Annotated in this window: 73 protein-coding genes and 1 pseudogene (1 of these 74 only partly in view); 47 read left to right on the forward strand and 27 right to left on the reverse strand. The window is 49.4% G+C overall.

The annotated features are described in order from the left end of the window. The 5 genes from AC27IB_RS09840 to AC27IB_RS09860 form a co-directional block, all read left to right on the forward strand. Positions 1-398: the 3' portion of a DUF502 domain-containing protein gene (locus tag AC27IB_RS09840; RefSeq protein WP_487120605.1), read on the forward strand. 181 nt of this gene lie to the left of the window's left edge; the window shows 398 of its 579 coding nt (coding positions 182-579); the start codon falls outside the window, past its left edge; it ends in the stop codon at positions 396-398. Between the two features lie 46 nt (positions 399-444). Next, entirely contained in the window at positions 445-792 is a 348-nt protein-coding gene (locus tag AC27IB_RS09845) for a Fis family transcriptional regulator (RefSeq protein WP_487120607.1), read from the forward strand. Positions 793-1,486: 694 nt separating this feature from the next. Further along, a complete protein-coding gene (locus AC27IB_RS09850; RefSeq protein ID WP_296053816.1) occupies positions 1,487-1,627 on the forward strand; it encodes a hypothetical protein in 141 nt (46 codons plus the stop codon). A gap of 162 nt (positions 1,628-1,789) precedes the next feature. Further along, positions 1,790-2,665, forward strand: a complete 876-nt coding sequence (locus AC27IB_RS09855) for an EamA family transporter (protein WP_487120609.1) — start codon at positions 1,790-1,792, stop codon at positions 2,663-2,665. 37 nt (positions 2,666-2,702) lie between these two features. Further along, the gene (locus AC27IB_RS09860) at positions 2,703-3,326 is read left to right on the forward strand and encodes a DNA-J related domain-containing protein (RefSeq protein ID WP_487120611.1); all 624 of its coding nucleotides are present in this window, start codon (positions 2,703-2,705) and stop codon (positions 3,324-3,326) included. Here the strand turns inward: AC27IB_RS09860 and AC27IB_RS09865 are convergent. From AC27IB_RS09865 to AC27IB_RS09915, 11 genes are all read right to left on the reverse strand, one after another. After that, positions 3,323-4,108, reverse strand: coding sequence for a siderophore-interacting protein (locus AC27IB_RS09865; RefSeq protein ID WP_487120613.1), 786 nt, complete (start codon positions 4,106-4,108; stop codon positions 3,323-3,325). The two genes, AC27IB_RS09860 and AC27IB_RS09865, sit on opposite strands and share 4 nt — an antisense overlap. A gap of 245 nt (positions 4,109-4,353) precedes the next feature. Continuing rightward, entirely contained in the window at positions 4,354-5,802 is a 1,449-nt protein-coding gene (locus tag AC27IB_RS09870; RefSeq protein ID WP_487120615.1) for an insulinase family protein, read from the reverse strand. Between the two features lie 7 nt (positions 5,803-5,809). Then, entirely contained in the window at positions 5,810-6,940 is a 1,131-nt protein-coding gene (pqqE, locus tag AC27IB_RS09875; RefSeq protein ID WP_487120617.1) for a pyrroloquinoline quinone biosynthesis protein PqqE, read from the reverse strand. After that, entirely contained in the window at positions 6,933-7,208 is a 276-nt protein-coding gene (gene pqqD, locus AC27IB_RS09880; protein WP_487120619.1) for a pyrroloquinoline quinone biosynthesis peptide chaperone PqqD, read from the reverse strand. The genes pqqE and pqqD overlap by 8 nt, the downstream gene beginning before the upstream one ends. Next, positions 7,209-7,967, reverse strand: a complete 759-nt coding sequence (pqqC, locus tag AC27IB_RS09885) for a pyrroloquinoline-quinone synthase PqqC (protein WP_296047883.1) — start codon at positions 7,965-7,967, stop codon at positions 7,209-7,211. It lies immediately after the preceding gene. A gap of 12 nt (positions 7,968-7,979) precedes the next feature. Next, on the reverse strand, positions 7,980-8,903 hold the full coding sequence (gene pqqB / locus AC27IB_RS09890; protein ID WP_487120621.1) for a pyrroloquinoline quinone biosynthesis protein PqqB: 924 nt from the start codon (positions 8,901-8,903) through the stop codon (positions 7,980-7,982). A 166-nt stretch (positions 8,904-9,069) separates the two neighbouring features. Further along, complete coding sequence (gene pqqA / locus AC27IB_RS09895; RefSeq protein WP_073324441.1) at positions 9,070-9,141, reverse strand: pyrroloquinoline quinone precursor peptide PqqA; 72 nt, start codon at positions 9,139-9,141, stop codon at positions 9,070-9,072. A 98-nt stretch (positions 9,142-9,239) separates the two neighbouring features. Continuing rightward, the gene (locus AC27IB_RS09900; RefSeq protein ID WP_487120623.1) at positions 9,240-10,739 is read right to left on the reverse strand and encodes a leucyl aminopeptidase; all 1,500 of its coding nucleotides are present in this window, start codon (positions 10,737-10,739) and stop codon (positions 9,240-9,242) included. Positions 10,740-10,793: 54 nt separating this feature from the next. Then, positions 10,794-11,741 (reverse strand): DMT family transporter, encoded by a 948-nt coding sequence (locus AC27IB_RS09905; RefSeq protein ID WP_487120625.1) that lies wholly within the window; start codon positions 11,739-11,741, stop codon positions 10,794-10,796. Further along, positions 11,738-12,319: a TetR/AcrR family transcriptional regulator gene (locus AC27IB_RS09910; protein WP_296047874.1), complete on the reverse strand. Its 582-nt coding sequence runs from the start codon at positions 12,317-12,319 to the stop codon at positions 11,738-11,740. The genes AC27IB_RS09905 and AC27IB_RS09910 overlap by 4 nt, the downstream gene beginning before the upstream one ends. Positions 12,320-12,533: 214 nt before the next feature. Next, positions 12,534-13,799: an MFS transporter gene (locus AC27IB_RS09915; protein ID WP_487120627.1), complete on the reverse strand. Its 1,266-nt coding sequence runs from the start codon at positions 13,797-13,799 to the stop codon at positions 12,534-12,536. 161 nt (positions 13,800-13,960) lie between these two features. Between AC27IB_RS09915 and AC27IB_RS09920 the strand changes: the two genes are divergently transcribed. Genes AC27IB_RS09920 through AC27IB_RS09935 form a run of 4 tightly spaced genes read left to right on the forward strand, consistent with a single transcriptional unit; the run spans position 13,961 to position 18,885 of the window. Next, positions 13,961-16,513, forward strand: a complete 2,553-nt coding sequence (locus AC27IB_RS09920; protein WP_487120629.1) for an efflux RND transporter permease subunit — start codon at positions 13,961-13,963, stop codon at positions 16,511-16,513. Between the two features lie 9 nt (positions 16,514-16,522). Beyond that, a complete protein-coding gene (locus AC27IB_RS09925) occupies positions 16,523-17,338 on the forward strand; it encodes an outer membrane lipoprotein-sorting protein (RefSeq protein ID WP_487120631.1) in 816 nt (271 codons plus the stop codon). Further along, positions 17,338-18,660, forward strand: coding sequence for a hypothetical protein (locus tag AC27IB_RS09930; RefSeq protein WP_487120633.1), 1,323 nt, complete (start codon positions 17,338-17,340; stop codon positions 18,658-18,660). Before AC27IB_RS09925 ends, AC27IB_RS09930 begins: the two co-directional genes overlap by 1 nt. Positions 18,661-18,669: 9 nt before the next feature. Then, on the forward strand, positions 18,670-18,885 hold the full coding sequence (locus AC27IB_RS09935; protein ID WP_123324623.1) for a YgaP family membrane protein: 216 nt from the start codon (positions 18,670-18,672) through the stop codon (positions 18,883-18,885). 111 nt (positions 18,886-18,996) lie between these two features. Here the strand turns inward: AC27IB_RS09935 and AC27IB_RS09940 are convergent, their stop codons facing one another. Together AC27IB_RS09940 and AC27IB_RS09945 are read right to left on the reverse strand one after the other, a co-directional pair. Beyond that, positions 18,997-19,494: a CobW C-terminal domain-containing protein gene (locus AC27IB_RS09940; protein ID WP_487120699.1), complete on the reverse strand. Its 498-nt coding sequence runs from the start codon at positions 19,492-19,494 to the stop codon at positions 18,997-18,999. 9 nt (positions 19,495-19,503) lie between these two features. Further along, a pseudogene (locus tag AC27IB_RS09945) lies at positions 19,504-20,028 on the reverse strand (CobW family GTP-binding protein); the annotation flags it as partial. Positions 20,029-20,210: 182 nt separating this feature from the next. Between AC27IB_RS09945 and AC27IB_RS09950 the strand changes: the two are divergent. From AC27IB_RS09950 to AC27IB_RS09960, 3 genes are all read left to right on the forward strand, one after another. Continuing rightward, a complete protein-coding gene (locus tag AC27IB_RS09950; RefSeq protein ID WP_487120635.1) occupies positions 20,211-21,170 on the forward strand; it encodes an alpha/beta hydrolase in 960 nt (319 codons plus the stop codon). Positions 21,171-21,333: 163 nt separating this feature from the next. Continuing rightward, on the forward strand, positions 21,334-22,314 hold the full coding sequence (locus AC27IB_RS09955; RefSeq protein ID WP_296047850.1) for a DUF1852 domain-containing protein: 981 nt from the start codon (positions 21,334-21,336) through the stop codon (positions 22,312-22,314). 18 nt (positions 22,315-22,332) lie between these two features. Continuing rightward, entirely contained in the window at positions 22,333-23,361 is a 1,029-nt protein-coding gene (locus AC27IB_RS09960; protein WP_296047847.1) for a methionine synthase, read from the forward strand. Between the two features lie 181 nt (positions 23,362-23,542). Here the strand turns inward: AC27IB_RS09960 and AC27IB_RS09965 are convergent, their stop codons facing one another. Further along, positions 23,543-24,907 (reverse strand): hypothetical protein, encoded by a 1,365-nt coding sequence (locus AC27IB_RS09965; RefSeq protein WP_296047846.1) that lies wholly within the window; start codon positions 24,905-24,907, stop codon positions 23,543-23,545. Further along, positions 24,907-25,998 (reverse strand): hypothetical protein, encoded by a 1,092-nt coding sequence (locus tag AC27IB_RS09970; protein WP_296047843.1) that lies wholly within the window; start codon positions 25,996-25,998, stop codon positions 24,907-24,909. Before AC27IB_RS09970 ends, AC27IB_RS09965 begins: the two co-directional genes overlap by 1 nt. A 253-nt stretch (positions 25,999-26,251) precedes the next feature. On the opposite strand from AC27IB_RS09970, the gene AC27IB_RS09975 reads away from it, so the two are divergent. Further along, entirely contained in the window at positions 26,252-29,032 is a 2,781-nt protein-coding gene (locus AC27IB_RS09975; RefSeq protein ID WP_296047840.1) for an AAA family ATPase, read from the forward strand. A gap of 22 nt (positions 29,033-29,054) precedes the next feature. On the opposite strand, the gene AC27IB_RS09980 is transcribed toward AC27IB_RS09975, so the two are convergent. Both AC27IB_RS09980 and AC27IB_RS09985 read right to left on the reverse strand, forming a co-directional pair. Next, positions 29,055-29,513: a DUF1801 domain-containing protein gene (locus tag AC27IB_RS09980; protein WP_487120639.1), complete on the reverse strand. Its 459-nt coding sequence runs from the start codon at positions 29,511-29,513 to the stop codon at positions 29,055-29,057. A 48-nt stretch (positions 29,514-29,561) separates the two neighbouring features. Continuing rightward, positions 29,562-29,978: a BLUF domain-containing protein gene (locus AC27IB_RS09985; protein ID WP_487120641.1), complete on the reverse strand. Its 417-nt coding sequence runs from the start codon at positions 29,976-29,978 to the stop codon at positions 29,562-29,564. Positions 29,979-30,151: 173 nt separating this feature from the next. On the opposite strand from AC27IB_RS09985, the gene AC27IB_RS09990 reads away from it, so the two are divergent. Next, positions 30,152-31,876, forward strand: coding sequence for a sensor histidine kinase (locus tag AC27IB_RS09990; protein ID WP_487120643.1), 1,725 nt, complete (start codon positions 30,152-30,154; stop codon positions 31,874-31,876). A gap of 5 nt (positions 31,877-31,881) precedes the next feature. Here the strand turns inward: AC27IB_RS09990 and AC27IB_RS09995 are convergent, their stop codons facing one another. Beyond that, entirely contained in the window at positions 31,882-32,643 is a 762-nt protein-coding gene (locus tag AC27IB_RS09995) for an MBL fold metallo-hydrolase (protein ID WP_296047831.1), read from the reverse strand. A 59-nt stretch (positions 32,644-32,702) separates the two neighbouring features. Then, positions 32,703-33,845 carry a 1-acyl-sn-glycerol-3-phosphate acyltransferase gene (locus AC27IB_RS10000; protein ID WP_487120645.1) on the reverse strand — a complete coding sequence of 381 codons (1,143 nt, stop codon included), beginning with the start codon at positions 33,843-33,845 and terminating at the stop codon, positions 32,703-32,705. A gap of 216 nt (positions 33,846-34,061) precedes the next feature. Here AC27IB_RS10000 and AC27IB_RS10005 point away from each other — a divergent pair, with 216 nt between their 5' ends. Then, positions 34,062-35,480 (forward strand): GGDEF domain-containing protein, encoded by a 1,419-nt coding sequence (locus AC27IB_RS10005; RefSeq protein ID WP_487120647.1) that lies wholly within the window; start codon positions 34,062-34,064, stop codon positions 35,478-35,480. Positions 35,481-35,513: 33 nt separating this feature from the next. Here the strand turns inward: AC27IB_RS10005 and AC27IB_RS10010 are convergent, their stop codons facing one another. Then, positions 35,514-37,682 carry a S9 family peptidase gene (locus tag AC27IB_RS10010; RefSeq protein WP_487120649.1) on the reverse strand — a complete coding sequence of 723 codons (2,169 nt, stop codon included), beginning with the start codon at positions 37,680-37,682 and terminating at the stop codon, positions 35,514-35,516. Positions 37,683-37,849: 167 nt separating this feature from the next. Here AC27IB_RS10010 and AC27IB_RS10015 point away from each other — a divergent pair, with 167 nt between their 5' ends. After that, entirely contained in the window at positions 37,850-38,605 is a 756-nt protein-coding gene (locus tag AC27IB_RS10015; protein WP_296047822.1) for a sulfite exporter TauE/SafE family protein, read from the forward strand. On the opposite strand, the gene AC27IB_RS10020 is transcribed toward AC27IB_RS10015, so the two are convergent. Beyond that, positions 38,592-39,899, reverse strand: a complete 1,308-nt coding sequence (locus AC27IB_RS10020; protein ID WP_487120651.1) for a sigma-54 interaction domain-containing protein — start codon at positions 39,897-39,899, stop codon at positions 38,592-38,594. The genes AC27IB_RS10015 and AC27IB_RS10020 overlap by 14 nt on opposite strands. Before the next feature lie 259 nt (positions 39,900-40,158). Here AC27IB_RS10020 and AC27IB_RS10025 point away from each other — a divergent pair, with 259 nt between their 5' ends. From AC27IB_RS10025 to AC27IB_RS10060, 8 genes are all read left to right on the forward strand, one after another. Beyond that, complete coding sequence (locus AC27IB_RS10025; protein WP_487120653.1) at positions 40,159-41,442, forward strand: NAD(P)/FAD-dependent oxidoreductase; 1,284 nt, start codon at positions 40,159-40,161, stop codon at positions 41,440-41,442. Then, positions 41,439-42,011 (forward strand): Tll0287-like domain-containing protein, encoded by a 573-nt coding sequence (locus AC27IB_RS10030; RefSeq protein ID WP_296052681.1) that lies wholly within the window; start codon positions 41,439-41,441, stop codon positions 42,009-42,011. Before AC27IB_RS10025 ends, AC27IB_RS10030 begins: the two co-directional genes overlap by 4 nt. Before the next feature lies 1 nt (position 42,012). Further along, entirely contained in the window at positions 42,013-42,432 is a 420-nt protein-coding gene (locus AC27IB_RS10035) for a hypothetical protein (protein ID WP_487120655.1), read from the forward strand. 426 nt (positions 42,433-42,858) lie between these two features. Next, entirely contained in the window at positions 42,859-44,433 is a 1,575-nt protein-coding gene (locus AC27IB_RS10040) for a cytochrome ubiquinol oxidase subunit I (RefSeq protein ID WP_487120657.1), read from the forward strand. Continuing rightward, entirely contained in the window at positions 44,430-45,566 is a 1,137-nt protein-coding gene (gene cydB / locus AC27IB_RS10045; protein ID WP_296052672.1) for a cytochrome d ubiquinol oxidase subunit II, read from the forward strand. The genes AC27IB_RS10040 and cydB overlap by 4 nt, the downstream gene beginning before the upstream one ends. A gap of 12 nt (positions 45,567-45,578) precedes the next feature. Next, on the forward strand, positions 45,579-45,698 hold the full coding sequence (gene cydX, locus AC27IB_RS10050) for a cytochrome bd-I oxidase subunit CydX (RefSeq protein WP_296052667.1): 120 nt from the start codon (positions 45,579-45,581) through the stop codon (positions 45,696-45,698). Beyond that, on the forward strand, positions 45,698-47,326 hold the full coding sequence (locus AC27IB_RS10055) for an ATP-binding cassette domain-containing protein (protein ID WP_487120659.1): 1,629 nt from the start codon (positions 45,698-45,700) through the stop codon (positions 47,324-47,326). The genes cydX and AC27IB_RS10055 overlap by 1 nt, the downstream gene beginning before the upstream one ends. Further along, entirely contained in the window at positions 47,323-48,834 is a 1,512-nt protein-coding gene (locus tag AC27IB_RS10060; RefSeq protein WP_487120661.1) for an ATP-binding cassette domain-containing protein, read from the forward strand. The genes AC27IB_RS10055 and AC27IB_RS10060 overlap by 4 nt, the downstream gene beginning before the upstream one ends. A 5-nt stretch (positions 48,835-48,839) precedes the next feature. On the opposite strand, the gene AC27IB_RS10065 is transcribed toward AC27IB_RS10060, so the two are convergent. Further along, positions 48,840-49,166 carry a YkgJ family cysteine cluster protein gene (locus tag AC27IB_RS10065; protein ID WP_487120663.1) on the reverse strand — a complete coding sequence of 109 codons (327 nt, stop codon included), beginning with the start codon at positions 49,164-49,166 and terminating at the stop codon, positions 48,840-48,842. A 299-nt stretch (positions 49,167-49,465) separates the two neighbouring features. Here AC27IB_RS10065 and AC27IB_RS10070 point away from each other — a divergent pair, with 299 nt between their 5' ends. The 11 genes from AC27IB_RS10070 (at position 49,466) to AC27IB_RS10120 (ending at position 61,497) form a co-directional block, all read left to right on the forward strand. Next, the gene (locus AC27IB_RS10070; protein WP_296052659.1) at positions 49,466-50,335 is read left to right on the forward strand and encodes an MBL fold metallo-hydrolase; all 870 of its coding nucleotides are present in this window, start codon (positions 49,466-49,468) and stop codon (positions 50,333-50,335) included. A 2-nt stretch (positions 50,336-50,337) separates the two neighbouring features. Then, positions 50,338-51,114, forward strand: coding sequence for a sulfite exporter TauE/SafE family protein (locus AC27IB_RS10075; protein ID WP_487120665.1), 777 nt, complete (start codon positions 50,338-50,340; stop codon positions 51,112-51,114). Further along, complete coding sequence (locus AC27IB_RS10080) at positions 51,111-51,554, forward strand: protein tyrosine phosphatase family protein (RefSeq protein ID WP_487120667.1); 444 nt, start codon at positions 51,111-51,113, stop codon at positions 51,552-51,554. The genes AC27IB_RS10075 and AC27IB_RS10080 overlap by 4 nt, the downstream gene beginning before the upstream one ends. Before the next feature lie 105 nt (positions 51,555-51,659). After that, positions 51,660-52,877: a TolC family protein gene (locus tag AC27IB_RS10085; RefSeq protein ID WP_487120669.1), complete on the forward strand. Its 1,218-nt coding sequence runs from the start codon at positions 51,660-51,662 to the stop codon at positions 52,875-52,877. Beyond that, positions 52,874-53,899 carry an efflux RND transporter periplasmic adaptor subunit gene (locus AC27IB_RS10090; RefSeq protein WP_487120671.1) on the forward strand — a complete coding sequence of 342 codons (1,026 nt, stop codon included), beginning with the start codon at positions 52,874-52,876 and terminating at the stop codon, positions 53,897-53,899. Before AC27IB_RS10085 ends, AC27IB_RS10090 begins: the two co-directional genes overlap by 4 nt. Further along, positions 53,900-56,968, forward strand: coding sequence for an efflux RND transporter permease subunit (locus tag AC27IB_RS10095; protein ID WP_296052935.1), 3,069 nt, complete (start codon positions 53,900-53,902; stop codon positions 56,966-56,968). Further along, positions 56,961-57,263 (forward strand): DUF3240 family protein, encoded by a 303-nt coding sequence (locus AC27IB_RS10100; RefSeq protein WP_296052936.1) that lies wholly within the window; start codon positions 56,961-56,963, stop codon positions 57,261-57,263. Before AC27IB_RS10095 ends, AC27IB_RS10100 begins: the two co-directional genes overlap by 8 nt. 75 nt (positions 57,264-57,338) lie before the next feature. After that, positions 57,339-58,064, forward strand: coding sequence for a glycosyltransferase family 2 protein (locus tag AC27IB_RS10105; RefSeq protein ID WP_296052939.1), 726 nt, complete (start codon positions 57,339-57,341; stop codon positions 58,062-58,064). Next, on the forward strand, positions 58,064-58,756 hold the full coding sequence (locus AC27IB_RS10110; RefSeq protein ID WP_296052940.1) for a TVP38/TMEM64 family protein: 693 nt from the start codon (positions 58,064-58,066) through the stop codon (positions 58,754-58,756). Before AC27IB_RS10105 ends, AC27IB_RS10110 begins: the two co-directional genes overlap by 1 nt. A gap of 6 nt (positions 58,757-58,762) precedes the next feature. Then, complete coding sequence (locus AC27IB_RS10115; protein WP_487120674.1) at positions 58,763-60,487, forward strand: ArnT family glycosyltransferase; 1,725 nt, start codon at positions 58,763-58,765, stop codon at positions 60,485-60,487. A gap of 59 nt (positions 60,488-60,546) precedes the next feature. After that, a complete protein-coding gene (locus AC27IB_RS10120) occupies positions 60,547-61,497 on the forward strand; it encodes a cation diffusion facilitator family transporter (protein WP_487120676.1) in 951 nt (316 codons plus the stop codon). Between the two features lie 70 nt (positions 61,498-61,567). Here the strand turns inward: AC27IB_RS10120 and AC27IB_RS10125 are convergent, their stop codons facing one another. Continuing rightward, positions 61,568-64,078 (reverse strand): glycoside hydrolase family 3 protein, encoded by a 2,511-nt coding sequence (locus tag AC27IB_RS10125; RefSeq protein ID WP_487120678.1) that lies wholly within the window; start codon positions 64,076-64,078, stop codon positions 61,568-61,570. Positions 64,079-64,750: 672 nt separating this feature from the next. Between AC27IB_RS10125 and AC27IB_RS10130 the strand changes: the two genes are divergently transcribed. The 5 genes from AC27IB_RS10130 (at position 64,751) to AC27IB_RS10150 (ending at position 71,463) form a co-directional block, all read left to right on the forward strand. Beyond that, positions 64,751-66,085 carry a GH1 family beta-glucosidase gene (locus AC27IB_RS10130; protein ID WP_296051171.1) on the forward strand — a complete coding sequence of 445 codons (1,335 nt, stop codon included), beginning with the start codon at positions 64,751-64,753 and terminating at the stop codon, positions 66,083-66,085. A 24-nt stretch (positions 66,086-66,109) separates the two neighbouring features. Beyond that, a complete protein-coding gene (locus AC27IB_RS10135) occupies positions 66,110-67,453 on the forward strand; it encodes a glycoside-pentoside-hexuronide (GPH):cation symporter (RefSeq protein ID WP_487120680.1) in 1,344 nt (447 codons plus the stop codon). Positions 67,454-67,463: 10 nt separating this feature from the next. Continuing rightward, the gene (locus tag AC27IB_RS10140) at positions 67,464-68,468 is read left to right on the forward strand and encodes a LacI family DNA-binding transcriptional regulator (RefSeq protein ID WP_296051166.1); all 1,005 of its coding nucleotides are present in this window, start codon (positions 67,464-67,466) and stop codon (positions 68,466-68,468) included. A gap of 91 nt (positions 68,469-68,559) precedes the next feature. Next, complete coding sequence (locus AC27IB_RS10145) at positions 68,560-69,648, forward strand: methyl-accepting chemotaxis protein (RefSeq protein WP_487120682.1); 1,089 nt, start codon at positions 68,560-68,562, stop codon at positions 69,646-69,648. A 228-nt stretch (positions 69,649-69,876) separates the two neighbouring features. Continuing rightward, the gene (locus AC27IB_RS10150) at positions 69,877-71,463 is read left to right on the forward strand and encodes a methyl-accepting chemotaxis protein (protein WP_487120684.1); all 1,587 of its coding nucleotides are present in this window, start codon (positions 69,877-69,879) and stop codon (positions 71,461-71,463) included. 69 nt (positions 71,464-71,532) lie between these two features. On the opposite strand, the gene AC27IB_RS10155 is transcribed toward AC27IB_RS10150, so the two are convergent. Next, complete coding sequence (locus AC27IB_RS10155; RefSeq protein WP_296051161.1) at positions 71,533-71,820, reverse strand: YebG family protein; 288 nt, start codon at positions 71,818-71,820, stop codon at positions 71,533-71,535. Between the two features lie 92 nt (positions 71,821-71,912). Between AC27IB_RS10155 and AC27IB_RS10160 the strand changes: the two genes are divergently transcribed. The 4 genes from AC27IB_RS10160 to AC27IB_RS10175 all read left to right on the forward strand — a co-directional run bounded on the left by AC27IB_RS10160 (position 71,913) and on the right by AC27IB_RS10175 (position 78,564). After that, positions 71,913-72,329, forward strand: coding sequence for a S24 family peptidase (locus AC27IB_RS10160; protein WP_296051160.1), 417 nt, complete (start codon positions 71,913-71,915; stop codon positions 72,327-72,329). Continuing rightward, positions 72,317-73,573 carry a Y-family DNA polymerase gene (locus AC27IB_RS10165; protein ID WP_487120687.1) on the forward strand — a complete coding sequence of 419 codons (1,257 nt, stop codon included), beginning with the start codon at positions 72,317-72,319 and terminating at the stop codon, positions 73,571-73,573. Before AC27IB_RS10160 ends, AC27IB_RS10165 begins: the two co-directional genes overlap by 13 nt. 239 nt (positions 73,574-73,812) lie before the next feature. Then, positions 73,813-77,793 carry a response regulator gene (locus AC27IB_RS10170; protein WP_487120689.1) on the forward strand — a complete coding sequence of 1,327 codons (3,981 nt, stop codon included), beginning with the start codon at positions 73,813-73,815 and terminating at the stop codon, positions 77,791-77,793. Positions 77,794-77,898: 105 nt separating this feature from the next. After that, the gene (locus AC27IB_RS10175; RefSeq protein WP_296051153.1) at positions 77,899-78,564 is read left to right on the forward strand and encodes an SDR family oxidoreductase; all 666 of its coding nucleotides are present in this window, start codon (positions 77,899-77,901) and stop codon (positions 78,562-78,564) included. 44 nt (positions 78,565-78,608) lie between these two features. Here AC27IB_RS10175 and AC27IB_RS10180 read toward each other — a convergent pair whose 3' ends face one another. The 3 genes from AC27IB_RS10180 to AC27IB_RS10190 all read right to left on the reverse strand — a co-directional run bounded on the left by AC27IB_RS10180 (position 78,609) and on the right by AC27IB_RS10190 (position 80,729). Beyond that, the gene (locus tag AC27IB_RS10180) at positions 78,609-79,505 is read right to left on the reverse strand and encodes a pepsin/retropepsin-like aspartic protease family protein (RefSeq protein WP_487120691.1); all 897 of its coding nucleotides are present in this window, start codon (positions 79,503-79,505) and stop codon (positions 78,609-78,611) included. Between the two features lie 102 nt (positions 79,506-79,607). After that, complete coding sequence (locus AC27IB_RS10185) at positions 79,608-80,318, reverse strand: substrate-binding periplasmic protein (protein ID WP_487120693.1); 711 nt, start codon at positions 80,316-80,318, stop codon at positions 79,608-79,610. A gap of 24 nt (positions 80,319-80,342) precedes the next feature. Beyond that, positions 80,343-80,729, reverse strand: coding sequence for a hypothetical protein (locus AC27IB_RS10190; RefSeq protein WP_296051148.1), 387 nt, complete (start codon positions 80,727-80,729; stop codon positions 80,343-80,345). 247 nt (positions 80,730-80,976) lie between these two features. Between AC27IB_RS10190 and AC27IB_RS10195 the strand changes: the two genes are divergently transcribed. From AC27IB_RS10195 to AC27IB_RS10205, 3 genes are all read left to right on the forward strand, one after another. After that, positions 80,977-81,315: a P-II family nitrogen regulator gene (locus tag AC27IB_RS10195; protein WP_296051173.1), complete on the forward strand. Its 339-nt coding sequence runs from the start codon at positions 80,977-80,979 to the stop codon at positions 81,313-81,315. A 33-nt stretch (positions 81,316-81,348) separates the two neighbouring features. Continuing rightward, on the forward strand, positions 81,349-82,632 hold the full coding sequence (locus AC27IB_RS10200) for an ammonium transporter (RefSeq protein ID WP_487120695.1): 1,284 nt from the start codon (positions 81,349-81,351) through the stop codon (positions 82,630-82,632). Positions 82,633-82,918: 286 nt separating this feature from the next. Beyond that, on the forward strand, positions 82,919-83,674 hold the full coding sequence (locus AC27IB_RS10205) for a hypothetical protein (RefSeq protein WP_487120697.1): 756 nt from the start codon (positions 82,919-82,921) through the stop codon (positions 83,672-83,674). The last annotated feature ends 40 nt before the right edge of the window (positions 83,675-83,714 follow it).

Below are 83,714 nucleotides of genomic sequence, written 5' to 3' on the forward strand. Positions count from 1 at the left end.
CCATTGGTATTTTGATTAATGCTTATTTGTTTAACTGGGTAATTTTACTCGGTGAGCGTCTTTTTGCTCGCGTACCAGTGGTTAAAACCCTGTTTGGTGCGGTGCAGGATGCGGTAGAACTGTTTGAGGTTAAAAAAGAAAAGGAAGCCAAAAAAGCGGTTGCCGTTGAACTGGATAATGGCATTAAACTGGTGGGTTTTATGACCAGTGAAAAAGTGGCGAATAAACTCTTTCCCGGTGAAGATAAAGTGGCTGTGTATCTGCCGTTAAGCTACCAGATAGGGGGTTATACCATTTACCTTGAACGAGACCGGATAACACCGCTGGATATTGATGTTGAAACGGCCATGCGGATAGCGGTGACTGGCGGTAACTCGATTGAGAAAGACGCTAAATAGGCTGTAGCTAAGTGTCTGTCCAACCTGGATATCGGAGCGTTTACTTATGAAGAAAACTATCAAAAAGCTCGATAATAACGTGGTTAAAGCGCTCACTCTGGTCTGCGAAACTGCCAAGGACTGGCAGATTGGTTTTGTGTGGCTCACTCATACTGCCCGCTATGAGCAGTTTCCGGGCAGCCTGATGGTGACCTGCGTATTTGAACATGATGAAGACGTACGCAAGCTCACTATTGAGGAAAACGATAAAAAGCTTCGCCAGTTGATTCAGCAGCATCTGTTGAAAGTAGGGATTAAGGTAAAGGATATCCGCCGACATGTGTGTTTCGACAGTGAGGAGAGCTGTGAGCGTGAGCACAATGGTGACTGGCAGAAAAGGTTAGTTCACTGCTAAAGGGATTTATGAGCAATTTGTCGGGGAAGCTATTTTAGCTTGATACATCTGCTTTTTATGTGGTTCTGTTGTGGCGAATTGTTGGTCGACAAAAAGTTTAGGGAAAGCGTAGGCTCGTCATGGACGACGAGCCAGGGCAGGCGGGCAGGACGCCCGCTCTGCCTCGTTAGGTTTCCCCTTTTTGTCTACCAACATGCTGTTTCGCCACATAGAACTGAGCGGGGTCCAGGGGGGGCCTCACTGCCACCCCTGGGTGCTGTCGGCACCCCGACAAAAAGCGGAGATTTCAATCACCATTAATTTCGCCACAACAGAACCACAAAAAAGCAGGAAGTTTTAATCTTCAAAAGTAAAGGCAGTGCCCTTCGGCATCCGACAAAAAGCGGAGATTTCAATCACCATTAATTTCGCCACAACAGAACCACAAAAAAGCAGGAAGTTTTAACCTTACAAAAGTAAAGGCAGTGCCCCTCGGCATCCGACAAAAAGCGGAGACTTCAATCACCATTAATTTCGCCACAACAGAACCACAAAAAAAGCAGGAAGTTTTAACCTTCAAAAGTAAAGACAGTACCCATCGGCAGTAAAAAGCGTTTTAAAACATCATAAAATTTCACCATTACTGTCACACCTTATCCGGTTGCCGTTTCTAGGTAATACATCACTTGTGTTAATTACTTAAAAGGAAACTACTATGAACAACGCAACCCAGAGCAAACCTACTTTTTTCAAAAAATACGCACCGGCTTTCGTTGCAGGCAGCAGCGCATTTGTTGCAGTGATGGCGGGTAATCCAGCCTTTGCGCAAAGCTTAAAGTTAATAATTTTCGGTTGATGGCAAAAGGCCTGTTACCTGTTCAGTAACCGGCAGGTGCCAGCGCCAACTTTTATCCCCCAATATTACCCGTCTCGCTTCTTAAATATGCCGAGTTATCACCACATCCGCCACGAAATAGCGTAACCTATAGGCCCTCTTATTTTGTTTAGAAAGTAGCTTGTGGCCTGGATCTTTTTCACCCTGATGGCGGTGTTCTTTCAAACCTTTCGCAATGCCATCCAAAGTAAACTCAGCAGCACCGTGCCCACGGCCGGGGTCACCCTGTCGCGTTTTCTGTTTGCCCCGCCAATAGTTGCTGTTTATGTGTATCTGGTTTCCGCTCAGGAGGGGGACGGTGTCCCACAGTTCACGACTCAGTTTTGGGTGTATATCGTACTTGGTGCCTTATTGCAGATTGCTGCGACCTCGTTAATGGTTGTGTTATTTAAGCAGAAAAATTTTGCAGTGGGGGCCGGACTGGCAAAAAGTGAAGCACTGGTGGCCGGCGTTGTTGGCATGTTGTTCTTTGGCAGCGAACTAACCTTGTTGGGCTGGCTGGGCATTCTGGTTGGGGCTGTCGCGGTGTTTGTTTTGAGTGGCTGGCGGCGCGGCGGTGACTTATCGGCAAGAACCGTGGCCATTGGACTGGCCTGTGGGACCTGTTTTGCTTTGACCTCCTTGTATGCCCGGGAGGCCAGTCATGCACTGGGGCTGCCATTTGTGCAGGCTGCCGGTTGGGTGTTGTTCTGGGTACTGTCGCTGCAAACCGTCTTGCTTTGTGCATTTATCAGCGCCAGACAGCCGGATACTTTTAAACTGCTGGCAGCCCGTCCGGGGCTGGTGATCGCTGCCAGTGTAACCAGTTGCCTGGGCTCAATTGGCTGGTTTACGGCCATGGCTATGCAGCACGTTGCCTATGTGAAAACACTTGGGCAGCTTGAGGTCCTTACTACCATGCTAATCACTGTCTTGTGGTTTAAACAACCGGTCCGCCGTCATGAATTTGTCGGCTTAATTCTGATTGGTCTGGCGGCAATACTGGTTATGTGGACCTGATCTCGCATTCTTGGCCATGGCGCGCTAGGCTATTGTTATGGTGAGTAATAAAGGAAGACTCTTGCTCGATTATACCGACCCGGTGCTGCGGGAAGCATTGGCTGACTTAAAGCCGTTACTCAGTGAGGGAACGTCGGAATATCAGCTAATTAAGCAATTACAGCAGCCGCCCTGGCTGTTATTTGAAGGCGTTGAGCTAAGCGATCCGCTGGCCATGTTTCGTTGCCATTTTGTGCTGTTTAATGCGCTTTATTCGTTAAGTGACGAATGGCGAAAGCAGGGACTGGGCGAACTGGACATTCATACGCTTAATATCAAGCTGAAACCGGCTACCACCTTTGATGCAGCCTTAACCGGGCATGACGGCCTTAAAGCCTATTATCTTAACTGGGATAACTTTACCGACACCAGCGGAGCCGATGTGGAGGCGTTATTGGATGGCTTTTGGCAGCGCATGGCCGGGCGAGAGCTGTCGGACACTGAGGTGGTCAGGGCTAAAATCACACTTGAACTGAACAGCGAGGGTGAGGTGACGGTTGCTGAGCTGAAAAAGCAGTATCGTAAACTGCTTCAGCAGCATCATCCCGATAAAGGTGGCAGTACTGAAAAAACGCAGGACATTAGCCAGGCTTATCGGGTCTTAAGTCGTCACCTTAGTTAACTCACGAGTTGAGTGTATTGCTCAGCATCTTCCCGCTTGTCGATTTTATGCTGATCTTCGGAGCGGCCTTCCCGCCAGTAACTGGTAACATACACCTGCGTGCGGGGGACATTAAATTCCACATCCAGTGTACTGCGTATGGCGCGCATCGAGGAAAACTCGCAAGCTGCCCAGACCGCTGGCTCACCGTCAAGCCATTGGATATCCAGCAGACTTTTGGCAAGCCCCGCACTACCTGCCTGTACTAACCAGACAATCTCGATGCCTTCGGGAGCCTGCAGAGGCTGTTTATCGGCTTCGCTAACGATACTGATAATAGCGTAGCCACGAGTTTGTTCAGGCAGTGCTTCTAATTGTGCACTGATAGCTGGCATGGCCGTCATGTCGCCAAGCAGAATCACCCAGTCGTATTCAACGGCGAGCCCTTTGGACGTGCCGGGCCCTGCTACTACAATGGTGTCACCGGGCTTTGCCGATTGCGCCCAGTGAGAAGCGGGTCCGGCTTCAACGCCTTCACCGTGAAGCATAAAATCAACGGTCAGCGTATTGGAAGCGCTGTTCAGGCTGCGCACAGTGTATGTACGCATCAGTATTTTCTGGCCTTCTTCCGGTATGGTGGGCTGTGGTTCACCAAACTGGTTGAATAACAATTTGATGTAGCTGCCTGGCGGTGCATCCGGAAACGCACTTAAGTCGTCACCAGTAAGCACCAGCCGTTGTAAATTGGGCGTCAGGCGCTCTGTACTTAGCACCTGTAATTGGTAGTATTGCCGTTTTTTCATAGACACTCCTTATGATGGTCGGAAACCTTTCCTAATCGTCCGTGTAAAAAGGAGAGGGGGGCACAACACAAACCGCAAAAGCGGGTGTGTTCAGACAATTTAATCATACCTTTTTGCGACGCTGCCCGGCACTCATCGGACGCAGCGGTCAGGTTATCTGTCGATAATTATAAATGAGAATCATTTGCAATTAAAATTATCTAATCGAACGGGTCAATTCATAAAATAGAATGGCGGAAAGCGATTTACAGATGCCGGTAGCGAGCAAATAGTTGCTCCATCGCTTCGCGCCGTTGCTGAGGTTCGTCGTCCATCACGCCGTACAGGCGTATGCCATTATCGACCCGCTGCACGCCCATGGCGTAGCAATGACCGCCGGTACGTGGCAGCCATAATCGCTCATCACACATGACGTCTTTAATAATTGTGTTTTGTTGATCTACCGTCAGGCCGGTTAGTGAATAATGCAGGATCCAATCCTGCAAATCACAGGCGAAGTGAATGTTGTCGTTCAGTTTTGCGGCCAGTGCTGTTAGCCTGTTAGGCAGTTCTGCAGGGACCTGCGGCGCGTGGTTTTCCAGGGTGTCAGTCACCAACGGGCAGGACACTTCCACATCGGTTTTGCGTTCCATTATTCGGATCACCGGCTTTTTCAGCGGCCGGGCTGCGGTTATTACCGGGGTTAATGTCAGTGCCTGAGAGAGCGCCACGACCTTGCGGTTTAACGGCTGCTGGCCATGATACCAGGCGAGCAGGGCATTGATGGTTTCAGGATACTTCGACTCAAAAAAGATATGCTGTTTGGGCACAATGTGCAGATGCCGTATTTCGTCGATTAGCACCTGTTGTGCTGCCATTAACTGGCCTGGCCGGCCGATCAGGCGCAAGGCAAACTTCTTCACGTGATTGGCGGAGTCTTCCACGAAAACGCGCATATTGAAGGGTTTCATGGCGTCGCTTAAACGGGTCTGGGCCGACAGTAAACCATCGATATAACACTCAGGCAGCCACCAGCTAAAAATATAATCATCCTGCAGAGTATCACTGAAAAAGCGATGCTCTTTGGCAACGTAGGCTTTGTCGGTGCTATTACTCTTAGCGGTGCACAGTAGCGGCAGTTCGTCGGCTTCCACGCCGGCCAGCAGCAATGTGATGAGCTCAGGTTGGTAATACTGCGATTTATAGGCGGCCACGTCTTCTGCGCTGATTTCAGCCAACGTATCACAATAGCCACCCCAGTGGTGGTAGCAATCCGGTGCACGGTCGCCCCGCCAGATACTCATTTGCGTCTGGTAGTCAGAGGTAGCTTCATACATGGCTAACTCACGGGCAATGACCCCGTCACGCTCGCGCTTTATGTCGTCGGCACAATAGTCGATTTGCTGTAAGCCAGCATAGAGGTAGCCGACAATTTTGAGCAATACCGACTTACTCGGTGATACCGCATAAAAATAACTGTAACCGTTGTGGCTTGAGGCATTAATTTTTACTGGTAACACGCTGTTGGCGGCAAACAGGGCGTGACGCTGCTGGTAGCGATCAGAATAGCGGAACACCAGATGCTCAACCAGGTGAGCTATGCCGGAACTGTCTACAGCAGGGGTGGGCACTACAAAAGCGGCGCCGTATTCCTGCGCAGGTTGCTTGAAACTGACAACGTTGAGGCCGTTACTCAGGCGCGTCTGATTACCCATGGCTGACTCAGATTTCCGTTACTGGGATCTTTACTTTGGGGTCACGATACACTAATTCCCGCTCAGGCGTTTGAGATTTTGCTGCGGCTTCGGCCATTAAATGGTGCTGTGGTGACTTGGAACAGACCGGGTCGGTCTTGTACATATCGCCGGTTAACATATAGGCCTGACAGCGGCAGCCGCCAAAGTCGAGGTCTTTTTCGTCGCAGGTTTTACACGGTCCCTGCATCCAGTCGGTGCCTCTGAAATGGTTAAATGAAAAATCATCAAACCAAATATCCCGCACTGACTTTTCTTTTACGTTTGGAAAAGTGAGTGGCAGAATTTTTGCGCTATGACAAGGCAGAGCGCTGCCATCGGGCGCTACGGTTAAGAAGGTAGTCCCCCAGCCGTTCATGCAGGCCTTGGGACGGTCTTCATAGTAGTCTGGCGTGACAAAAATAAAGTGAGGGCCTTTGCCTTGCTGTTGGTCACGAAACGCATTGACCTTCGCTTCGGCTTCAATAAGCTGCGCGTGGCTGGGCAACAGATGATCACGGTTCAGGTAAGCCCAGCCGTAATATTGCACCGTTGCCAGCTCCACATAGTCACCTTCCAGTTCACAACACAGTGCCATCACTTCTTCAATCTGATGGATATTCTGTGCGGTCAGGCAAAAGTTAAGCACCATGGGGTACTCGTATTGCTTCACTAGTTTTGCCACTTTAAGTTTTTGCTCAAAGGAATGGCGCTTGTTGCCAATTAAATCATTGGCGTCGGCATTGGCGGCCTGAAAGCTTAACTGGATGTGATCAAGACCAGCTTCGCGTAATGCGGCAATACGCTTTTCGGTTAGGCCTATACCGGAGGTAATCAGATTGGTGTAATACCCTAATCCGCTGGCGTGCGCCACCAACTGCTCCAGGTCTTTACGTAACAGGGGTTCACCGCCTGAAAAACCGAGCTGTACAGCACCCATTTCACGGGCGTCGCTGAGCACATTTAACCAGGTGTCGGTGTCACATTCCTGTTCCCTTGAACCAAGGTTCACCGGGTTGGAACAATACGGGCAGTGCAACGGACACTCATAGGTCAGCTCGGCCAGTAACCATAACGGCGGACCGGGCCGGGGTGGATTGGCTTGGCCATTCTCAGACATAGTTTATCCAACGCTTTTGTTCGGCGTGTTCAAAAAAAGCAAAGACATCCTCTTCAATGCCTTCAGCATCGGGGAAGTCTGCCTCCAGCGCCGCAACAATACCGGCAACTGTTTTATTCCCATCTACCTGCAACAGGATAGCAGATGCGCTGTCATTGAGTTTTATCATGCCTTCCGGAAACAGCAGTACATAGCAATCCTGCGCCTTTTCAAACTGAAACTTAAACAGGCGGTTTAGCTTGGGCACCTTGGTGGCTAGTTCACTCACTTACATTAACCCCTTATGGCAAATACGCTGGTCGGCCACGCCGTGAAACGGACGGCGATCGAATTCATAGGCCAGACTAATGGCATCGGCCAGTGACCACAAGACGTCGAGTTTAAATTGCAGAATATTCAGGGCTTTTTCCTGCAGTTTTCGGGTCGTAAAGTGATCCAGGGTAATTTGTAATCCGTGCTCAACATCACGTCGGGCCTGGCTTAAACGCATTTGAAAGTATTTGAAGCCGTCTGCATCTATCCACGGATAGTGCGCTGGCCAGGTGTCGAGCCGGCTCTGATGGATTTCCGGGGCAAACATTTCAGTCAGTGAAGAGCAGGCGGCTTCTTCCCAGGTCGCACGGCGGGCAAAATTAACATAAGCCCCTACTGCAAACTTAACACCAGGCAACAGGAGCTTCTCATCAAGAATATCCTGGCGGTCGAGGCCCACAGCTTCGCCTAAGCGTAGCCAGGCTTCGATGCCACCTAAGCGCGGATCGCCTTCTTCGCCATCGTGATCCAGAATGCGTTGGATCCATTTACGGCGGGTCTGCATGTCGGGGCAGTTAGCCAGGATAGCGGCATCTTTAACCGGAATACACTGCTGATAAAAGAAACGATTGGCTACCCAGCCCTGAATTTGCTCCTTTGTACATTTACCCTGATTCATGGCCTGATGAAAGGGGTGATGTATATGATAATACTGGCCTTTGTCGCGTAGCTTTTGTTCGAATTCTTCTCTGCTCCAGGGGCGCTGTTCGCTCATGGGATACCTCTTTTATAGGGTGATTTGCATACCGTCGTATGCCAGTTCGATATCGTTGTCCGTTAAATACTGATGCGCCTCGGAATCTTCGTTCAGTACCGGATTGGTATTATTGATATGAATCAGCACTTTGCGATCGATGTTAAAACGATTAAGCAGGCTGACTGTACCGTCAGGCCCATTTACCGGCATGTGGCCCATCTGACTGCCCAACCGATTGCTAAAGCCTTTCTGAATCATTTCATCGTCGAGCCACAAGGTGCCATCGAACAGCACGCAGGACGCCTGATCGAGCATAGACTCTACCAGCGGACTGGCTTGTACACAGCCCGGCGCATAAAACAAACTCTTGCCACTGGCTGTATCAGTGATTTGCAGACCAATATTGTTACCCGGCACCACTTTATCCCGGTAACTCGAGTAAGGCGGCGCATTGGATTCCAGCACTACCGGGTTAAACACCAGCCCTTCTGCACCCTGTGGGGTAAAAGAGGCTTCATAGTCGGTATCAATACCATGGCGCTGCAGACCGCCGTGCCAGTGTTTGAGCATAGTGAACAATGGGAAGGCGGTGGTTAAATCTTCGTGTACTACATCGGTACAATACACTGGTAACGGTAGCCCTTCACGCAGTGTCAGCAGGCCGGTGGTATGGTCTATCTGGCTGTCGGTTAAAATAATTGAACGAATGCTGGTACCGCGTTGCTGGTCTTTATTTGCTGGCCAGAGCTCGGGTGTATGATTAATTTGTTGGCGTAAATCCGGCGAGGCGTTAATTAACACCCAGTCAGCGCCGTTGGCGCTAACGGCAATACTTGATTGCGTGCGGGGAGTGGCTTTAATTGAGCCATCGCGAACGCCCCGGCAGTTATCACAGTGGCAATTCCACTGCGGAAAACCACCACCGGCACCCGCACCTAGGATCAGAATCTTCATATAATGAGCCCTGATTGGTTACCTCACCGACAAACGGCTGCGGTAATAGTTGAATAAAAAAGCGTTACCAATAAAAAAGGCTGCACCACCATTAAGCGAAAGCGCAACCTTTTATAGGTCTTGTCGAGATGACGTTTCCGGAAAACTCGTTCCGGGCATGAAGCTATTATCTGTTGCTGATGTACAGAGTAACTTCAAAGCCTAAACGCATTTCAGTGTATTGAGGTTTAGTCCACATAACGGGCTCCTTATTAACTTCGTTTTAACACTTCTGTGATTGTAGGACTCGCCTCATGAAAAAAAAATCCTACTTTGGAACTACTTTTTATTATCCCTTTAGGGTAAAAATCCACAAGCATCCGTATTTATAGACCACTGTGGCGCACTTAAGTTGCTATAATTTCGTAAAAATTGTAACAACAGGGGCAGCGGCCTGCCGGTAGCACTGTTGCCGGTGCCATACTGAAAGCTGGTCCCGGCGATGTCGAGATGCGCCCAGGGGGTATTGCCGGCAAAGCGGGCTAAATAGCACCCGGCGGTAATCATTCCGGGGGAATTGCTGCCCGCATTTCGCATGTCGGCAAAAGGCGAGTCCAGTGCATCCTGGTAATCTGACCACACCGGCATAGTCCAGGCCCGATCGCCGCTTTCATCGCCGGCTTGTTGCAGTGCCTGGTTCAATTGCGGCGAATTGCCCATTAAGCCACTGGCATGACTACCGAGACTCACAATCTGAGCGCCGGTAAGGGTGGCCACGTCAATAATCAGAGCAGGTTGATGCTGGTTGGCATAGGTAATGGCATCACACAAAACCAGTCGGCCTTCGGCATCGGTACTGATAATTTCAACGGTTTGTCCGGACATCGTGGTAAGAATATCACCCGGCCGAAAGGCATCACCATCGGGCATGTTTTCGGCGGTCGCAATAACCCCGGTAACATTAATCGGTAGCCCTAGTTCGGCAACGGCAGCCATTAAACCAATTACCGATGCGCCCCCGCACATGTCGTAGATCATGTTTTGCATACCCGGCGGCTTCTTTAGGGTTATGCCGCCGCTATCAAAGGTAATGCCTTTACCAATGACCCAGATGGCGGGCACTTCAGGTTCGCTGCCAACGTAACGGATCACCGGCATACAACTTGGCTCGGCGGATCCTCTGCCAACCGCCAGATAGGCGCCCATGCCCAGCGCACCCAGTTGTGCTTCGTCCAGTACATCTGCAGACACCGTCGCATACCGATCGGCCAGGGCCATGGCACACTCGGCAAAGTAGGTCGGTGTACACAGATTTCCCGGCATATTGGCCAGATCGCGGGTATGGCATTTGCCGTTGTGTAGTGCCCGGGCATAGCGCAGTGAGTCGTTCAGTTTATCATCGCTGACCAGCAGCTCCACCGCTATTTCTTGGCGTGGCGATGAGTCAGTTTTGTACCCTGAAAACTGGTAGGAAGCATGAAAGAGTGCGTGTATCAGCCGGTCAGCACCTTGTAACCAGGCTGGGAGAAGAATCGCGGCTTTCGTTTGGTTCAGTTGTGCTAGCGTATTGGTGATCACGTTACTGATGCGGTTGGCACAAGCGGTGTCGATATCACTGTTAGTGTTCACTAACAAAATGCGTGAGGCTTTATATTCTGGAGAATTTATACACAGTAAGTGTTTACTTTCTGAATGCCAGTCACCCATGGTCTTATAATGTTCTATTAGGGCGGCAAGGTTACCCGGGTAAGGGTGTGAGGCAAAGCCGGATTGCCCGGCTGGCGCCAGAATGACCAGCAATTCCGTACTATGCTCACTGACATCAGCCATTGCAAGGTGTTGCGTTTGGATTATCACAGCAACTACTCCTGTGCTATTTTGGGGCGCTTAAATTTGCCACCAGTGTAACGGCTAACGACTGGTTTCGCTAACCGGATACAAGGGCTTGGGTTTACTTTTAGGCGCACGTTTAAAGGTAGCGATAAGCAGGCAGGCACTAATGAGGCCTATTCCAATCCAGCCTGACACTGAGAGTTTTTCGCCCACAATGGTGACAGCCAACAGCGCAGCAACAACCGGTTCCAGCAGAGTAATGGTGGTGGCCAGGCTCGCACGGACAACAGCCAGGCCTCTGCCAAATAGCAGATAGGCAAAAAACATCGGTACCACTGCCATATATAACCCTACCGAAAAATTATTCACTGAAGCCAGCAGTGGTGCGCCAGTGACCAATAATACGGGCATCAATAACAGAGCCCCCAGGCCAAACATACTGCCCATTGCTGCCCGTGACGTAATCCCCCGGTCGATTAACCGCCGGGCTATCCAGGAATACATTGCATAAGTAAAAGCGGCCACCAGGCCAAGGATGATCCCGACCGTGTTATCCCAGCTGGTGGCTGTGCTCTCAAAGGAGCTGGCAGGCTTTGCGGTCGCAAGGCACAACACTCCGGTGATACCAAACGCAATACTTATCAGCCATTTTCGGTTTAGTGATTGTTTGTCGAAGGTCCACTCAATTAACGCGGCAGCAATGGGCGCCAGGCCGATGGAGATTACGTTGCCAACCGCCACCCCCGAGAGTTTCATAGAGCTGTAAAATGCCAGGGGATAAATGGCGACATTCACCGCGGCTGCCAATACCAGCAAACGGTTGGAGAGTAGTGCAGTTTTATGACGGGCGGTGGGTCTGGCGGCCACTAATGCCAGTAACAGGCCACCGACCCCCATGGTTACAGACGCAATACCCAAAGGGCTCACCTGAGGGGCGAAGGTTGCCGCAGTGCCGGTGGTGCCCCATAGTACGGCAGCAATAACCACCGCGATGATGCCCGCAAAATAACCTGGCTGTGAACTCATAGTGCGCGCTCAATGAGTTTGTCTGCCATTGCTCTGGCGCGAGAGATGGCATTTACGTCACGTGAAAGGCCAGCCAGAGATATTGAGCCCTCGAGTAAAAAACAGATATGTTCGGCTAACGAAGCGGCGGCATTTTCGCTTTCTTCGGTTAAAGGCAATTCACTGAGCTGGTTTATTACGATTTCGCGGACTTGCTGTTTATGGCGGTTTACGGCTTCCCGCTCCGGACTGCCTGCCGGCATTTCTGCCGCTGCATTTAACAAGCCACAACCACGAAAACCATTTTGATAGTCGAACTCAGCGTGATCCTGGTAAGCATCGAATACGGCAAGTACGCGTTCCCAGCCGTTAGAGAGGTTGGCAGAACGCTGGGCAAACAGGTCGAGCCATTCCTGATGACGGGCATCGATGTAGGCGGCAATCAGGTCGGATTTGGACTTAAAGTTATTATACAGCGACATCTTGGCAACGCCGGCGCGGGTGATCACCGCGTCCACACCAGTGGCGGTAATCCCGTGGTCGTAAAACAATTCGCCGGCTGCTTTAAGCAACTTTTCACGTGCACTAACCCGGTTCATAATCGCCTCCATCATAACTATACAGACTAGTCTATATAGTTATGATGGAGGACACAAGTAAGACCACTTGAAAAAGGTCTTTCTCTTCTGTGTAGCCCATTTTTGTTGTGGTCTAGACTAACCATTCTAGTTCTGGGGAAAGGACCTGAACTGACTGGTAAAACAGGTAATGAAGTAAGACTCATACTGTTCAGAGAAAGACCCGACCGCAGAGCTATTGTTGATCTGAAGGCGTGGGCTGGGGCGCCGGTCTGGCACGTAAGTGCGTGATAGCAACCAGCGAAACAATTGCCAGTAAGACTGAGGCGGCAATAAAGGGCATCCTGTGTCCCATGTTATACAAGGTCGCCGCAATGGGCGGGCCAATAATATATCCCATGGCCGGTGAGGCGGTGATAAAGCCGGTAACGGTGGCCTGATTTTCTGGTTTGCAGCTTGAACTCGCCAGTGCCGCTATGGCCGGGTAGCTAATTCCCAGCCCACTGCCCAAAAACAGCATGGCAATATACAAGTGTGGCGTTTGTTGATGGAGATAAATAATAAGGTAGCCAATCGAGAGCAAGGGCAAGGCAATTTTAACCAGGTTACCCGGATGCATGCTGGTGCGTTGCACGAGCGCTACCTGAACCGTTAACGCGCAAATGGCACTTAACATCATAGCCAGCCCCACCGCTTGAGCGGCTTCGGTAGTGGTGAGTTTGTGGTGATCTATCAGAAAAAAGGCCAGCGATTGCTGCATCATCGCAATGGCAAGAAAAACACTGGCATTCATACCGATCAAAAGCGGCACATAGGGTTGGATGGTGCGAAGTCCTGGCTCTGTGGGTCTGGCAGTGCGAACGCTGGCTGGTGCATTATGTTCGTGAGGCAGAAACCGCCACACCAATATTACCGCAATCAGCGTCATTAAGGTGATCCCGTAAAGCGGCGCTAATAAATGAATGCTGACCATCAGGCCAGCGAAAGTCGGGCCAAGGATTTGCCCCAGACTATGGGCTGAGGAGACTTTGCTGATGGCTTTAACCCGCTCGGCATCGCTGCTAATGGCAATGGCCATCCCCACCACCGACGGCGGGGTTGCCGACATAATAGTAGCCTGTGCTGTGCGGGCAAAAAGCAATGCTACGAATAGGGCCGTACCTACCAGCCAGCCCTGAAAGCCGGTTAACCAAACAGAGGCAAAAATTAATGTCCCGATGGTGTAACCGCTGAGTCCGGTGATAAGGAGTCGCCGGTATCCCCGTCGCTTACCAATTCGCGACCAGAAAGCATTCCCCAGCGCGTACATCATGGCAGAGCTGGACATCAAAAAGGCCACATTGAACTCGCTTAATCCTACTTCGCGGCCCAAGGGTGGCAAGGTGGTCATGACAACCGACTGGCCCATGGCGGTGGCGAGCAGTGAAAAGAACAATAAGCGAAAGGTCATTTGTAAAAAAGCAGCTGCCCGAAATAATTCAATGAATTGCCATTCTAGCACGAACAGCAACCTTTCTCGCTTATATCAGCCGGTTAGATAGAGCGCACCGATCATTTAAGAGCTACCTGAAGGCAGTTGTTAATAAAAAAAACTTGTTATATTAGATATGGCGCATATATTGCTGCTATAGATTATGTTTTATTGTCTTAATGACGGTGATTATGAAGAGTATATCCAGCAAACTTGTTGCAATCAGTACGCAAAAACCGCTTTGGGTTTATGCCATTCTGTTGCTTTTAACCCTCGGTGTCGGCAGTCAGATCCCACGGATTACCATTGATACAGACCCGGAGAACATGTTGGATGCCGAACATCCTGCGCGGGTTTTTCACAACCAGACTAAAGCGAATTTTGGCATGTACGATGCCATCGTAGTGGGGGTGGTGGATGATAAAACGTCACAAGGTGTTTATAACCAGTCATCTTTGACTGACATATTTGACTTAACTGAGTCAATTTTGGCAATTGATGGGGTCGTGGACGCCGACCTGATGTCTATTTCGACGGTCGACAATATTTCTCAGGCCGGACCGGGCACCATTCGTTTTGAATGGATGATGCCAAATCCGCCAGCTGATCAGGCGGCAGCACAGCAGATACAAACCAATATTGAACGCCTGCCGTTGTTATACGACACACTGGTATCAAAAAACGGTAAGGCGGCAGCGATTTACGTGCCGATTCTGGATAAAAACGAGAGCTATCGGATTGCCGAAGAAATCCGCGCTGCCATCAATCAGTTTGATGGTACCGAGCAGTGGTATATCACCGGATTACCGGTGGCGGAAGACCAGTTTGGTTTTGAGATGTTTGTACAAATGGGGATCTCAGCACCACTGGCGGGGCTGACCATCTTTATTCTGCTGTTTATTTTCTTCCGTAATATTCCTCTTATCATTGCGCCTATGGTGGTGGCCATGGCGACGGTGATCGTCACCATGGGATTGTTGATTGGTTTCGGTTTTACTGTGCATATTATGTCATCGATGATCGCCATCTTCCTGATGCCGATCGCGGTGGTCGACTCGGTGCACATTTTGTCGGAATTCTCCGACCGCTATAAACCCGGCGAAGATTTAAAAGCGGTGGTTAAAGAGGTGGTTGGTCACCTGTTTACCCCAATGCTGTTTACCTCGATTACCTCATCGGTTGGCTTTTTCTCGCTGATGCTGACGCCTATTCCACCGGTGCAGATTTTTGGTGCCTTTGTGGGCTTTGGGATCCTGTTTGCGTTTCTGGTCACTATTGTGTTTATTCCGGCTTACCTTTCACGCATGAGTGATAAAGCACTGAATAACTTACAAGATGCCTTGCATCAGGACGGTAATGGTGATGGTTCGCGGATTGCGCGCATCGCTCGAGGGCTGGGTAAAATTGCTACAGGTTATAAAGGGACTTTACTGGTCGCGTTTGGCGTCATTTTCGCGGTGTCGGTATGGGGCGTTATGCAAATCCAGATCAACGATAATCCGGTACGCTGGTTTAAATCCGACCATGAAATTCGCGTGGCCGACCGCGTATTAAACGAGAACTTTGCCGGTACTTACAATGCTTACCTGGTATTAACTGATCGCTCTGAGCAGGTAACGCCGCAGAGCATGCTGACTACCGATGCCATGCCCGCTTCACTAAGTGACTGGCGCGAAGAAACGCTGGCAACGGTGCAGGAAGGGGCGTCTACCGAAGCGCTGCAAAATCTGATTTTTGCTATCGACGATAAACTGTTTGATGACCTCACAAATGATGAAGCGGATTATCTCGATGCGGTAATGGCAAAAGTGGAAGCCGCTGACAGTCAGGGCAAAACTTTTCAAAGCCCGGAGCTCCTCGCCTACATAGAAAAGCTGCAGCAAACGCTGCAGGACTCCGGCTTAGTGGGTAAATCCAATGCGCTGCCGGATGTCGTGAAAGTAGTTAACCGCGAGCTGCGCTCAGGCGAGCAGCAAGACTATACATTACCCGACAGCAGTAACGCCGTAGCCCAAACCTTATTGCAGTATCAGTCATCACACCGGCCAAACGATCTGTGGCATTTTGTTACCCCGGATTACCGTGCGGCATTGATCTGGTTACAACTGACCAGCGGTGACAACCAGGATATGACCGCTGTAGTGCAGCTAGTTAGTGACTATATAGACGCCAATCCGTTGCCTGCCGGCATTGAAGCCGACTGGGCAGGTAAGGCCTACCTTAACGTGGTGTGGCAGGAAAATATGGTGGCCGGCATGCTCGACAGCTTAATGGGCGCGTTTGTGATTGTGTTTGTGATGATGATAGTGCTGTTTCGCTCACTGGTATACGGTGTGCTGGCGATGCTGCCACTCACCATCACCATCACCTTTATCTACGGTTTGATTGGCATTGTGGGTAAGGACTACGACATGCCCATCGCGGTGCTCTCAGCACTGACACTCGGTTTATCGGTGGATTTCGCTATTCACTTCCTGGAGCGTGCCCGTGCTACTTTTAATGATACAGGCAGCGTTCAGCAAACTATGGCTATTATGTTTGAAGAACCGGCCACTGCCATTTCGCGCAATGCGTTGGTAATTGCGCTGGGCTTTACCCCGTTATTGTTTGCCCCGCTCGTGCCATACATCACCGTTGGTGTGTTTCTTGCGAGCATTATGGCTATCTCTGCCCTGGTAACCCTGTTGTTATTACCGGTGGTGATGAGTCTGGGCCGTAAAATCGTCTTTAAGTCGGCGAATTAAGGAGTGGTTATGAAATTCACACAATTTGCTAAAACAACCCTGGCTGCGACAATCCTGGCAGCCACCAGTCTGACATTTCTGACACCCGCTATGGCAGAGGTGAATGTAAACCAACTGATCAAAGAGGGCGAGAAGGCCGCTTACTATGCAGGTGAAGACGGTCGCTCTGATGCGCGTATGATGATTGTGGACAGTCAGGGCCGTAAACAATTACGCCAGTTCACTATTTTGCGCAAGGACGTGGAAGATAACGGCGACCAGAAAATGATGGTGTTTTTCTCTCGTCCTACCGATGTGAAAGACACGGTTTTCCGGGTAGAAAAACATGCCGATACCAATGTGGATGACGACCGCTGGTTGTACCTACCTGCGCTGGATCTGGTAAAACGCATTTCAGCAGGTGATAAGCGCACCTCCTTTGTGGGCTCGCACTTCTTCTATGAGGATGTCTCTGGTCGCGCCGTATCCCAGGATGATTTCTCGTTGGTAGAAGAAAACGCTGAGCGCTATGTACTCAAAGCGGTGCCTAAAGATCCCGGCTCGGTGGAATTTGCTTACTACATCGTTGAAATCGACAAGGCGACCTCGTTACCGGTACTGATTAACTTCTACAAAAGCGACGATACCAACTACCGTCGAGTGGAGTCAGTACAGGTCGATGAGGTGCAGGGGTTCCCGACTGTCCTGCGCTCAAAAGTGTCTGATTTGACCAATGGCGGCTACACCTTAATGGAGTTTCGTGGCTCAGAATATAACGTCGGCTTGCCCGACGATGTGTTCACCGAGCGCAGCCTGCGTAACCCGCCAGTACAGTGGATAAAATAATGCGCCGCTTGTTGCTCAATATCGCGCTGGGTACTGCGTTGTTCAATGGCACTTTGCCAGTTATGGCGCAGGAAGCGCAGTCAACCGGTGACGAATGGGACGCCTGGGATGAATTTGACGAAGTCGAAGAGGTCTCGCCTTTTACCTGGGCAGGCTTTGGTGAAATCGCCGTGGGCCAGCGCTTAAGTGATGATCCGGCACTGCCAGCAGATAAAACCTTACGTGACCTGCGGGTGCAACTGCAGGCCGACTATACCCTGGATGCCTCAACACTGGCGTTTCGTGGTGACCTCTATTACGACGGCGTTCTGGACAGTGTGGAAGTGCAAATTCGCGAAGCGGCCTGGCAGGGTAATCTGGCCTTCTTAGGTGACTGGGGTAGCCAGTTCGACGCTAAAATAGGCCAGCAGGTATTAACCTGGGGCACCGGCGATTATGTGTTTTTAAATGACATGTTTCCCAAGGATTATCAGTCTTTCTTTGCCGGTCGGGACGACGAGTATTTAAAGGCGCCCAGCCTGTCGGCCAAGTTATCCGGTTATTTTGACTGGGTGAATGTGGATCTGGTGGTTACCCCCCAGTTTGAACCGGATAACGGCATTACCGGTGAATACTTTTCCTTTTTTAATCCACAGTTTGGAATGAATGTAGCGCCGGCGTTTGATGTGCTGGATAAAAACGAGCCGGATGACGCCGAATGGGCGTTGCGACTCTATAAAACCGTTGGCCAGACTGAGCTGGCCTTGTATGGCTACCGGGGCTACAACAAAACCCCTATGGCCGCCGATGAACAGGGCTTGCCGCGTTACAGCCGGTTAAATGTGTGGGGCGCCAGTGCCGTTAAGCCGTTTGGTCCGGGACTGGTTAAAGCGGAATATGCCTATCATGACGCCATTGAAGACAGTGACGGCACTAACCCTCTCGTGCCGAACACTCAGCACCGTTTTCTGGTGGGCTACGAGCAGGAGCTGATTGCCAATTTAACCGGTAGCGTGCAGTGGTACGCGGAGCACATTGTTGACCACGATGCGCTGCTCACCAATGCTTACTGGCCGCAGTACGAGCAGGAAGAAAGCCGCCATGTAGTGACAACCCAGTTAATGTACCGGGCGCTTAGGCAAACGCTGACCCTGAACTGGTTTAATTTCTATTCACCCACTGATAGCGACGGCTATATGAAGTTTCGCGCTACCTATTCACCGGTGGATGAGTGGCAGATAAACGGCGGGGTTAACCTGTTTTATGGTGATGAACCCCACACCTTTTACTCACAATTTAACGACGCCAGCAATGTGTATGCGTCTTTCCGATACTTTTATTAGGAGTTAGTTATGTCTGCAGAACGTGCGTTAACCGCCTTTGCCGGATTTATGGTGTTGTTGTCTGTGGCACTCACCTGGTTTGTTCATGAAAACTTTCTGTGGTTTACCGTGTTTATCGGCGCGAACCTGTTTCAGCAAAGCTTCACTGGTTTTTGTCCGGCCACCATTATTTTACGCAAGGTGTTTGGCTTTAAAACTGAAAAAGAGCTGGCCCTAAATCAGTAAGTTTATGAAATTTAATAAGTAAGCATAAGTAAGTAAATGCTTACTTTTTAACCTTTACTCATTGAAGGATGTTCCCATCCGTTCCTTGCCCCGGCTGTTCAGGGGCTTTTTTTATGCTGTCATGCAAGCCAGCATATCTTGTTCAATTTGCGCCCAGTCGAGTTTCTGAGTACTGATAATTTCAATGCGGCTATCCCGGCGGTACGCCACTTTATCGAAATCGTGCTCGTCTTTTACCCGGTTATAAAATACCCATACCGTACCGATTTTGATGACACCCTTAATACGACTAATATGGTCAAGCTCATTAAGAATGGCTTCGAGTTGCCAGTAATCAAAGCAATCATCGCGGTGGAAAATCCAGCCGCAGCTGAACAGGCCATTGCCATCGCCGGTTTTTCGCACTGGCTTACCCGGCGTAGCGCTTTCAGCATGGTGGCCGTGTTCATGTACATGCTCATGCTGGTGGTCGTGATCGTGGTGAGTGTGATGATGTTGGTGAGACTCAGGAAACTGCGCTTTAAGCTCACCGTTTCGTACCACGTCCAGTAGCGCTATATCGATAACCGAACGGGTGGTGCGGCCCACGTATTGCTTGGGCGGAAACATAGCATTCAGACCATCTTCTGTGGCATCAATCTGCTCTGCACTGGCCAGATCGCATTTGTTAATCAGAACCACATCGGCAAGGTTTAACTGGTCGTGAAAGGTTTCGTTGTTAATCACCTCAGGCTCGCCCAGAGAACGCGGGTCCAGCAAGCAGATGGTGGCGCGTAAATCCAGTTTATCTCTGAACGCGGGGCCGGTAAGGGTATCGATGATCCCTTCCGGGTGCCCGATACCGGTGGGTTCTATAATCAGCCGGTGGGGCTTGGCCTGTTCAATCAGGGCGCGCACCGTTTTACCCAGAGAAGCGCCAAGGGCACAGCAAATACAGCCGCCAGCCAGCTATTTTACGTGCAGACCGTTTTGGTCGGGTAACATTTCCTGATCGATACCCACCTGGCCGAACTCATTCACCAGAATGGCCCAATTTTCGTCCTCTGGCTTATTAGCCAGCAACGCATTGATGGCGGTGGTTTTGCCGACCCCTAAAAAGCCGGTAATGATATTGGTGGGGATCAACGGGGTGTTCTGGCGCATAACTTCTCTTTCGCTTTAAAAAATGAAACACTGCAAACAGTAGCAATATTAGTTCAGTACAGAGTGGCGTTATAGTATAACAATTCAAGGGCATGCAGCATGTAACGCCCGGTAAAACACCATTACTGAATAATGCATAAAGTGAAAGAGCCACCCTCGTATAACCACCAAAGAGAACGCGCATGGCCATTATCGATCCGCTGGTTGCGGATGAATTATTACCTTCCCTCAATGCTTTAATGCAGCTTACAGAGCAGTCGCCACCATTAAATGGCGCTAATCTGGGCTTTTACCGTAAGCGCGCAAGGGTAGGCGGTAGCAAGCCCCTTGAAGATGTGCCTTTTGAGGTGGCAGAAGTAGCGGATGGGCCGGGATACCGAGGATTTAGGCTTTGGTTAATCAATACTAATCCGGATGCACCGGTGCGGCCAGCGGTACTGCACTTTCATGGCGGTGGGCTGGTCATGGGCAACTGCCAGAATTCTCTGCCGCGCATGCAAAGTCTGGCCAACACCCTGAATTGCGCAGTGGTCTCGGTGGAATACGGGCTCGCGCCTGAAGTGCGGGCCGACGAAGCACAATTACAGCATCAGGCCGCTCTGCATTGGCTTACTGCCCGGGCAACTGAATTGGCTATCGATAACAGCCGAATCAGCCTGCTGGGCGTGAGTGCTGGTGGCTGTCACGCAGTGAACCTCGCGTTACATTGTGCTGACTCAGCGGATTTTAATTTGGCTGGCATGGCGCTGCTATACCCCATGCTGGACGACAGAACCGGCAGTACCGTGATGTCGCCCCCTCATCAGGGAAAGTACTTATGGACTGCCGAACAAAACCGCTATGGCTGGCGCACCTTTTTAGGGAAAGCACCGGGCAGTGATAAAGTCCCTGATCATCTGGTACCCGCCAGAGCCGCACAGCTTAACGGATTGCCATCCACCTACATTGCGGTGGGAGAGCTCGATTTGTTTTACGCTGAAAACGTGACCTTCGCCAAAAAGTTAGCGGCCGCGGGCATTGCTACCGAGCTTTACACCGTACCCGGTGCCTTTCATGCGTTTGAATCGGTCGCCCCGCAAAGCCAACTAGCGAATGAGTTTAATCAGCGCCTGTTGCAGGCATTGGATCGGTTTTGCCACTAGTCAGCTCTCTATTCGATATCAATTAAAGTATGAGTGATGTTCATGTATTAATGAATTAATGTCACTTTTATTCATATGAATCGGCGCGTATAACTCTCTCAAGTTCTGAACACAGCAAGTGTTTGGTGAGTTTTTAGTTCTATGAGCAGGGTAGCAGACGACCATGAAAGATGATTTTAGTTTTACCATAAAGCGCGTTTGTTTCGATGAAGATTACCGTCCATCAGACAACACGCGAATTACCACTAATTTCGCCAACCTGGCCCGCGGTGAATACCGCAAAGCGAACTTGCGTAATGCGCTGGCGATGATAGATAACCGCTTTAATGCCCTGGCAAACTGGGACAATCCGGCGGGCAATCGCTACCGCGTGGAGCTTGAAATTATCTCGGTGGATATTGATATTGACGATAGCGGGCAATCCTTTCCGACAATCGAAATGCTGCAAACGTATATTGTTGATCAGCAGACTAACGAACGGATTAAAGGCAATGTCGGCAACAATTTTTCTTCGTATGTGCGTGACTACGACTTCAGTGTGCTATTGCTGAATCATAACAAGCATCAAACCGGCTTCAGTATTCCACAGAACTTCGGCGAGCTGCACGGTAAACTGTTTCAGTGCTTCGTAAGTTCGGATGAATACCAGCAGGCTTTTGCCAAGCTGCCTGTCATTTGTTTGAGCGTGTCCGACAGCAAAACCTATCACCGCACGGAAAATCAACATCCGGTACTGGGCGTTGAGTATCAACCGAACGAGTCTTCGCTTACGGAACTGTACTTTCAGAAAATGGGCCTGAAGGTGCGCTATTTCATGCCGCCTAACAGTGTGGCACCACTGGCGTTTTACTTCTTTGGCGATCTGCTGAATGACTACAGCAACCTCGAATTGATTAGCACTATCGCTACCATGGAGACTTTCCAAAAAATTTACCGGCCTGAAATTTACAATGCCAATACGGTGGCGGGTCAATGCTACAAACCGGATTTAAAACACTCTGACCACTCAGTAACGCAGATAGTGTATGACCGCGAAGAGCGCAGTCAGCTTGCCATTGAGCAGGGGCGGTTTGCCGAACAGCACTTTATTAAACCTTATCAGGCCGTACTCGAGCAATGGTCGGCAAATTACGCTAATTCATAACAGATAAGCAGGATTATTATGAAAAATCTATTACCTGTGTCGAGCGCCGGCAGTCTACCCAAGCCGGTCTGGCTGGCACAACCTGAAACGCTGTGGTCGCCCTGGAAACTGCAAGGTGATGCGCTGGTGGAAGGTAAACAGGATGCATTGCGGTTGTCGCTGCAGGAGCAGATCAGGGCGGGCGTTGATATTGTCAGCGATGGCGAACAGTCCCGTCAGCACTTTGTTACTACATTTATCGAGCACCTTAGTGGCGTTGATTTTGAAAATCGCAAAACGGTAAGAATTCGCAATCGCTATGACGCCAGTGTGCCGGTAGTGGTGGATGCAGTGACCCGGCCAAAGCCGGTCTTTGCCGATGATGCATGGTTTTTACGCCAGCTCACTGATCAACCGATTAAATGGGCCTTGCCCGGCCCGATGACAATGATTGATACCCTTTACGACAATCATTATAAGAGTCGAGAGAAGCTGGCCTGGGAATTTGCCAAAATTCTCAACCAGGAAGCCCGGGAACTGGAAGCCGCTGGCGTGGATATTATTCAGTTTGATGAGCCGGCCTTTAACGTGTTCTTTGATGAGGTGAATGACTGGGGGATCGCCGCGCTGGAAAGAGCTATTGAAGGCCTTAAGTGTGAAACCGCGGTACATATCTGCTACGGCTATGGCATAAAGGCCAATACTGACTGGAAGAAAACCCTGGGAGACGAATGGCGCCAGTATGAGGCGGTATTTCCTAAACTGCAGCAGTCGAATATCGATCTGATTTCGCTGGAGTGTCACAATTCACGGGTGCCCATGGAGCTGATTGAATTGCTGCGTGGTAAAAAGGTAATGGTGGGGGCTATTGATGTGGCCAATACTGCTATCGAAAGCCCCGAAGAAGTTGCTGATACCCTGCGCAAAGCCTTACAGTTTGTTGATGCAGATAAGCTTTATCCGTGCACTAACTGCGGCATGGCACCTCTGTCTCGCGAAGTCGCGAACGCGAAATTAGCGGCGTTGAGTGCTGGTGCGCAAATCGTGCGGAATGAGCTTGGCAGGTAGGTCTGTGCTCAAGCCCTACTCCTATAGATTTTCCCTAAAAAAGACAGCCCCCGCGATTCAGGGGCTGTCAAAACATGTGCTGACTACTTGAAGTGTTCTTATTCCTTGCCCGTAAAAACTTCTTTAGCGCATTTTAATGCCAGTGATTGATTTTAGTGCTTGCATTAGAATTAAAGCATACTCAGCCACTTTGTTTGCCTGATTCTTTCTTCGACTCATAAGCGGCGCTTACTCCTGTACTCTTGGTTAATACGTCAAGGTAATTCAGGTTATTGCTACATTTCGTTATCAGGTCCACTAACTCAGATAGCTCATTACCTTTTACATAATAGAGTCGTTTGGATAATGCATTCACTTCTCGCTTCATGGTTTCGCTACCTTCACCTGAATAGGTTTGTACGACTTGGTTAAACTTACTATTCAAGTAGTCGTTCATTGTCTTCTCTGTTGGCAATGAACCCAATAGAAGCGCAATAATTATGAAGCCATCATTTTGTCCAATTGAAGAATTCTCACGCTTTCTTCTTGACAGTAGCAGTCCTAAAAGCAACCAGGCGGCGTCAGCAATCTCCAGAGCCTCCCCATCTCCCTGACTATCTTCCTGGTATTCTGTCAGGCGCATAAGGTCCATTCTAAAGTGCTGAATTAGACCCATTGCTCGAAGTTCTACCAGGCCTATGCCGAAGTTTCTTGCTCCTTGATTTAATCCACTTAATACATTGAGGACGTCAAAGAATTCATCGTCGTCATCGACGATGTTTTTTACCGCCTCCCTGTCTTCTGCAGAGGTAAAGAAACTTTCCGTATAATTTTTAACGACCTTATTATCAGAGTAAGATCTTCTGTTATTGTCAGCTTGTACGGAAAACTGTAGTACGGAACGAAAAACAGAATCTTTAAGTGCTTCTTCGATGGTTTCAACCAGTTTTTCCAGTTTTTCTTCCAGTTTTTCCTGCAGCATCTCTTCAAGTTTATCTTGCTGCTTTTCCTCTAGTTTATCTCGCACTATTTTTTCTAATTTTTCATGCAAATTTTCTTCAGGATCACTAGTTACTGTAGGCTTTACTATTCTGTCATCTTTCCCAGGTTTGGGGTTGATTAGGTGAGCCCGTTGCTCCGTGATGTACAGGTCCTTTGCATACAGAAGAACTGCTGCGCACGCTCTTTTTGTATCAGATATAGAACGTGTAAGTCTGGAGTTCAAATCTGAGATACGTTCAACATGTTCTTCCCATAAGCGAATTTGTTCCCGTATAGAGTCATTGAGTTGAATATTTTTGGCGATACCAGCAATCCGAATTGCGACGACCGCGCCGGCGAAACCCAGGGCCCAGCCACCAAGTGCGTCAAATAGGCCCGTATCTTCTTGCGATAAGTCAGGCCTCATTAACTCGGTGGGGAGTAATTGAAATTTGATAGTCAACCAAAACAGGGCAAAAGTGAAAGTACCGAAAAATAATGTCAGTATGATTAGTTCGCTAACAGGTCCAAACAGGACCCTCCTAAACCAGCTTGCTGGATTAACCTTTGTATTGGTATTGCTCATTAGATACCACCTTGGCTTCTATTATCAGCACCGTTGGACAGAATCTCCTCAATTGCCTTTCTTTGTTTTTCTGTTATGCCACCAAGTTTGTCTTTAATCGAATCAATCCACTGATGGTTCTCAGACTCAGCTTTATAGTTATCGATGAGGCCCTTTAGCTTACCTTCAGCAGCTTCACTATCCTCCAGCATTAGTGAAAACAATTCCTCATAAGTACGTTCTGTGAATTGCAAAATAAAAGTTACAAGGCGGTGTATCTGTGTGGAGTGTAACGTCCCTTTACCGAGCGGAATATCGATAGATATTTTTAGTTCGCCATCTCTTGGATCCAGAGACATTGATAAAAACTTATATTCAAACTGAAACCAGGCTATTGCCATACTTATTAAGCTGTATTCGGTTTTATTCAGATCAAATTCATAAAGCCACGGGGTTTCAAAACGCAGTAGGTCGCTATCTGAGTAATTTATAACTATTCGAAGGCTGGCATCTCCCTTAATGTTGATGTAACTGTCTGTGGAAAAACCAAAAATAAACCGCTGTTTGTCTTCATCGTGTTTGAAGGAATAATCCTTCTCCTCGAGATATTGCTTTACCGCATCAGCAATTGATTGTGGTGCGTCGACTCCGGTGGTCGAATCTTCGACCTGCAGTACTTCCTCCGGCGCATTCTCGATAGCTTCATGCGCCGTTTTTACAACACCAAGTAAAACGGTTTCCGCACTATCTAAAATAGCCTCAAATTGTTGTTCATAGCTGCTGCTTTCTTCTCCCGTGGCATCATAAACAACCGCAAAGCCGTCCTCGTCCACCATTATAACCAGGCCGCTTTCTTCATTTTTCTGTTGAATCTGTTCTTTATCTTTCAGGTGCAGAAATTTTTGTGCTAACTCTGTAAGTGGGCTTTCACTGTAAAGGTTGTAGAAAAGGTGGACCTTATTCTCATTACCATACAATCTGATCGAAACAGGTAATGTATTTTCTTCTCTTTGACGAGAAATGATAAATGGCTGCTCTGAGGTAACAGACCAGTTTTCTTTTTGATCTGCTATATGGGTAAGCAGTTCGCGGTATTCTTGCGCTGAACTCATTAGTGACTCCTTTCAAAAACTACAAATACGTTGTCAACTGACTACATGTGAGGGTATATCAATAGCGTTAAGTAATAACCTATCCACTACGTTAGATTGTCATTTAAATTGAAAAGTGTCACTAATTCAATAGCCTAATTGCTTAATAAAACTGCGAGAGACTGAGCTCTGCGGAACTATTGCTATTAAATTTATAGGTGTCATGTCACTATAATAGTTATTCTCAGTTCATGTATTACAGGGATCGTTTACCTTGAGAACGTTGTTACTTTTTGCGAAATATATCGCACTGGAAGAAAGCCAAAAAAAAATTGATTTAGACCACATCGCGGCGTCTTTTTTGTGTCTGAAGCCTTTTGCTAAAGATCATTCGGAACTCTTGTTTGGAAAGCTCCAAAACAGGTTTATGCCGGTTGATATTCGCGAAGAGTTTATGGCAGATCGTTATAAAAACGATCTGAGTAGTGTATTGCTCAGCTATATGGCTGAGAAACCTGTTTTACCATTTTCCGAACAAGTTTCCTCCTTTTTACAAGAGCTTCGTCCAACTGCTTCTGACGATGATTGGGTGACGGTTACTGAACTATTTGTCTTACCCGAGATGGCTCCTGATTACCGGGAGAGTCTTAAGCACCTTGAGCAACTCAAAAAGGCGTTGGGTGAAGAAGTGGTCGGTCAGGAACACGCAATTGAAGACCTGATTGACAGTATGTCGAAAGCCGTATGGCAGCCACAACAAAACAGGCCGCAGGGAGTGTTTTTCTTTGCGGGGCCTCCTGCATCGGGAAAAACGTTCTTAGCGGAACGTTTTGCCCATCATTTGAAGGGTGAGTACCAGTATCGCGCATTTGATATGACTCAATATACTAATGCTAACGAGAGTTTTGGCTTAGTCGGAGCTAAAAAAACTTATGATGATTCTGCGCCAGGTGAACTGACTACATTCGTTGAGAAATTTCCGAAATCGATCATTGTTTTTGATGAGTTTGAGAAGGCTCACACTCAGGTACTATTGTCTTTGCTTCGGATGCTCTCTGCGGGCTTTGTGACAGACGAATATACGCAAAAAGATATTGATTTTCGCAATACTATTATTGTTTTCACGTCGAATCTTGGGGAGGCTGTTTATAATAAGCCGGATTACCTCAAAACTATAGTGGATCAGCCTGTGCAAGCCCGGGCTGCAATGATCTCGCACCTGCGAAACGAAACTAAAATCGAACGAAGTCACGAAGTAAAAGCGATACCGTCAGAGCTACTTTCTCGCCTATCCCAGGGCAGTATCATATTGTTTCGCTCACTGGGTATTAAAGAGTTAATGCTGTTATCCGGTAAACAGTTGAATCGCGAACTAAGCTTTTTCACTCAAAAAAGCAAAATCGATTTTCTGCCCTATGAAAATGATTTAACTCGCCTGTTATTATCCACATTTGCGCCGTTTTTTGATGTGCGTGATATCAAATCGAATATCACTGCGAAAGTGGTTGACCCGGTAACTGACTTTATCAGAGCCCATCCTGAGTCGGACTTTAACCAAGTTCAGATTAAATTAGGCGCAGATATAAAAGACATGCTTGCCAATAATGAATTTTCTGAGCATTTCAACGCGTTAAAGTTACGCGGAGAAGTGTTGTACATGGAAACATCATGTCGAGCGAATGGACAGGTACTGATATTAACCTACTCCAATCCAAAGCAAGAATTACTCTTACATGTGGATGATGTGGAAGCTGATGGCGGTATTATATTGGATATGCCTGATGTTGGCTTTGACGACATCGCCGGCCATGACGTCGTGAAACAGCGCTTGCTGGAGACAGTCAGAATTTTAAATCATCGGGAACAACTTAAGCATGCTGGTGTAGAGCCTCCTAAAGGCATGGTGTTATTTGGCCCCCCGGGAACAGGAAAAACTATGTTGGCGCGAGCACTCGCCAGTGAGGCTGGCCTGCCAATAGCAACCTGTTCAGGTACTGATCTGCTGTCTGATAATTTCATAAAAGAGCTGTTCATTCGAGTTAGGAAATACGCACCTTGTATATTATTTATTGATGAGATTGATGCATTGCCGAAGCGAGGTGAAGCCGGGTCTAGAGCTGACGCGCTAATGAATCGCTTGCTGACTGAGATTGATGGATTTAGTAAAAATAAAGGCGCGGTTTTTATTGTCGCGGCTACCAATCGGCTGGATAAACTTGATGAAGCATTATTACGTTCAGGAAGGCTTGACCTTCATGTCCATGTTCCTTTCCTGGATAAAAATGCCAGGCGCTGGTTTATAGAAAAATTCTTGCAGTACGACGTTTACGAAGAGTCTATAGATGTTGATTTAATCGTATCCCTAACGGCTGGTATGAGCGGTGCAGATTTAGAGAAGGTTCATCGGGAGACAGTGCTTCAGGCTTTGAGTAAGAGTACCGGCAAAATTTGTCAAAGTACGATAGTGGAAGAAATTAATATTCTTAAGTATGGCGCTAAACGAACACTTGATAAGTGCGAAAAAATGCTGGCAGAGACCGCCTTTCATGAGGCTGGCCATGCTGTTATCTCAAAAGTTTTGATGCCAGAGAGAATAATTGAACAAATAAGTATTGTGCCCAGAGAACAAGCTTTAGGTATGGTGGCCTATAGTAGGGAACAAGATGTTGATTATACAAAAGCTTTTTGGTTCTCGCAGACATGTGTAGCTTTAGCTGGTCGAGCTGCCCAGGTAAAACAGTTCGGAGACGAAGGGTTAGATACTGGTGCCATTAGTGATTTGAAGCAGGCTATGTGGTCTGCCTGGAATCCTATTGCAAGGTACGGAATGCATCCCGATAGTTACAACTTAGACACCACTGTGTTACATGAATGGAGCGGTGAAGTTCACTTCAAATCTCAGACTGAAAAGTTAGTCAAAGAGTGGCTTGAGGAAGCAACCCTTAAAACTGATCAATTAGTTGATCAATACTGGGAGCAAATAAGCAAAGTTGCACTAGCCTTGCTGGAAGAAGAAGTCTTATCAGAAGAGCAGTTTAAGTCATTGATAGAATAGAACAGTAAAAGTGGAACACGTTCTATTTCTTCAGCCTTTGATAAACAGATATCCAGTCATCAACACTCACTTTGCTGACCAGCTCGCCAATTAAGTCGTAGGGGATGTGTTTGGGATTTTTGAAACGGATACAGCTCTTACCCATATCGAGTTTGGTAGGGACGACTTCGGCGTAACGGACCCGAAACCAGCTTTCGAGTTCAGGCATGGCGTAGATGCCCATATGGTAGAAGCCATAATGGTTTTTCTGCACGGCGAGGTTCATAAAAGGCAGTGGCAGAATCGGATCGCAGTGATAGCCCGCCGGGAATAACTCATGAGGCACTACATAGCCAATCATGTTGTAATTAATGCATTCGCAAAAGCCCTCGGGCAGGCTCGCCAGTACGGTCTGACGCAATTGCGTTAAGACCGGCTGTTTATCTTGCGGCTGCGCGGCAATGTACTGCTCTACTGATGAGAAGCTTGGTGCGTTGGGCATAATGGCTCCTGACTAACAGGGTTAAACTGTTTGATTAGCTACTATGCCCTAAAGGTTGTCCTGATTGCCAGCAAGGTGTTGCAGAAATTGAAACGCCTGTTGAGGGCTCATGGTTTCCGGCAGGAACTCAGTCTGGCCCATCTCTTTGAGTAAATTAGTAAACTCGGCACTGCCGCCGGCATAGCCCATTTTCCACTGTTTGAAAATGGGAGCGGTGATTTCCTCATAGCTGATAATAGTGATTTCGTCATGGCGGGGATCATCAGCAATATCCAGGTAAAGCTCGTTAACGGCACTGCGTTCGCCTTCCAGTGCCTGCAAAAAATACTGTTGTTCGTAGGAAAGCATTCCACAAATGCCCTGAGCTTGATTGTTACGGCGGGCGGTGTCGAGAATAGATTTCAGATCGCTAAGTGACATTTCCCGCGAGGCATGGCTGTAATACACCAATCTCACTAACCTCATGACTATTTTCCTTATTTACTGATTACGCCGGAGTTTGCGTAACAGCAAGCAACGACTATCTTTCAAATATAGCAGAGATTTCAGAAACGGCTGTGTTAGGTAAACGTATGGAAAATCCCGTGTTTTTGGTGAGTCAAAGCCCAGACTTAGCGGCATTTTTGCCGGATAGAACCATGAAAAGCGAAAATCTGACCAGCCTGAGGAACGCTAAAAAGAAACTACGCAGTTGCAAACCTTCACTGGTAATACTCTGTGTGGGTTTTGATGATGATATCTCTCTTTGTCAGTCAGTAGCTAAGTACATTCGGCTGGGACTGGCTAACCAGGATACCCGCATCATTCTCATGCATAACCCCACTCAGCAACTCGACGAAGTAGTCTGGCTGGAAGAATACCAAATCAATGCCTGTTTAACAGCGTCTGAAGCGAAAGCAAAGTTTAATGCCAGTGTGCTTAAACGTGAGCTGGCTACCTTTGAGTATATTGAAAACACTTATCGTCAGCACGATGCAGAAACAGAAATGCTGGTTTGTATCACTCGTTTTTCACGTGGTGATGAAAAGCTCACCGCGCTGCTTTCTACCTTCTCGAATGCGCTGGCGAGGTTATGCCATGCCCACTGCAGCTTTGAAATTTACCTGGAAAACACATCGCGTTTTCGGGTGCGTAATTCCGACATTGCCGGCAAAGACCTGGTAAAAACCTTGCAGTCACTGTTATCAGAGGGCGGGTTGCCGGCCAGCCTTGCTCAGGCAATTGAAGAACAGCGCCCGCAAATTCATCTGCTGGATGAAAGCGGCGGGCTTGAACCGATAACCCAGCTAATCGAAACCCATATTGGTAGTTACCTTGCGTTTCCTATTGTGGTGTATAAACGGGTCGTGTGTTTACTGCTTTATCTGATCCCGGAGCAGGAGATGGACCGAGTTTCAATGAAGCAGATTACGATTATCAATAAAGCGGCCGAGCAGCTTACGGTGTTGTTGGAGCGCAAACAGGCTGAGTCGAGCCTGAAAAAACAATATACCCGTTTGCGAGATACCCTGCTGGAGCTTAAATCCACCAAACAGGCACTGGCACACAATGAAAAGCTCGCCAGTATCGGTCGTATGGCTGCGGGTATCGCTCACGAAATTAATAATCCACTGTCGTTTGTGATCAGCAACTTTTCGTCGATGGATAGTTATCTGGATAACATTATTCAGTTGCAGTCCATGCAGAGCGAGTTGTTAACCGCCATAGATATTCAGCAGGATCAAAAAGCGGCTCATCTCAAACAAAGCCTTAGTGAATTTGAAGAGCAGGCGGGTATACCCTTTGTTCTGGAAGATATCCGGGCCATAGTCACCGACTCGTTCAACGGCTTGCAGCGGGTTAAAAATATCATTAGTGACTTACGGTCATTTTCCCACAATCAGACAGGCGAGAAAGCGGTTTGTGACCTTGCAGTACTGTTCGATGACACGCTGAAAATAATGCGGTATGAACTGGAAGATAAGATCAATATTACCCGGGATGTGACCTTTGACGGGGTCTTATATACCCACTCAGGATTAATTGAACAAGTGCTGGTAAATATCATTAAAAACGCGGTGCAGGCAATGGAAGCCGCGCACACTGCTGAACCGGCAATTCACATTAGTGCCGCGCAACAGGGGGCGATGTTGCAGATTCGCATCCGCGATAACGGCCCCGGGATGACCGCAGAAACCCAACAGAAAATATTTGAGCCCTTTTTTACCACCAAAGCCATTGGTGAGGGCACCGGACTGGGTTTATCGGTGGTCTATAATATTATGCAGCGACTCGATGGAACGATTGATTGTGTGAGTGAACCTGGCGCTTATACCGAGTTTACCTTGTTACTGCCGTTGAAGCAGGAAGAGCAGCCCGCATAATATTATCAGTGCTGATTTAGCTGCCAGCCGAATGCCCGGTAGATTCTCACTTTACTGGAATGCCAGTGATTTTTCGGTAACGCGGGAGCCTGGGCAATCAGTGCCGGATAATCGATATCCTGGTGTGACAATGGCCTCACGTGCGCGCAATAAACGGTTGAAGGCTGCAGTTTACTTATCCGTTCAAGAGAGCGTTTATACTGGTTAGGGTGGCATACCGGGTAAGGCGATGTCAGTCGCTTTTTGACTGACACAATCAAATCGGCAACATAAATCTGCTGGCTCGGCCGGTGTAACAATGAAATATCATGGTTAGTATGACCAGGCGTGTAAATGACCTGCCAGTCGTCAAAAATGGGTAGTCGTTGTTCGTCGCTCAGTCTTACATCCGGTTGCAGTGTGGGTGTGTACCAGATATGCCGCTTGGGTTTACCTAACTTTCCGGCGACCCACCAGGTCAGCGCCACATCAATGGCGTGGGCTGCACGTCCGGCGATACCGCGATACCAGCCAGGGGCCTTGGGATGACAGGCTAGCAGTGCACCGCTGCGCTGTTGTAACAGCCTGGCGCCACCAGCGTGATCGGGGTGCATGTGGGTAACAACAATCAGCTTCAGTGCAGACAAAGACTGGCCAATTTCAGCAGTGATATAACGGCAAACGGTCTCTACATCGGCGCGGCTGCAACCATCCAGCAGCATCAGTCCGGCAGAATCCTCGACCAGATAAATGTTTTCGATATAACCAGGGATAGCATGAAGTTGCATAAACACCCGCTGCGTGAATCAGTCAGCCCGATAGTAGCAAAGGTTTACTGGTCTAACCACTATTTGGCGTTGTGCACCGGGTTAGCATAGTTCGCAATAAGGTAACGGTGTGCCTGCTCAGGCAATTCAGCCAGCTTAGCCGAAAAGCGGTCCCGGCAGGCCTGGGTGAGTTCGCTACATGCCTGATCTGCGGCCAGGTAGTTAATTGGGTAAAGCTGATAGTTACGGTGGATTTGCTGGTCTATGTGACTGGCCAGCGCTTCCGGCGTTTCGAAGTCTTCAGTGACCACTTCACCAAAGTTCACGCTCACCCGGCACTTGCTGCCTACAATGCCCTGAATAATGCTGTCGATATCTTCAAATTCGGTCTTGTTGTAACTGCCCAGGTGCTCGCGCTGATAAAGTTCATTGGCCTTGGCAATATCGCAAGGGTCGTTTTCATAGGAAATGGCAACCGGCACGATATTTAAAGACTTCATGTACTCGCCAAACGGGCGCTTTTGCTGCTTGCCAGCCATGTAAAACATTTTCAGGATAGCCGGATCAGTGAGGTCCATGCCATCTTTCGCCCGCCCTTCACGCTGCGCTATCCAAATTGACTGCTGGCGGCTCAGCGAGTCTTTAATAAAGTTAGATAACTGGGTGAGTGCCTTGAGTAATTGCCGGGGGCCTTTGGCCGACCGTTTGACCACAAAGCCTTTGTTGAGCTTCATTAACTCGGTTGCACTGGGTTTTTTGAGCAGGTTATCGCCAAAGGCAATCAGTGCTGTTTCGTGTTTGGCGCGGTGCAGGGCGAAATTCACCAACGCGGGATCCATCGCAATATCGCGGTGATTGGAAATGAAGATATAGGCTTTAGCCGGGTCGAGTTTTTCCAGCCCCTTTACGCTAATGCCCTGGCTGGTGCGCTGCAACAACGACTCCATAAAAACGCCGACTTCATTCTGAATATGTGCGACAGTTTTAAACTTGCGCCATTTTAGTCGCAGTAACACTTTGACCAGCGGGCGCATCAGCGACAGCAGCCAACGCGGACTGTGCTCAAACCGATGGTTGACAATCGCATCGATAAACTCCTGATCGTTAATCAGTCGCTCAATGGACGCGGGCACCTCAGCGTCGTTGTAGGGGCGAATGTCATGATACGGATCGGCGTTATCGGTCATAATACTGGCTATATTGAGCTGAGAAAAAGCGAACATTGTACGCACATTCAGCAAATTGGGTAGTGTTGAAGGTATATTTACAAACTAAAGTTAAAGATCAATGACGATATTCAGTCTTGTTAAATTATAGGCAGATTAGACCTTTATATCGCAAAATTTGTCATATAATTATTGGCTGTGCCCCGCTATAACGCTGAATAAGAACGCGCCGTGAGGGGACAACGGTAGCACTGTGGTTGAATTTTCGAGGTAATGAATATTTCTGCTGTACTCAGACATCTGTTATTGGTAATCACCTGGCTGGTGCTGTGGCGTCTGTCGGTTTTTACTGAATATGCGCCACATGCCAGTATCTGGTTCCCGCCCGCCGGCTTTACGTTTACCTGTTTTTTACTGCTTCGATGGCAGGCTTTTCCGGCCATGTTTATTGCCTGCGTGTTGTCTACCGGCTGGGAAAGTCTGGTATTCAGCGATGGCCGCTCACTGGAAGCACTGCTTATTGCCGGTAGTCAGTTTGCCTTACTCCATTGCCTTGTATACGGGGTCAGTGCCAATTTGCTACGGGGTTCCATAGACCGTATAAGCCACCATAATCTGTACGCGCCTGTGATGCGGTTTTTACTCACGGTGGCCACTTCCAGTCTGGTGATGTCTACCGCTGGCGTGATGTTTTTATTTGGCGGCCCACAGATGGAGTCATTTTTAGCCACCAGCCTGGCCTGGTGGATTGGTGATATGTCCGGGATACTGGTTCTGGTTCCGGTGTTTATAGGGCTTGTGAATCGTCTTTATCCGCGCAGAGGCCTGCTGTCTGCGCTCAATTACCAACCCAAGAATGAAAGCCACTTCAGTCGCTTTGCCGGAAAACTGGTATTTAGCTGGGCATTGATGGTGGGTGTGGTACTACTGGCGAATCATTATCAGTCATCGGAAATAGCGTGTCTGATTTTCTTTCTGACGCTGCCGCAAATGTGGATTGTCTTTACTGAGTCACCGATACGGATGGCCATTAGCCTGGCGATGCTGAGCTTTTTACTGGCCCTGCTGGTTAGTATTCTTGGTGTAAGCGAGCAGGCTTATATTTATCAGGTGGCCATTAATGTGATTGCCTGCAGTGCTTATTTCGCCATGTCAGTGCCAGCGCTGGTGGCAGATAATCGTGAATTGAACGTTGAGGCTAAAACTGACTTTCTCACCAAAGCGGTGATGCGTCAGCATTTTATTTCCCTTACAGAACAACACCTTAAGCATGCCCGGCGTTATGGTTACCAGACCTCACTGTTGTTGTTCGACGTGGATAAGTTTAAACAAATTAACGACCGTTTTGGCCATCTGGCGGGGGATGAAGTGCTTCGTGGACTGGCTGAACTGGTGCGCAGTAAAATTCGCAGCAGCGATATTTTTGGTCGGTTTGGCGGCGACGAGTTTATGTTGCTGCTACCTCAAACTTCTATCGAGAATGCGTTTTCCGTGGCCGAAATTATTCGCCAGGGTATTACGGAACTGCATTTTTCCGAACCAGACCTGAGGGTGTCATGCAGTTTTGGGATTGCCAGGGTTGACGAATGTGACGGGTTTCAAAAGGCATTTGATGAAGCCGACCGGCAACTTCTGAAAGCAAAACGGGAAGGAAGAAACCAAACTGCTTTGCGTTTCGCAGAGCGCGGGTAAACCCGGCTAACTACCGTTAACCGGGCCCGTTTCTTACAGCTCTATACCTGCCAGGTGGAAGAAAAAGGCATATTCCTTGGCCCGTTGTTCATAGCGCTTGAAGCGCCCTGATGCACCGCCATGGCCGGCTTCCATATTGGTAATGAACAGCAGCAAATTATCATCGGTTTTGTTATCGCGAAGTTTGGCTACCCACTTCATAGGTTCAAAATACTGCACCTGTGAGTCATGCAGACCTGTGGTAACAAACATATGCGGATAGTCCTGTTTTTTCACCTGATCGTAAGGTGAGTAGGAAAGCATGTACTCATATTCTTCCTGATTGGCAGGGTTACCCCACTCGGTATATTCGCCTGTGGTCAGTGGAATACTGTCATCACTCATGGTGGTCACCACATCGACAAATGGTACGTGAGCAGCGATTGCGGTATACAGTTCCGGGGCCATGTTGGCAACCGCCCCCATAAGTAACCCACCGGCACTCCCGCCTTCAGCAAATACGCGGCTCGGGTCGGCATAACCTTGTTCTACCAGCCCTTTGGTCACGTCAATGAAATCGGTAAAGGTGTTCATCTTATTGCCCATTTTACCGTCTTCGTACCATTGGGTGCCGAGCATCTGGCTACCACGAATGTGGGCGATGGCGACGACAAAACCACGGTCGAGCATCGATAACCACGAAGAAACGAAGGTGGGATCCATGGTCGCCCCATACGAGCCATAGCCATACTGGAAGAGTGGGTTAGAGCCGTCTTTCTTAAACGTTGATTTACGGTAAACTAAAGAAACTGGTACCTTTTTACCATCCCGTGCGGTAATCATCAGGCGTTCTGACTGGTAATCTGCAGCGTTAAAGTTATCACCTACTTTATTTTGCTTTTTCAGTTCGCTTTGCAGGGTTTCCAGATCAATATCGAAAGTACTGGGCGGCGTGGTCAGCGAAGCATAGTAAATGCGGATTGTGTTGGTATCACTTTGAGTGTTACCTGTGAAGCCCGCAGTATAAATAGGATCTTCAGTGGGGATGGTGCGTAGCGAGCCGTCTTTTAACGACATGGCTTCCAGTCGCAAGTAGCCGTTTTCTTTGGCTTTATAGACCAGGTAGTCTTTCAGCACTTCGAGGCTGCTGAGGTAAATGTCCGGGTTGTGAGCGACGACTTCCTGCCAGGCACTGCGGTCCTGGGTTTTATCCGCGCTGACTTTCATGATGCGGTAGTTGTCAGCCTGCCAGTTGGTTAACACATAGTAATCACTGCCATGCTTCTCAACTGAATATTCGTGATCGTCCTCAATCGGGTAAAATGGCGTGGGTGTGGCATCGGCATTGTTAGCATCAATTAGCGTAACGCCCGACATGTCGGTATTACTGTGGTTGATAAAGATAACCTCACCATCCTTGCTCTTGCCCAGCGACGTATAAAAAGTGGTGTTGGTTTCTTCGTAAACCAGTTCATCGTCGGCTTGATCCGTTCCCAGCGTATGGCGGAATACCTGAGAACCCAGTAAGGTCTGCTTATCACGTTTAATGTAGTACAGCGTCTGGTTATCGTTAGCCCAGTAAATCTGACCTGTGGTGTCGGTCAGGGTGTCGGCAAGCCGTTCACCGGTAGCGATACTCTTAACATGTACGTCGTATAAACGGCGGCTAACGGTATCAACCGAGTAGGCCAGTAACTCATTATTTGGGCTGGCTTCATAAGAGCCAATGCTAAAGTAGCTTTCACCTTCAGCCATTTTATTGCCGTCGAGTAACACGGTTTCTTCGCCGTCGAGTTCTTTCTTACGGGCGTAAATTGGGTACTCGCCATCGCCCACGAAATGGGTGACATACCAGTAACCGTTTTGTTTAACCGGTACTGAAGAGTCATCTTTTGGGATCCGGGCAATCATTTCTTCGTACAGCGTGTCACTCTGTTTTTCTAGCGGTGCCAGCACGGCATCAGCATAGCTGTTTTCTTTTTCCAGATGCGAAAGCACTTCTTCATTCGTTCGGGAGTCGTCGCGCATCCAGTAATAGTCGTCAACCCGGGTATCGCCATGGGCGGATAATTCAAACGGTTCTTTTTTGGCTACCGGCGGGGTTACTGATGTCGATAAGTTCATGGGAGAAGCGGTTTCTGTTTGTTTTTCGGGCATTTTGTCGTCGCTACAGGCTGCAAGCAGCACCGTGGCAACAGACAGAGATAGAAGCATTTTTTTCATGGTTTAGGTGATTACTGTCGTTGTTGTTATGTAGAAAAGAATAAGTTACCAACGATTCAGGGTTATAAACAGGTTTTATAAGACGAAACCGCCATTTATTTGGTTGCAAAGTGTTACAGGCCTAGTGAGAATCATAGTCAGGCAATAGACTGATTTTGTGATTTGTGATGGAAACACTGTTAACCGCTGGCGTTCTCGATATCTATACGGCGCTGGGGCTTATTTTGCTGGCCGGTTTTACGTCGTTTGTCACCGGTACTATGGGACTGGGTGGCGGCATGTTGTTGTTGGTGGTGATGGCATCGGTAATGCCTATAGCCGCGTTGATTCCGGTGCACGGATTGGTGCAACTCGGTTCAAATGCCAGTCGGGCTGTGATGACCTTCAACTATCTCGACCGGGCGATGTTTAAGTATTTTGCACTGGGAACCCTGCTGGGAGCCATAGCCGCCTCGTTTGTCGTGGTGCAGTTGCCACTGGCCGTTATTCAACTGGCTATCGCTGTATTTTTGCTACTGATGGTGTGGGGGCTTAAACCCAGTCCCCGGGAAATGTCGCGCCCGGGTCGCGTTATTGCCGGCGCGCTAACCACTTTTTTGAGCATGTTTGTTGGCGCCAGCGGGCCCATGGTCGCGTCGGTGGTGTACCGCAATGGCTATAATAAAATGACCCATACCGCCACTTTTGCCAACTGCATGACGTTTCAGCACAGTTTAAAAGCTATTGTGTTCACTATGGTGGGGTTTTCGTTCTGGCAATGGCTGCCGCTGGTGGTCGCTATGATTGTCAGTGGTGCAATAGGCACCTGGTTGGGCTTAAAGCTACTTAACCGTATCCCGGCCGACAAATTTAAGCTGGCTTTTAAACTGATTTTATCGGTGCTGGCAGTACGTTTGTTGTATCAGGGGATCATGAGCCTTTAAGTTTAATGTTATAGCGCTGCAGCTTTCTATAGAGTGTGCGAGTACTCACATCTAATTTGTTGGCCAGCTCGTCGGGGCTGCCATCGAAGTGTTTGCAAATTTTCTCCAGATATACCTGTTCGGCCTGTTCAAGCGGCATTATATCTTCTGCCACGGCCTGAGTTTCAGTTGGGCCAACGCCAAGAATTTGCGGCGGCAGATCGCTCACCAGGATGTCGTCATCGTTCGACATGAGCGCGGCTTGCTCCACAATACTCTTGAGCTCGCGGATATTGCCCGGAAAACTATACTGCGACAGGGTTTGTAAGGTGCGTTCGCTAAAATGCTTGTGGCGATGTTCGCTGCCAGCGAGAAAATGTTTACATAGCAAAGGGATATCTGATTTTCGCTCACGTAGGGCGGGAAGGTAGATAGGAAAACCGGCAATACGGAAATACAGATCCTGGCGAAACTCGCCCTTTTCCACCATGGCCAGCAGGTTTTTGTGGCTGGCACATACCAGGCGGAAGTCCGCCTTTTTCTGTTTTAATCCACCAACCGGCCGGTAACACTGAGTTTCCAGTAAGCGCAGCAGTTTTACCTGCATGTTAAGTGGCACATCACCAATCTCGTCAAAAAACACGGTACCGCCGTTGGCCACTTCAATCAGGCCTTTTTTGCTGTTGGTTGCGCCGGTGAAAGCGCCTTTTTCATAGCCAAACAGTTCCGACTCAAACAGGCTTTCATTGAGGCCGGTACATTCAATCACCACAAAGGGTTTGTCTTTGCGACGACTGGATTGATGCACGGCCTGGGCTACCAATTCCTTACCGGCTCCGGTTTCACCCTGCAGTAGCACGGCGATCTCTGATTGCGCAGCGCGGTTAATGCGGTTAAGCATTTGCTTGAAATTGTCGGAGCCGCCAATCATTTTGTTTTTCTGAGAGTCGGCAGCGGCATAGCTGATGCGATCGAGGATTTCCAGGTATCCGATGGTCATGCCATCTTCATCCCGCACCGGCTTCATTAAAATATCGCAGTAGGTTTTGCCGTCTTTAGTGTTATGTATATGGACTACGCTGCTGGGGCGGTGGGTTTGCTGACACTGTGACAGCGGGCATTCTTCACCGCGCTTATCGCACGGCGCATCGTTGCGATGGGAAACCGCATAACAGGTACTGTTACCAACAATGACTTCCGTATCATAGGTCTCACGGTAGGCGTCATTTACGGCCTGAATAATGTAATCGTTAGTAATGAATATCGCCGGTTTATCAATGGCGTTAATCATTGACTGAATAAGCGACGCGTTCATAACAACCCTCTCCTGAGACAAATATGGCAGCTCAACGCTGCGCTTGTTTGTCAAATCTGACACAGCTTAAAGTGCTTAACAAGCCGTTTTGTTTATTAATATATTAAAAATCTAATATAAAACATCATCCTACTATGTTTACACCACAATGGCACGAATATTGGTAAATAACTTGTTAACAGACAGGTTTGTTCAACGGTTTTGTTAGTCAATAGTGCGGCAATGCTAGCAGAGTCAATAACGATAAAAGAGAATGATTATGGCAAAAATAGTGGTGTTAGGTGCAGGAACCGGTGGCATGCCAGCGGCCTACGAAGTAAAGGAAGCGTTAGGTGCAGAGCATGAGGTAATGGTGGTAAACGAACGGCAGGAATTCCGGTTCGTACCTTCTAACCCCTGGGTTGCCGTAGGCTGGCGGGAAGCCGGGGCGGTTACCATGCCAATCGAAAAATATCTGGCGAAAAAGAAAATCGGTTTCAAGTGTGCCCGGGTCGATAAGATTGATGCTGATACTAATCAGCTGGTCACCGGCGAAGGCGAAATCATTGACTATGATTACCTTATTATCGCCACGGGTCCGCGTCTGGCCTTCGACCAGATTGAAGGTGCGGGTCCGCAAGGGTTCACTCAGTCAGTGTGTACGCTGGATCATGCTGAACAGTGTTATGCCGACTTTGAAAAGCTGGTGGCTAATCCCGGCCCGGTGGTGGTGGGCTCGTTTCAGGGGGCTAGCTGTTTTGGCCCGGCTTATGAGTATGCTTTTATTCTGGATAAGGCCCTGCGCGACGCGAAGATCCGTCATAAAGTGCCGATGACTTTTGTGACCAGTGAACCCTACATTGGTCACCTTGGCCTGGGCGGCGTGGGCGATTCTAAATCGATGCTCGAATCGGAATTGCGCAACCGTAATATCAAGTGGATTTGTAACGCTCAGGTCGACAAGGTGGAAGAGGGGATGATGCACGTCTCTGAGCTCAACCGTAAGGGCGAGGTGGAATATACTTATGAAGAACCTTTCAATCATTCCATGTTGATCCCGCCGTTCGGCGGGGTGCCCGCGGTAGCCAATGTGGAAGGGTTGTGTAACCCCAAAGGGTTTGTGATCACTGATGAGTTCCAGCGCTCACCGAAGTACCCGAATATTTTCTCAGGGGGTGTTTGTGTTGCAATTCCGCCGGTAGAAGCAACACCGGTGCCTACCGGCACGCCGAAAACCGGGTATATGATTGAAACCATGATGACGGCCATTGCACATAATATGAAGTCCATCATTGTGGACGATAAACCGCCTTCAACCAAAGGCACCTGGCATGCAATTTGTTTGGCTGATATGGGCGACACCGGTGCCGCATTTGTAGCTATGCCGCAAATTCCGCCGCGTAACGTTACCTGGTTTAAAAAGGGTAAATGGGTGCATCTGGCTAAGATTGCCTTTGAAAAATATTTCATGCGTAAGATGAAAACCGGTACCAGCGAACCTGTATACGAGAAATACGTGTTGAAGGCACTGGGTATCGAAAGACTGGAGCAGGATGACAAATGATCAGACTCACTAAGAAAGCAGTGTTAATGGGGTGCTTATTGCTCCCCCTGGCCGCTCAGGCCCAACAGCTTAGCGAAGCAGAGTTTAAAACGCAGGCGAAGCAGAAGGCCATGCAACTGGGCAAAACGCTGAAACAAAACCTGCAGCAGGCGGTAAAAGCCGGCGGGTTACCGAATGGTGTTCAGGTGTGTAAGGACATCGCGCCGGCTATAGCAGCACAACTCAGCACCGATGGCTGGCAGGTAGGGCGCACCGCGTTGAAAGTACGCAACCCGCAAAACCGGGCAGACAGCTGGGAGAAATCATCGCTGATGGCCATGGTGAAAGGGCTGGAGGAGGGTTTGGAGCCCGGCGCCCTGGCAACAGTTCATGTTGATGAAGCAGCCGGTAAATATCGTTTTATGGCGCCAATTATGACTGGCGGCTTATGCCTCAACTGTCATGGCGTGTCGCTGGCAGAACCAGTGAAGGAAGCCATCAAACAGCAATACCCGGATGATGAGGCAACCGGCTTTGCCGCGGGAGATTTACGCGGTGCTTTTACGGTGACCTATCAGGCTGGAGAATAACATGGCAAAGGGCTCTCTTAGTGCGCTGCTGGTGACACTTTGCCTGACATGGCCAGCGGCAAATGCGCTGGCCGCTGATGAGCGTATGGCTGTAACGCTTAACGAGGAGCAAAAATCGTTTGTGCTGGGTCATATGCGCGACATGCTTGAAGCGCTAACCGATACCCAGCAATTGCTATTGGAAGGCAAGCGGGAGGAGCTTCGCCAGCGTATCGCGAACCTGCAAACCCGTGAGCAGGCGAATCGCCCTAAGGGGTTGGGCAAGCAAATACCGCCAGCATTTCGTGCTATGGCGCAAAGCATGCGACCTCACTGGCAGGCAATTCAAAACCCGGACCTGAGTGAGGAAGAAGTTCGTCAGCATGCGGTGGATTTAATGCGCGTGTGTAATGCCTGTCATCGCACTTTTGCTATTCAGTAATTTCCCCCCGATACCACCGTGAGTAAGCGGGCAGTTTGCCCGCTTACTCACACCAGATTTCGGCAAAATATTAGTCGGCTCAGTTGCTTGACCGCGATCAATTATTAACCTCCCGGTTTACAGTATCTTCATTGCACTTCTCTGATGATCAGGCTTGCCAGTTATGACAGCTAACTGACAAATATGGCAGGCCGGTGTCAATTTGCTTAGTAAATTTCCACCACACATTTAAATGAATTTAATTAAATCCATTTATATCAATGGGTTGTTTGGTTTTTCGTGGTTGGCGCAAGTTATGCAAAGTGATGAACATCAGGACCGCCGCGCCTTAAATATCGAGCCGGATTCAGCTTGTCAGCACGACTTGTTGTCATTCTGTTGGTGGTCACCCCCAGTTTTTATTTTGAAATATCAAAGGAGAGTCTCATGAGCGATACGTTGATAGAACTATCGCGGTTACAATTTGCTTTAACAGCAATGTTCCACTTTATCTTTGTCCCGCTAACCCTGGGGTTAACGTTTCTGTTAGCCATCATGGAGTCGGTATATGTGATGACCGGTAAAGAAATCTACAAACAAATGACCCAGTTCTGGGGCAAATTGTTTGGGATCAATTTTGCTATTGGCGTTGCAACCGGGCTTACGATGGAGTTCCAGTTCGGTATGAACTGGTCTTATTATTCTCACTACGTGGGCGATATCTTTGGCGCGCCGCTGGCCATTGAAGGCTTAATGGCGTTCTTTTTGGAATCCACTTTTGTGGGCTTGTTCTTCTTTGGTTGGGACAAGATGTCAAAGGTGAAGCACTTAATGGCCACCTGGCTGGTAGCGATTGGGTCTAACTTCTCGGCGTTGTGGATTTTAATCGCCAATGGCTGGATGCAAAATCCGGTAGGCGCCACATTTAATACCGAATCCATGCGGATGGAAATGACCAGCTTTAGCGAAGTGATTTTTAACCCCGTGGCACAGGTGAAATTTGTTCACACTGTCTCGGCAGGCTATGTGACCGGCGCAATCTTCATACTGGCCATCTCCAGCTACTATTTGCTTAAGCATAAACATATCGCCTTTGCCCGTCGCTCCTTTGCGATTGCGGCGAGTTTTGGTCTGGCCGCCACGCTGTCTGTGATTGTGCTGGGTGATGAAAGCGGCTACGAAATTGGTGACGTGCAGAAAGTTAAACTGGCCGCGGTTGAAGCTGAATATGAAACTCATCACGCTCCGGCTCCCTTTACCATTTTAGGTATTCCCGATGATGAAGGGGAGAAAATGGATTACGCCGTCCAAATTCCATGGTTAATGGGCATCATTGCTACCCGTTCACTGGATGAGGAAGTGACTGGTATCAAGGATCTCAAAGAGATCCACCGGGTTCGCATTTTATCTGGCGTGCAGGCGCAAAAACAGCTCGAAAAGGTCAAAAACGGCACCGCGACACCTGCTGAGCTGGATATGTTTGAGCGGAATAAAGACGACCTGGGTTATGCCTTGTTACTCGAGCCATTTGCCGATGACATCACTCAGCCAACCCCAGAGGCGCTGGAGAAAGCCGTGAATTACAGCATTCCGCCGGTTGCTCCCTTGTTTTACGGATTTCGTTTAATGGTTCTGGCGGGTTTTCTGATGCTGGCACTCTTTATCGCAGCTTTCTATTACAGCACTAAGCACCAGATCACTAAGCCCCGGTGGTTGCTGAAATCGGCCCTGTGGGCTTTACCGCTGCCGTGGATTGCCTCTGAAGCGGGTTGGTTTGTGGCTGAATATGGCCGTCAGCCCTGGTCTATCGCCGAAGTGTTACCGGTGCACACCGCAGTGTCCAACCTGTCTGTTTCAGACGTGGTGACTACGCTGGTGGCTTACACTCTGTTCTATGCAACGATGTTCGTGATTGGCTTCTATCTGATGAAAAAATACGCCAAAAAAGGACCGGTCCCACCGGAAGATGACACTAAACTGGACGATGCAATTGGCCTGGGCACTCAAGGAGCAAACGCATGATTGATTATGAAGTACTACGAGTAATTTGGTGGGTGCTGGTTGGCGTATTGCTGATAGGCTTTGCCATTACTGATGGATTTGATTTGGGGGTTGGCGCACTGCTTACCCTGATTGGCAAAACCGACGACGAACGCCGGGTAATGATCAACACGGTGGGTCCACACTGGGATGGTAATCAGGTTTGGTTTATCACCGCTGGCGGTGCTATTTTTGCTGCGTGGCCAATGATTTACGCGACTGCTTTTTCGGGGTTCTATCTGGCTTTGGCGCTGGTGCTGATCGCCTTATGGATGCGTCCGCTGGGTTTTGATTTTCGCAGCAAGCTGGCGGACAAACGCTGGCGTACCAGCTGGGACTGGGCATTGTTTACTTCGGGCTTTGTCCCTGCGTTAATCTTTGGCGTTGCCTTTGGTAATTTGCTGTTGGGCGTGCCTTTCGAGCTGGATGGTAACCTAAAAGCGACTTACACCGGTTCATTCTTTGGTTTGCTTACCCCGTTTGCACTGGTCGCTGGGTTGGTGTCAGTGGCGATGATCCTTAACCATGGTGCCACCTGGCTGCAAATGAAAACCGATAGCTTTATTGAGGTTCGGGCTCGGGCCGTCTCCGTCATTCTGTCTCTGGTAACGGTCGTGCTGTTTATACTGGCTGGCCTTTGGGTTGCCTTTGGTCTGGATGGTTTTGTGGTGACTTCTGTAGTGGATACTATGGCTACGTCTAACCCGCTTAGAAAGGAAGTAGCGGTTGAGGCCGGTGCATGGATGGCTAATTACAGCAAATACCCCTGGATGGTAGTGGCGCCTCTGTTAGGTATTGGTGCAGGATTAGCCTGCGCTTTCTTCTCCAAAGCAGGCCGCGGTGGCTGGGCGTTTGTGAGCAGCGCGCTGATGATGACCGGGATTATTCTGACTGCGGGCTTCTCAATGTTCCCATTCCTGATGCCAAGCACTACCATGCCGGTGGCAAGCTTAACCGTGTGGGATGCAACATCCAGTGAAATGACCCTGAAAATTATGTTTGGTGTCGCCTGTGTATTTGTTCCTATTGTACTGAGCTATACCGCATACGGCTTTTATGTAATGCGTGGTCGCATTAAAAACAGCGACTTAGACTCATCTCACGCGATTTATTAAGGAGAACAGAACATGTGGTATTTTACCTGGATATTAGGTGTGTTGCTGGCTTGTTCATTTGGCATTATTAATGCCATGTGGTTAGAATCGACTGAGAATTTGGATCGTCCTGAAGACTCAGAAGATCAGTAGTGAACGAGAACCCGTCCCTGCCACGGTGGTTTAATGCCACCGTCATTAAACAGGGTGTTGCATCGCGCAGCACCTTGTTTTTATTGGTGGCCATAAAAACCACCCGACTCCTGTGTTTAATTGCCGGTTACTGGCTGTTTGCCGCGATGATGCACGATTGGGTGGTGCTGGCTCAGCAGCCGGATATGAGTGACTGGCTGGGTCTGGCGGCTGCGTTATTACTGGCCTGGCTACTGCAGGGCAATGCTTATCGGCGCACCTTGCAGGCTAAAACCGATTTACTTAATGGCCTTGAAAAGCGCTTTGCCGAGCGTTTGGTGGCAGAGCAAACCTCGTTAGTCAGCACCCATTCGGCTTACTTCTGGCAATCGGTATGGACCCGCCACATCAGCGCGCTGGTTCACTGGCGCTACGACTATCAGGTGCAACAATACGTGGCGGTGCTTACGCCGTTTTTCGCGCTGCTGTTTATTCTGGTGGTTAACCCGGTGGTGGGGGGCAGCCTGCTAATCACATTGCCGCTCATCCCGCTGTTTATGATTTTGGTGGGTAAGGGCGCTGCGGCGCTTCAGCGGAAACACTTTGTTGCCCTCACCCGGCTCGGCAGCCTGTTTGTTGATCGCCTCACGGCGCTGGGGTTACTGGCCAGTTTTCGCACCCATCAGATTGAACAAAAGATTTTAAAACAAGCCAGTGACGACCTGAACGAACGCACCATGAAAGTGGTTGGCGTGGCGTTTTTATCCAATACCGTACTGGATTTCTTTTCGACAATCGCCGTTGCCTTAATTGCGGTGTTTATTGGCTTTAGTTTATTGGGCGAGTTCTCGTTAGGCCCGGTGCTTACGCTGCATTCTGGCTTATGGTTGTTACTTACCGCGCCATTGCTGTTTTCTGAACTTAAAGCGCTGGGGCAGTTTTACCATCAGAAGGCCGAGGCTGAAGCTGCGCGCGATGCGGCTGGCGACTGGCTTGCGACGCTGGATGCCGGGCAGCTGGATGAACCGGCTAACGAACTCACCGAGCCGCAGCAGTTTAGCTTACAACTGGCGGATAACCTGCTTGCCAGCCAGTCATTAACGTTGCTGCCTGGAGACTGGGTAGCCGTAACCGGGCCGTCTGGCAGTGGTAAAACCCTGTTACTGGAAGCCTTGGCTGGCCAGCGGGCGGGGGATTATCGTCTGCCTTGTCGGGTGGCTATGCTTACTCAGCACCCGGTATTGTTACCCGCCACGCTGCGGGAAAATCTTAATTATCAGCGCACTTTTACCACCGCCAGACTGGAACAGGCACTTAGTGAAGTGGAGCTTAAGCCATGGCTGGACTCGCTGCCGGCCGGGCTCGATACGCCGCTGGCGGAAGTGCCTGCTATCTCGGGCGGACAGGCGCAGCGTCTGGCTCTTGCGCGCTTGTTACTGTCTGACGCGCCGGTGTGGCTGCTCGATGAGCCCACTGCGCATCTACCCGAAGCGCAGCATCACAGTCTTAGTCAGCTTATTCATTCCCTGGGGCACGGGCGAACCGTGTTATGGGTTTCCCACAAGGCGTTACCGGATGACTGGTTTAACCGAACCTGGCAGGTGGAAAACCGCAGGGTGCAGCAAACGCACGGGGAGGCAATTTCGTGAAAGCCTTTATTACCGTGTTACTGGCAGTGCTGCACGGCGGTGCCGGGCTGGCGATTTTAATGGTTTCTTCCTGGTTTATTGCCGCCTGCGCTGTGGCTCCGGTGAATTTTAACTATATGCTGCCGGCGGTAGTGATCAGAGCCCTGGCGCTGTTACGCATTGGTAGTGGCTATGCTCATATGTGGGTAGGTCACAAGCACTTACTGCAACTTACCTCGTTGCTTCGCGTGCAACTATTTGAACGGCTGTTTGCCGCGCAGATCCGCCAGCGCAGTGAGGAAGTCGAAGCGCTGGCCAGTCATACCGAGGCTATTGCTGCGGTGTGGGTCGGCTGGGTTTCTCAGCAGGCCTCAGCTGTACTCATGCTGATGGTGAGCGCAGTAACGCTGCTGGTGCTGGATTTCCCTTTTGCTGGCTGGACAATAGCACTTGGCGTTATATGGCTGATGATCATGGCTGTACTCTGTATGCAAGGGCTTACTTTAGCTAAGGTTCAGGTGCTTCAGGAGCATAATTTCAGAGAGCAATCCGATGTGGTGCTCAGAAGTGTGGCCATCTGGCATTTAAAAACAGTGCAAGAGCAGTTAGCGCAGTTACCCTCCGCACAAACGTTGTGGCAGACTGAAACCAGTCAGCAGCGGCTTACTTTGCAGAGTATGTGGGTGTTTCAGGGGCTTGCCTGGGCGCTGATGCTGATGATTATTTATCTGGCTATCCATACTCAGCTTGAAGGTGACGGCGGTAACCCGCTGTTGCTGGTGGTGCCCATGCTGTTGCTCAGCGCCGGTGACTGGCTGGGCCGTTCCTTCAATGGTCAGCCCGCGCTGAACCGTTATGTGCAGGGCAAACAGGCACTTAAAACACTACCAGTAGAGCCTCTGCAACTGACAGACGCCGTACCACTGTCTGACACGCTCAAACTGACAGACTTTGGTTCTGTGAACCTACCCGAACAAAAAGTGACGGCGGAGTTTGATGTCTGCGGTCTTTACCTGGTTGGCGGACCAAGCGGCGCAGGCAAGTCCCAGTTATTGCAGGCTATCAGCGGGTTGGTAGCCAGCCATGGGCAACGTCTTTGTGATGATGAAGCGCCGGGGGAGGGCCTGATTGAAGGCTGGCTATATCTGGAGCAGCAACCGGTGATCCTCGCCGCCACGCTCAGACATAACCTGACCCTGGGCCGGGACTTTTCGGCTACGCAGCTTAATGACGTACTGAGCAAAGTTGGCCTGGCTCAGCTTAACGACCTGGGTGAGTGGCTCGGCCCGGGTGGCCGTGTATTATCAGGCGGCGAGCGCAAGCGCTTAGGCATAGCACGAGCAATGCTTATCCACTCACCGGTGTGGCTGCTGGATGAACCCTTTGAGGGGCTCGATGGAGCAGCGGTTAGTCAGCTGGTTAGCCTGTTACAACAGGACGCTGCAACGCGTCTTATCATTATTGCCAGTCACGTGTATCCGGCTGAACTGCAATGTAAAGACACGCTGATACTAAGTCCTGTAAGCTAATTCTATCAGGCTACGCGGATAGGGATCACATCATCGGTGATCCTATGTTTAAACCGGGCTTTTAAACAATCGGCTGAACCGGCCTCGAATTCCCGGCAGGTAGAGGAGCGTTGCGCGTAGATACTGTAACTCACCTGTGTGCCAATTTCCCCTGTCAGGGCTACGCACCTGGGGTTGGGTTGATTAGTACCGGCCATGGAAACTAAATTAGGTGAAATTTTAGTGGTCAGTTCTGCCGGCACCGAACCACCGGCAAAGGGATCGGACTCAGCCCAGTAAAAAGACACCCGAAAGGTGGCGCAACAGGCACCACAATCCACACAAGACAACATATAACTGCTCCACACTATGTGCAAAACAACCAGTGATTAGCTGGGTTTGCGAGCTAACGCATAAGGGTAAGAAAAAATCATCTGGAAGGCAGGCAGAGGGTACCCACTCTTCACTACAGAATGTGAATTATGCCACCAAAACTGAAAAACCATAAATAAAATAAATTCACGTAAATCAATATTTTGCTTGGTTTAATGAAGGTGGGTTTAGGCTCTATAAGGTTAAGGCCTGCCAGCTGGCAAAGCTTTTGCTGTATCAACGTAATGACCTATTTTACTTTGATACAGAGAACCGGCAAATGAGCAAAATTCAAATCACGCCATTTTTCCATGAGCCCACGTTTACCGTGACCTACGTGGTGACTGACCGCGCCACTAACAGCTGCGCTATTATCGATCCGGTGCTTGACTATGATGCTGCCGCCGGGGCCGTTTCCCATGAGTTTGCTGACAAAGTTGTCAGTTACGTTGACAAAAATGGCTTAACGCTGGAGTGGATCCTGGAAACCCACGCCCATGCCGATCATCTGACTGCCGCGCCCTACATTAAAGACAAGCTGGGTGGTCTGATTGGTGTAGGCGATCACATTCGCCGCGTACAATCCACTTTCAAAACGATTTATAACCTGGAAAGCACGTTTCTGACTGATGGGAGTCAGTTTGATCAGCTGTTTGTTGATGGTGAGGTGATAACGCTGGGTCACCTAGATATGGAAGTGCTGCATACCCCCGGGCATACCCCGGCCTGTGTCTCTTACTACATTGAAGATGCCGTGTTTGTTGGCGATACCCTTTTTATGCCCGACTATGGTACAGCCAGGGCAGATTTCCCCAATGGCAGTGCGCAAACGTTATATCAGTCTATTCGCAAAATTCTCGCCCTGCCAGAGCCCACCCGGATGTTTGTTGGCCACGACTATAAAAGCGCAACACGCGATGATTTCGCCTGGGAAACCTCGGTTATTGAACAGCGTCGCAACAATATCCATGTGAAAGACGGCGTGAGTCAGGCCGACTTTGTGGCCATGCGGGAAGCACGGGATGCAACGCTGGCGGTGCCTAAGCTGTTGTTCCCGGCTATTCAGGTCAATGTCAGAGCTGGCCAGATGCCGCCGGCGGAAGACAATGGCAAGTGTTACCTTAAAATCCCGCTGACGATTAAGTCATAACTATGATTTTCACTTTTATCGGCGCCATTGTAATTGGTGTAAGCCTGGGCTTACTGGGGTCAGGTGGCTCCATTCTTACTGTGCCTCTGTTGACTTATATCGTTGAACGTCCACCGAAAGTGGCCATTGCTGAATCCTTGTTGATTGTCGGTGGGATCGCTCTGGTCGGCGTTTGGCGTCAGCAGCAAGCTGGTCAGGTGGCCTGGCAAAAAGTGGCGAGCTTTGGTTTACCCAGTATGGTGGGCACCTACTTTGGCGCGTTGTTATCGCAGTATTTAAGTGGTCTGGCGCAGTTGGTGTTATTCGCTGTCATTATGCTGCTGGCCAGCCGTTTTATGCTTAAACCTATCAGTGTAAAGGCCAGTGATGGGGTGTCATTGGTCAAGCTAATCCCCGCAGCGCTGGTGGTGGGCGTTATTGCCGGTTTGGTTGGTGTTGGCGGCGGCTTTTTAATTGTGCCGGCCCTATTGGCCCTGGGTGGTGTGTCTATGCGCGAGGCGGTTGGCACCAGTCTGGCTATCATTGTGCTGCAGTCGGTGGTGGGGTTTGGCAAATACTTTTATCTATTCAGTCAACAGGGCGCACTGCCCTTTGATTTCCAGCTCATTGCACTGATGGTGGGGATTGGCGCCGCTGGCTCTCTGCTCGGTACGAAACTGGGAGGACACCTGCCACAGCCGCAACTGAAAAAAGGCTTTGGCGTGATGTTGGTTGTGATGGGTAGCTTTATTTTTCTTTCCTCTTTATACGCTATGCACTTCGTGGAGGTACCAGTATGAATATTCGCACGATAAATCATCATTTTAGTGTTTCAGGAGTGTTAACCAGGGACGACATGGATGCCCTCGCAGAGGCCGGCGTAACCACCTTAATTAACGGCCGTCCGGATTATGAGGAGCCCGACCAATTACCAGATGCCATCTTGCAGGGATGGGCCCGGGAAGCCGGGTTGGATTACTACTTTGTGCCAGTTATAAGCGGTAACTATAACGAACAGGAAGTGGCGACTTTTGGTCAAATCCTGCTTAAAGCAAAAGGGCGGGTGCATGCAATATGTCGTACCGGTACGCGGGTATTACATTTGTGGGCTCTGGCGCGTTTGGCTCAGGGGCTTAGCCAACAAGAGATAAAGCTGGCGGGCGACAGGGCCGGTGTTGACCTCGATGGGGTACTTTTAACATATCAAAATCGCACTTTTCAGGCTCAACACCTCCATTAATTTTTTTATTTTAAATCAATGCCTTGAGCCTCTATGGGCCAGATGCCCGATAGGCTTTGGGCGCACAATCTGGCATCTTGACTCCCTCTTACAGGGACTATTGCTATGTATTTTCAACGTGTGTTTGTTTTTTTCACCACCAGTATCATCGCTTTACTGTGTGGCTGTTTCTCTTCTTACCTTGTGGCCTCAGAGACGGTTGAGGCAACCGAATTATCAGCGCTAAGAATCAAAGCTCAACAGCGTATAGAGCGGGAGTATTCTTCACCGTGGATGGCGCAGCAAAGTTCGTCCCTGAGTCGCTGGCTCATTGGTGCCCCAACGCTGGAAATCTCCGCTTTGCAGTCAAATCAGGCCACCGGCACTGATGAAATCGAAGTACGGCTTGGCGTGCAAATTCAACGTCCGGACAACCTTGATTTGTTTGATCAGATGGAACAGATTAACGAGGCCATACTTGTTGCACAGCAGCGCCAGCAGGCATTGTTGGTTTCTGGCCTGGTCAGGCAACGAGCCTGGGCGGCGGCGATAGCGCACCAACAGGTCAAAGCGTTGAGTGATAAACAGGTATGGCTGGCAAAGTTGGGCAAACAGTTAACCCAACGCTTTGAAGCCGGAGAGCTGGCTCGTCTGGCTTATCTGCAATGGCAACAGCAACAACTCGATGTACAACAGGCTTTGGTGGTCGCCAAAGCGGATTTAGCCGCTGCGATGGGAGCTTATACCGAACTCACCGGAGCGAAGCAGTTACCCGCCGATTTACATGAAACGGTGCCCGCCAGCCTTGATAGTGCACTGAATAGTCATCCCGAACTGAAGCTGCTGAGTTTGCAAAAACAGTATGCCGGGGCGGCTTATCAGTATGGCCGGCAAAGTCAGAGCAACTGGGATGTTGCGCTGGTGGCGCGCCGCTTACAAAGCGTGATGGGCGATGAGAATCAGGTAGGTATTGCGGTAGGCATCCCGCTGGCCCTTGAGATGCCTGCCAACCCGCAGAATTTGCAGGCATGGCAGCAAACCGATTTGGCACTTTCACAATCTCTGATGAACCTGCGAATTACCTTGCAGCAGCAGGTCAGCACCAATTTGGCCAGCCTGACATCGCTGGAAGAACAAATTGCCATTGGCGAGCAGCAAGTTGCCATAGGCGAACAAATTGTTAAGCAACTGGCGCAGCTAAAGCAGAGCAGCGAGCTGGAGCAAAGCAACTGGCTGCAATCGTTGCTGGAACAGCGCGACCGCACCTATCAACTGGATCAGCTCAAACTTTCTCAACAACAACGGGTTGCTCAAATTAATCAACTGGCAGGGCAAGTGCTATGAAATCGTTTTTCTCTTTTCTTTTGTTAGTGCTGACAGTCTCTACTGCGACAGCGCAAAACCAGCGGATCCCCCTTGAATCTCTGGGTCGCCTGTCACTGAATTTTGCAGCACCACAGATTGTGCCTGCTGTGCCAACCCCCGCGGTAAGCGGTGAAGTAAGCTATCTGCCGGGCAATGGTTATCAACTGGTATTGCCGTTTCGGGTATTACAGCAGCAATACCTGGTAGCGCCACAATCCTCTGTAGCGGCCAATACCCCGCTGGTTAAACTAACTGGCAGCGAAGTTCATCATTTCTACGAAATGCTTAGAGCCCAAAAGGAGATGTACCGTCAGGCAGAGCAGCGGTACCAACAAAATCTGCCGTTATTTAAAAGCAAATCCATCAACCAGCAATCCTGGCAGGCGATTACCGACCATTACTTTGCCAGCAAGCTGGAGCTGGGCCATCTTGAGCATGCCAAAGAGTTGCTGCAAAGTGCCAACGATGACGATGCGGCCTTATTGATATCGCCAGTGGCAGGGGTTTTTATTCCGGCCGGTGAACAACTCGACACTGAGGCTTTTGTCTATGGTGAGGTCATTGAGCAGGACGCATTGCGCCTGAAAGTGCAACTGCCGTCTCAGCTCGCCGATAAAATATCTGCATTAACAGTAGGCTCCTGTCACCTCGAGGTGGCCTACCGCGAGCGCCTGAATAAAGGGCTTGTCAGCCGTTTGTGGAGTGCCTCTGTCACCGCTAACGACGAATGTGAACTGATGTATGCAGACTCGATGATGGTGACGCCGGTGATTGAGCAGGCGGGCCTGGCTATCCCTGCTTCAAGTGTCTATTTCTTTGAAGATCAGTATTACGCTCTGGCAAAAGACGGGGCAGAGTTGTTGCCTGTTGCGGTAACTGTGTTGGGACGTCATGAAGGTCAGTTGTTGATTGCCGACAACATGGCGCTGAAAAACTCGCAGGTGCTGACCTCCTCGGTAAGTGCTGTGCAAGGTCTGTTACTGGGTCTGGGAGGCGAATAGATGATTGCCCGCTGGATCCAATTTTCTCTAAGCCAGCGCATTTTCGTGCTGGCGATGTTTACCGTTGCCCTGGCGGCGGGAGTGAATGCCTGGCTGAAGCTGCCGGTCGATGCGTTTCCGGATATTTCTCCCACTCAGGTAAACGTGATTATTAAAGCACCGGGGATGACCGCTGAAGAAATTGAAGCGCAAATCACCCAGCCACTGGAAACCGAGTTACTGGGCATTCCCGACAAAGCGGTGCTGCGCTCAACCACTAAGTATGCCATTACGTCGATTACTCTGGATTTTGTCGAGGGCACCGATATTTACTGGGCGCGTCAACAGGTGGCGGAGCGGCTGAATAATTTGTGGAGCGAACTGCCGCCCACAATAGATGGTGGCATTGCGCCGATGAGCACACCGCTGAGCGAAATGTTTATGCTAACGCTCGAGAATCCGAATCTGTCATTAATGGAACGCAAGCATTTACTCGACTGGCAAATCCGGCCTGCATTACGCACGGTTGCCGGTGTGGCCGAGGTGAACGTTCTGGGAGGCTATACCAAAACCGTGCAGTTTACGCCGGATATACAGCGTATGAGCGCCATGGGGCTCACGCTGCCTGAAGTGGCTGATGCACTGACCCGGTCTAACGTAAACGGTAGTATTGGCCGCATTGAAATAGGAAACGATACCTTAATTGTTCGCAGTGAAGGGCGTTTTACCCGATTGGAAGATGTGGCTGAACGGGTGATCGCGATTAAAAACGGCGGTGCTATCCGGCTCGATGATATTGGACGGCTGTCTGTAGGCAGTCTCGCCCGTTATGGCGGGGTAACCAAAGATGGCGAAGAAACTACTGAAGCGCTGATTGTGGCATTGAAAAACAGCAATACCGCTGAGGTAGTGGAAGCCGTGCAGGCAAAGCTGGCGCAAATTGAGCCTGGTTTACCTGCAGGCACTGAAGTGAATGTCTTTTACAACCGTAAAAACCTTATCGATACCGCGGTGGGCACCATTACCAGTGCACTGGGACAGGCGATTGTGATTGTGGTGGTGTTGCTGGCGGTATTCCTTGGCCAGATAGGGGCTTCCTTTGTGGTTGCGTGCGTGATCCCCGTAGCGGTACTCATCACCTTTTATTTAATGAGCATAACCCACCTCACTGCCAATCTGATGAGTCTTGGCGGAATGGTAATTGCCATTGGTATGCTGGTCGATGCCTCAGTGGTGGTAGTTGAGAATATCGTTTCGCAACTCTCCCGTGGGGTCCCGTTGCCACGTTTACATGTGATTTATCGCTCTGCCAAAGCGGTTGCCACGCCGGTTATCGCCGGTACACTGATTGTGCTGGTAGTGTTTACCCCGCTGCTCACGCTCACCGGCCTGGAGGGAAAACTGTTTAGCCCGGTCGCCATGACCATTATGTTTGCCATGGCGGTGGCTCTGGTGAGTGCCTTTACCATCATCCCGGTGCTGGCATCGTTTTTTGTCAGTAAGGCGCCGCAACAATTGCCAGGCTACTTGCAGGCGTTACAAAATGGCTTTGAGAGCGCACTTCGCAAAGCCATTGGGGTGCCGAAAACCCTGTTTATTGCTATGGCTGTTACCCTGGCCCTCACTGTGCTGGCTTTTACACAGTTAGGAAAAACGTTTATGCCGACTCTGGATGAAGGCGACCTGATAGTGCAGCTGGAAAAATCGCCCACGCTGTCTTTGTCTGCATCGTTAGCACTGGATAAGCAAATTGAAGAAGCTTTGCTGGCTGAAGTGCCGGAGATTAAGCAAATTGTGGCGCGTACCGGTTCCGACGAACTGGGTCTGGATCCCATGAGTCTGAACGAAACCGATGTGTTTATGCAGCTCGCGCCAACCGATGAGTGGCGTTTCGACACCAAGGCAGAGCTTGCCAATGCGATTCGCGACGTATTAAAAGGTTTTCCGGGCATTAATTATGGGTTTACCCAGCCCATTCAGATGCGCGTGTCTGAAATGCTAACCGGTAGTACCGGCATGGTGAGCATTAAGATTTTTGGCGACGACATTGTCCAGCTTACCGAAGTGGCCAGTCAGGTTGCACAAGTAACTGAGGGCATAGAGGGGGCTGTGGATGTGAATAAAACGCTGATGGAAGGCGGCGATTATTTACGTATCAAACCCAAAATGGATATTGCCCTGATGTTTGATATGTCACTCACCGAGCTGTCTGATTATTTGCAAATGCAGGTTAACGGCGTACAGGTGACCGATATTATCAATGGCCGAATTATTACACCGCTGATGTTTTCCCATCAACGCGACGGTATCGCTGCGATTGGCAGCGATATTGAACTGGCAAGTCTGCCAATTCAACTGCCCGATGGCACGTTACTGGCTTTGTCTCAGGTTGCCGAGCTCGAACGTGTTGCCGGCCCGGCGGTGATTGAGCGTGAAGATGCTTTGCGTTATGTGATGGTGAGCGCCAATGTGGAAAATCGCGACCTGGCCTCTTTTGTTGAAGAGGTGGCTGGCGAAGTCGGCCGCAGCGTGTCGCTGCCGACTGGCTATACGGTCAGCTACGGCGGGGAGTTTGAGAATCAGATCCGCGCTACCAATAACCTGCTAACCATTATTCCGCTGGTGCTGGGCGTCATCCTGATTATCCTATTTACCCAGCTAAAAGAGCTTAAGCTGGCGTTACTTATTCTGGCTAACATTCCGTTTGCGCTGGTCGGTGGTGTGTTTGCCCTGTGGTTTACCGGTGAATATCTGTCGGTACCGGCTTCGGTAGGTTTTATCGCCCTGCTTGGTGTAGCGGTGCTCAACGGTGTTGTAATGCTGTCGCATTTTCAGCAACTGGCCAAGCTTGCCGGGGACTTCAAAGAGCTCATTATTCAGGGGGCGAAAGACCGTCTGCGGCCAATCCTGATGACGGCGACAACGGCCATATTCGGGTTAATGCCGTTGGCGTTTGCCACCGGTCCGGGTTCAGAGATTCAAAAGCCACTGGCCATTGTGGTGATTGGTGGCCTGCTATCATCCACATTGGTAACACTGATCATTCTGCCAATCCTGTATTTCACCATGGAGCGTAAACATCATGACTGACCAATGTATTTTTAGCTGCTTTGTGGATCCGGAAACAGTCGATAGCGTGGTGGATTGTTTATTATGCCAGTCTTTTGTCAGCGGTTTTTCTATGCACCGTATTGAGGGCTACAGCAAAGAGCATGCGAATTACACCGTGGGTGAGCAGGTAGCGGGCCATCGCTCAGTTTGCCGCCTGGACATTCGCTTGCAGTGTATTGAGCTGGATAATCTTACTGCGGCGCTGGCGGGATTATCCTTACAGCATCGCATTCGCTATTGGGTGACACCGGTGATTGACACGGGCATTATTTAACCGCCCGGTATGGCTTAAGGTTTCCTTAAGAAAACTTAGGTAGCTTATTGTGAAAACAATAACATGTGGTGAATTGTGAACGTTTCATTTGTAGTCCCTGCAAAAAATGAACAGGGTAATATCAGGCCGTTGGTGAGCGAAATTATTCAACATACGCCAAAAGGTGTAGGGTTCGAAATTATCTACGTTGACGACGGCAGCTCTGATGGCACGCTCAGCGAAATTCGTGAGCTTGCAGGTGAATTGCCGGTGCGGTTACGTGTGGTACAGCATGAAAAATCCATGGGGCAGTCTACCGCTATTATGACGGGGGTTCGTTACGCGCGTAACGAATGGATTATGACGCTGGATGCAGATGGTCAGAATGATCCGGCCGACATTCCACGTTTTATTGACGTTGCAGCGCAGCAGCCTGTGGGGGCGGATTTTTGCGTGGCTGGCTATCGCAAAAACCGTAAGGATACCGCCTGGAAGCGTTTTCAGTCACGCATTGCCAACCGGGTTCGCCAGCGTTTATTGCATGATGAAACCCCCGATACCGGCTGTGGCTTAAAGCTGATCCCTCGCCGTACCTTTTTATCGTTGCCTTATTTTGATCATATGCACCGGTTTTTACCCGCTCTGGTAAAACGCCTGGAAGGCCGTGTGTTGGTAGTGGAAGTTAATCATCGGGACCGCCATTGCGGCATTTCTAATTACACTATGTTGAGCCGACTTGGTGTCGGCATTGTAGATTTGTTCGGTGTTATATGGTTACTTAGACGGGCCAAATGTCCCCACCCTCAGGAAGTCACTGATTAATGCGTAAAGCGACGAGTGAAAAGCGCCTGCAGGCCAGCCTCAGAGGGTTGTTAAAACCTGTACTGGCCTGTGTGGTTATAGCCTTTATTTTCAAAATGGCGAGCCTTGGTGAATATGCCGACCCGGTAGCCATTGAGCAGTGGTTAACAGAGCAGGGCGCCCTCGGCTGGCCTTTGCTGATATTGTCTGGTGTGCTGCTGATGTTGGTGGGGTTTCCTCGCCAGATTGTGGCCTTTATTGGTGGCGGTTTGCTGGGCGTTACGGCCGGCACTTTACTGTCTACCGGTATGGCAGCGATAGCTTGCGCCACCACTTTCCTGATGTCCCGTTATTTTTTGCAGGACTGGGTGAAACGCCGCTTTCCCGGCGTGATTGCAAAACTCCACCCGTTACTGGCCGGTAAACCCTACACGGCGACCCTGGCGATTAGATTGTTACCGATTGGAAGCAACGCTATAACCAACATCGTGGCCGGCGCTAGTACGATTCGAGGCCGCGCTTTTGTCAGTGCCTCAGCGCTTGGTTACATACCACAAATGCTCACGTTTGCCCTTATGGGGCAGGGCATGGAACAGATGTCGTCGTGGCAGATAAGTGTCAGTCTGAGCTTGCTGGTGTGTTCGGTTTTGTTAGGCGCTCACCTCTACCGTTGGTATCAGCAGCAACCTGCCGACTCCATTTCTACCCCCTGATTAACTATGACTAAGTGGCCTTCTTTCAGCTGTTATCAGCGTACGGACCTGATCTGGCTGGGTTTGATTACCTTTTTCCTGCTGGCGATGGGGATTGGTTTGCGTGCCCCCTGGCCGGCAGATGAGCCCCGTTTTGCGTTAATTGCCAAAGACATGGTAGAGACCGGACAATGGTTGTTTCCCATGCGTGGTAATGAACTTTATCCGGATAAGCCGCCCTTGTTTATGTGGTCTATCGCCCTTTTTTATGCCCTTACCGGATCGCTCCATATCGCTTTTTTACTGCCGTCGGCTATTGCCGGTACGGTAACCGTTCTGGCGGTTTTTGATATTGGTCGCCGCTTATGGGGGAGTCGTGAGGCCTGGTGGGCCGCAGGGTTACTGCTTGCCAGTGTGCAGTTTGTGCTGCAGGCGAAAAGCGCACAAATTGATGCCAGTGTGTGCATGTGGGTTACCCTTGGTTGCTATGGACTGTTGCGAGCGACATTGTGTGAAGATGGCTATGCCTTGTGGTGGTTGGGCGGTTGTGTTGCCATGGGGTTAGGTATAATGACCAAAGGGGTTGGATTTTTACCTTTGCTGATGCTTTTACCTTACGGCATGTCAGTATGGCGTCAATCTGCTGTGCAAACCTTGCCGAAGCGTTACTGTTGGGGATGGTGGGCAGCAGGGGTTCTGGCTATGCTGATGACCCTGCTGCTCTGGCTTTTACCCATGCTACTGGCGGTTGATGGCCGGCTGGACCCGGCCTACAGTGCTTACCGCGATAATATCCTGATGAAACAAACGGTCACCCGCTATGCCAACTCCTGGCATCACATTAAGCCGTTCTGGTATTTTGTGCTGAATGTTGTGCCCTGGGCCTGGTTGCCACTGGTAGTGTTGCTGCCCTGGCAATGGCCTCACTGGCGTACCGCCTGGCAAAGCAACGATGCACGGATCCTAATGCCCCTTGGTTTTGTGCTACTGGTGCTGTTATTTTTCAGCCTGAGTCCGGGTAAACGTGGGGTGTATATTCTGCCCGCTTTGCCAATGCTGGCACTGGCTATGGCGCCAGCCATGCCTCATATAGCCGGTAAAAAGTGGCTGTCGCGAATATTTTGGGCGTTAACCACACTGATTGGCGCCAGTCTGACAGTAACAGGATGGCTGGGGATACTCGATACCGGCCCGATGGCCAAGCTGACCGAGCGTTACGAGGTCGATGGCAGTGGTTTGCTGCTGACCACCGGAATAGTTGTACTGATGGTGTTAGTACTGCTCCACCGCCGTGCTGGCTGGCAGGCCTGGGGAGCTACGATGCTGGTGCTGTGGTGCAGTTACAGTACTGGCTTTGCCAGCATGTTAAACCCGCTGCGTACGCCGGCCGCGATTTGGCAAGCTATTGATGAGACGGCAGGAGAGGAAAGTGAGATTGCCTTACTGGATACCGGGGAGCAGTTTATGTTGTTTGCCCGTCGTCCCATCGTACACTTTGGCTATCATACGCCGCCTGCAACCGAAATCTACGCTGCATGGCAGTGGTTAAAGGCCAATCCGGGCGGGTATCTGTTGTTGCCCGTCAGTCGGGAGTCAACCTGTCTGGACCTCACTAAAGGGATTATTATGGGGCGAGCACATCGTGAGGACTGGTTGTTGTTAGGGCCGGATGGGCTTCGCCCAAGCTGCCCGCAAGCGGATGACAAAGCAACGACGTTTCGCTATGAGCCGATAAACCCGTTGATCCGATAGCCGGGTAATGGCTATGCTGTGAGCTTATTAAAATTCAATCCTTTTGCAGAGTTTTCCCTATGAGCGAACACGGCCACCGGCATGGTCAGCCCCAACATTCTCACGCTCATGACCACAGTCACGAGCATCACCCCGGGCACCATCATCACCATGATATCGCCGAAGACCGCATCAGTTGGGCTTTCTGGCTGAATTTCATCTTCACAATTATCGAATTTATCGGCGGCTGGCTCACCAACAGCGTAGCGATTATGGCCGATGCCGTGCACGACCTCGGCGACTCACTGTCGATTGGTCTGGCCTGGTATTTGAGTAAGGTGGGTAAGCGGGATGCCACCGAGCAATATTCTTATGGTTTTAAACGTCTGAGCCTGCTGGGCGCATTAATCAACGGCCTGATTCTGGTTGTGGGCTCGGTATGGGTTTTAACTGAAGCGATCCCGCGCTTATGGTCACCTGAAATGCCGGTTACAGAAGGCATGATTCTGTTAGCCGTCCTTGGGATCGCAGCCAATGGCTTTGCCGCTTACAAGCTGCATGGCGGTGAAACGCTCAATGAAAAGGTGCTCAACTGGCACCTGCTCGAAGACTTACTCGGGTGGGTTGCGGTGCTGATTGTCGCCATTATTTTACAGTTTGTGAACTGGCCGGTGCTGGATCCGCTGCTGTCTGTTATTTTTACACTGTTTATTTTGTTTAATGTGGTCAAGCACGTTATTCATACCGTAAAGCTGTTTCTGCAAGCGAATCCCGATACCGATAAGCAACTGGCCATTCAAGCTGCACTTACCGGGCTTGAACAGGTAAAAGAGCTTCACCATGTGCATTTTTGGTCGCTGGACGGCGCCAGTCATGTGCTTACTGCGCATGTGGTGGTTGAAACTCACTTTGATGTTGCCTCGGTGGGAAAGTTAAAACAACAAATTGCCGAGGTGCTGGCACCGTTTAATCTGGATCACACTACTATTGAACTGGAAATGCCTGGCGAAAATTGTCGGGACAAACTTTAACAGGGGCGATAAAGCCCTCCGGAGGGGGGCCGCGCCATACAGTATGGTCCCGGCCACAGGGCACACACACTCAGGAGCCAGGGCAGGCGACAGGCGTTTCTACCCGGGTAAAGCGAATATCTGACAGTTTAAAGCTGGTTGCCGCGTCTGCAGACAATGCCATAGGCACATATATCTCGCGTAAGTTAACGCCCTTATCGACAAAGCAAGTAAGTGGGGTGGCCACACGCTGCCAGTCGTTGTCAGAGGAAGTAAAGTCATCCAGTGCCAGCTCAGCTTCACAGCCCTCACCACATGACATGGAAACGGTTATACCTGTTGCCGATGAGCGCTGGATATCGAAGGCGAGCACGCCGGTAGGAATAGCGTAATCGAGCAAGTCCTCTGGAAAGGGAGAGAAAAAACGAATGCTGTCTTCACTGCTACCAAACTCTACCTGCAGGGTATCTTCCTGAACACGGCGGTCAGCGGTGCGAATATTAAGCGAATTGACACTAAGTACATTGCTATTCATTGTACCTTGCTGACCATCGCTGGAGGCGATGAGTGACCACGGTTGTTGAACGCTCTGCTGGAAAATTACCGCATCACCGGCCGCATTGGCGGCACTGTTTACCGACTCATCAAGTGCTCCAAGGTTGCCGCTATCCTCATAGGTAAGGCCGTAATCGTAGGCAAACAGTGGCTGCTTACCGTCGCCCTTGTTAACGGGATTCTGGAATGGATCGGCGGGCCATGAGAACGATAGCTTACCGCGCATAGGGTAATTCACTGTGCCGTCGGGCTTGCTGAATAGCACATCGGCGACACCGCCCCCCTCGGAGCCGGGCAACCAGGCAACCACAAACGCATCAGATGCGTTCAGCTCTGGCGTGATCCACAAGGGACGCCCGGTAATGAATACGGCTACAACCGGAATGCCTTGTGCTTTTAACGATTTAAGTAACGCCAGATCCTGCTTGTCACCGCGCTGATACTCCACATTGGCAATATCACCGTTACCTTCGGCGTAGGGCGTTTCACCAAACACGACTATGGCAACATCCGGCTTCTCTGAGTAGCTGCCGTCAACGCTTAATTCGGCCTCGCCGCCCGCAGCCTCAACGGTTTGTTCAATGCCTGTAAAAATAGAAGTGGCTCCCGGGAAGTCACTGTTTTCATTACCGGTACCTTGCCAGGTAATAGTCCAGCCGCCGGATTGCTTACCAATATTATGTGCGCCATCACCAGCAACCAAAACGCGACTTGCTGGGGCAAGCGGTAAGAGTTGCTGGTTGTTTTTAAGCATTACTAATGACTTCCGAACCGCTTCACGGGCTATTTGACGATGCGCATCGGCCCCGATGACCGACATGTCACCGGACAGACTGCGGTTGGCCGGAGAGGGCAGGTCAAATAAACCTACACGCAATTTAACCCGCAGTACCCGGCTTACGGCATCGTCAAGGCGTGTCATGGGGATCTCACCACTATTCACCTGAGCAACCAGGTTTTCCAGTAAAGGTTTCCAGGTTGGAGTGGGGGCCATATAAACATCCAGGCCAGCTAACAGTGCTTGTGGACAATTATCGTTACTGCAACCCGGGATCTGGCCATGACCGTTCCAGTCACCAACCACGAAACCATCGAAGCCCATTTTGTTCTTTAATACATCGGTAAGTAAGTATTTGCTACCGTGTAATTTTTCGCCATGCCAGCTGTTGAAGGAGGCCATGACCGACTGAGAACCGGCGTTTAAACCTTGAACATAACCCTGGGCATGAATGTCGAAAAGGTCTCTTTCGCTGGCCAGGTTGTTGCCCTGATCGTCGCCTTTGTCGGTGCCACCATCGCCAACAAAATGTTTAACTGTGGAAATGACATGCTGGTCATCGATATTGCCATCACTGATATCCCCTTGCAGGCCCGTAACGATTGCGCGCGCATAGTCACCTACGATGGCGGGATCTTCTGAGTAACTCTCATATGTCCGCCCCCAGCGATCGTCACGCACAACGGCTACGGTAGGTGCAAATATCCAGTCTATCCCCGTGGCCCGAACTTCTTTGGCCGTTGCGGTAGCAATTTTTTCAATTAAGCCCGGGTCACGCATGGCGCCCAGACCGATATTGTGAGGAAACAGCGTGGCACCAATAACGTTATTGTGACCGTGCACGGCATCGGTGCCCCACATGGTTGGAATGGTGCTACCGTCCAGTGAGTCGTCTATTGATGCCTGATACATGGCTTCGGCCAGATCTATCCATTCCTGCGGGGTCGCCTGTTTGTTAGCCCCTGGAAATGAGCCGCCGCCGTTGAGATAAGAGCCAAAACCATAACGGCGCATGTCTTCAACGGTAACGTCGCGGATTTCGGGTTGAATAAGCTGCGCGACTTTTTGTTCTATGGTCATGCCGGCAAGTAAGGCTTCAACTTTCTCTTCAACCGCTGCTTTATTCGCAATAGGCGATTGTATTTGTGGCCAGTAATCCGGAACAGACACTGTATTAGCAGACTGACTGTCAGTCTCTGATGTGCTGCAAGCGGTTAAGGCTGCAACCCCGATGGCTGCTGCAGCGACTGACAATGTAAATGATTTCATTATTATTCTCCGGATTATTACCCCTGCGAATGCCAAAGCACTGCGAAACCAATGAGCGAATGTTAATAATTTGTTGTGAGAGTATATGGGGAAATTTTGAAAATGCAAGCGCTTACATTTATGAGGGTGGGAATTGCATGAAAAAGTCAGCGGATGGCGGTAACCGTTGTATTAAGCCCCGTTGAGTAGCGAATAATACGCGTTTATGCCTGCCTTTTATGTTCTTATCTGCAGATGTATTAAGCTGTAGAGTGCAAATTTGAAAGCGTTTACATGGTTGTTGTTGCAATGGGAAGTCCCACTAGCAGAGCTTATTTTTAAGCGTAACGATTAACCCCGTTTACTTAAGTAACTTTTTCACTTATACGGCTAGCTGGCTTGCCTGGTGGTTCGCTGCATAGAATAACGAATGCTGGTTGGCTATGATGGGGCTTAAAAAACGCCGCAGTGGGCGAACATAGCCAATGTATTGCAACAGGGCGCTATGATGCAGAGTAGGGTGTTGACGATGGTTATACAACAGTGAATAACCGCTTTGATCAATTAAAATGTAAATAACTTGTATAAAAAATGAAAGCGCTTACAATTAGGTCTGGTTATGTTATTGCTATAATTATACGAGGAGCTGTCGTACGCTGACGAAACTCAGTGCGTTAGGTGCGTAAGTGCAAAATGACTAAAAGTTTTACACTCAACAAAGTGCTCAGTGGCGCGGACTTTACTATGGGAGTGGCCACTTCTTCGTTTCAGATCGAGGGTGCCAGCGAATTGCGCGAGCCCTGTATATGGGACACATTTTGTCAGGTGCCCGGGGCAGTCAAAGATAGTTCTGATGGGCGGACAGCCTGCGATCATTATCATTTATGGCAGCAGGATATTGCTCTGATTGATGAGCTGGGGTTTGACGCCTACCGGTTTTCAGTATGCTGGCCGCGAATAATCTGCGCTGATGGCAGCGTTAATCAACAAGGCCTGTCGTTTTATCTGGCGATATTAAATGAGTTGCAAAGACGTGGAATTAAAGCCTACGTCACCCTCTATCACTGGGAGTTGCCGCAATTCCTGGAAGATGAAGGGGGCTGGCTTAACCGCGAAACAGCTTACGCATTTGCTGACTATGCCCGCGTTGTAGCCACGGCCTTTGGTGATAAAGTGAGTGCTTACACTACACTGAATGAACCGTATTGCAGCGCCTTTTTAGGTTACGAAATAGGTGTGCATGCGCCGGGTAAAGTTGGCAAGCAGTACGGCAAAAAAGCCGCCCATCACCTGCTTCTTGCTCATGGCCTTGCCATGCAGGTACTCACCGATATCTGCCCTGATATTCCCAGTGGTCTGGTGCTCAATTTTACCACCTACTATCCGGCTACCCAAAGCGACGCAGACAAGCAGGCCACGCTACTGGCAAAAGCGCACTTTAACGACTGGTATGCCAGCCCGGCACTCACCGGGCAATACCCGCCTTTGCTGGAAAGTCTGCCCGCGGCCGAAAGGCCAGTCATCGAACCGGGTGATATGGCAATAATATCCGCGCCTATGGCGTACCTCGGGGTTAACTATTACACCAGAGCTCTGGTGCAGGCCTGTCCGGGGGGGCACTTTGAAATCCTGCCGCCCGCAGACAACGTACCTGTTACGGCCATGAATTGGGAAATTTACCCGCAGGGATTGCGTGATTTATTGCTGCAACTGCATAATGAGTATGATTTACCGCCACTTTTTATCACCGAGAATGGCATGGCCGAGGATGACGTGGTACAAAATGGCCAGGTGCATGATAAGGTGCGCGTGAATTATTTGCAGCACCACATGCAGGCCGTTGCCGAAGCAATGGAGCATGGGGTGGATGTCAGAGGTTATTTTGTGTGGAGCCTGCTGGATAATTTTGAATGGGCCGAAGGGTATCTTAAGCGGTTTGGTATAGTGCATGTGGATTTCGACACACAACAGCGGCTACCCAAACAAAGCGCCCTTAAACTCAGTGAATGGCTTAAACAACGCCGCTAAACTCCATAGCTGTTTGGACATTAAATGATCAGTGTAAAAGAAAAAGTTGCATACGGGCTAGGCGATACAGCAAGCAACTTTGTCTTTCAAACGGTTATTTTATTCCTCACTTTCTACTACACCGACGTGGTTGGTTTAAACCCGGCAACGGTTGGGAGTATTTTCCTGCTGGTGCGCCTGATTGATGCGGTAACCGATCCGCTGATGGGCTCGCTGGCCGATAAAACCCGCACGCGATGGGGGGCATACCGGCCTTATCTGCTGTGGATGGCCCTGCCTTTTGCCATCATCAGTGTACTGGCCTTTACCACGCCCGATACCGACTACAACGGTAAGCTGGCTTACGCGATAGCCAGCTATGTGCTGTTAATGCTGATGTATACCGCGATTAATATTCCCTATTCTGCACTCGGCGGCGTGATTACCGCCAGTCCCCTTGAGCGGGTCTCGGTGCAATCCTATCGCTTTGTATTTGCGATGCTTGGCGGATTGATTGTGTCGTTGTGTACGTTACCCATGGTGAACTGGTTTGGCGCAGGCAATGAAGCCCGCGGTTACCAGCTCACTATGCTGACCATGGGACTGGTAGGCATGGTACTGTTTTTACTCTGCTTTGCCGGAACCAAAGAGCGTGTATTACCCGCCGAAGGGCCGCCTTCACCGGTCCGGGAGCAGTTGAAAGCAGTCTGGCATAACGACCAGTGCCGCATCCTGTGTGTGGTTAGCATGGTGTTGCTAACCGGCATTGTACTGCGCAATGCACTGGCTATTTATTATGTGAAATACGTTTTACAGCGTCCCGACGATGTCACTTTGTTTGTGTCGCTGGCGATGGTGGGCGGTATTCTGGGGGCAGCCTCGGCTCACCCGGTGACAAAGTGTTGCGATAAAGTGAGGCTGTACAAAGTGCTTCAGCTTCTTTGCGCCGGCCTTTGTTTGATTAACTATTTATTGCCGGCCTCCATGTGGCTAGGTGCTTTGATTGTGCATTTTCTGTGGGGATTTGTGCTGCAAATGACGTCCCCTCTGTTATGGTCGAAAATGGGCGATGTGACCGATTATGGTGAGTTGCAAACCGGTACCCGCTTAACGGCCATGACCTTTTCTACCATTGTATTCTTTATTAAGTTAGGCATTGCTCTGGGCAGTGCGCTGGCAGGTTGGGCACTGGCTTACTATGGTTATCAGGCCAATAACATTGATGAAAGGGTAAGCCACGGTATTACCTTGTCTTTTTGTTTAATCCCGGCTGCCATGTCTTTACTGGTGGTGTTAATGATGCGCTGGTATAAACTGGACAGCCAGCGTGTGGATGAGATTCATAATGCCCTTAAAACCACTAGGCTAACCCAGCAGGACAACACATAGCGAAGTTAACATGGTCACAATAAAACAAGTCAGCGAAAAAGCCGGTGTGTCATCTGCCACCGTATCCAGAGTTATCAATAATACGGGCACGGTAAAAGAGAAAACCCGTGAACTGGTAATGTCGGCCATGGCTGAACTGGGTTACCGGCATAACGTCGTGGCCGCATCGCTGGCATCCAATAAAACTCATACCATCGGCTATGTTGTACCGGAGCTGCACGGCTCGTTCTTTGGTGCAATGATGGGCGGCACCGAGCAGGCATTGAGACAAGCCAAAAAACATATGCTTATTGCCACCGGACACTCCGATGCGGATATCGAGAAAGAGCAAATCGATGCGCTCTTAAGCCGCCGATGCGACGCTCTGATCCTGCACGTGGAAGCCGTTAGCGATGATTATCTGGTGAATCTGGTTCAGCAAGGCGTTGAGCTTGTGGTAGTGAACCGCTATATAGAAGAAATTGGCGATAATTGTATTAGCCTCGACAATATTAAAGGCGGCTACCTCGCTTCCCGCCACTTACTCGACATTGGCCACACAAAAATTGCTTACCTTGCCGGTTCGCTATTCAAAGCGGATGGTAAAAACCGTTTAACCGGCCATCAACAGGCGCTCAGAGACATGGGCGTTGAGTACACTGATAACCTTACCTACGAAGGTAATTTCCAGGCCAAATCCGGCACAGAGGGGATTCGTGCTCTGGTTGCCCGCGGCGCCAGGTTTACCGCTGTCGCCTGCGCTAACGATGAAATGGCCTCGGGTGCCATGATTGCCTTGCGCGAGTTGGGGCGCAGAGTGCCTGAAGATGTCTCGGTAATCGGCTTCGATAATGTGGACTTTGCCAGCTATCTTTCACCGGGTTTAACCACTATTGATTATCCGGTGCAGAAGATTGGTACCATGGCGGCGCACTGGGTGCTTGAACGTGTTTATGGTCACACCCGGCACGAATATCAGCACATTCTTAGCCCTCGACTGATTCTAAGAGGTACGACGAGCAGTCCGGAGCAGTAAATAACTGGATTATTTATAACCAGCTTTTAGAATCCTCCAAGGTTACTACCAGTTATGGTAGGACGTCACAGCTTTGTTCAGGAGACATCTTTTGTTTGTATTACGCACTACATTTGACCAGGCGCAGGGGAAAGTCTCTGCTTTACAGAGAGAAAATGAACGCCTTACTGCACAGTTGGCGTCACTCGAAGCTGAAAATCAGGCCCTTAAAACACAGTTAAGTGAAACTGAAAGTAACGACCCGGCTATGCCGGGCCTGACCGACAGCATGCTTGACTCGTTAAATCAGGTGGAAGGTATCCGCCAGACCGTCCTCTCCTCATTTGAAGACATCAGCGAACAAACCGATAAAATTACCGAAAACCACCGCCTCTTTGCACAGTCCAGTGAGTCATTAAAGCAAATTGTAGGTGATATGAGTGGCCTGAGTACCATGATGTCGGCCATGAGTGTCAGTATTGAAGGGCTCTCTGAAACGGCCGGTAACATTAATAAATTTGTCACCACCATTACCAGTATTTCAGATCAAACCAACCTGCTGGCACTCAATGCCGCCATTGAAGCCGCGCGTGCCGGTGATGCCGGACGGGGATTCAGTGTGGTCGCTGACGAAGTGCGCTCACTGGCAAATGAAACTAATAAGTCAGCAAGTGAAGTGTCGGAGCTGGTAAAAAGTATTATTCAATCCACTCAGGTTGCGGTCTCTTCAGTGGGGGAGTTACAAACTAACAATGGTAAGCTCTCTGAAGGCATCAGTTCACTTAACAGTAACTATGCTGGCATGATTGAACACTGCGATATCATGGAAAACACCATCCGTTCGGCGAGCCTGCAAACGTTTATCCAGACCGTAAAACTCGACCACGTGGTATGGAAATCTGAGGTTTACGCGGTACTGTGTGGACGTTCGAGTAAGTCAGAGCATGATTTAGCCGACCATACGTCCTGTCGTCTGGGTAAATGGTATAAGGGCAGTGCAACGTCAGACATGGCGAAGCTCGACGCCTTCAAACGCCTCGATCGGCCTCATGCCGGGGTACATAAGGCGGGGGTAAGTGCGATTAAAGCTCATCTGAATGGCAACAATGTGGAATGCGAACAATTGCTCAGGGAAATGGAAGCCGCCAGCCAGGAGGTGACAACCTTACTGGATAACCTTTCCCACACCGCAAAACTGTAAAGGTTTATCGGAGGCGGCTCACAATGAGCCGCTGCCTTTACTATCCTGTTGTTTTTAGCACTAATCTCTCATTCAAATTTTCACCACTGTTTATTGGTGGTTGCGTATTTAATGGTCTATTTTTAAATCTATAGAGATAGTCAGTGCGCCCGGAATTCGCATTTATTTTCACATAAAGGGCGAACCTTGCTATTCATCATCAGGAGCAAGAAGGGAGCTTCACACCCGATGCGTAATAACCAGCCCGTTACACAAAAAGAATATAAATTTCCGACGCATTACCGGCTGATTTCCTCTACCGACAAGCGCGGCATTATTACCTACTGTAATGACGCGTTTGTTGAAGTGAGCGGTTTTGACAGGGAAGAGTTAATTAATAAAAAACATAATCTGGTACGCCATCCGGATATGCCCGAAGTCGTGTTCAAAGAAATGTGGCAAACGCTGCAAGCTGGCCGGATCTGGATGGGGTTAGTCAAAAACCGGCGTAAAAACGGCGATCACTACTGGGTGTCTGCGTTTGTAACGCCGGTGTACGAGAACAACGAAATTGTTGGCTACGAGTCGGTTCGGGTACCGGCACTCGACCATGAAATTATCCGTGCTACTTCACGTTATGAGCGTATTCGTAATGGTCAGTCGGCGGCAAAGGCAAGTGAAATTTACCTCTACATGGCCAAAAAGCTCAGTGTTTTCTGGGGAGCGGGGATCCCACTGTTAATCTTTCTTGGCGTGTTTGCCGGGTTAGTGCCAACGCTGGTTACCGCTGCCGCACTTGTGGTAATGGCTATCTGGCAGCATTCATTGAGCGAAAAACGCTGGCAGGAGTTAATCAGTCTTAGCCCTGACTCCTACGATAGCGCCGTGGTTTCGCAAACGTATTTTGACGATTTTGGTGCCTCAGCCAGAGCTAAACTGGTGCTTGGGTGTGAGCTTGCTCGCAGCCGCACGGCTTTAACTCGTATAAAAGACGCGGCGTCTTCCTTAGAGGACATTGCCAATACTACTCACGAACAAGCGGCAATAACGTCTACTGCAGTGGTACAGCAAAATCAGGCTACCCAGCAAATTGCGTCTGCCGTGACGCAGATGTCACAGTCAATTCAGGAAGTGGCAGAGCGGGTAGAGCAAAATGCCGATACCGCCCGGTCTGCAGCCAGAAATGTGGAAACCGGTAATCAAACCGCACAATCGGCAGCCGCAGCCATTGATGAACTGAAAGGGGTTGTGGAAACCATTTCCGCAACAGTGACTGAGCTGGACCAGAGTACCAGTGATATTGGTGAAGCCGCGAGTATCATCTCGTCGATCGCCGAACAAACGAATTTGCTGGCACTCAATGCCGCAATCGAAGCTGCTCGGGCCGGAGAGCAAGGGCGTGGCTTTGCAGTGGTTGCAGACGAAGTACGCGCACTGGCGTCTAAAACGCGGGAATCCACCGACCGCATCCATAATATAATTCAGGTACTCGCCACCCGAAGTGAGCGCGCTGTAAAGGTTTCTAAAAACGGCCTGGAGTCTGCAGAACGCGGCGCCAGTATTGTGCAGGATACCCGCCAGGCTCTGTCTGACATTAATACGGCGGTACAGGGTATTTCTGAAATGACTATCGAAATGTCAGCAGCGGTAGAGCAGCAAAGCGCGGTGGCCGAGCATATCAATCAGCAAATCGTTGAAATTGCCGATGGCGCTGCTGATACCCAGCGCAGCTCCGAACGCTCGCTGGAAGCCAGCGACCATCTGCACACCACTATCGCCGAAGTGAATGGCGTTATAAAACGCTTCAATATCGAAAAAGAAATTGGCAAAAAATAGCGTCACCAGGCTCGGTAACAATGCTGAGCCTGGTAGCTTCGCTACATCATTCCAACGGCGTTTAGCTTTTTAACCGTTGGCTTTTAGCTTTACCACTTCAGCGCTCTCGCTGGACAAAAGCGTATCGGCATCGGTGCCTTTAAGCAGCTTGCCAACGTTATCTTTGTTCTTGGCCAGCATAATGGATAACTCTTCAGCAATTGCTTCATCAAGCTTTATCCCTTTCGCTTCAATGTAAACGGCCAGGTTATCCGCCACATCGAGCATTTTATCGTATTGATCTGCTGCTTTTTTATCGGTAGTAACCAACTTTTCTACCCCTTTATGAGAGACCACATATTGTGTTGTGATAGCCATTGTGTAACTCCGTTGTTGTGAAATTCCTTGTCACTGTATCGTAATTTACTGTATAAATAAACAGTATTATTTAACAAGTGGTAAAGTTAACAATGCTTCAGGTTATACCCGTTGCAGCACAAGCTGGCATCAGTGGTTTTGAGTCACCGGCAGCCGAATATAAACAGCTGGCACTGGATCTCGATGAACTACTCATAGAACATCCTACCGCCACGTTTATAGGTCAGGCACAGGGCGACTCCATGACAGGCGTAGGGATTTTTGACGGTGATTTACTTATCGTCGACCGCGCAGCACACCCCACTTCACTGGATGTGGTTGTGGCTAATCTAAACGGTAATTTTGTGTGTAAACTTTACGATCGAAAGGCTCAGGTACTGCTATCTCCCGGGCTTGATCACAAGCCCTACGCCCTTGGCGATGCCGACTTGTTTGAAGTTGAGGGGGTCGTGGTGCGTTCGGTTCGCATGCATCGCTACGTCAGGTGGCTCAGCCAATGTATGCGCTAGTTGATGCCAATAGTTTTTATGCGTCGGCCGAGAAAGTATTCGATCCGGCTATCCGCCAACGCCCGGTGGTGGTGCTGACCAATAATGACGGCTGTATTTGTGCGCTCTGTGAGTATGCCAAGCAGCTGGGCGTAAAAAAATTTGGCCCTTACTACAAAGTTAAAAAGCTGCTGGCACAGCACAATGCGGTAATCCGTTCGTCTAATTATGAGCTTTACGATTATCTGTCGAATAAGATGATGCAGGTGGTAGGGCAGTACGCGCCCGATCAGCACATTTACTCGATTGACGAGTGCTTTTTGTTTTTCGATGGCTGGAAGCCTGCCGAACACTGGCAAGCTTATGCTAAACGTATACAGGATGATGTTTGGCAACAACTCCGCTTACCCGTAGGAGTGGGGGTTGGCGCTACGCCTACTCTGGCTAAGGTCGCCAGCTTCGCCGGAAAAAAACTCGGTGATAAATCGGGTATTGCGGTGCTTGATACCCCCGAAGCTTGTCGGCAGGTGCTTGTCCAGATGGATGTTCAGGATGTGTGGGGCATCGGTAAACGTATTGCTGCCCGGCTGCGCGATCAGGGCGTTTCAAACGCCTGGCAACTGGCACAATTCGACCCCAAGGCGCTACGCAAGCAGTTTTCAGTAGAACTGGAAAGAACGGTAAGAGAGCTTAACGGTACCGTATGTATAAAGTGGGACGAGGAGCGGGCTAAGAAGCAGCAAATATACTCAACGCGCGCGTTCGGGCAACCTGTTACCAGTGAACAGTTTTTGCGTGAAAGCCTTTGCTGGCATGCCGAAAAAGTGGCAGAAAAATTACGCCGTCAGCAAAGTAAAACCTGGTTACTCACCCTATTCACTCATGCCAATCCCTTTGCTGATACAGAGCAATACCACAAGGCTATTCAGCATCGCTTTGCGCAGCCAACTAACGATACCAGAGCGCTGGTTCAGGCTGCGTCTAATGCCAGTCACACACTGTACAAAGCCAATATTAAATTACACAAGTGCGGTGTTGGCGCAATAGAGATTATCGAAACTGCCCACGAGCAGAGCGATATGTTCGCAGAACTTGCTCACAACCCTAAACTCATGCAATGCATGGATGCGATTAACAACCGCTATGGCAGCCAGACCATAGGCGCGGCAGCAAAAGGTATTCACCCGGAATGGGGCATGAAGCGCGAATACCTGTCACCGCAATACACGACTAACTGGCGGCATTTGCCTAAGGTTGAGTGTTAACTCTTGTGATGGCCCTATTCAGGTCGGGCTTCTCTACTCTATCGCTCAGATTACCAGGTGAACTTTCTAAACTGCTCCAATCGTTAACTAATGGCATGTTACCGCCCTGTACCAACAGACAGTCCTGCTCTGAAAGCTCGATGGCGGTTAAATTTTGTACTATATTCACAATGAAGTCCTCATTTGTTGTAGGGAGTTGCATGAAGTAAATCTAGGGAAAGAGATACGGAGATGAACGAATGTTTAGGACAAAAAAACAAAAATTTAGGACTTATATAGGCGTTGGCTTTTTCTGTCTGTTTTGGTCCTTACATGCTTACTGCGTTGAACCTGCATGGGTCGGGAAAACTAAATTTAATGGTGAACCCAGTGGCGTTGTCAGAGCAATAATTGCTCAAGATAATCACCTCTATCTAGGCGCAGAAAATGGATTCTTAGACCTTGTGGGTGAAACCTCAACATTTTACTCCCCTGACAACTCAGCTCTTTCAGAGGGTTATATATCTGATCTCAGCCCGGACGGTGAGGGGAATATATGGATTTCACAATTTGGTTCTGGAGTGTATGTTTTTAGACCCGAAGATCGATCCCTGAATCAGTTCCCTTTACCCATGGAGCTTGCAAAGTCGTCTTGGGCTCTGGCTGTTGCAGACTCATTCCTCGGGATTAGCCTGATCAATCAAATTCTAATTTATGATCTGAGCACCCGTGAGTATAAGGTCATTGATAAAGTTCACGAGGCAGGACGGTTAAGACGAATTTACGGGGCTGAATATTTAACTAATGTTGGGTTTGTATTTCCGGAATCTGGTGGTCTTGTGGTCCATGAGCCGGTTTCAGGGAAGACAACATTTTATGCAAAAGAAAAATACTTTCCGAAACTTGATTCGGTTACATCGGTTTCAGTACACGCTGATAACTTGTTAGTGGGGGGACGGGGAGGTATCTACCTTTGGGATACCATCAGCGCTGCTATCCATTATCCGTTCGAAGACCCGGGAGTCAATTTAAACGATGTCGATCAGATATTTGTAGGTGCCACGGAACGAATCTGGATCGCGGCAATAGGCTTATACTACCTAAATACAGAAAAAAACGTCATCTCAGAGCTTGAGCAAGGTCAGCCAAAATACTCAGTCGAGCAAATAAAAACCATTAGTGCGATATCTGAATTGGAGAATGGAGAGGTCGTAGTCGCTTCTAGCCAACTGGGTCTTTTACCCATACATTCCATTGATACCGGGATAAGGTATCTTCATGAAACAGATTTTCCTTATCGTAAAGATATCCAGTCGCTGAGTTACATGAATCAATCACAGGCGTTGGTCGGCACATCAGATAATTGGTTTCTGCTAAATTCGAACAATGGAAAGCTAACTGAATTGCCGTTGACTAGGTTTGAGTCGGAACCTATTGCAACGCCAAGTGGGTTATTTGTTACTAATAATACTTGTTCATTAGTACAACAGAGTGATGTGACTTTCGAAGTAGTGACAAGTGTTAGTGACCCTGCCAATTACTGTCAGTACATAAAGCCTGTCTTTTATCAAAAAGGGGACGACTTCTATATTTACTACGAAACAGATTCGCATGCGGGCTTTGTTCAACTAGTCGAAAACAAATTAAAACACTACGTGAATGCTCCGAAAGGCATCCGCTTTATTAGTGCCGAGAGTCATGACTTACTCGTAGTTTTAGACAAGAAAAATAGACTGTTTTCTATGGAGGAACCTGGAGTATGGATAAAACATGAAGCCGTCGATATGCAGCGATTCTTTGTTTATTGTATGTATTCAAGCCCGTCTGTTGACGATATCTATTTGTGTACCTCTGGAGGTGGTCTAAAAAAATACGACATGTCTACAAGGCAGTTGAAAAGTGCATTCGACAAGCTGAAGCTGCCACGATTTATCAGGGATGGCTTCATAGACGATAGTGGTAATCATTGGCTGGCAACAAATAAGGGATTATTTTTTACCAATGGCGAGTCTTATTACCAATTTGACAGTAGTGATGGTGTTATAGATTCCGACTTTAATCATCAGGGACTTATGCCTGTCAACAGGTCTAGCTTCGTATTGGTTGGTGACCAGATGAGCTATTTGATTGATACGGAACAGCTTGCTGGCTATGTTGAGAACCGCGGAGACTATGAGTCGGTCGCTAGTGTATTTAATCTTCAGTTGATTGACGGAAGTGAGCGGGTAACTCATTTTCCCGATAGCTTATTTAGTGAAACTATAGACTCTGCCCCCGATGAAATGATTTTTGAATTTGCATCGGCCGATTACGTTTATCCCCATTTGCATAAGCTTGAATACCGCCTGAAGGGCTTTCATGAAGATTGGCAGGAACTGCCTGCTAATATTGGTACAGTCGCCTACTCCGGACTAAGTTTTGGGTCTTTTAACTTTCAGGTGCGAGTGGTGGATAGCAAAAGTCAGGTGCCTCAACCCATTAGTCGCTACCCCTTTAAAATTGCCCGGCCATTCTGGTTCACCTGGCAAGCGTATTTGCTGTATGTGTTTGCCCTTATCTTAAGTATCTGGCTCATAGTGTTGTTGATCAAGCGGCATATGGCAGAGAGAAGTCGTGTGTTGGCTGCTGTCATTGAGCAAAAACAGTCTGCGTTATTAGAAAGTAACCGCTCGATTACTGAATTGTTGAACAAAAAGGAGAAGATCTTCAGCAATCTGGCGAATGAGATAAAAACTCCGGTGATGCGAATCTTAAACCCGCTGACAGAGCTACGCGGAAGTCCTTTAACCGCGGCTATCAGACATAAAATAGACCTCGTTTACGACAATGCTGGCCGCCTCAGGCTGCTCACCGACCAACTAGCTGCAGTGGAGCGAATTGAGCATATTAGCGAGCAAATACTACAACGATACGATATCAGTAATACGTTGGAGTTTCTGGTGGAAACCTGGCGTCCGGAAGCCGCAAAAAAACAGCTCGTACTCAGTTGCGACTGCGATCTCAAACAACCGGTGCTGCTGATTCAGGACTCGCTTGAGGCGCTCCTCAATTACATCCTGATGAATGCCATTGCCTACACCCAGCCGGGCGGGCAGGTGCGAATTAGGGGCACCAGACAAGCTGATCAATTCATCCTCAGTATTAAGGATAATGGACCTGGGATGTCAGAGCATCAACTGGAGTTCGTAATCGCCCGGTTTGGTAAAGGGCCGAATTATAATGGCAGTACTAACACCGGTATTGGCCTGAACCTGGCGAACGCATTGGCACTGGCCAATGATGGTTGGCTGGAAATTAAGAGTGAGCCCGAAACAGGCACTGAGGTCTCGGTACATTTGCCGTTTAACCCGGCGCTAGCCATTGAAAAAAGTGAAGCTATTGAAGTGGTTAACGAGCCTGACAGAATGGTTGCTGAGCAGTCTGCTCAGTATCGCCAGAGTAACCTGCCGGTAATACTGGTTATCGAACGTAGCCATGAAGCATGCGAGTATATAATCAATTTATTGGGAGAAAGCTTTAATTGCTACTCAACGCAAAGTGGCGTTCAGGCACTGGAGCTTATACCGGTTCTGCAGCCGGATATTGTGCTCTCAGAATTAAATATTCTGGATATTTCCGGCGTGACGTTTACCGAAAGACTTCGGGAGCAGAATCATTTTGCCGATGTGCCCGTGATGATATTAACCGCGGCCAGTGATTATACCTCGAAACTGAAGAGCTTTAAGGCTTCGGTAAATGACTATTTGGTTAAGCCGGTAGAGCGGGACGAGCTGATATCAAGAATTGAAAGCAACCTCACCTATACCCGGCTTGCTCATCGGCATAATGCAGGGAGAGACGTCGATGAAGAAGCGGAAAATAACTCTGCATATGTTAAAGCGATATTACCCCGGTGCGACAATGAGAAAGATCGAAAATTCATAGTTAAGTTCTTAGATATCATAGAGAGTAATTATCAGGATGAGAGGTTTAACCGAAGCCGTGCTGCGGCGCTGTTGGCAATGAGTGAAAGGCAGTTAAACCGGACCTTGTCGAAATTGTTACCGGATAATTTAACCATGTTTCTGAAAAAGTACCGCCTGGAGAAAAGCATGCCCTTGCTGGAACAGGGGCTACAGATAACCCAGATTGCATTTGAAGTGGGGTTTGGCTCAGGCGCTTACTACAGTCGTTGCTTCAAACAGGTTTACGGTGTGTTACCCAGTGAGTACGAATTTCCCTGTCACGGGGAGCCAGATTAGTAAAGGTGGTATACGACGACTTCAACTGGCGCGCTAACCTTTAAAAATACCATAACCTCCCCATGTCTCAACTATCGGATAATTTTACAATGAGCCAGGAGGTTTATGGTGGCGACTATTTTAATTACAGGAGCGAACCGGGGAATTGGGCTGGCGCTAGTTCAGGCCTACCTGAAACGTGGCGATAGTGTTATCGGGGTTTGTCGTAATTCATCCGAAGCGCTAGAGCGAAGTGGCGCTGAGGTGATTGAACAGGTGGATGTCAGCCAACAGGACGACCTGGATAAATTGCTCATTCAGCTTGGCGGCAGGACTATCGATGTGCTTATTAGTAACGCGGGCATTATGCGTAAGAACAACCTGGACGATTTGAACTACGACCAGATTAGAGAGCAATTTGAGGTAAACGCGCTTGGCCCGCTACGGGTTGTTGCCACCATAAAGGCGACTCTGCAAGAAGGCAGCAAAGTGGGTCTTGTTACCAGCCGGATGGGCTCAATCGCCGATAATGATTCAGGCGGCAGTTACGGTTACCGGATGTCAAAAACGGCGCTTAACGCAGCAGGTAAATCCCTGGCTGTTGATCTCAATAAGCAGGGGATAGCGGTGGCCTTATTGCATCCGGGGTGGGTAAATACCGAGATGGTAAACTTTAACGGGCTTATTGAACCAGAAGAAGCGGCGGCCGGATTACTGGCACGTATGGACGAATTAAACTGCGATAATAGCGGTGGGTTCTGGCACAGCAACGGCGATGAGTTACCCTGGTAATCCATCATAGGAAACAACGCCGGGCATGCCCGGCGTTGTGCGGTTTATTTCTCGGGTGGCAGCGAAACGTGGATTTTGCCGGTTTTATAATCCATGGTGAGCAGGAAATGCTGAAATAAGCCGTAGCCAATAATGCCGACGATGCGTTTACCTTTAATGCGGCTGCGGGTTTCTGAAAACTGACTTTCCAGGTTAGTGGTTTCGCCCGGTGCGGGAAAACTCACTTTTACATCGGCAATTTCAAACGGACCAAATTGCACAGTATCTGCATTAGCAACGTCCTGGACGCCGGTACTGTTAACCCCGGAAGAAGAGGAAGAACCTTCGACTTTGTCGAGTAAGCCTGCCTGCGATGCAAAGCGACGCTCCATAAAGATACTGCTGGAGCTGCCGGTATCCACTAAAAACCAGAAGTTTTCGCCATTAATGCCTATCTCAGCGATTGGCATGCCGTTACCGCGATTGTCCATGGATCTCACATTGGATGCTTCGTTCATGTCCACACTGTCACGGGTGAGTATGCGCATTTTCTTTTCGGGGTAGTTAATCTGAATAATGAACGGATTGAAAAAGCCCGCTCCCAGCAACATGCCGCTGGTATGGTGACCTAAGTTAAATTCCACTACTTTATCGAGCTCAAACTCAGAGCCAAACAGACCTACCTCAACATTGTTGTAGGTGGTTCGCTCTTCGGTGTCGTGAACGCCTTTGATGCGCATTTTCGCGCCGGTGGCTAGGTCCAGATTATGCTTACCCACAAACGCCTTATTTATGGCATGCACCTGTGAGCCGGAGTCGAGTAATACATGGGTTTCAATGCCCTCAACGGTAATGGGCAAATATACGTGGCCATTGTGAAGGGTGAAGTCCACCCATTCGGAGACGGCTGCGAATACACGCAAAGGGGCAAGCAGCAAAACCAGCAACAAAGCATACTTCATTGAATTTCCTTGTTTTATTAATCAATCCTTTATCAACAAAGAAAATATACACTACAAAAGGATACGAAGTCGAGCAGTGAATGAACGGTGAAACGGCAGTGGTTAGTGTGTGTGAGCGTAGTAATCTCGGCGGATGTTTTTAAAATCCCCGCTGGCAAGGCCGCGAACAATAATCGCTTCTAGTTTGGCCTTGTGTTCAAACAGCCAGGACTGGGTGTTAATGGCAACAAACTGCTGATAAACCTGCTGTGGCTGGTAACTCGCGGACACAATTTCATGGCGAAGGCCAAGTTCTTCAAGTCGCAGGTCCGTACTTTGTGCTACATGCAAAAAGCCGTCTATGCGCCCTTTGCGCAGCATCTCAATTTTTTGTTCAAGTGAGCGGGCAGGTATTATGTGCTCTATTGGTATTGCGGTTAATATGGCATCGCTGTTGGCATGTCTCGTAATGCTAAGTAAGTGCTTACGCATATCCTCAGCTTCTGAAAACAGGGTCTCATTGCCTGCCAGTACAAAAAGGCCGATGTTGAGGGTATCGTAAGCAGGGTGTAGCAAAATGGTCTGGTTGCCAATGGGCGCAGTGCCTGACACACCAACCATCAGCTCAATACTACCGTCATCCAGTTCTAATAACCGCCGGGCATAAGGCATCTGGACGATGTCTGCCTCAACACCCAACTGGTTGCTGAAATACTCAATAAAGCGAGCGTGAAGTCCATTCGGGAAATTACCAGAGACTGCCGACTTGAGTTGTTTGGCAGCGTGAGTATTAAAGGTAATTAATAACAGTAATAGCAACCCGCGATACCACATAACTTCCCGCCGTTTTCCAAGCTCTTAATTACAGAGCGGCTTGCCCCACCACTCGCCGTCTTCCACGTATTTAACCACCAGTCCGTTATTAATCAATAGGGCATGGGTATTAAATCCGGTGTCCTTGCCAACCATATTGCGGTAATTCACGGTTGCGCAGACAAGATAACCGTAATACACATCGTCCAGTTCATTGCCCACCCAGTAGCGTTTCGGCTTGGTTATTTTGCCGTACTCCACGGAGTTAGGATGCGTGAGGTGATAGCCATAATAGGTCTTGACGATATTTTCGTAATCGTCGGGATAGGTGCCGTAGTCGGCATCACTGATTTCCTGTTCAGAAGGGAGTGACGTACATCCGGATAACATACCAACAGAAACAACAGCTAACGCAGCAAGCAATTTTTTCATATAAACACATCTCCTTTTTGAATTCCGACCGGGAAAATAAAGTGCAGAGGATAGCACCTTCCGCCTTTAACTTATTACCGCAATTAGATAATGAAACGTCCCGTGGCGCTATATATTGCGACGAAACAGCCAATGCACAAGCCCGGCAACGCTACTATTGAATAATAAGGTTTTGGTAAAAAAAGTGGTAAAAATACTACTGTTCGGAGAAAATAAAGTACACCTTGCCCGAAAGAAGCCCGGAAAAATGAAAAAAATAACTGCGATTATAAAACCATTTCGCATCGAAGAAGTACGTCAGGCCCTGGCTGACGTCGGCATAAACGGCTTAACGGTTAGCGAAGTAAAAGGGTTTGGACGTCAAAAGGGCCACAGTGAGTTATACCGTGGTGCCGAATACCAAATTGATTATGTACCCAAAACACAATTGGAGCTGGTGGTAGCCGATGAAAACGCAGAACGCGTTTGCGAGGCGATTATTCAGAGTGCCAGGACAGGCAAGGTAGGCGACGGAAAATTATTTATAACAGATGTCGAAAAGGTTATCCGAATAAGAACATCAGAAACAAACTCCGACGCAATTTAATACAACACATTTGAGAATCAACAGGACACACATATGCGAAACTGGCTTATCGGCCTGGCTTTTATGCCGGGCTTTGCATTGGCTGAAGCGGGTGCTGATTCCGGCGACACCGCCTGGATCTTAACCGCTACGGCTTTAGTGCTATTCATGACCTTACCTGGCTTGTCGTTCTTTTACGGCGGCCTGGTACGCAGCAAAAACGCACTCTCAGTGCTTATGCAGTGCTTTGCGATTGCCTGCGGAGCGTCGCTGATCTGGCTAATTGCGGGTTACAGCCTGGCATTTGGCGAAGGTAACGCCTTTATCGGCGATTTCTCAAACATGTTTCTAGCCAATACGGATAAGTCCTCGTTATCCGGTACACTCCCGGAACCGCTGTTTTTCATGTTTCAGATGACGTTTGCCATCATTACGCCCGCACTGATGGTGGGCGGGTTTGCTGAGCGTATGAAATTCTCTTCCGTTTTAGTGTTCTCACTGGCCTGGTTGGTACTGGTCTACCTGCCTGTTTGTCACTGGGTGTGGGGCGGCGGCTGGCTGGCGCAAATTGGCTTGCTGGACTTCGCTGGTGGTACGGTGGTGCACATTACTGCCGGAGTGGGGGCGCTGGTGGCAGCCATGTATATCAAAAACCGCCACGGTTACGGCAGTGCGTCTATGATCCCTCATAACCTGACTATGACAGTCGGCGGTGCCGGTATGCTTTGGGTTGGCTGGTTTGGCTTTAACGGTGGTAGTGCAGTAGCTGCCAATGGTGATGCTGCGATGGCCATGCTGGTTACTCATGTATCAGCCGCGGCAGGCTCACTGGCCTGGATGACCATTGAGTGGGTTAAATACGGTAAGCCCTCAGTGCTGGGCATTGTAACCGGCATGGTAGCAGGACTGGGAACCATCACTCCGGCCTCGGGCTATGTTGGTCCGGCTGCGGCGTTGGTTATTGGCCTTACCGCCGGTTGCGTTTGTTTTTATTTCACTAACCTTATCAAACAGAAGTGGAAAATTGACGACTCACTGGACGTGTTCCCGGTTCACGGTATTGGCGGTATTCTGGGGACTTTCCTGGCGGGTATTTTCTGCTCTCCCGATCTGGGCATTTTCAGCGGCTATGGATTCGGAGGCGATAACACCTCCATCGGTGAGCAACTAGGCGTGCAGATGGTCGGTATTTTTGCCACATTTGTGTATACCGCAGTGGTAAGCCTGGTGCTACTTAAGCTAGTCGACATGCTCACTAAAGGAATTCGGGTGACTGCTGAGCAGGAACAGCAGGGGCTCGATATCAGTAGCCACGAAGAGCGCGGGTACAACCTCTGAGCCACTAACAGGGCTGTATTAGCAGCCCTGTTCACTTCGTTACATTGAACTAAAGTATAATGTCACTTTTTTTTACAAATCGACGGTCCGCAGATTTACCTAAAGAGCCCTCAAAACCAAAAATTGTCAGTTATTCAAATGATTATCTAAAAATTGAACGATCTGGCCTCTTCTTTGCTACTGAAACGCTAGGTATGCTTAATTTTTAATCATGCTTTATATACTGCAAATAAAAACGTAGAGAATCTGTGGTACTACGGACGTTTATTGAAGAAGGACTTTATACATGAAAGCAAAGAAACTGTTTGCTGGCGGTCTCGCCGGTGTACTGTTGGCATCTGCTACTGCTGCCAACGCAACTATTCTAACCGTATTCGATGGTATTACTGACGGTGTAGCCGATTTCGACAGCACTGTAACGGGTGCTGGCGGTACTGTTGGTGTTGATGTTTGGGATACGATTTTATCAGGCGCTTCAATCGACCGTGGTGATTACGTTATCACCCAAAACGATGGCGGCTCTGCATCCGGTACAACCTATGGTTCATTAACTGGTACTGCAATTGGTATCAACCCGGCGGGTGGTGGTTCACTTCCACGTACGGATCCAATGGATTACTTTGGTAGCGGCATTACCTTCACCTTCGACAGCGCGGTAAACGCGGTTGGTTTTGAAGTAGGTGACTGGGCGACGTGTTGTACCGATCCAACGACTGACCTGTTTATCTCATTTGACGGTGGTGCACCAATTTTAGTGGCTTCTGCGTCAACGGGTGCTGAAGGTCTTTTCCCATCACAAACTAATCCGGCAAGCAACGTATTTGAAATATTCGTAGCCGCGTTTGATGACAGTGATGAGTTTACTGAGGTGTCGTTCTGGGGTAATGGTATTGGTGAATATCTGGTTGCTGGTGGCCAGGTTCGTTATGCACTGTTAGATCAAGACAGCCTTCCGCCAACTACACCGGCTTCAGCGCCTGCCTCGCTGTTGCTGATTATTGGTGGTTCTCTGCTCGCGGCTCGTCGTCGTCGCTCTGCATAAATCACGGCTCGTTCGTACCTGAAAGGCCTGCTTATGCAGG

This window comes from Alteromonas sp. 4NH20-0104, from assembly GCF_057547795.1.

What these genes read in the sequence shown, in the direction of transcription:
- AC27IB_RS10085 (WP_487120669.1), top strand. Translation starts at nt 51,660, where the DNA reads ATGTATTTTCAACGTGTGTTTGTTTTTTTCACCACCAGTATCATCGCT.
- AC27IB_RS10200 (WP_487120695.1), top strand. Translation starts at nt 81,349, where the DNA reads ATGCGAAACTGGCTTATCGGCCTGGCTTTTATGCCGGGCTTTGCATTG.
- AC27IB_RS10090 (WP_487120671.1), top strand. Translation starts at nt 52,874, where the DNA reads ATGAAATCGTTTTTCTCTTTTCTTTTGTTAGTGCTGACAGTCTCTACT.
- AC27IB_RS09870 (WP_487120615.1), bottom strand. Translation starts at nt 5,802, where the DNA reads ATGGGTAATCAGACGCGCCTGAGTAACGGCCTCAACGTTGTCAGTTTC.
- AC27IB_RS10065 (WP_487120663.1), bottom strand. Translation starts at nt 49,166, where the DNA reads ATGTTGTCTTGTGTGGATTGTGGTGCCTGTTGCGCCACCTTTCGGGTG.
- AC27IB_RS10135 (WP_487120680.1), top strand. Translation starts at nt 66,110, where the DNA reads ATGATCAGTGTAAAAGAAAAAGTTGCATACGGGCTAGGCGATACAGCA.
- pqqE (WP_487120617.1), bottom strand. Translation starts at nt 6,940, where the DNA reads ATGTCTGAGAATGGCCAAGCCAATCCACCCCGGCCCGGTCCGCCGTTA.
- AC27IB_RS10075 (WP_487120665.1), top strand. Translation starts at nt 50,338, where the DNA reads ATGATTTTCACTTTTATCGGCGCCATTGTAATTGGTGTAAGCCTGGGC.
- AC27IB_RS10025 (WP_487120653.1), top strand. Translation starts at nt 40,159, where the DNA reads ATGGCAAAAATAGTGGTGTTAGGTGCAGGAACCGGTGGCATGCCAGCG.
- AC27IB_RS10005 (WP_487120647.1), top strand. Translation starts at nt 34,062, where the DNA reads ATGAATATTTCTGCTGTACTCAGACATCTGTTATTGGTAATCACCTGG.
- AC27IB_RS10175 (WP_296051153.1), top strand. Translation starts at nt 77,899, where the DNA reads ATGGTGGCGACTATTTTAATTACAGGAGCGAACCGGGGAATTGGGCTG.
- AC27IB_RS10080 (WP_487120667.1), top strand. Translation starts at nt 51,111, where the DNA reads ATGAATATTCGCACGATAAATCATCATTTTAGTGTTTCAGGAGTGTTA.
- AC27IB_RS09960 (WP_296047847.1), top strand. Translation starts at nt 22,333, where the DNA reads ATGAAAAATCTATTACCTGTGTCGAGCGCCGGCAGTCTACCCAAGCCG.
- AC27IB_RS10165 (WP_487120687.1), top strand. Translation starts at nt 72,317, where the DNA reads ATGTATGCGCTAGTTGATGCCAATAGTTTTTATGCGTCGGCCGAGAAA.
- AC27IB_RS10035 (WP_487120655.1), top strand. Translation starts at nt 42,013, where the DNA reads ATGGCAAAGGGCTCTCTTAGTGCGCTGCTGGTGACACTTTGCCTGACA.
- AC27IB_RS10125 (WP_487120678.1), bottom strand. Translation starts at nt 64,078, where the DNA reads ATGAAATCATTTACATTGTCAGTCGCTGCAGCAGCCATCGGGGTTGCA.
- AC27IB_RS09845 (WP_487120607.1), top strand. Translation starts at nt 445, where the DNA reads ATGAAGAAAACTATCAAAAAGCTCGATAATAACGTGGTTAAAGCGCTC.
- AC27IB_RS09920 (WP_487120629.1), top strand. Translation starts at nt 13,961, where the DNA reads ATGAAGAGTATATCCAGCAAACTTGTTGCAATCAGTACGCAAAAACCG.
- AC27IB_RS10120 (WP_487120676.1), top strand. Translation starts at nt 60,547, where the DNA reads ATGAGCGAACACGGCCACCGGCATGGTCAGCCCCAACATTCTCACGCT.
- AC27IB_RS10160 (WP_296051160.1), top strand. Translation starts at nt 71,913, where the DNA reads ATGCTTCAGGTTATACCCGTTGCAGCACAAGCTGGCATCAGTGGTTTT.
- AC27IB_RS09990 (WP_487120643.1), top strand. Translation starts at nt 30,152, where the DNA reads ATGAAAAGCGAAAATCTGACCAGCCTGAGGAACGCTAAAAAGAAACTA.
- AC27IB_RS10195 (WP_296051173.1), top strand. Translation starts at nt 80,977, where the DNA reads ATGAAAAAAATAACTGCGATTATAAAACCATTTCGCATCGAAGAAGTA.
- AC27IB_RS10150 (WP_487120684.1), top strand. Translation starts at nt 69,877, where the DNA reads ATGCGTAATAACCAGCCCGTTACACAAAAAGAATATAAATTTCCGACG.
- AC27IB_RS09935 (WP_123324623.1), top strand. Translation starts at nt 18,670, where the DNA reads ATGTCTGCAGAACGTGCGTTAACCGCCTTTGCCGGATTTATGGTGTTG.
- AC27IB_RS10130 (WP_296051171.1), top strand. Translation starts at nt 64,751, where the DNA reads ATGACTAAAAGTTTTACACTCAACAAAGTGCTCAGTGGCGCGGACTTT.
- AC27IB_RS09910 (WP_296047874.1), bottom strand. Translation starts at nt 12,319, where the DNA reads ATGAACCGGGTTAGTGCACGTGAAAAGTTGCTTAAAGCAGCCGGCGAA.
- AC27IB_RS10115 (WP_487120674.1), top strand. Translation starts at nt 58,763, where the DNA reads ATGACTAAGTGGCCTTCTTTCAGCTGTTATCAGCGTACGGACCTGATC.
- AC27IB_RS09925 (WP_487120631.1), top strand. Translation starts at nt 16,523, where the DNA reads ATGAAATTCACACAATTTGCTAAAACAACCCTGGCTGCGACAATCCTG.
- AC27IB_RS09865 (WP_487120613.1), bottom strand. Translation starts at nt 4,108, where the DNA reads ATGAAAAAACGGCAATACTACCAATTACAGGTGCTAAGTACAGAGCGC.
- AC27IB_RS10205 (WP_487120697.1), top strand. Translation starts at nt 82,919, where the DNA reads ATGAAAGCAAAGAAACTGTTTGCTGGCGGTCTCGCCGGTGTACTGTTG.
- AC27IB_RS10000 (WP_487120645.1), bottom strand. Translation starts at nt 33,845, where the DNA reads ATGTTCGCTTTTTCTCAGCTCAATATAGCCAGTATTATGACCGATAAC.
- AC27IB_RS10010 (WP_487120649.1), bottom strand. Translation starts at nt 37,682, where the DNA reads ATGAAAAAAATGCTTCTATCTCTGTCTGTTGCCACGGTGCTGCTTGCA.
- AC27IB_RS10040 (WP_487120657.1), top strand. Translation starts at nt 42,859, where the DNA reads ATGAGCGATACGTTGATAGAACTATCGCGGTTACAATTTGCTTTAACA.
- AC27IB_RS10030 (WP_296052681.1), top strand. Translation starts at nt 41,439, where the DNA reads ATGATCAGACTCACTAAGAAAGCAGTGTTAATGGGGTGCTTATTGCTC.
- pqqC (WP_296047883.1), bottom strand. Translation starts at nt 7,967, where the DNA reads ATGAGCGAACAGCGCCCCTGGAGCAGAGAAGAATTCGAACAAAAGCTA.
- AC27IB_RS09950 (WP_487120635.1), top strand. Translation starts at nt 20,211, where the DNA reads ATGGCCATTATCGATCCGCTGGTTGCGGATGAATTATTACCTTCCCTC.
- AC27IB_RS09995 (WP_296047831.1), bottom strand. Translation starts at nt 32,643, where the DNA reads ATGCAACTTCATGCTATCCCTGGTTATATCGAAAACATTTATCTGGTC.
- AC27IB_RS10185 (WP_487120693.1), bottom strand. Translation starts at nt 80,318, where the DNA reads ATGTGGTATCGCGGGTTGCTATTACTGTTATTAATTACCTTTAATACT.
- pqqB (WP_487120621.1), bottom strand. Translation starts at nt 8,903, where the DNA reads ATGAAGATTCTGATCCTAGGTGCGGGTGCCGGTGGTGGTTTTCCGCAG.
- AC27IB_RS10070 (WP_296052659.1), top strand. Translation starts at nt 49,466, where the DNA reads ATGAGCAAAATTCAAATCACGCCATTTTTCCATGAGCCCACGTTTACC.
- AC27IB_RS10170 (WP_487120689.1), top strand. Translation starts at nt 73,813, where the DNA reads ATGTTTAGGACAAAAAAACAAAAATTTAGGACTTATATAGGCGTTGGC.
- AC27IB_RS10095 (WP_296052935.1), top strand. Translation starts at nt 53,900, where the DNA reads ATGATTGCCCGCTGGATCCAATTTTCTCTAAGCCAGCGCATTTTCGTG.
- AC27IB_RS09930 (WP_487120633.1), top strand. Translation starts at nt 17,338, where the DNA reads ATGCGCCGCTTGTTGCTCAATATCGCGCTGGGTACTGCGTTGTTCAAT.
- AC27IB_RS10015 (WP_296047822.1), top strand. Translation starts at nt 37,850, where the DNA reads ATGGAAACACTGTTAACCGCTGGCGTTCTCGATATCTATACGGCGCTG.
- AC27IB_RS09850 (WP_296053816.1), top strand. Translation starts at nt 1,487, where the DNA reads ATGAACAACGCAACCCAGAGCAAACCTACTTTTTTCAAAAAATACGCA.
- AC27IB_RS09965 (WP_296047846.1), bottom strand. Translation starts at nt 24,907, where the DNA reads ATGAGCAATACCAATACAAAGGTTAATCCAGCAAGCTGGTTTAGGAGG.
- AC27IB_RS10140 (WP_296051166.1), top strand. Translation starts at nt 67,464, where the DNA reads ATGGTCACAATAAAACAAGTCAGCGAAAAAGCCGGTGTGTCATCTGCC.
- AC27IB_RS09860 (WP_487120611.1), top strand. Translation starts at nt 2,703, where the DNA reads ATGGTGAGTAATAAAGGAAGACTCTTGCTCGATTATACCGACCCGGTG.
- AC27IB_RS09955 (WP_296047850.1), top strand. Translation starts at nt 21,334, where the DNA reads ATGAAAGATGATTTTAGTTTTACCATAAAGCGCGTTTGTTTCGATGAA.
- AC27IB_RS10190 (WP_296051148.1), bottom strand. Translation starts at nt 80,729, where the DNA reads ATGAAAAAATTGCTTGCTGCGTTAGCTGTTGTTTCTGTTGGTATGTTA.
- AC27IB_RS09970 (WP_296047843.1), bottom strand. Translation starts at nt 25,998, where the DNA reads ATGAGTTCAGCGCAAGAATACCGCGAACTGCTTACCCATATAGCAGAT.
- AC27IB_RS09985 (WP_487120641.1), bottom strand. Translation starts at nt 29,978, where the DNA reads ATGAGGTTAGTGAGATTGGTGTATTACAGCCATGCCTCGCGGGAAATG.
- AC27IB_RS10100 (WP_296052936.1), top strand. Translation starts at nt 56,961, where the DNA reads ATGACTGACCAATGTATTTTTAGCTGCTTTGTGGATCCGGAAACAGTC.
- AC27IB_RS10180 (WP_487120691.1), bottom strand. Translation starts at nt 79,505, where the DNA reads ATGAAGTATGCTTTGTTGCTGGTTTTGCTGCTTGCCCCTTTGCGTGTA.
- AC27IB_RS10110 (WP_296052940.1), top strand. Translation starts at nt 58,064, where the DNA reads ATGCGTAAAGCGACGAGTGAAAAGCGCCTGCAGGCCAGCCTCAGAGGG.
- AC27IB_RS09905 (WP_487120625.1), bottom strand. Translation starts at nt 11,741, where the DNA reads ATGAGTTCACAGCCAGGTTATTTTGCGGGCATCATCGCGGTGGTTATT.
- AC27IB_RS09940 (WP_487120699.1), bottom strand. Translation starts at nt 19,494, where the DNA reads ATGTTTCCGCCCAAGCAATACGTGGGCCGCACCACCCGTTCGGTTATC.
- AC27IB_RS10155 (WP_296051161.1), bottom strand. Translation starts at nt 71,820, where the DNA reads ATGGCTATCACAACACAATATGTGGTCTCTCATAAAGGGGTAGAAAAG.
- cydX (WP_296052667.1), top strand. Translation starts at nt 45,579, where the DNA reads ATGTGGTATTTTACCTGGATATTAGGTGTGTTGCTGGCTTGTTCATTT.
- AC27IB_RS10020 (WP_487120651.1), bottom strand. Translation starts at nt 39,899, where the DNA reads ATGAACGCGTCGCTTATTCAGTCAATGATTAACGCCATTGATAAACCG.
- AC27IB_RS09980 (WP_487120639.1), bottom strand. Translation starts at nt 29,513, where the DNA reads ATGCCCAACGCACCAAGCTTCTCATCAGTAGAGCAGTACATTGCCGCG.
- cydB (WP_296052672.1), top strand. Translation starts at nt 44,430, where the DNA reads ATGATTGATTATGAAGTACTACGAGTAATTTGGTGGGTGCTGGTTGGC.